Here is a 94,501-nt window from a genome sequence, read left to right as displayed (position 1 = left end):
GTGTGGTAACCCACATCTTGCCCGGAGGCCTTCATCTACCCCGCGTGTTCACAACCTGCCGGGGAAGTACATCTAGCTGTCCTGGACCAGGTTGGCCGCGAACGCAGCAAACCCGGCGAAAACAATGAGTGCGTTGGCGTCGTTGCCATCCAAGGCTTCAGCTTCCGGAACGTCAAAGGTCAACATTCCGAAGACTTCGTCGTCAACCACCACCGGGCATGAGACAAACGCCTTGTAGCCCGATGCCGTTCCCTCCCAGTGTGAAGGCCGTTGGTTAGGATCGTCTACGTTGTTGCAGATGACCGGTTGCCCACTTCGCAGGAACTCCATAACGGCTTGCCACCGGGGCGAATCTGGCTCGAAGTCTCTGGGTCTCCTGCCCCGGCCATTCGTCACGACGGATCTCAGAGTGTTGTCGTCTTGCAAGCGATACAGGCTCACGCGACCCTCCGAGTGTCTTGACGCCAGAATTCCCAGGAGATTGCGTGCTATCAGCTCGTTGACAACGTCTAGCTGTACTTGGCGGTCGGACTCTGGCTGCATAAGCATGGAACCCAGGCGGTTGAGCACCTCACTGACGCTCTCCCCCAGGTATCCCATCAGGCTCGCCTGAGCAGCCATCCGCTCTGTGTGGGACTCCTCCAGCTCTTCTTGCCGTACTTGGGTCCTTTTCGTTGCCTCTCTCTCCTGGAGTTCGAGCAAAACAACGGCAGCCAGTCCCACTGAGAACAGCAGAACAGCTAGGACAGCAGCCCGGGGAACAGGCCAAAGATCTCCCAAGTGACCCAACCAGAAAGTACCGGCGGGCATGCAAAAACCGCTGATGAGTTTCCACAACCATGCAGGTGGCCTGACCCGCCGAGGGCCTGGTCCTTTCGCATCCGATCGATCGTCATCGCTGGTCACATGCTGACGTTAGCTCAATGTACAGACGACACAGGCAAACCTAGCGCGGTCTCATCCCACCAGGCTCACCGACGTCACCGGCAATCCCGGGTCAGCGGTGAACTCCAACCCGGTGGGAGCAACGCCCCGGGACACCAGTCGTGAACCGAGTGCTGCGACCATGGCCCCGTTGTCCGTGCACAGGGACAGCGGCGGGACCACCAGGCGGATGCCGTGGTCCGCGCAGCGCTCGGCCAGCAGGTCGCGCAGACGGGAATTGGCGGCCACTCCGCCGCCCAGCAGGAGCGTGGTGATGCCGTTCTCCGTGGCGGCCAGCACGGCCTTGCGGGTGATGACGTCGACCACGGCCTCCTGGAAGGACGCGGCGATGTCGGCCACCGGAACCTCCAGCCCCTCCGCCTCGTGCGCCTCGACCACGCGGGCCACCGCGGTCTTGAGCCCGGAGAAGGAAAAGTCGTAGCGGCGCTTGCCGCGATTTTCAGCCGAGCCCATGTACTTGGCGTTGGACAGCCCGCGCGGGAACTTGAAGGCCGCGGGATCGCCGTCGACGGCGGCGCGGTCGATCGCGGGTCCGCCCGGGTAGCTCAGCCCGAGCAGCCGGGCCACCTTGTCGTAGGCCTCACCCGCGGCGTCGTCGATCGTGGCGCCCAGCAGTTCGACGTCGTCGGCGAGGTCCCTGACCCGCAGGATCTCGGTGTGCCCACCGGAGACCAGGACCGCGCCGAGCCCCGGGACCAGGGCGCCGTCGTCGTCGACGAGCTCGCGGGTCACGTCACCGTGGCCATCGTGCAGGAGGCCCACCGAAACGTGCGCGACCAGGTGATTGATTCCGTACAGGGGCTTGCCGGTCGACAGTGCCAACGCCTTGGCCGCCGACACCCCCACCATGAGCGCCCCGGCCAGCCCGGGACCCGCGGTCACCGCGATGGCGTCGACGTCGTCCAGGGTCACTCCCGCCGTCTCCAGCGCCTCCTGAAGCGTGGGAACGAAAGCCTCCAGGTGGGCGCGGGAGGCGATCTCAGGAATCACACCACCGAAGCGGACGTGCTGATCCATGGACGATGACACGGTGTTGGCCAGCAGGGTGCGCCCGCGCACGATGCCCACCCCGGTTTCGTCGCACGAGGTCTCGATACCCAGGATCAGGGGCTCCCGAACGGATTCACTGGTCACGGTCATGGTCTTCGATTCTGTGGCTTGTTCTCTGGCTGGTGGTCATGTGGCCGGTCAGATCGGTGGTGCTCGGGGGTCGGGGCGGGGCCAGCTCAGCGTGCATGACCAGGGCGTCCACGCCCCCCGGGTAGTAACGGGGTCGGACCGTGAGGTCGCGGTACCCGAAACGGCGGTAGAGGTCCTGCGCGCGCTGGTTGTCCACGCGCACCTCCAGCAGCACCTCACGCGCTCCGCGGTCCACGGCCTCCTGGTGTAGCCGGGTGAGCAGGGCGGTTCCGATGCCGCGGCCCTCCATGCCCGGAACTACCGCGATGTTCTGGACGTCCGCGGTGTCCCCCACCACCATGACTCCCGCGTAGCCGATCACGCGTTCCTCCGGTGACTCTCCGGTCATGGCAACCCAGTAACTGCGGGTCGGATGGGTGACTTCCCCCAGGATCATCTCCAGGGACCACGCATCGTCGGGAAAAATCTGCTGCTCGAGATGCTCAATGTCGGCCACATCAGCCACCGTGGCCGCGCGCAGACGCCAGGTTCCGGCCTGGGAACTCACGCCGTGGCCTTCTTCCGCGGGCCGGGAACCTTGGCGTCGGACTCCCGCAGGTACAGCGGCGAGGTGTCGTCGCTCAGTTCGAGGTCAGCCGCCAACGCGGCTGCCGCCGCCAGTCCCAACGACGCCGCGTGGGGTTGCCATTCGACGGGCGGAGCGGTGTCGTGGGCCCCTGGAACAGCTTGGAGCACCGGGTGCGCCAGGAGGTCGGGGTACAGGCCGGCACCACGACCGTAGACGGGTAGGTCGGGGAGTTCCGAGGCCGCACCCACGCGGGGGCTGTCGCTCGCGAGGGCGCGTGGACCGCCGTTCTCGCCGTCGGCCACGGTGTAGGTGGCCCAGTAGACCTCCCGGCGGCGCGCATCAGTGGCCACAGCGAACTCCGACGGGCGCACCGGCTCCGGGAGCGACGCGACGTCGTGGGCGATCGCCTCGAGGCTGCACATTCCGAAAACCGGCAGATCCCACACGAAACCCAGCGTCCGCGCGGACACCAGGCCGGCGCGCAGGCCGGTGAAGGGTCCCGGCCCCGTGCCCACCAGGATTCCGTCCAGCTCACCGGCCGCGATCCCGGCCTGGTTCAGCGTGGTTTCCACCGCGGGCGTCAAGACCTCGGCGTGGAAGCGGGTGGCCGCGGTCTCCCAGCGCGCGAGCACGCGGGGGGCCTGGGGCGTCGTGTCGACGACGGCGACCGAGGCTGCAGCGGAGGTATCAAGGCACAGCAAGAGCACCGCACCAGTCTAGGGTGTCGGCCTGATCCGACTCAGAGACGGCCGAGCGTCGCCAGCACCGCCATGAGCACCACGAACAGGACCAGGCCGACCGCGGAAGAGATCAGGGCCAGCCGTCGTCGCTTGTCCAACAGGGCGAACAAGCCACCGAGGACACCGAAAGCCAGCGGTGCGACGTTGAACCAGTGCGGCCACGGGTTCTCCGGATTGCGGACGTCCGGTAGCAGGAACACGATCAACGCGGCCATGACCATGCACGCGTAGGTCTCCCACGGTGTTCGGTTCGGGTCCGCCGGTGGGCGTTTGCTCGGTGGGAACAGGGGCACGTGCTCGTTCTCGCCGGTCGCCGAACCGGTCCCGGTCGAACGGTGCGTGGCGGAACTCATGGCCCGCTGCCGGGCCGCAGCCACGCCGTCGGCCGGTGCCGCCGCGGATTCCGAACCGGACCGGGGACCCGAGCCGGCCCCCTGGTGCAAGTTCCGCTGACGGGCCTGCTGGGCCGCGGACATCTTCCGCCCGCGACGGGCGTTCTTGGTGCGCTTCTTGGACACGTGCGGTGGGTCCTTCCTCGGGCGGGCGACGCTGGGCCGTCCGCGGCCAGGGGCGTGTAATTACAAGAGATCCCGCGGAGCGGCTTCCACCCACCGCGGCCCGATGCCACGGATGGTCACGGTCCGGGGCTCGTCCTCGCCGTCGTCGGTCTCCGCTTCCAGGTCGGCCAGGACCGAGGCCAGATCGGGTGCCTGCCCCTCCTCCTTGGCCCCGACGCCGCGGTCGATCGTGATTTCGAGCCGAGAATCGCTCAGGTGCTCGACCTTTCCGAGCCCCCACTCCACGACCGTCACGGCGGTGGGCAAGGTCTCCTCCAGGTCGATGTCGTCGACCTCCGCCGCGGTGGCTAGTCGGTAGGCGTCCACGTGCACCAGGGCGGGACCGCCCGGGTGTGGCCCCTCGGCGTCGTTCGGGTGGCGGCGGGCCAGGACGAACGTCGGTGAAATGATGCCCTCCCGGACACCGAGCCCCGCCCCGAGGCCCTGGGTGAAGGTGGTCTTGCCCGCCCCCAGCTCACCGGTGAGGACGAGCAGGTCACCGGGCCGCAGGTGCGCCGCAAGATTGCGGGCGATCTCCTGGGTCTGCTGCGCGGTGGTCGGGTGCAGGGTGAGGTTCCAGGCCTCTGGGGTCTCGGCGGCGTTCCCGGAAGACCCGGGGGCCTGCGTTGCGTCCCGGCCGGTGTCCACGTGTTCACGGGGCACGCGCTGACTGATCCGCGTGACGATTTCGTAGTCGATGGTCTGGGCTGCCCTGGACCACTCGCGCACGGAGGGGTTGTCGTCGGCTCCGAACAGAACCGCTTCCGCCCCCAACGGGTTGCGCTCGGTGTCCGTGGCCAGTCCGGGTTCCCCCAGATCCACCACGATCTGGTCCATGGCCACGCGCCCGACCTCCGCGTAGGTCACGCCATTGATGTGCACGGGTCCGCCGGTGCCGATGCGCGGCACACCGTCGGCGTACCCCAGCGGGACCAGGGCCAGCGTGGTCGCTTCGGGGGTCCGGTACCGGAATCCGTAGGACACGCCCTGACCGGCGGGGACCTCCTTGACGTTGCTGACCGTGGAGCGCAGCGTCATGGCGGGGATCAGGCCGAGGTCTTCCGCCGTGCGGTCCTCGAACGGGGAGATTCCGTAGAGTCCGATACCCACCCGCACCATGTCGTTGAGCATGCGCGCGGGATCCAGGAGGTTGGCGGCGTCGATGGTCCCGGGGGTGTTCGCCACGTGACGCACGCTCGGATCCAGACCAGCCTCCCTGGCCTGCTGCACGGCGCGTTCGAAGACCGTGAGTTGCTCCTCCGTCTCCGCGGCACCGGGGTCATCGGCGGCACCCAGGTGCGTCATGATCCCTACGACGACGACGTCCCCCCGCCCCTGGGCGGCAGCCGCCGCGCGCACGGCCGCGGGCCACGTCTGCATGGTGAACCCGTTCCGCCCCAACCCCGTGTCCACCTTGAGGTGGATGCGGGCGGTCCGCCCCGCGGCGGCCGCGGCCTGCGCGATGGGTTCCAGTTCCCACCCGGACACGGCGAGTTCGACGTCGTGCTCGACCGCGGCGGCGAAGTCCGTGTCCACGGTGTGCAGCCAGGCCAGCAGCGGAGCGTCGATGCCGGCGGCACGCAGCGCCATCGCCTCCGTCACGTGGGCCACGCCCAACGCGTCGGCACCGGCCTCGAGCGCGGCGCGGGCCACGGGGACGGCCCCGTGACCGTAGGCGTCCGCCTTGACCACGGCCATGAGTGCAGCCGGAGCAGCCAGCCTCTTCAGGTGCGTGACGTTGTGTCGGATGGCCGCCAGGTCGATCACCGCGGAGCGTTCGGGACGTGCCGGGGGCCGCGGCGTCGACGACGGCGCGGGGGCCGTCGTCGGGGCATCCGTCCGGGCTTCCGTCCGTGAAAGTGATGATGTCTGCAGGTCGGTGGTCACGCGCTCCATTGTGTCACCGGGCTGCCGTGTCACCGGGCTGCCGTGTCACCGGGCGGCCGAGCGTCCGCAGGCCACGGGCGTGCCCCTACAGTGTGGGTGTGACTACACCGACTGTCCCCCGGCCGATCGGTCACGATGTCTCCGGGGCCCGTATCGCGCTGCTATGCCTCCACACCTCGCCGCTCGTGCAACCCGGGCAAGGGGATGCCGGGGGCATGAACGTGTACGTACGACACCTCGCGGAATCCCTGGTCCAGCTGTGCCACCCGGTGGACCTGGTGACCCTGTGGCGCGCGAGCGAGCATCCGAACGAACAGGAACCGGACCGCACGATCACGGTGACCACCCTCGACTCCGGGGTCCGGCTGGTCACCGTCCACCTGCCCGGCACCACCGCGGTCGGCAAGAACGAACTGCCCCGCGAGCTGCCCGCGATCACGGAGGCTCTCCGCCGCGCCTACTCGGATTCCGACCTTGCCCTGGTGGTGCCCGACGTCGTTCACGGGCACTACTGGCTCTCGGCCGCGGTCGCGACGGATCTTGCGGCCGAATGGCAGATTCCCGCGGTGACGACCTTCCATACGACGGCGCGGGCCAAGAACGCGCGAGCCGGGACCGACGAGCACCCCGAGCCGGAGATCCGCGAAGACGGGGAACAACGCATCGTCGACCGGTCGCAGGCGGTGGTGGTCAACACCGCGTCCGAAGCCCGCGACCTCACCTCCCTGTATTCGGCCGACCCCGACCGAGTCCGCGTGATCCCGCCGGGCGTGGACGTCGAGGTGTTCCGCCCCGGTGGTCCGGCCGCCCGCGACGGCGCGTTCACCATCGGGTTCGCCGGTCGCCTGCAACCGCTCAAGGGGCCGCAGATCCTGGTCGAAGCCCTCGCGCTCGTCCGTGCGGCGGCCCCCGGGCTCGACGCGCGGCTCTGGTTGGCCGGGGTCGGTTCATCCGAGTTCACGGCGGAGCTCGACGAACGCGTCGCACGCCTCGGCCTGGGACACGTCGTGGAGACCGTGGGGTCGCTTCCTGTCGAGGAGCTTGCCCGGCGCTTCAGGAGCTCCGACGTGATCGCGGTGCCGTCGTCGTCGGAGACCTTCGGCTTGGTGGCCCTGGAGGCCCAGGCCTGCGGGACGCCCGTGGTCGCCACGGACGTGGACGGACTGCGGGCCGCGGTCGACGACGGCGAGACCGGCTGGCTGCTGCCCGACCGGTCGCCGAAGACCTGGGCGGAGGCGCTCGTCGCGATTGCCAAGGACCCCGCGGAACTCGAACGTCGCGGTGCCCTCGCCGCCGAGCGGGCCCGGGGCTTCTCGTGGGGGGCCAACGCGGAGGCACACGCGGCGCTCCACCAAGCCCTGCGGTCGGCGACGGCCCCTGGTGAGGCGAACCGGGGTTGAAGGGGCCTGGCCTACAGCCGGACCTGGCCCGTCGGTGACCCGTTCCTCATCCCCGTACGGCCGCGGGTTCTAAGCTGGCCCCGTGTCTTCGCCTCACCTGACTGCCCCCACCCGTACCGAGCTCCTGGTCCATCTGGATGCCACACGCATCACCGGACAGGTCGCCACCCCGCGCGAAGCGAACCTGCGCAACATCCACGACTTCCTGGCCGGCTCCGAGCACCAGTACATGGGCATTCCCGCCGGCCCGGAGGACACCTGGGACTCGGTCTTCGAACTCATGGTGGACAAGGTCGGCATCAGCCCCGATCGGTCCCACGAGCAGGGTCAGGACACCATCAGCGCGGAATTGTGCGTCACCGCGCTGGAGCGGTACGCGGACGTGTTCGGGCGGGTGGTCCGCGAGCGCGGAAGCATCTTGTTCGCGACCGCCCACCCGGCCGCGATGCCGGCGGTCTACGCGCCGATGGCCCAGGCCACCCGGGAGGCGGGGGCTCAGGTGCTCACGATCGACGGCGGGATCCCCTGGGACACGGGTGATGTCCGGGCCGTGGGCGACGTCGTGATGGTCGAACAGTACGGCGGCCTGCGGCACACGCACCGGCCCGAGCCCATGGACCTGGTCCTGGACCAGCTGGAAGCGGCCCACCGTGCTGATCCGAGCGCACCGCTGCCCGATCTGGTCGTCACGGATCACGGCATGGCCGGCGCGGCGGGAACCCGCGGGTATTCGGTCGTCGCGGTCGGCGACTGCAACGACCCCGCGGTGTTCGTGGGTGAAGCGCGCGGTGTGATCGACGTCGTCGTGCCCCTGGACGACAACGTCCCCCCGAACGCCTACGCCCCGATGACCGCCTACCTCCTGGCCCGCGCGGGCCTCTAACTGCCCTCCACTGCCGCTGAACCCTCGCGAGACTCGCCCATCAGGGGGTGATGCGCGAGTTTCGCGAGGGTTCAGCGGAGGGTCAGTCGGTGGATTCCGTTGCTGCCGACCAGATGTTGACGCCCGCGTCCACGGCGAGTTCGTCGATGCGGGCCAGTTCCTCGGCCGAGAACTCCAGGTTCTCGACGGCCGCCACGGAGTCCTCGATCTGCGACACCTTGGAGGCCCCGACCAACGCGGAGGTCACCTGCCCGCCGTCCTGTTCCCGCAGGGTCCAGGCGATCGCCATCTGGGCCAGGGATTGTCCGCGGGCCTGTGCAATCTCGTTGAGTCCACGGATGTGCTCGATGTTCTGGTCGGACAGCCATTCGGGGTTCAGGGACTTCGACGCCGCGGCGCGCGAGTCCTCGGGTACACCGTCCAGGTACTTGTCGGTCAGCATCCCCTGGGCCAACGGGGTGAACACGATCGATCCCATCCCGTGGTCCGTGAGCGTCTGCACCAGGTTCTTCCCGTGGGCGGGCCCCATGGAGTTCGACGACGGCGTCTCGACCCACCGGTTAAGCATCGAGTACGACGGCTGGTGAATGATCAAGGGTGTCCCCAGACCGCGCATGATCTGCTGCGCCCGCGCGGTCAGATCGGCGCTGTAGGACGAAATCCCCACGTAGCCGGCTCCCCCCGACCGCACGATGTGATCCAGCGCGCCCATGGTTTCCTCGAGCGGTGTCTCCGGGTCCGGGCGGTGGTGGTAGAAGATGTCCACCCGGTCCAGACCCATGCGCTCCAGGGACTGGTCGAGCGAATCCAACAGGTACTTGCGGGAACCGCCGAACCCGTAGGGACCCGGCCACATGTCCCACCCGGCCTTGGATGAGATCACCAGCTCCTGGCGCAGCCCCGCGAAGTCCTCCCGCAGGATCCGCCCGAAATTGACTTCGGCCGACCCGTTGGGAGGGCCGTAGTTGTTCGCCAGGTCGAAGTGGGTGACACCCAGGTCGAAGGCCCGGCGCAGGATCTCCTTCTGCGACTGCAGGGGCTTGTCGTCACCGAAGTTGTGCCACAGGCCGAGGGAGATCGCGGGCAGTTTGAGGCCGGACTGCCCCAGCCGCCGGTACGGCATCTTGTCGTACCGGTCGGCGGCCGGGGTCCAGCGAGTGTCTTCTCCGTAGATCAGCATGGTTCCATTTCACACCCGCGCAGGCCGTGGCCGCCAGGCGCCGGTCCTGGGTTCTCCTCACGGCACCACTTGTTCGTGTGCTCGTGGCAAGGGCCCAGGACCGGCAGCCGGGATCAGCGGTCGGCCTTCTGCGGCTTGTCCCCCGTGCAGCGGAAGCTCGAGGCGGACTCCGGGTCCCCACTCTGGTAGCGAGCCGTTGCGGGGTAGACGCACAGCGGGCGGGACCGTTCGGTGGACCAGTCCGCCGGCAGCTCGGTGTTGGCCGGGTTCACCCAGGCCGTCAGCTGCTGGGGCGCGGATCCCTGTTCGACCCAGCCGACCAGGGAGGCCAGTGCGTCGTACTGATCGGTTGCCACACCGCCGCGGACGTGGCCCATGCCCGGAACCTCGAAGTAGCGGGCGAAGTCCTCGGCCTTGTTCTTGTTGGCCTTGTCCAGCCGCTCGTACCAGGACGCCGTGTCATTGACGGAGAAGACGCCGTCGGCAGCGCCGTGGATGACCATCAACTTCCCACCTTCGGCCTGGAGGGAATCCATACGATCCAGCTCCGGCGGGGTCATGAACTCCATGGCGCTTTCGGTGTAGGTCCCGTCGGACTGGTAGATGCTCTGGGCCGCCTGGTCGATGTCCAGGTTGAGGGCATAGTCGGGCAGGGTCTCCAGTGCGGGGGCATCCGGCGGGGTGCTGAAGATGTAGCCGTAGGCGCTGGAGTCGCGGGTCAGCGGGGCGTCGAACTTCCAGTTCCCCCACCCGGCCTGTGTCAGTCCGGGGTCATAGGGGAAGGACGAGTAGATCGACTCCCCCGTGCTGGTCTCCGCCCCGGAGAACACCTTGGCCACCACGTCCTTCTGCTCGGCGGTCAGGCAGGTGCCGTCGCGTTCGGCGTCGCAGGTTGGCACGTCGCGTTCGAAGCGGAAGACCTTCTGGCACCGCTCTGAGGCCTGCACCATGCCGTCCTCGAGCCCGTCGAGTCGGTCGCAGCGGGACAGGATGGCATCGGCAACCACCTGACGCTCGTCCTGGGTCAGCGCGGTCTTCAGGTCGGTGCCGTCGGCCACGGTGGCCCACTGCTGGGCTCCCCAGACCTGGGCCACGGCAGCCTGCGGGAGGTTGAAGCCCGGGGCCACGGCCAGGAAGCCGTCGTACTCATCGGCGTAGCGGGAGGCTCCCACCATGGTGTGACGGCCGCCGTTGGATCCGCCGGTCATGTACGAGTAGTCCGGCCCGCGACCGTACCCGGCTTCGACCAGTGACTTGGCCATGGGCGTCAGCGCACCGACGGCCTGGTAGCCGTAGTCCAGCCGGGCCTGCGGGTCGACGCCGAAGGTCGGGTTCTGCGCGGAGCTGTGGCCCGCGTCGGAGCTGATGACGGCCATCCCCATCTGGAGTCCGCTCTCGCCGCCTCCCACGGTGCCCAGGGCGGGGACCACTGTGCCGTCGAGCCCGCCGTTGGCCTGGTAGAGGTAGCGTCCGTTCCAGTCCTTGGGCAGGCGCATTTCGAATCCGATGCGGTAGGTCTGCTGATCGACCGGGCTGACCCGTTCGTTCATGTGGCCGGCGACCTTGCAGTGCTCGCCGATGGGTTCACCGCGGTTGGTGAGTTCCCCGCTCGGCACGGTTTCGGCGCTGGTGATCACGGTGTTCTCGAACGCGAAGTCGGCCAGCGCCTCGCAGTCCTGCAGGACACCGGGCTGGGCCCCCGCGGGGACATCGGTGGCTTCCGCTGCGGGCATGGCAGGCACGGAAGTGCCCGCGAGGATGAGCGCTGCCGCAGCGGCGAACAGCGTGGTGGTGATGCGTCGTGGTGTGGAGGGCACGGCAGATCCTCTCGGTGACAGGCATGGAGTTGCGCCCGGGTACCGACAAGCTAAGGGATAACCGTTGAAAAATACAACGGTTTTCGGGGATCAAATGTGCTCCACCTCACAGCAGTGAGCGGAGTCGCACCCGTGACTGCAGAACCCGACCGCAGAACAGAGCCCGCACACCCCTTGGGGCGCGCGGGCTCCGATCCGTCGAGAGGCGGTTCAGACCCGCAGGACTGCGGCTCCGTAGGCGGGCAGTTCGACGACGGCGCCACCCAGCTCCCCGGGCGCCATCTGCACCGGGGCGGCGGCCCACAGCATCTGCGCCGACGTGGGCAGTTCAACTGCCACGGACGTCGGGGTGTCGCCGAAGTTGAACGCCACGGCCACGCCGCTGACTGCCTCACGCGGTTCGCCGTCCTCGAGTCGGGCCAGGTCACCCCGGTAGAGCACCAGGGTCTTGGCGGCCTCGTCCACGCTGACCCGGATCGAGCGGAAGTCCTGCTCGGTCAGCTCGGGGGTCGAGCGCCGGACGGCGATCAGTTCCCGGTAGGCGGTGTGGACCCGGGCGTGGCCGCCGCCGTTGCGCTCGTCGTGCTTGAGCACGGCGGAGCTGAAGGTCTCCGGGTCCTGCGGGTCGGCGATCTCCGATTCCTTCCAGCCCATGCGTGCGAATTCGCCGATGCGTCCGGTGCGCACGGCCTCCGCGAGTTCCGGCTCCGGGTGGGAGGTGAAGAACGGCCACGGGGTGGACGCACCCCACTCCTCCCCCATGAACACCATCGGGGTGAACGGCTGGGTCAGCAGCACCGCGGCGGCCAGTACCTGCTGGTCCACGGTCAGGTACTGGGAGAACCGGTCACCGGCAGCGCGGTTGCCCACCTGGTCGTGATTCATGATGTAGCTGACGAACTGCCAGGGGCGGTTGTGCTCGGGGTCCACGGGCTGACCGTGGGAGCGCCCGCGGAAGGTCGAGAACGTGCCGTCGTGGTAGTAACCGGCCGTGTAGCTCTTGGCCAGCGTGTGCAGGCCCGCGAAGTCCTCGTAGTAGCCCTGTTCCTCGCCCGTGAGCGCCCAGTGCGCCGCGTGATGCCAGTCGTCGAGCCACTGCGCGTCCATCCCCAGACCGTTCCGGTCCACGGGTTGGATCATGCGGGGGTCGTTCTTGTCGGACTCCGCGATCAGGTACGTCGAACGCCCGGCCCGGGCGGCCGTCTCGTGGGCGACCTGGGACATCTCCTGCAGGATGTGCACGGCCCGTTCGTCCTTGAGCGCGTGCACGGCGTCCACGCGGAAGCCGTCCACGTGGTAGTCCTCCACCCACATCCGCACGTTGTCCAGGATCAGGTCCCGCACGCCGTCGGAGCCCCAGTCGTCCAGGTTGATCTGGTCGCCCCAGGACGAGTTCCCGGCGGTGAAGATCTCCAGGAACTGCGGGAGGTAGTTCCCGGAGGGCCCCAGGTGGTTGTAGACCACGTCCTGCACCACGGCCATTCCGCGTGAGTGGCAGGCGTCCACGAACCGCTGGTACCCGGCTGGCCCGCCGTACTCCTCCTGGACCGTGTACCAGGCCACGCCGTCGTAGCCCCAGTTGTGGGTGCCGTTGAAGCCGTTGACCGGGAGCAGTTCGATCGTGTCCACGCCCAGTTCGGCCAGGTCGTCCAGGTGCTGGATCGCGGCGTCGAAGGTGCCTTCCTCCGTGAACGTCCCGATGTGCAGTTCGTAGAGGATGGCCCCTTCCAGGGGGCGCCCGGTCCAGTCCCCGTCACCCCACTCGAACTCGGTGGGGTCGAAGGTGCAGGACAGGTCGTGCACGCCTTGAGGCTGGCGGGGCGAACGCGGGTCGGGCAGGACCTCCGACGTGAAGTGTTGTTCCTTGTCCGTCCCCTCGTCCTTGGTCTTGGTCAGCAGGTAGCCGTAGCGGACCGTGCTGGACGGGACGGACGCAGCAGCGGAATCCGGCAGAGTCCACCAACCGGCCGTGCCCCGTTCGGTCCGCGTGTAGCGCGGCGAGGGGTCCAGTCCGCGAGGCTGGTGATCCGGGAGGGTCTCGGCCGGGACCATGTCCAGTTCCTCCCCATCGATCCGAACGACGACGCCGGCCGCGTGCGGGGCGAAGAGGTCGAAGCGATCCAGATGGGCGCGGCCGTTGTCCGGTCGGGCGGTGTTGGGAATGCTCATCATCAGGCTTTCAAGATCGTGGTGTAGAGGGGATCCGGTACGGGTGGCCCGGCGAGAAGGTCGGCGCAGCCGCACTCAGGCGCGGCGGAGCAGTGCCACCGGCAACAGGTCCAGGAGTTCGGAGACCCGGACCGTGCCTTCGAACCGTCCGCCGGTGAGTTCGTCCACCCACGCGCAGGCGGGCAGTTCCAGAACGGTGTCGCCCCATCCGCCGTCACGGGCCAGTCCCAGCGGCAGGCGGGTGGCCACGGGGACGGCCCCGCCGCGGTCGAAGGCGAAGAGGTGTTCGGCGGCGGAACCGGTGGCGGTCAACGGCGTGTAGCCCGTGAACAGATCGGCATGATCGCGCCGCAGGCGCAGGGCCCGGGAGGTCAACAGCAACTTGGCGTCACCCGTGTCGTCCAGAGCGGGGACGGAGTGGACCCGCGGCACTGCCGGATCGTCGCGACGCTTGTCCAGCTCGGCCAGCCGCTGGGCGATCTGTGCGTGGTCCACGGGCCGCCGGTTGTCCGGGTCCACCAGGGCGGGTGCCCACTGCTCGGACCCCTGGTACACGTCCGGGACTCCGGGCATGGTCAGCTGGACGAGTTTCTGGCCGAGGGCATTGACGTAACCGGCCTGTTCGACCCGGCGCACGAATCCCTCGAAGGCGCCACGCACGGACGGTTCCGTGAGCACGACGTCGACGAACCGGGTGAGCTCCTCCTCGAACTCCGCAGAGCCGTCCACCCACGCCGTCGCGGTCTGCGCCTCGCGGGCGGCCTTGAGTGCGTACTCGACGGCGCGGTCGCGCTTGATCGGCCATGCCCCGAGCATGGCCTGGAGCACCAGGTTCACGAGCGTGCGGTCCGCCAGGGGTCCGATCCCGGCGGCGGCGGCCTGCTTCTCGACGTAAGAGACGGTGGACGCCCAGTCCTTGGCGGCTTCGGCCAGGACGCTGATCCGGGCCCGGACGGACTCGGAGCGTTTGGTGTCGTGCGTGGACAGGGTGGTCATCGCGAGCGGTTCCTCGCGCTGGCGCCGTTCGAATTCCGCGTGCGCCTGATCGGGTTCGACGGCGAACACCGACGGGTCGCCACCGACCTCGGTCAAGGAGGTCAACCGGGAATAGCGGTAGAAGGCCGCGTCCTCCACACCCTTGGCCATGACCATGCCGGAGGTCTGCTGGAACCGCCGGGCCACGGGGGTCAGATCGCTCTCTGCGGTCCCCACCCCCAGGATCGGGCCGAGCGCCTCGATGACCTCGGCCACGTCAGGTCGGGCAGCGCTCGCGCGGCGCAGAGCGGATTCCAGGTGCTCCACGCCCTCGGGCAGGTAGGTCCGGTAGACCTCGAAGTTCGCGAGGATTTCGCTCAAGGCATCCACCAGGCGGCCGTGGGAGAAAGCGGACAGCGCGGGTTCCGTCTCGGCTTCCCGGGCCAGTCGCTCGACCTCGGCGTGCAGGGCTCCGTCCACGACGGCGCGCTTGGTCCCGTGGATCATGCGGGGCCAGTTGCCCTCCTGGGTGCCCTGGGCGGTCGAACCCTGTCGCAAGGCCGCGTCCAGCGTGGTCAGCGGATAGGCGCCAGCGGGGTCGACGAAGAGCCGGTCCACCGTGCCCAAGGCGTCGTACCCGGTGGTGCCCGCCGTGGCGCCGGTTTCCAGCCATTCGTGTGGCAGCTTCTCCCCGGGTTCCAGGATCTTTTCGATCAGCACGTACGCCCCGCCGGTCAGCTCCTGGAGGTCGGTGAAGTAGCGCCCGGGGTCGCGCAGCCCGTCGGGATGATCGATGCGCAGGCCGTCCACGAGTTCCTCGTCGAACCACCGCTTGATCTCGGTGTGGGACTCCCGCAACGCATCGGGATTCTCGACCCGCACACCGGCCAGGGTGGTCACGGTGAAGAACCGGCGGTAGTTCAGCCCCCGGTCACCCGTACGCCAGTTGACCAGCCGGTAGTGCTGGCGGTCGTGAACCTCGGCCGGAGAATCCGCGATCTGACCGGCCGTGTCCAGGGTGTACGTCCCCTCGGCCAGCGGATAGACGTTGTCCCAGTAGGCCAGGACGGGCTCCCCGTCCTCCACCCGCAACGTCAGATCGGCGAGCGCCTTCTCCGACTGCCCGGCGGCCGTTGCGCCGTCGTCGTCGGTGTCGTCGCCCAGGACGGGAATCATGAGCTTGCCGTCGAAGGCTTCCCAGTCCACGTCGAAGGCCTCGGCGTGAGGTGAGGCCTGGCCCTGCCGGAGCAGATCCCACCACCACGGGTTCTGCCGCGGTTCGGCGACACCCTGGTGGTTGGGAACAACGTCCACGAGCACGCCCATCCCGGCGTCGTGCGCGGCCCGGCACAGCCGGTCGAAGGCCTCCTTGCCGCCTCGGTCCGGGTCCACCAGGGTCGGGTCCACGACGTCGTACCCGTGCGTCGACCCCTTCGTGGCCCGTAGGACGGGTGAGAGGTAGAGCCAGTCGATCCCCAAGGTGCGCAGGTGCTCGATCTGAGCGGCCGCGTCGTCAAGGTCGAAGTTCTCGGTGATCTGCAGTCGGTAGGTCGAGGCGGGAGTACGCACGGTCGGGCAATCTCCTGTCGGGTGTGGGCGTGCGGTGGGTCGACCCGTGGGCCGACCCACCGTGGTCAGTCGTCGGGCTGTGCCTGGGCGGAGTACGCGGCCACGGAGGCGGCGACGGACACGTCCGGTTCCTCTTCCGGTTCCTCGTACTGCCGCAGGACCACCACGGACTTGGCCTTGAGCGTGAAGGAGGTGGAGTGGTCCAGCACGGATCCGTCGCCGTGTTCACCGGCGGTGTCCAGCAGTTCTTCCCACTTGGCCCCGTAGGTCTCGGCGGGCACCGTGATCTCGACGTCCTCCGGGGACGAGTTGAACCAGACGATGAAGTCCACGTCCGTGATCGGACGGCCACGCCGGTCGACCCCCGCGATGCCGTGACCGTTGAGCCACATGCCAAGGGTCCTGGCCAGAGGCTCGTCCCAGTCCGACGGCGCCATCGGGGTGCCGTCCTTGTCCAGCCACACGATGTCCGGCATGGGGTCACCCTCGCCGAGCTCGCCCATCTCCACCGGGCGCCCGTCGAAGAACTGTCCGCGGCGGAACGTCGGGTGGTCGCGGCGCAGGTGGATCAGCGCGGAGGTGAACTCCATGAGCGGGGTGTCCGCGTTCTCCCAGTTGATCCAGGAGATCTCGTTGTCCTGCGCGTAGGTGTTGTTGTTGCCGCCCTGGGTGCGTCCCAGTTCGTCACCGTGCAACAGCATGGGTGTGCCCTGGGAGAGCATGAGCGTCGCGATGAAGTTGCGCTGCTGGCGCGCACGCCAAGCCAGCACCTCGGGATCGTCCGTGGCACCTTCGACGCCGCAGTTCCAGGATCGGTTGTGGGACTCGCCGTCGTTGCCGTCCTCACCGTTGGCGTCGTTGTGCTTCTCGTTGTAGGAGACCAGGTCCCGCAGCGTGAAACCGTCGTGTGCTGTGACGAAGTTGATGGACGCGTACGGGCGGCGGCCGCTGTTCTCGTAGAGGTCCGCCGAACCGGTGATCCGGGACGCGAACTCCCCCAGAGTGGAGGGCTCACCGCGCCAGAAGTCACGCAAGACGTCGCGGTACTTGCCGTTCCACTCCGTCCACTGGGCAGGGAAGTTACCCACCTGGTAGCCACCGGGGCCCACGTCCCACGGCTCGGCGATCAGCTTGACCTGGGAGACGATCGGGTCTTGCTGGACCAGTTCGAAGAACGTGGAGAGCTTGTCGACATCGTAGAACTCACGCGCCAGGGTGGAGGCCAGGTCGAAACGGAACCCGTCGACGTGCATCTCGGTGACCCAGTAGCGCAGGGAGTCCATGATGAGCTGCAGCGAGTGCGGGTGTCGGACGTTCAGGGAGTTCCCCGTGCCCGTGTAGTCCATGTAGTACTTGGCGTCGCCCTCGACCGTGCGGTAGTACGCCCGGTTGTCGATCCCCCGCATGGACAGGGTGGGACCCATGTGGTTGCCCTCGGCGGTGTGGTTGTAGACCACGTCCAGGATGACTTCGATCTCGGCCCGGTGCAGGGCACGGACCATCGCCTTGAACTCCTGGACCTGCCCCCCCAAGGTGCTCGATGACGCGTAGTCGTGGTGGGGGGCGAAGAAGGAGATCGTGTTGTATCCCCAGTAGTTGCGCAGCCCCTTCTCCTGGAGCGTGGAGTCCTGGACGAACTCGTGGACCGGCATGAGCTCGATGGCCGTGATGCCCAGCTTCTTGAGGTGCGAGATCACCGCGGGGTGGGCCACGCCCGCGTAGGTCCCGCGCAGGTTCTCGGGGACCTCGGGGTGTTGTTCGGTGAGGCCCTTGACGTGGGCTTCGTAGATCACCGACTTGTGGTACTGCTTCTTGGGTGGCCGATCCCCTTCCCAGTCGAAGTAGGGGTTGATCACCACGCCCTTCATCATCAGCTCGGCCGAGTCGTCCTGGTTGAAGGAGTCCTCGTCACCGAAGTTGTAGGAGAACAGGGGCTGGCCCCACTCACGGACAAAGCCGTCCACGGCCTTCGCGTAGGGGTCCAGGAGGAGCTTGGCGGGGTTGCAGCGGTTTCCGTTGGCGGGGTCCCATGGGCCGTGAACCCGGTAGCCGTAGCGCTGCCCGGGCTGGACCTCCGGCAGGAAGCAGTGCCAGACGTAGCCGTCCACGGCGGTCAGTTCGATGCGGGTCTCGTTGTCCTCATCGTCGAACAGGCACAGTTCGACCCTGTCGGCAACCTCGCTGAAGAGCGCAAAGTTGGTTCCGGTCCCGTCGTACGTCGCCCCGAGGGGGTACGGGTTCCCTGGCCACACTTCGGTCACGTGTTGGTTCTCCTGTCATCGGGAAAGCTGATCGAGAAAGGCACTGCTCGCCTGGCGGCAGGCAGCAATCAATTCGAGCTTACTCGTAGCGCGCCCCCACGCCGGAAGTAAGCATCCTGAATTATGCCGAGGGAATAGTCACGTTCGCGGTCAGGGCACGGCGGATCCGCTCCGGTGTGCTCGCGCCCGGGCCGTCGCCGTCGATCCATGACGCACGGGCCTGGAGGGTCGCGGCCAAGGCCACGACCAAGGCCCAGCGGCCCTCGCCCTTGAACCTTTCCCGGAGAGCATTGCGGGCCGTTTCGGCCAGCGGCGCGTCGGCGAGCCAGCGGCGAACCCGGCGGTCGAAGGCCTCGGGTCGGCCCGCCACGTTGGCCAGCACAGCGCCCATGATTCCGGCCAGGCAATCCCCGGAACCGGCCGCGGCCAGCCACGGGCTGCTGTTGCCAACGGTCAGAATCGTCTCCGCCCTCGGGCCGGCCACGACCGTCACGGCCCCTTTGAGCAGGACCGTTGCACCGGTGGCATCAGCCGCAACCTTGGCCCAGCGGCCCGGTGCGTCCTCGACCTCGCAACGTTCAGGTACCTCCGCGGCCAGCCCCCAGGCTTGGCACCAGGTGAGCAGGTCGACCAGCTCCCCCGCGTGCGGGGTGAGCACCTGGTGCGCACTGAGACGGGCGTCCCCCAGGTGCTGCCCGACGGCCGCAATCGCCCCGGCGTCCAGAACCGACGGTTCGGGCGCGGTCAGGATCTGCTCGAGGCGTCGACGCTGTTCGTCGTCGACGGCGCCCGGGCCGGCAACCCACGACTGGACGTGGACCCCGTCCGGTGAGTCCGCGCTCGAGACCACCTCGGGGGTGGTCAACGTCACCAGGGTGCGCGTGTGTTCGTCGCCCAGGTAGCGGACCATCCCGGCACCGGCCGCCACCGCGGAGCGCGTGCACAGCACCGCGGCCCCCGGGTACTCGGGGCTGCCCGCGACGACCCCCACCACTCCGCGCGTGTACTTGTGGTCCTCGGTTACGGGCCGCGGCCACAGGATATCCAGGTCCCCGTCCTCCAGCGCCACGACGGCGGGGCAGGGCAGGGAGTCTTCGATCCCGATGGTCACGAGTTCGACCTCCCCGCTCAGTCCTCGCCCCGGGGGCAGGACGTGGGCGGCCTTGGTTCCGCCGAAGGTGACCGTTCTGGCTGCGGCGAGAACCGGTCCCGGGCTCGCGCCGGTATCGGCTTCCACTCCCGAGGGAAGATCGACGGCCACGACCACGGGACCTTGTCCCCCGTCGTCGGTCGCCGCGTCCAGTTCCCGGTTCACGCGCTCGACAAGCTCCCCCGCCTGCCCGCGCAGGCCTCCGGTGGCGCCGGTGCCCAGCAGACCGTCGAGGAGCAGATCGGCCGCGAGACACCGGTCGGTCGCGGCGTCAGTACCCAGATCGGCCAGTGTTTCGACGGATCCGCCGGCAGCCCGCAACGCTTCGTGGCCCGCAGGGTGCAGGCGATCCCCGGCGGCGATCACCTGCACGGCCGCGCCGCGTCGTCGCAGTTCGGCGGCGGCCCAGAGGGCGTCACCGCCGTTGTTACCGGTCCCCGCGAGCACCACCACACGAGCACCGGTCACACGGCCACGCTCGGCACGCAGCACCCGGACGCAGGCCAAGGCCAGTCCGTGGGCGGCCCGGGCCATCAACAGGTCACCGTCACCCGCGTCCAGGAACGGGCGTTCGACGTCGCGGACGGTGGTTCCGGTCCAGGCGGGGATCATGCCGTGGGAACCGCGGAAAGTTCGTTGCCGGGGATCGCGTCGACCGGGAATCCCTCCGCGACGACGTAGGCCATGGCCATCCCGCCGTCGTGCGACATGGACAGATGCCAGCGGTCGATGCCCTGCTTGGCCGCTTCGGCCGCCACCGTTCCTTCGGTCCGCAGCACGGGCGCTCCCCACTCGGTCTTCTCCACCCAGCAGTGCTGCCAGATCATCCCCGGCGGCGCCTTGAGTGCCTTGGCGGCGGCCTCCTTGGCGGCAAAACGCGCCGCGAGCGACTGCACCGGCAGTTCACGCTCCGCCGGTACGAACAACCGTTCACGAAGACGCGGAGTTCGTTCGAGCTGACGGGCGAAACGCTCGGTGTCCACGACGTCGATTCCGGTACCAATGATCATGCGGCCAGGGTACCGCCTGAGGCAGCCACCCTGACCGCATGGGCGACGGGGTCAGTCGCAGATCACTCGACGGTCACGGACTTCGCCAGGTTTCGCGGCTGGTCGACGTCGTAACCCTTGGCCTCAGCCATGGCGCAGGCGAAGATCTGCAGCGGGACCGTGGACAGCAGGGGCTGCAGCAGCGTGGGCGACTGCGGGACACGGATGACGTGGTTGGCGTAGGCCTCCACGGCCTCGTCGCCCTCTTCGGCGATCACGATCGTCTCTGCACCGCGGGCGCGGATCTCCTGGATGTTGGAGACCACCTTGGAGTGCAGCGAGTTGCGGCCGCGCGGGGACGGGGCGATCACGAAGACCTTCTGTCCGGGTTCGATCAGGGCAATCGGCCCGTGCTTGAGCTCACCGGCGGCAAAGCCCTCCGCGTGGATGTAGGCGATCTCCTTGAGCTTGAGCGCGCCTTCGAGTGCCACGGGGAAGCCCACGTGACGGCCTAGGAACAGGACCGACTCGGTCTCGCCCATTCCGGTGCCCATGGCCTTGATCGCATCGGCGCCGTCGATCACGGTCTGGATCTTCTCCGGCATGGCCTGCAGTTCGCGCAGAACCTCACCGATCTCGTCGGCGTACATGTTGCCGCGCAGCTGGGCCAGGTACAGGCCCAGGAGGTAGGCGGCGGTGATCTGGGCCAGGAACGCCTTGGTGGAGGCGACGGCGATCTCCGGACCCGCGTGGGTGTAGAGGTTGGCGTCCGACTCACGCGGAATCGAGGACCCGTTAGTGTTGCAGATCGCGATGACCTTGGCGCCCTGTTCGCGGGCGTGCCGGATGGCCATGAGGGTGTCCATGGTCTCGCCGGACTGGGACAGCGCCACCACGAGCGTCTTTTCGTTGACGATCGGGTCGCGGTAGCGGAACTCGTGGGCCAGCTCGACCTCGGTGGGGATCCGGCACCAGTGTTCGATCGCGTAGCGGGCCACGTGTCCCGCGTAGGCGGCGGTACCGCAGGCGATGACCACAATCTTGTCGACCGAGCGCAGCAGCGACTCGTCAATGCGCAGTTCGTCGAGAGTCAGCTGCCCGGTTTCGTCCAGGCGCCCCAGGAGGGTGTCGTGGACGGCCGAGGGCTGGTCATGGATCTCCTTCTCCATGAAGGAGTTGAAGCCGCCCTTTTCCGCGGCGGCCGCGTCCCAGGTGACCTCGAACGGCTTACCCTCGACCGGGTTGCCTTCGAAATCGGTGATGGAGTAGTCCGTGGCCGTGATGGTCACGATCTGGTTGTTGTCCATCTCCACGGCGCTCTTGGTGTGCTGGATGAATCCGGAGACGTCCGAACCCAAGAAGTTCTCGTCCTTGCCCAGACCGATCACCAGCGGGGAGTTGTAGCGGGCGGCCACGATCCGGTCGGGATGGTCCGCGTGGACGGCCAGGAGCGTGAAGGCACCCTCCAACCGCTGGGTGGCCAGCTGCATGGCCTTGCTCAGGTCGCGGCCGGCGTCCTTGTTGTAGTAATCGCCGAGCAGGGTGGCTGCGACCTCGGTGTCGGTCTCGGAGACGAACGAGTAGCCCTTGGCGGCCAGCTCGTTCTTGAGTTCTGAAAAGTTCTCGATGATGCCGTTGTGCACCACGGCCAGTCGACCGTTGTCCAAGACGTGCGGGTGGGCGTTGGCGTCGGTCGGGCCGCCGTGGGTGGCCCAGCGTGTGTGTCCGATGCCCAGGGCGGCATCGGGAAGTGGGCTGACTTCGAGCTCGACGTCGAGGCTCGAGACCTTGCCTGCCTTCTTCCGGAAGTCGACCTTCCCGTCGGCGACGACGGCGACACCGGCGGAGTCGTACCCGCGGTACTCGAGGCGACGCAGCCCCTCCAGGACGTAGTCCAGGGCGAAAAGTTCACGGTCCGGCGTTTCAGGCAGACCCACATATCCAACGATTCCACACATGCGGTCAGCCTATCCCAAGCAAGTGGCGGTATCCGGGCTGACCACAGGTGTACGGACGTCACACCAGCCACGCCGCCTCCGCAGTGGATTCCCGCTGCCGAATCCACTGGTGGTTGCCGCGGCAACGTCATGCAAGCAAACAGCCCCCGGCCAGCAGGTGAAGGCCGGGGGCTGTCGCGCGTCTCAGTGACCAGTCATCGAGCCCCGAAAACCTCGTTGAGCGAGCCGAACAACGGGTGGGCCGGGTCGATCCCGGTCAGTTCCGTCACCAGGGCGTCGGTCGCGGCGCGATCGTCCTTGGCCGCGGCGAGCTTGGACTGCAATTCCTGCGCCTCGGCGTCTTCGGCGACGTCGAAACCGAGGATTGCTGCAACGGCTGAAACCAATGCGGACGCATCCATGCCGCGCTCGGCCAGCTCGGCCGCCGGGCCGATGAACCGCTCGTTGCGCGAGAGCTTGCGCAACGGAGCCCGGCCCACACGGTCCACCGTGTCCGGCAGGTGCGGGTTGGCAAATCGCGTGAGGATCTTGTCCACGTAGGCCTGCTGGACCTCGGGTTCGAAGCCGAACTTCTCGACCAGCAGGGCCTTGGTCTCCCCCAACACGGCTTCGACCTTGGCGTGCACCTCGGAGTTCTCCAGCGCATCCGAGATCTTGGAGATCCCGGCCTGGTAGCCGAAGTACGCGGTGGCCGCGTGGCCGGTGTTGACCGTGAACAACTTGCGGGTGATGTACGGAGCAAGGTCCTCGACCCAGGTGACACCCGGGATCTCGGGGACGTCGTCACCGAACGGCGTGGATTCCACGGCCCACTCGTAGTAGTTCTCCACCGTGACGTCCAGACCCTGTCCGGGCGCCTGGTTGGGGACGATGCGATCCACCGCGGTGTTGGCGAACACCGCGATCCCGTCGACCTCCGGGTAGGTCTCCCGGATGGACTCGGCCAGACCGTCGGTCGCGTTGATCGCGTTCTCGCACGCCATCACGGCCACCTTGGAACCGCCGACCTCGGCTCGCGCCTTGAGACCCTCGGCCAGGGTGGGGGCGATGATCTTGAGAACGGTCGGGCCCACCGCGGTGGTGATGACGTCGGCGGTCTTGATCTGCTCGAGCAAACCATCGGTGTCCTCGGCCGAGTTGACCCCGGAGAACCCGGTGATCTCGATGTCCCGCGGCTGCGCGCCGACCTCGTGGACCGTGTAGGTCTCCTGGGCGTTCAAGGCGTCGATGAGCGGGGCGGCGACGTCCGCGAAGACCAGCTCGTATCCCGCCTCGTTGAGCAGGACACCGACGAACCCGCGGCCGATGTTGCCTGCGCCGAAATGTAGGGCTTTCATCCGTTGACCTTTCCAAAGATCTCGAGGATCTCCTCGGGAGTCTGTGCAGCCTCCAGTTGAGCAAGGGATTCCTTCTTGGAGAAGATCTTGGCGATCTTTGCCAGGAGGCCCAGGTGCTGTCCGTCCGCACCGGCAATGCCGATCACGTACTTGACCTCCTGGCCTCCCCAGTCGACCGGACGGTCGTAGCGGATGAAGGACATGGCCGAATCGTGGATTGCGGATTTCGCCTCATTGGTCCCGTGCGGGATGGCCAGGCCGTTGCCCATGAAGGTGGAGACGGAGGACTCACGTTCGTGCATGGCCTCCACGTAGGCGCGGTCCACGGCACCGGTGTCCACCAGCAGGTTGCCCGCCTGGTCGATCGCCGCGGCGCGCGATTCTGCGCTGGCACCGAGCTTGATCGAGTCCGTGGACAGGATCTGCTTGCCGCCATCGACCGGAGCCGCGTTCGCCGACGACGGCGCCTCCTCGCGCTCGGGGGCAGCTGCGGCGGCCCCACCTGCCGAACCGGCTGCCGCGCCCGTACCCGCACCGGCAGCTGCTGCGACGGGCACGGAGGTCTCGGCGCCCTGCGCCGAACCGCCGTCGCGCTGCTCGCGGATCAGTTCCACGATTTCGTCGTAGCGCGGGGAGCCCATGAAGTTGTCCACGGCCACGTGCATGGCCGAGGGCGTCGGGGTCTCGGCGCGGTGGAGCAGATCCTCGTGGACGACCACCAGGTCGAATTCGTCCTTGAGGTTGTTGATCGCGGAGTTGACCACGGAGACGTCTGATCCGAAGCCGGCGTCCTTGATCTTGTTGCGCAGCACGGAGGCACCCATGGCGGAGGACCCCATGCCGGCGTCGCAGGCGAACACGATCTTGGAGATGGTGTTCTGGGCATCCGCCGCGCCGCCTGCCAGAGCGGAGGACACGGAGGACTTCTTGCCCTTCATGCCTTCCATCTTGGCGGTGGCCTCGGCCAGGCTGTCCTCGGTCTGCTTGGAGAGCTTGAGGATCACGGAGGCGACGGCGAATGAGACGGCAGCCGCTGCGAGGACGCCCAGGATGACGCCCACGTAGGAATCCGATGCCGTCTGGGCCAGAATTGCGATGATGGAGCCGGGGGCGGCCGGCGCACGCAGCCCGACGTGGAAGATCTGGAACACGGCGATGCCGGACATGCCACCGGCGATCGCTGCGAGGATCAGCTGCGGCTTCATGAGCACATACGGGAAGTAGATCTCGTGGATACCGCCCACGAAGTGGATGATGGCCGCGCCGGGGGCCGTGGCGCGGGCGGTCCCGCGACCGAAGACCATGTAGGCCAGCAGGATGCCCAGACCGGGGCCGGGGTTAGCTTCGAGCAGGAACAGAATCGACTTGCCCTGTTCGAGGGACTCGGCAGAACCCAGCGGAGTGATGAGGCCGTGGTTGATCGCATTGTTGAGGAACAGGACCTTGGCCGGTTCGATGATCAGAGAGGTCAAGGGCAGCAACCCGGTGTTGACCAGGAACTCCACAATGGCACCTGCCACCTGGGTGAACAGGTTCATGACCGGGGTCAACAGGAACATGGAGCCGATCGCGGCGATGGCCGCGAAGATCCCGGCCGAGAAGTTGTTGACCAGCATCTCGAAGCCCGGGCGAATCTTGCCATCCCACAGGGAGTCGAGCTTCTTCATGCACCACGCTGCCAACGGACCCATGATCATGGCCCCAAGGAACATGGGTGCGGCTGCGCCGTCCTCACCGATAAACACCGGGGATGAGGTGCCCATGATGACGCCCATCGTTGCTATGGCACCGACCACGCCGCCGCGGACGTCGTAGACGAGCTTGCCACCGGTGTAAGCGATCAGCAGCGGGAGCAGGTAGATGACCATGGCGCTGACCATGGTTGCGATCTTTTCGTTCGGGAAGAACCCGTCCGGAATGAACAGCGCGGTGATCAGGCCCCAGGCGATGAATGCCGCGATGTTCGGCATGATCATGGAGGACAGGAAGGTGCCGAACTTCTGCACGGCAACGCGCAGTCCGCCCTTCTTCTGTACCGTCCCCGCCTCGGCGGCGGAAGTGGTTGCTGTGCTCAAGACGTCCCTCTTCGGATCGTTCAGGCGCTGGGGACTTCAGGAACCACAACTGCCTCGAAAGACCTGGCTGTTCCTCGTCACCCCGGCGGACTAAGGGTGGTGATGATCGGGGAGGACGACGTCTTGGAGGGTGCCCCCCACCCCGGCACCGGCAGGTCCGAACGGCCGCTGCAGCGCGGTCGTGGACGGGCTCACCGTGGATGTGCAAGGGAATAGTCTCACGTCCCGATGCACCCGTAGCACACTCACGGCAACGAACTGCCGTGGGCGCCGCGAAACTACCAAGAGAACTCTCCAGAAGGACTGCCAGGACAACGGCAACGAACCGTGCTGTCCTACACTGTCCTGCGATGAGCACAACGCCAGGGGCACACCGCGCGTCGCCGTTCGTGGAACTGGATCGGCACACGTGGTCCCGTCTGTCGACGGAGATAGACGTCCCGCTTGCCGGAGACGAAATCGAGTCCTTGCGAGGCCTCGGCGACCACTTGGACGTCGAAGAGGTCCGCGAGGTCTATCTGCCGTTGTCCCGCTTGCTCACTCTCTACGACGCCGCTGCCACGTCCCTGAACACGTCGACCAACGAGTTCCTGGGTCAGGAGCACGCCCGTACACCGTTCGTGATCGGCATTGCGGGTTCGGTGGCGGCCGGCAAGTCGACCACGGCTCGCCTCCTGCGGGAACTCATGGCGCGGTGGCCGTCCACGCCCCGCGTGCAATTGGTGACCACGGACGGTTTCCTGCACCCCAACGCAGAGCTGGAACGCCGCGGGCTCATGCAGCGCAAGGGATTCCCGGAATCCTACGACCGCCGCGCCCTGCTGAGGTTCGTGGCAGAGATCAAATCGGGGGCCGACGAAGTGCGGGCCCCCAAGTATTCACACGTCACCTACGACATCGTCCCGGGCGAAGAGGTCGTGGTGACCCGCCCGGACGTGGTGATCGTGGAGGGCCTCAATGTCCTGGCCCCCGCCAAGATCGGCCCGGGTGACCGTGCCTCCCTGGCTTTGAGCGACTTCTTCGACGTCAGCATCTACGTCGATGCGCGCACCCAGGACATCGAGCGGTGGTACATCGAGCGGTTCCAGGCGCTCCGACAGGGTGCCTTCGCCGACCCCGCCTCCTACTTCCACCGCTATGCGAGCTTGTCGGATGAGGAGGCAGTGGCCACCGCCACCGACATCTGGAAGCGGATCAACGAACCCAATCTCCTGCAGAACGTCCGGCCCACCCGCGGTCGGGCCCAGCTGATTCTGTCCAAGGCCTCCGACCATTCCATCCGCCGCGTGCTCGTCCGCAAGAACTGAACAGGATCGTCATGCGCGCTGACACGTTTCGGGTCGTCTCGACCGCCGCTCTGGCCGGGCTCCTGCTGGTCGGATGCGGGACCGGCACCTCATCCGAATCATCGGCCCCCACGGACGCGGCCTCCACGACGACGAGCGCGGGCGCACCGGCCTCAAGCGCACCCTCCGGAGCTGCCGCGGCGGACGCGGACACCACGACGGCGGATTCGCTGGACGTCGTCGTGAACAAGCAGAACCCGCTGGACCCCGCCGACTACACGCCGGATCCCTTGGTTGCGATCGAAGGCCAGCAACTGCGAGGGGATGCCGCGGAAGCCCTGGAGACCATGCTGGAGGACATGCGCGCCGAGGACATCACAGTGTCGGTGACTTCCGCTTACCGGTCTTATGACACGCAGGTTTCGACCTATGACCATTGGGTTCAACAAAATGGTCAGGTTACTGCCGATCGCATTTCTGCACGCCCCGGATATTCGGAACACCAGACGGGGCTCGCGGTGGACCTTGCCGATGGCTCGGGATGTGACCTCCAAGTCTGTTTCAGTAAGACCCGGGCCGCCCAATGGGCTGCTGACAATGCATTTGAATACGGTTTCGTGCTGCGTTTCCCGGAGGGCAAGGAATCCATCACCGGTTATGCCTACGAACCGTGGCACTTCCGCTACATAGGGCGCGACCAGGCAGAACAGTTCCACGCCTCGGGGGCAAAAACCCTGGAGGAGTTCTACGGCACAGGGGCTGCCGCCGACTACATCTCTTGAGTCCTGAATCGTGTTCGGAATCACGGGCGTACCCTGTATAAAATCCTGGAACCCCCATCAAATCCCCGCTACCCTTTGACCCATGCTTCAGGGTTTCAAAGATTTCATCATGAAGGGCAATGTTGTCGACCTGGCCGTTGCGGTCATCATGGGCGGCGCCTTCGCACCTGTCATCACCACTCTGGTGGACTCCATCATCATGCCGTTGATCTCGGGCCTCATCGGTTTCCCGAGCTTCGACCAGTTCCTGGCCTTCCAGGTCGGCGACGGCGAGAACTACGTGCGCTTCGGCGCCTGGCTGACCGTCATCATCAACTTCCTGATCATCGCTGCGGCCCTGTACTTCGTGGTCGTCATGCCGATGAACAAGATGATCGAGGCCCGCAACAAGCGCCTCGGCATCGCCCCCGACGAGGAAGAGGTCGAACCCGACGTCGCTCTGCTGACCGAGATCCGCGACCTGCTCGCCGGCGGCGGCACCCCCAAGCCGGGCTCTGCGGCCGACAAGGATCCCAACGCCTGATCCACTTTTCACCCTCCGTTCGAAGAGGCCCTGCATCTCACCGAGATGCAGGGCCTCTTCGTATTCCCGCGGGTTTCAGCCCGCGTTCCGGCCGCCGTTCACGACGACGCGGCGCTCACAGCGCGAGCCGGTCCGCCACCACCCCGGCCAGGAACTCCGCCTCCTCGCGCGCCTGTTCCTCCGTGGCGGCTTCGACCATGACACGCACGACCGGTTCGGTGCCCGAGGCTCGGAGCAGAACCCGGCCGGTCTCCCCCAGACGCCCTTCGGCCGCGGCGACGGCCTGGGCCAGCCCCGTGTCCGTGGCGGTGGCCGAGCGGTCCACGCCCTTGACGTTGATCAGGATCTGCGGCAACCGGGTCATGACCTTGCCCAGTTCGGAGAGCGGGAGGCCCGTCTCCGCGACCCGAGAAGCCAACATCAGACCGGTCAACAGACCGTCGCCCGTGGTGGCCCAGTCGGACATGATCACGTGCCCTGACTGCTCGCCACCCAGGTTGTAGTTCTCCTCGGTCATGGCTTCCAGGACGTAGCGGTCCCCCACCTTGGTCTCACGAATCTCCAACCCGCGCTCCCGCAGGGCCAACTTGAGTCCCAGGTTGGACATGACGGTGACCACCAGGGTGTCCTTCTCGAGCCGTCCACGTTCGTGCATGGACAACGCCAGGATCCCCATGATCTGGTCGCCGTCGATTTCGTTGCCTTCCGCGTCCACGGCCAGGCAGCGGTCGGCATCACCGTCGTGTGCAATACCCAGATCGGCACCGTACTCGACCACCGCCGCTTTGAGCGGACCCAAGTGGGTTGAACCCACGCCGTCGTTGATGTTCAGTCCGTCCGGTTCGGAGCCGATGATCTTGACCAGTTCGGCTCCCGCGTCGTGGAAGGCATCCGGTGACACCCCTGCGGCGGCTCCGTGGGCGCAGTCCAGGACCACCTTGATGCCTTCCAGCCGATGCGGGATGGCACCCACCAGGTGCAGGACGTAGCGGTCCTCAGCATCGGTGAGGGTGGAGATGCGACCCACGCCCGCACCGGTCGGGCGTCGGAAGTCGCGGGATTCGTAGAGTGCCTGGATCTTGTCCTCGACGGCGTCAGGCAGCTTCTTGCCCCCGTGGGCCAGGAACTTGATGCCGTTGTCCGGAGCGGGGTTGTGGGAGGCGGAGATCATCACGCCGAAATCGGCGTCCATGTCACCCACCAGGTAGGCCAGTGCGGGGGTGGGCACCACACCTGCGTCGTGGACGTCCACACCGGAGCCCGCGAGACCCGCGGCCACCGCTGCCCCCAGGAACTCTCCGGACGCGCGTCCGTCACGCGCCAGGACCGCACGGGGGCGTTGTCCCTCCGCCGCGTGATTGTGTCCCAGCACGATGGCTGCAGCCTGCGCGAGGTCCAACGCCATGTCGGCGGTGAGCAGCTCGTTCGCCAGGCCGCGAACACCGTCGGTCCCGAAAATTCGTGTCATCGATCGTCCATCCCCTTGCCGGGGCGGCAGGCGCAGCGGTGTACGCGGTGCCCCTCGGCATGACCTCGGCATGACCCCGGCCGGAGATTACCGCCCAGGTGAGCACACCGTTTCTTGTTGAACTACATCGTAAGTGCCCGGAGCAGGATGTCCCGGGCATGACGACGCCCCGCCGTCTACGGAACGAAACCGTGGACGACGGGGCGTCGTCGTACACCAGCGGCGCAGATCAGCGCTTGGAGTACTGGGGAGCCTTGCGTGCCTTCTTGAGGCCTGCCTTCTTGCGCTCGATGATGCGGGCGTCACGAGTCAAGAAGCCTGCCTTCTTGAGTGCCGGGCGGTTGTGCTCGGCATCGATCTCGTTCAGAGCGCGAGCCACGCCCAGGCGCAGCGCACCGGCCTGGCCGGAGGGGCCACCGCCGTCAATACGCGCGACGACGTCGTAGGCGCCCTGCAGCTCCAGCAGCTTGAAGGGGTCGTTGACCTCCTGCTGGTGCAGCTTGTTCGGGAAGTAGTTCTCCAGGGTGCGACCGTTGATGGTCCACTTGCCTGAGCCCGGGATGAGGCGCACACGCGCGACTGCTTCCTTGCGGCGGCCGGTGGCCTGGCCGGGAACGGTCAGGGCGGGACGCTCGGTCGCCACGGCGGTCTCGGTGCCGACGCTGGACTCGGAGGTGTAGGAGGTCAGCTCCTCCCCCTCCGGGGCGTAGTTCTCTTCAGTGTTCTGAGCCACGATGTCTCCTCGTTCAGTCGATCTCGAAAGGCCCGGAATTACTGGGCGACCTGGTTGAATTCGAAGGTCTTGGGCTGGTTCGCAGCGTGCGGGTGCTCGGGACCCGCGTAGACCTTGAGCTTGGACATCTGCTGGGCAGCAAGCTTGTTCTTGGGGAGCATGCCGCGAACGGCCTTCTCCACGGCACGCACCGGGTTCTTCTCCAGGAGCTCCGCATAGGAGGTCGCGGTCAGGCCGCCGGGGTAGTTCGAGTGGCGGTAGGCCATCTTCTTCCGCAGCTTGTCGCCGGTCAGGGCGACCTTGTCCGCGTTGACGATGATGACGAAGTCGCCCGTGTCCACGTGGGGAGCAAAGGTTGCCTTGTGCTTGCCGCGCAGCAAGACTGCGGCGTGGCTTGCCAGGCGACCGAGGACGACGTCGCTGGCGTCGATGACGTACCAGTCACGCTGGACGTCACCGGGCTTCGGGGTATACGTACGCACGTTGATCTGCCTTCGTTTCGGTTCGATGGATCTGATCGGGCTCAGATCGGGTCCTGTGTGCTTCGACCGGGGCTCGGGTGAGGGCCGAGCAGCATCCGGGTCCACAGGCCCCGGAGCACCAGACCGCCGTGCGCCCTGCAACTGGGCGGCGGATCAGGGTACACGTGAACCGAGGTGGGACATGCACAACAGCAGTCAAAGATACCGGAGATGCGTTGGCGATTCCACCCGGGGCGGGCCACCGGGTGGAATCTCACATTTGTGTACCGAAATTTAGTGATCCGTTGGGCCGGTCAGGCCTTCACTTCGCTGCGTCGCGCCCGGGTCTGCTCGGCGCGGGCAGCCAACTCGCAGTCCTCCGGGTACATGACCTGTTCCAGCACCAATCCTTGCGGTGGTGCCAGCAGCATGTCGGAGGACCGGGCCCGTTCCTCAAGGCGTTGACCGACCCATTCCACGGGGCGCTCCCCCTTTCCCACGCGTACGGCCGCGCCCACGATGGAACGCACCATGTTGTGACAGAAGGCATCCGCCTCGATGTGGAGTTCGATTGCCCCCGGCGCCACGCGTTCCACGTGGACGGCCCTGATGTCACGCACCGTCGTGGCCCCGGCCCTGGGGCGGCAGAAGCTCAGGAAGTCGTGCAGGCCCGGCAGGGGCTGCACCGCCGCGTTCATGGCGTCGACATCCAGGGACTCGCGCAGCCACCACGTGGAGTTCCGGCTCAGGGGGTCGTGCGCGCTGGATCCGTCCTGGATCCGGTACGTGTAGCGCCTGGCCACGGCCGAGAACCTGGCGTCGAATCCTTCCACCGCCCGTCGGACGTCCGTGATCACGATCGCCCCGGGAGCCTCGGGCAGTCCGCGTTGGCGCCGCTCGGAACCCAACACCCGCGACAACACCCCGGCGGCACGGCGCATGATCACCTCCGCGGCGTCCTCCCCACGGTTGCCGCGCAAATGGCTCCACTCCTGGTCGGTGACGTCGAAGTGCAGGACCTGGCCGCGGGCGTGGACCCCGGCATCGGTTCGTCCCGCGACCACCGTCCGGACCTGCCGCCGCACCAGCATGGACAGGGCGGCCTCGATGCTGCCCTGTACAGTCTCGCGCCCGGGTTGCCGGGCCCACCCGTCGAAGGGGCCGCCGTCGTACCCGAGATCCACGCGGACGCGGACGGGGCGGGGTTCCGATTGATCGGGACCGGGACGCTCCGTCCCGGGCGATGGACAGGGCTGGGACGTGTTGCTTTCAGGCACGGGGAAGGGTGCTTTCTGACAGGGGATGGTGTCTGGGCGCGCGGCGGCGCCGGCTGCGGGTTCGGAGACCAGGATAGGACCGTGGCCCCCGGATCGTGATGATCCGGGGGCCACGGTCAATGGTGATCGCTCATGCCCTCAGGCAGTGATCACTCACCGTCCATCTTCTGGGCGGCAGCACCGCCGGCGGGCGAGTAACCCGCAGCCTCAGCGTTGGCCTTGGTGTCGAACCAGACCTCGGCCTTGGTGCCCGCATACCAACGGGAGCCCGGCACGTGGTACTTCATGGACTGCTTGTTGCCCTTGATGGTGAAGCCCTCGGGGGCCTCGCCGGACTCGAGGGGCTTGGCGGAACCGGCGTACTCGTCGGCCTCGACCGCGCCCTCGGCGGGCTGGGTCTCGACCTGGGCATCGGTGTCACCTGCGGTTGCCGGTGCAACGGCCGCCGGGGTCTCCTCGGAGAGATCGACGGCAGCTGTGCCGCCCTCCTCGGCCAGGGATGCCGAGGGATCGCTCACGACGTCGGCCGCGGGAGCCGGGGTCTCTTCGGCTGCGGCCTTGGGGGCCTGGGCTTTGGTGGCGGCCTCGGCCTCGGCGACGGTGGCCTTGGTGGCGACCGGCTCCATGACCAGTTCGATCACGGCCATGGGAGCGTTGTCGCCCTTGCGGTTGCCGATCTTGGTGATGCGGGTGTAGCCGCCCGGGCGGTCCTCCATGGCGGAGGCGATCGTGGTGAACAGCTCATGCACCACGGCCTTGTCGGTCAGCTGCTTGAGCACCTGACGACGAGCGGCCAGGTCACCGCGCTTCGCGACCGTGATCAGGCGCTCGGCGTGCGGACGCAGACGCTTGGCCTTGGTCACCGTGGTGGTGATGCGCTTGTGCTCGAACAGCTGCTGCGAGAGGTTGCGCAGCATGAGGCGCTCGTGTGCCGGGCTGCCGCCGAGGCGGGCGCCCTTCGTGGGAGTAGGCATATCGGTTGGTCTCCTGGGTGTTTCCCGTCAGCTCAGGCCCTCGACCCGGTTCGTCCCGGTCGATGCGACCCCTTGGCGGGAGAAGAAGGTCGTAAGGATTACTGCTGGACGTCGAACGGGTTGTCGTCGTCGATCGACGCAGGACGCGCGGCGGCCTCGAAACCTGGGGGCGAGTCCTTGAGGGCCAGGCCCAGCTCCACGAGCTTGACCTTGACCTCGTCGATGGACTTGGCACCGAAGTTGCGGATGTCCATCAGGTCGGCCTCGGAGCGGGTCACGAGCTCACCCACGGTGTGGATGCCCTCGCGCTTGAGGCAGTTGTAGGAGCGCACGGTCAGCTCGAGGTCCTCGATCGGCAGCGCCATGTCGGCGGCCATCGCGGCGTCGGTCGGCGACGGGCCGATTTCGATGCCTTCGGCCTCGGAGTTCAGCTCGCGGGCCAGACCGAACAGCTCGACCAGGGTGGTGCCGGCCGATGCGACGGCGTCACGCGGCGAGATGGCTTCCTTGGTCTCGACGTCCAGGATCAGGCGGTCGAAGTCGGTCCGCTGCTCCACACGGGTGGCCTCCACGCGGAAGGTCACTTTGAGCACCGGCGAGTAGATCGAGTCGACCGGGATACGGCCGACCTCGGCGTCGCCGGACTTGTTCTGGGCTGCGGTCACATACCCGCGGCCGCGCTCGATGGTCAGCTCGAGTTCGAGGCTGCCCTTCGCGTTCAGGGTGGCGATGTGCAGGTCCGGGTTGTGGATCTCCACACCGGCGGGGACCTGGATGTCAGCCGCGGTGACCTCTGCCGGGCCCTGCTTGTTCAGGTAGGCCACGACCGGCTCGTCCTCCTCCGAGGAGACGGCGAGCTTCTTGATGTTGAGGATGAGTTCGGTGACGTCCTCCTTGACACCTTCCACGGTCGAGAACTCGTGGAGCACGCCGTCGATCCGGATGCTGGTGACAGCAGCGCCGGGAATCGAGGAGAGCAGGGTGCGACGGAGAGAGTTACCGAGGGTGTAGCCGAAGCCCGGCTCGAGCGGTTCGATGGAGAACCGGGAGCGGTTGTCGGCCACGACCTCTTCGGAAAGGGTGGGGCGCTGTGCGATGAGCACTGATGGTTCCTTTCAGCGTGCCTCCGCTATATGACGCACGCAGGTGGTGGAGCACTCTCAAGTGTGTGGGTTGGGGCAGGCGGGCCCGAACCGCGTGATGCACGTACCGCTGGTCGCCCCTACCTGGGTGGGGCAACCAGCGATGCGTGCAAGTGATCAAACGCGACGACGCTTGGGCGGGCGGCAGCCGTTGTGGGCGCTGGGGGTGACGTCCTGGATGGAGCCGACCTCCAGGCCGGTGGCCTGCAGCGAACGAATCGCGGTCTCGCGACCCGAACCCGGGCCCTTCACGAAGACGTCAACCTTGCGGACACCGTGTTCCTGGGCGCGCTTGGCAGCGGCCTCGGCGGCCATCTGAGCGGCGTAAGGGGTCGACTTGCGCGAACCCTTGAAACCCATCTCACCGGCCGAGGACCAGGACAGCACTGCGCCGCTGGGATCGGTGATGGAGACGATGGTGTTGTTGAACGTCGACTTGATGTGGGCTTGGCCCGAGGTGATGTTCTTCTTGTCCTTGCGACGCGGCTTGCGGGCGGCCGTCGCACGAGTCTTTGGGGGCATTGAGCTTCTCCTGCTAGGTCTCTAACGAGGTGGTCTGAACCGTGTTGGTCTGAGCCAGGGGCGAGATGATTCGCCGAAGGATCTTCGGTTACTTACTTCTTCTTGCCGGCGACGGTGCGCTTCGGACCCTTACGGGTGCGGGCGTTCGTCTTGGTGCGCTGACCGTGCACGGGCAGACCCCGGCGGTGACGCAGACCCTGGTAGCTGCCGATCTCGACCTTGCGGCGGATGTCGGCGGCCACCTCACGGCGAAGGTCACCCTCCACCTTGTAGTTGCCCTCGATGTAGTCACGCAGCTGGACGAGCTGCGCATCGGTGAGGTCCTTGACCCGGATGTCTCCCGAGATCTCGGTGGCCTCGAGAGTCGCGAGCGCACGAGTGCGGCCCACGCCGTAGATGTAGGTAAGGGCGATTTCGATCCGCTTTTCGCGGGGCAGATCGACGCCTGCGAGACGAGCCATTGTGGCGGTTCTCCTTAGTTCTCAGAGGTCTGGAGCATCGCTTTCCGCGGTCCGGCTGCAGGGACGGTGTCCTTGCGGTGCCGCGGTCCTCGGCCTCTGTTGTCCGAGGGTGCCCGCCTGAATCTCTCCGGTCGGGAGCGGTGCAATGTCACCCGCGGTTGCGGGCTGTGCATCGGGGCTGAATCAGCCCTGACGCTGCTTGTGGCGCGGGTTCTCGCAGATCACCATGACTCGCCCGTTACGGCGAATCACCTTGCACTTGTCGCAGATCTGCTTCACGCTCGGCTGGACCTTCATCGCATTCCTTCGCGTTAGCTGTTCGAGATGACAACGCAACGGGGTGCCCGTTGCGCCGCAACTCACTTGTAGCGGTAGACGATCCGACCCCGTGAGAGGTCGTAGGGGCTTAGCTCCACCACGACCCGGTCCTCGGGGAGGATTCGGATGTAGTGCTGGCGCATCTTTCCGGAGATGTGGGCAAGAACGATGTGTCCGTTATCCAACTCCACCCGGAACATTGCGTTCGGGAGAGCTTCGACCACAGCGCCTTCGATCTCGATGACTCCGTCTTTTTTAGCCATGTACTCCGCTCACTTCTGTGCCCGGTGGATCTCCGGGCGGGGGTTCGGTTCTAGTGGCGGCCTCCCGCTCCACCCGCATCGCGCGCACGTCATGGCTCGTCGTCGAACCCTGAACGGGGTCACGAGCGGTGTGAAGTGTCGAGATGTTCTGGCAGAGCGCATGGGAGGACGCAGACAACCAGCAGTCAAGAATACGCGCGGTTGCCCTCTGGGACAAGACGGGAGATGGCCCGGCTCGTGTGACCTTGCTAGCTCGCGGCCGCCAGCTGTCCGCAGGCGCCGTCGATGTCCGATCCGCGGGTGTCGCGCACGGTGGTCGGAATGCCGTGGGCGCGGAGACGCTCGACGAAGTTCTGTTCCACACCGCGGCGCGAGGCTGTCCACTTGGACCCGGGGGTGGGGTTCAGCGGGATGGGGTTGACGTGCACCCAACCCCGTCCTCGCGCATTGAGCTTCTCCCCCAGCAGGTCGGCCCGCCAGCCCTGGTCGTTGATGTCTCGGATCAGCGCGTACTCGATGGAAATCCGGCGGCCCGTGGCGTCGAAGTACTCGCGGGCAGCGTCCAGGGCCTCGTCGACCTTCCAGCGGGTGTTGATCGGGATGAGTTCGTCCCGCAGTTCGTCGTCGGGTGCGTGCAGGGACAAGGCGAGGGTGATGGGCAGCCCCTCCCGGGTGAACTTGCGCATGCCCGGCACCAGCCCGACCGTGGACATGGTGAGTCCGCGTGCGGAGATGCCGAGACCTTCGGGAGCGGGATCGATCAACCTGTGGACCGCCTCCATGGTGGCCTTGTAGTTGGCCAGGGCCTCCCCCATGCCCATGAACACGATGTTCGAAACCCGCAGCGGGTCCTGCTCGCGCCGTCCCACTTCGCCGTCGCGCAGCATCCGAATGCCTTCAACCACCTGGCCCACGATCTCCGCCGGCGACAGGTTGCGGGTGAGCCCCGCCTGTCCCGTGGCGCAGAACGGGCAGTTCATGCCGCAGCCTGCCTGGGAGGAGATGCACATGGTCACCCGGTTCGGGTAGCGCATCAGGACGGACTCCACGAGTGCGCCGTCGTAGAGACGGTGGACGCGCTTGACGGTGTCCCCGTTGTCCGCGTGCAAGGTCCGCACGCTCTGCAGGAGTTCCGGCATGGTGTCGTGCACCAGTTGGTCGCGACCGTTCTTGGGCAGGTCGGTCATGTCCTCAGGCTTTGCCGCGAAGCGCTCGAAGTAGTGCCGGGAGAGCTGCTCGGCGCGGAAGGGCTTGTGCCCCATCTCCTTGAGCATCTCGCGGCGCCCGGTCATGTCCGTGTCGGCGATGTGGCGCGGCGGCTTGCCCCGGCGCGCGGCCTTGAAGACCAGTTGGCCGGGAACGGGTCGCGGGGTGTCCGGGGTGCCGGCATCGGGATCCGTGTTGCGGAAGTCCTGTTCGATGTCCGCGGCAGCGGTCGCGGGGGCGGGGTCGGAGCCCACCGGGCCGACGGTGGGGTCGGGCAGGGGTGTGCGGTTCTCGCTCACGGTGTCTCCTGAATGGTCACGGTGTGTGGTCTCGAGGCTACAGGTTGGGTCCGAAAGGGGTTCCGGTCGGAACGGGGTCGGGGATGCCCGACGACGTCGTCGGCGTCCCTCCGTTCAGGGCTCCGGAACGGGCACGGGGGTGACGCCCAACGGTTCCAGCTCTGCGGCTCCTCCGTCCTCGGCGGTGAGCACCCAGATGCCACCCTTGTGGCGGGCGACGGAGTGCTCCCACTGGCAGGCCCGGCCGCCGTCGGTCGTGATCACGGTCCAGTCGTCCTCCAGGACCTTGGTCTCGATCCCACCGGTCACCAGCATGGGTTCGATGGCCAGGCACATCCCGGGCTTGAGGGCCGCCGACTTCTGGCCGGACCGGTAGTTCAGCACGTCGGGTGCCATGTGCATCTGGGAGCCGATGCCGTGCCCCACGTAGTCCTCCAGGATGCCGTACTTCTCCCCGGCCAGGGCCCGTACCCGGTCCTCGATCGCAGCACCGATGTCCCCCACGTGAGTACCCGTTGCCATGGCGGCGATGCCGTGCCACATCGCGTCCCGGGTCACCTCCGAGAGGCGGCGATCCGACTCACTCGGCTCCCCCAGGATCACGGTGCGCGCGGAGTCTCCATTGAAACCGTCCACGATCGCGCCGCCGTCGATCGAGAGGATGTCGCCCTCCTGCAGCACCCGGTCACCGGGGATCCCGTGGACGACCTCGTCGTTGACGGACACGCACACGGTGGCCGGGTAGCCGAAGTAGCCCAGGAAGTTCGAGGTCGCGCCGTTGGCGGCCAGGACCTCACGGAAAGCGGCGTCGAGGTCCGCCGTGCTCGCCCCGGGGCGAGCGGCGGCCACCGCGGCATCCAGGGCACGTGAGGTCACGACTCCGGCACGGACCATGGTGCGCAGTTGGGCATCGGACTTGTACTCGATGCGGCGGCGACCGAACATCTGCGGTTCTCCTCGGTACAGGGTGGGTACAGGGTGATGGGTGGTTGTCGTGAGCGCTGATGGGCTCGGGTGGCCGGCCATGCGTGAGGCCCCCGACGCGGGTCGGGGGCCTCACGCAACAGCACGTGGCTGGGCCGATCAGCCCAGGGCTGCCACGATTCGCTCGGTGACCTCGTCGATCGAGCCGAGGCCGTCGACCTCCCGCACGATTCCGCGGGCGTCGTAGATGTCGACGACGACGGCCGTCTCCTCTTCGTAGACGTCCAGACGGTGCCGGATCACGTCCTCGGTGTCATCGGCTCGCCCCTGCTCGGCGGCGCGGCCCAGCAGTCGCTGGACGAGCTCCTCGGTCTCGGCGTTGAGCTTGAGCACCACGTCCAGGTTCTCACCGCGCTCCGAGAGGATCGCGTCGAGTTCCTCGACCTGCGCGGCGTTGCGCGGGTACCCGTCCAGGAGGAAGCCGTTCTGCGCGTCGTCCTCGGCCAAGCGGTCACGGACCATGCGGTTGGTCACCGAATCGGGGACCAGGTTGCCGGCGTCGGTGTAGGACTGGGCCTCCTTGCCCAACTCCGTCCCGTTCTTGATGTTGAACCGGAAGATGTCTCCGGTGGAGATCGCGGGGATGCCCAGTCGCTCGGCAATGCGGACCGCCTGGGTGCCCTTGCCTGCGCCCGGGGGGCCGATGATCAACATGCGGGTCATGTTCACTCTCCTGCTTGCTCGTCTTCTCTGGCTTCGTGTCGTGAATGTGTCCCGGTGAGCCGCGGCTCAGCGCAGGAGGCCCTCGTAGTGGCGCTGCTGGAGCTGGGCGTCGATCTGCTTCACGGTGTCCAGACCGACACCCACCATGATCAGCAGGGACGGTCCGCCGAACGGGAAGTTCTGGTTGGCGTTGAACAGCACCAGCGCGATCAACGGGATCATGGACACGATACCCAGGTAGAGCGCACCCGGGAGGGTGATCCGGTTGATGACGTAGCGCAGGTAGGACTCCGTGGGCTGCCCGGCGCGGATGCCCGGGATGAATCCGCCGTAGCGTTTCATGTTCCCGGCGACCTCCTCCGGGTTGAACGTGATCGAGACGTAGAAGTACGTGAAGAACACGATCAGCAGGAAGTACGCCACCATGTATACCGGATGGTCCCCGGAGGCCAGGTAGGTGTTGACCCAGTTGATCCAGGCCGGCACCGGCGAACCGTCCGTGGGCATGGCGAACTGCGAGACCAGCCCGGGCAGCATGAGCATCGAGGACGCGAAGATGATCGGGATCACGCCCGCCATGTTGACCTTGAGCGGGATGTAGGTCGTCGATCCACCGATGGTCCGTCGGCCCACCATGCGCTTGGCGTACTGCACGGGCACGCGACGCTGGGACTGCTCCACGAACACGACGCACACGATCACGACCAGCCCGATCAGCAGGACCAGGGAGAAGGGGCCCCAGCCCTTGGTGTTGAAGATCTGGCCCAGTGCCGTGGGGAAGCCCGCGGCGATCGAGGTGAAGATCAGCAGGGACATGCCGTTGCCCACGCCTTTGTCCGTGATGCGCTCACCCAGCCACATGATCACCGTGGTACCGGCGGTGAGGGTCACGATGATGATCAAGGTGGTCAGGATCGTGTCGTTCGGAATCACGGGCAGAGGACAACCGGCGAGCAGCTGACCGCTGCGGGCCAAGGAGACCACGGTGGTCGCATTGAGCAATGCCAGCCCGATGGTCAGGTAGCGGGTGTACTGGGTGAGCTTCGCCTGGCCCTGGGGACCTTCCTCGTGCAGTTCCTGGAACCTGGGGATGACCACGCGCAGCAACTGCACGATGATGCTGGCCGTGATGTACGGCATCACGCCCAGGGCGAAGATCGAGACCTGTAGGAGGGCGCCACCGCTGAACAGGTTGACCAGGTCGTAGACCCCGCCCGAGGTGTTCCCCAATGCCAGACACTGCTGGACGTTGCCGTAGTCCACGCCGGGGGCTGGAACGAAGGTACCCAGTCGGTAGATCACGATCATCCCGATGGTGAACAGAATCTTGGTCCGCAGCTCGGGGGTCGTGAACGCCCGACCGAAAGCGCTGAGCACAGATCTCTCCTAGGGTCTTGGTCTCGACCGTGGGCCGGCCGGTCATGTTGCCGGCCCCGCGTGTTGAGCGTGGGATTCGGACGGGGCTGATGAGCCCCAACCCTCCCCTGGGCGACCCGCCGGGCCGCGCGCTGCTCGAGCGGGCGTCGGTGCAATGCGTGCAGTAGGCCGTCTTGGCCCCCGCAAGTCTAACGAAACGGTCAAGGATCGCAGCATCTACGCGGGGAGGGAAGTCTCACACGGGGTTTCCGCCGGCGAATGGGCAGTTTGATCGCTGCTGAAGGTGCCAGGAGCGATCAAACTGCAATCTCGCCTCCGCGCACGCCGTCAATGCCGTCAATGCCGTCAATGCCCCTGTATGAGACAAGGCCCTCACCTCCCGGAGGGGAAGTGAGGGCCTTGGTCGCGTCAGGACATTCCCGACGCCGCGTCAGTGATCACGCAGTGGTGGTGGAGCCACCGGCGGCGGCGATCTTCTCCGCGGCGGAGGTGGAGAACTTGTTGGCGGTCACGTTGACCGCCACAGAGATCTCGCCGTCGCCGAGGACCTTGACCGGCTGGTTCTTGCGAACCGCGCCCTTGGCCACGAGCTCCTCGATGCCGACGGTGCCCCCCTCGGGGAACAGCTCGCCCAGGCGGTCCAGGTTCACGACCTGGTACTCCACGCGGAACGGGTTGGTGAACCCGCGCAGCTTGGGCAGGCGCATGTGCAGCGGCAGCTGGCCACCGGCGAAGCCGGGCTTCACCTGGTAACGAGCCTTCGTGCCCTTGGTACCGCGACCGGCGGTCTTGCCCTTGGAACCCTCACCACGGCCCACACGGGTGCGAGCCTTCTTGGCGCCGGGGGCCGGCTTGAGGTGGTGGACCTTCAGGGCGTCCTTGGTGGTGCCGTCCGCCGAGATGTTCTCGGCGACGTTCTCAGTGTTCTCAGCCATGCTCAGGCCTCCTCAACCGTCACGAGGTGAGCCACGGTGTTGATCATGCCCGCGGTCGCCTCATCGGCTTTGCGAACCACGACGTTGCCGGGCTTCTTCAAGCCCAGGGAACGAAGGGTGTCGCGCATGTTCTGCTTCTGCCCGACCATGGAGCGGATCTGGGTGATCTTGAGCTCCCGGCCGTCGGCCTGGATTCGCTTCTGCGTCATCACGCACCTGCCTTCTGCTGGAGTTCGCGCAGCAGCGGGGCGGGAACGACCTCGTCCATGGGCAGGCCACGACGAGCCGCGACAGCCGCCGGCTCCTCGAGCTGGCGAAGAGCCTCGATGGTCGCGTGCACGATGTTGATCTGGTTGGAAGACCCGAGGGACTTCGAGAGAACGTCGTGAATGCCCGCGCACTCCAGGACCGCACGCACCGGACCACCGGCGATGACACCGGTACCCGGGGTTGCCGGACGCAGCATGACCACACCGGCAGCGGCCTCACCCTGCACACGGTGCGGGATGGTGCGCTTCTCGACGCGCGGGACGCGGAAGAAGTTCTTCTTCGCCTCCTCGACGCCCTTGGAGATGGCCGCGGGAACTTCCTTGGCCTTGCCGTAGCCGACGCCGACCATGCCGTCGCCGTCACCGACGACGACCAGTGCGGTGAAGCTGAAGCGACGGCCGCCCTTGACGACCTTGGCCACGCGGTTGATGGTCACGACGCGCTCGAGGAACTTGTCCTTCTCCTCGTCGCGCTCACGTCCACGGCCGCCACGCTCGCCACGGCCACCACGGCCACCGCGGTCGTTGTTGCGGCCACCGCGCTCGTTGCGCTCACCACGGCCGCCACGCTCGTTGCCGGCTGCGGTGTTGGACTCGGTGCCAGCCTCGGCTGCCACGTTCTCGGTGTTTTCGGTGTTCTGCTCGCTCACAGTGCCAGACCTCCCTCACGGGCGCCGTCGGCGACGGCAGCCACTCGACCGTGGTACTTGTTGCCTCCGCGGTCGAACACGACGGCCTCGATGCCAGCGGCCTTCGCACGCTCGGCGACCAGTTCGCCCACGCGCTTTGCCTTTTCGGACTTGTCAGCCTCGGAGCCACGCAGCTCGGCTTCCATTGTGGAGGCCGATGCAACGGTGACGCCGCGGGTGTCGTCGATGACCTGCACGAACATGTGCCGGGTCGAACGGGTCACGACCAGGCGCGGACGCTCGGCAGTGCCCGTGACGTACTTGCGAACGCGGGCGTGCCGGCGCGCACGCTGTGCGGCCTTGGACTTGCCCTTGATGCTCAGAGCCATGATCACTTACCTGCCTTTCCGGCCTTGCGGCGGATCTGCTCGCCCGCGTAGCGGACGCCCTTGCCCTTGTAGGGCTCGGGGGCGCGCAGACCGCGAATCTTGGCGGCCACGTGGCCGACCTGCTGCTTGTCAATGCCCTTGACGGTCACCTTGTTCGCGCCTTCGACGGCGAACTCGATGCCCTCGGGGGCCTCGAAGGTGATCGGGTGCGAGTAGCCCAGAGCGAACTCCAGGTTCTGGCCCTTCGCCTGCACACGGTAACCGGTGCCGACGATCTCCAGACCCTTGCTGTAGCCATCGGTCACACCCACGATCATGTTCTGGATCAGGGTGCGGGTCAGGCCGTGCAGGGAACGGGACTCGCGCTCGTCGTTGGGACGGGTGACCGTGATCGTGCCGTCCTCCTGGGACAGTTCGATCGGTGCGGACACCGTGTGGTTCAGCTCCCCCTTGGGGCCCTTCACGGACACCTGGGAGCCGTCAATCTTCACCTCGACGCCGGCGGGCACAGAGATGGGGAGACGTCCAATACGTGACATGTTCTCTTCCTTCCTTTCTCTGCTACCGGATCACCAGACGTAGGCCAGGACCTCGCCGCCCACGCCCTTCTTGGCAGCCTGCTTGTCGGTGAGCAGACCGGAAGAGGTCGAGAGGATGGCGATGCCCAGCCCGCCCAGAACGCGCGGCAGGTTGGTGGACTTGGCGTAAACGCGCAGGCCCGGCTTGGAGATACGGCGGACGCCGGCGATCGAACGCTCGCGCTGCGGACCGAACTTGAGGGTCAGGACCAGGGTCTTGCCGACCTTGGCCGGCTCTTCCGACCAGTCGGCGATGTAACCCTCGGTCTTGAGGATCTCTGCAACCCGGCCCTTGAGCTTGGAGTACGGCATGCTCACGGTGTCGTGGTAGGCAGAGTTTGCGTTGCGCAGACGGGTCAGCATGTCTGCGACAGGATCTGTCATGGTCATGTGGGCTCGTGCCCTTCCTCGTCTTGGTTTCCCACCGGGTCTTCACCCGTGGGACCTGAGACGTAGTCGTCAGTTGGTCTTGAAGGGGAAACCGAGCGCCTTGAGCAGCGCGCGGCCCTCGTCGTCGGTCTTGGCAGTGGTCACCACGGTGATGTCCATACCGCGAACGCGGTCGATCTTGTCCTGATCGATTTCGTGGAACATCGACTGTTCGGTGAGGCCGAAGGTGTAGTTGCCGTTGCCGTCGAACTGGCGGTCCGAGAGTCCGCGGAAGTCGCGGATACGCGGCAGGGCAAGGCTCACCAGGCGGTCCAGGAACTCCCACATGCGGTCGCCACGCAGCGTGGTGTGGCAGCCGATGGGCATTCCCTCACGCAGCTTGAACTGCGCGATGGACTTCTTGGCGCGGTTGATCACGGGCTTCTGACCGGTGATGGCGGTCAGGTCGCGAACGGCGCCGTCGATGAGCTTGGAGTCCTTGGCGGCGTCACCCACACCCATGTTGACGACGACCTTGACGATGCGCGGCGTCTCCATGACGTTGGAGTAGTTGAACTGCTCCTGCAGAGCGGGGACGACCACGTCCTGGAACTTGGTCTTGAAGCTGGGGGCGGTGGTTTCGGTCATCACAGATCCTTACCAGTGCTCTTGGACACGCGAACGCGCACGGTCTTGGTGCGGCCGTTGCGCTCGACGGTCTCGGTGCGGTAACCGACCTTGGTCGGCTTCTTGGTCTCGGGGTCCACCAGGGCCACGTTGGAGATGTGGATCGGGGCCTCGACCTTTTCGATGCCGCCGGACTCACCCTGCATCGTGGCGCGCTTGTGCCGCGTCACGACGTTGACGCCCTCGACGACCACACGCTGGGTCTCGGGGATGACACGCAGGACCTTGCCCTGCTTGCCCTTGTTGTCCTTCTTGCCGGAAATGACCTGGACCAGGTCGCCGGTCTTGATCTTGAACTTGGGCATCAGAGCACCTCCGGTGCCAGCGAGACGATCTTCATGAACTTCTTGTCGCGCAGCTCGCGGCCCACGGGGCCGAAGATGCGGGTGCCGCGGGGGTCACCGTCGGACTTGAGGATCACTGCGGCGTTCTCGTCGAAACGGATGTAGGAACCGTCCGGGCGGCGACGCTGCTTCTTGGTGCGAACGACGACGGCCTTGACGACGTCGCCCTTCTTCACGTTGCCGCCGGGGGTGGCATCCTTCACCGTGGCGACAATGGTGTCACCGATGCCTGCGTAGCGGCGACCGGATCCACCGAGAACGCGGATGGTCAGGATTTCCTTCGCACCCGAGTTGTCGGCGACGGTCAGCCGCGACTCCTGCTGAATCACTTGTTGTCTCCTGTCGTCACGCCGGTTCCAGCACCCTTCGGTTGAGCAGGGGCGGGCCTAGCGGAACAGCTCGTCGGATAAATTCCCCTCCACCTCTGGTCGTGCGTAAGACGCGCACGCTGCGGCAGGGGCTCGGCCTATTCGTGCCAGAAGCATCTGAACTCGCGGCGATTCCTGGCCACCCGAAGGCGCAAGGACGTTGCGGGCATTATGCGCTGGCACGAAAGAGCAGAGGGGTGAGGGCATAGAACTGCCCACACAAGACGTCAACCTTACCACGACGTCGTCGTGCGAACCCAGGGCGGGCAGTCTTGTGTGAGCAGCACAACGGCCCGCACTCCCCCGCCGTTGCGGGAGCGTACGGGCCGTTGCCGGACCGTTGCCGGTCGGGGCGATCTAGCGGCGAAGGGCCGCTGGGATCACTTGGCCTTCTCGATGATCTCGACGACGCGCCAGTGCTTGTCCGCGGACAGCGGGCGGGTCTCCGCGATCAGCACCAGGTCGCCGATCCCGCACGAGTTCTCCTCGTCGTGGGCCTTGACCTTCTTGGTGCGACGCATGACCTTGCCGTACAGGGCGTGCTTGACGTTGTCCTGCAGCTGAACGACGACGGTCTTGTTCATCTTGTCCGAGGTGACGTAGCCACGGCGGGTCTTGCGGTAGCCGCGCTCCTCGGTCTTCTGTGCCTGCTCGGTCACTTGGCATCATCCTCATCGGTGGTGTTCGTGGCACGGATGCCGAGCTCGCGCTCGCGCAGAACCGTGTAGATGCGGGCGATGTCACGCTTGACGGCCTTGAGGCGGCCGTTGGACTCGAGCTGACCGGTCGCCGACTGGAAGCGCAGGTTGAACAGCTCTTCCTTGGCCTTCTTCAGCTCGGTGTACAAAGCGTCGTTGTCGAGCTCTTCGAGCTTCTCAATGCTCAGATCCTTGGATCCAACAGCCATTGATCATTCACCGCCTTCGCGACGCACAATGCGTGCCTTCATGGGGAGCTTGTGGATCGCCAGGCGCAGGGCCTCGCGAGCGACCTCGTCGGACACACCGCCGAGCTCGAACATCACGCGACCCGGCTTGACGTTGGCGACCCACCACTCGGGCGAGCCCTTACCGGAACCCATACGGGTTTCGGCGGGGCGCTTGGTCAAGGGACGGTCCGGGTAGATGTTGATCCAGACCTTGCCGCCACGCTTGATGTGGCGGGTCATGGCGATACGAGCTGCCTCGATCTGCCGGTTGGTGACGTAGGCCGGGGTCAGGGCCTGAATGCCCCACTCACCGAAGGTGACCTCGGTGCCGCCCTTTGCCATACCACTCCGCTTGGGGTGGTGCTGCTTGCGATACTTCACACGACGGGGGATGAGCATCAGTTACCACCCTCTGCGTTGGACGCCGGGGCCTGGGCCTCGGCGGCAGGGGCCTCCGCGGTGCGCTCGGTGCGCTCCCCGCGGCGACCACCACGGTCATTACGGTCGTTGCGACGACGACGCTCGCCACCACCGCGACGGTCGTTGCCGCCACGGCCGCGGGAGGGAGCGGCAGCTTCCTGAGCAGCCAGTTCCTTGTCGGTCAGATCGCCCTTGTAGATCCAGACCTTCACGCCGATGCGGCCGAAGGTGGTCTTGGCCTCGAAGAAGCCGTAGTCGATGTTCGCGCGCAGGGTGTGCAGGGGCACACGGCCTTCGCGGTAGAACTCCGAGCGGGACATCTCCGCACCGCCCAGACGGCCGGCGCACTGGATACGAATACCCTTGGCGCCCGCACGCTGCGCGGACTGGATGGCCTTCTTCATGGCGCGGCGGAAGGCCACGCGGGAGGCCAGCTGCTCGGCGACACCCTGGGCAACCAGCTGGGCATCCGCTTCGGGGTTCTTGACCTCGAGGATGTTCAGCTGGATCTGCTTGCCGGTGAGCTTCTCGAGCTCGCCGCGGATGCGATCGGCCTCGGCGCCGCGGCGGCCGATGACGATGCCCGGCCGGGCGGTGTGGATGTCGACGCGGACGCGGTCACGGGTGCGCTCGATCTCGACCTTCGAGATACCGGCGCGCTCCATGCCGGTGTCCATCAGCTTGCGGATCTGCACGTCCTCACGGACGTAGTCCTTGTACTGCTGGCCTTCCTTCGTGGAATCAGCGAACCAGTGCGAAACGTGGTCCGTGGTGATTCCCAGTCGGAAACCGTTGGGGTTGATCTTCTGTCCCACTTAGCGGACCTCCTCGTTCTCCGGGGTGGCCACGACCAGGGTGATGTGGCTCGTGCGCTTGTTGATCCGGTAGGCGCGGCCCTGGGCACGCGGGCGGAACCGCTTCATGGTCGGTCCCTCGTCCACGAATGCCTCGGACACGACCAGCTCTTCCTCGCGGAAGGGCAGGCCCTGACGGTCGGCTGCCTGGCGGGCGTTGGCCACTGCGGACGACAGAACCTTGAACACCGGCTCCGAAGCACCCTGCGGGGCGAACTTCAGGATGGCCAGTGCCTCGTGTGCCTGCTGGCCACGGATCAGGTTGACGACGCGCCGGGCCTTCATCGGCGTCACGCGGACGTACCGCGCAGATGCCTTGGCTTCCATTGCTTTCCTCTTCTCGTCTCTTGACGAAGTGCTAAACGCTGCTGGACCGAGAGGGTCAGCGGCGCTTGCCCTTCTTGTCGTCCTTCACATGGCCACGGAAAGTACGCGTGGGAGCGAACTCACCGAGCTTGTGACCAACCATGGACTCGGTGATGAACACCGGGATGTGCTTACGGCCGTCGTGCACGGCGATCGTGTGCCCGAGCATGTCGGGGATGATCATCGAGCGGCGCGACCACGTCTTGATGACGTTCTTGGTGCCCTTCTCGTTCTCCTTGGCCACCTTCACGAAAAGGTGCTGGTCGACGAAAGGGCCCTTCTTCAGGCTGCGTGGCATGGTTCAGGCTCCCTTAGCGCTTGTTCTTGCCGGTACGGCGACGGCGGACGATCAGCTTGTCGCTTTCCTTGTTGGGGCGACGGGTACGGCCCTCGGGCTTACCGTTCGGGTTGACCGGGTGACGGCCACCGGAGGTCTTGCCTTCACCACCACCGTGCGGGTGATCGACAGGGTTCATGACCACACCGCGCACGGTCGGGCGGATGCCCTTCCAGCGGTTGCGGCCGGCCTTGCCCCAGTTGATGTTGGACTGCTCGGCGTTTCCGACCTCGCCGATCGTCGCGCGGCAGCGCACGTCGACGTTGCGGATCTCACCGGAGGGCAGACGGAGCTGGCCGTACTTGCCTTCCTTGGCGACCAGCTGGACGGAGGCGCCGGCGGAACGTGCGAGCTTGGCACCGCCACCGGGCCGCAGTTCCACGGCGTGAATCACGGTACCGACGGGGATGTTGCGCAGCGGCAGGTTGTTGCCGGGCTTGATGTCGGCGCCGGGGCCGCTCTCGACGACGTCGCCCTGCTTGAGACGGTTCGGCGCCACGATGTAGCGCTTGGTGCCGTCCACGTAGTGCAGCAGTGCGATGCGTGCGGTGCGGTTGGGGTCGTACTCGATGTGAGCGACCTTGGCGTCCACGCCGTCCTTGTCGTGCCGACGGAAGTCGATCACGCGGTACTGGCGCTTGTGGCCACCGCCCTTGTGACGGGTGGTGATGCGACCCAGGTTGTTGCGTCCGCCCTTCTTGGGCAGCGGGCGCAGCAAGGACTTCTCCGGAGTCGATCGGGTGATCTCTGCGAAGTCCGCGACGGACGAGCCACGGCGGCCCGGCGTCGTCGGCTTGTGCTTACGAATAGCCATGTTTGAAATTCCTCGATAGGTGTGGCCTTAGGGCGATCAGCCCTGGCCTCCGAAGATGTCGATGGTGCCCTCGGAGAGGGTCACGATGGCGCGCTTGGTGCGGTTGCGCTGTCCCCAGCCGAAGCGGGTGCGCTTGCGCTTGCCGTCGCGGTTGGCGGTGTTGACCGAGGCAACCTTGACGTCGAAGATCGCTTCGACGGCCTGCTTGATCTCGATCTTGTTCGCGTCGTTGGCGACGAAGAAGGTGTACTGGCCCTGGTCGATCAGGCCGTAGGCCTTCTCGGAGACAACAGGCGCGATGATGACGTCACGCGGGTCCTTGTAGGTCACGCTCACTTGGCGTCCTCCTGCTTCTTGCCGGTCTGAGCCGCGTCGACGAATGCGTCGTAGGCGGCCTTGGTGAAGACCACGTCGTCGGCAACCAGCACGTCGTAGGTGTTGAGCTGGTCGGCGTACAGGCTGTGCACGTTCTCCAGGTTGCGCACCGACAGTGCGGCGACGTCGTCCTGGCGGTCGAGCACGACGAGCAGGTTCTTGCGCTCGGTCAGCCCGGCCAGAGCAGCCTTGGCGGCCTTGGTCGAGGGGGTCTCTCCCGCGACCAGTTCGGCCACGACGTGGATGCGGTTGTGGCGAGCGCGGTCCGAGAGGGCGCCACGCAGAGCGGCGGCCTTCATCTTCTTGGGGGTGCGCTGCGAGTAGTCGCGCGGCACGGGGCCGTGCACGATGCCGCCACCGGTCATGTGCGGGGCGCGGATCGAACCCTGACGGGCGCGGCCGGTGCCCTTCTGCTTGAACGGCTTGCGTCCGGCACCGGACACCTCACCGCGGCGCTTGGTCTTGTGGGTGCCCTGACGGGCGGCAGCCAGCTGGGCGACGACGACCTGGTGCATCAGCGGCACGGAGGTCTTGGCGTCGAAGATCTCGGCGGGCAGTTCCACGTTGATGGTCTCTGTTGCCATGGCTTATCAGGCTCCCTTCACGGCGGTGCGGACGAGGACGACCGAACCCTTGGGGCCCGGCAAGGCGCCCTTGATGAGCAGCAGGGAGTTCTCGGCGTCAACGGCCTGGACCTTGAGGTTCATGGTCGTGTGTCGGTCGTGGCCCATCCGGCCTGCCATGCGCATTCCCTTGAACACGCGGGCGGCGAAGGAGGCGTTACCGATCGAACCCGGCTTGCGGTGGTTCTTGTGCTGACCGTGGGAGGCGCCCACACCGGCGAAGCCGTGGCGCTTCATGACACCGGCGGTGCCCTTGCCCTTGGTCGTGCCGACGACGTCGACCAACTGGCCGGCCTCGAACAGCTCAACGGAAAGTTCCTGACCGAGCTCGTACTCGCCGGCGTCGGAGGTGCGGACCTCGACGACGTGGCGGCGGGGAGTCACACCGGCCTTCTCGAAGTGACCGGCCAGCGGCTTGGTCACCTTGCGGGGGTCGATCTGACCGTAGCCGATCTGGATGGCGGAGTAGCCGTCCTTGTCGGCGGTGCGAAGCTGAGTCACGACGTTGGTGTCGGCCTGCACGACGGTGACCGGGACGAGCTTTCCGTCCTCGTCCCAGACCTGGGTCATGCCGAGCTTCTTGCCCAGAATGCCCTTCATCTGGCGTTCGTAAGTCGTAGTCATTGCGTCTGCGGTCCTTATCAGAGCTTGATTTCGATGTTGACGTCGGCCGGCAGGTCGAGTCGCATGAGCGAGTCGACAGCCTTCGGCGTCGGGTCCACGATGTCGATCAGCCGCTTGTGCGTACGCATCTCGAAGTGCTCGCGGCTGTCCTTGTACTTGTGCGGCGAGCGGATGACGCAGTACACGTTCTTCTCGGTCGGCAGCGGCACGGGGCCGACGACGGTTGCGCCGGCACGGGTCACCGTCTCGACGATCTTGCGGGCCGAGACGTCAATGACCTCGTGGTCATAGGACTTCAGCCGGATGCGGATTTTCTGTCCCGCCATGGCGTCGTGACTCTCTTTCTTCAAGTACTTCCCTGTGACGGAGCTCGAAGCTCCTTGTGTGTGGCACTCCGGTGAGTGCCGCTTCGCGTGGGCCGAATCCGGTGTCCCGGGTTCCTCGCCCCACCGAAGCACCGTCCCCCGCGCTCGGGCGTGTCGTACATGCGCCGTGCGCATGCTGTTGCCGTGTTGTGAATGCGGGGTGGTCGTTCTCGGGTTCGTCCGTGACGTCCGGGCGGCTGTGGATTCTCGATGACAACCGGGAATCACCACCCGCGGACATGCCACGGCTTGCGAACAACAGCGTCTATCCTGCCACGGCGTCCGAGCCCGCCGCAACCCCGGGCGTGTCCCTGTGGTCGAGGTCATGCACGGGCAGTACACGGCACAAGGCCCCGCGCCGACGAATCGGTGCGGGGCCCTGTGCTGTGTCCGGATCGGGCCGGTGGCCCGAGGTCCAGATCAGTCAGTGAGTGATCACTTGATGATCTTGGTGACCTTGCCGGAGCCGACGGTGCGGCCACCCTCACGGATGGCGAAGCCGAGGCCGTCCTCCATGGCGATGGGCTGGATCAGCTCAACGGTCATCTCGGTGTTGTCACCGGGCATGACCATCTCGGTGCCTTCCGGCAGGGTGATGACCCCGGTGACGTCGGTGGTCCGGAAGTAGAACTGCGGACGGTAGTTCGAGTAGAACGGGTTGTGACGGCCACCCTCGTCCTTGGACAGGATGTAGACGTTCGCCTCGAAGTTGGTGTGCGGAGTGATGGAACCCGGCTTGCACACGACCTGGCCACGCTCGACGTCGTCGCGCTTGAGGCCACGCAGGAGCAGGCCACAGTTCTCGCCGGCCAGCGCCTCGTCCATCTGCTTGTGGAACATCTCGATACCGGTCACGGTGGTCTTCTGGATCGGGCGGATGCCGACGATCTCGACCTCGGAGTTGATCGGCAGGGTGCCACGCTCGGCACGGCCGGTCACAACGGTGCCACGACCGGTGATGGTGAAGACGTCCTCGATGGGCATGAGGAAGGGCTTGTCGGTCTCGCGGACGGGGTCCGGGATGAACTCGTCAACGGCCTCCATGAGGTCCTCGACGGACTTGACCCACTCGGCGTCGCCCTCGAGAGCCTTCAGAGCGGAGACGCGGACAACGGGAGCGTTGTCGCCGTCGAAGCCCTGATCGGAGAGCAGCTCGCGGACCTCCATCTCGACCAGGTCGAGGAGCTCTTCGTCATCGACCATGTCGGACTTGTTCAGCGCGACCAGCAGGGTGGGGACGCCCACCTGGCGGGCCAGCAGAACGTGCTCGCGGGTCTGGGCCATGGGGCCGTCAGTTGCAGCAACCACCAGGATGGCGCCGTCCATCTGAGCTGCACCGGTGATCATGTTCTTGACGTAGTCGGCGTGACCCGGGGCGTCGACGTGGGCGTAGTGACGCTTCTCGGTCTGGTACTCGATGTGCGCGATGTTGATCGTGATGCCGCGCTGGCGCTCCTCGGGAGCGGAGTCGATCATGCCGAAATCGCGCTGCTCGTTGAGGTCCGGGTACTTGTCGGCCAGAACCTTGGAGATGGCGGCAGTGAGCGTGGTCTTGCCGTGGTCGACGTGGCCGATGGTGCCGATGTTGACGTGCGGCTTGGTGCGCTCGAACTTGGCCTTCGCCATAGTTGTTCCTCCTAGAAACGTGATGCTGGAGCGTGTTGGAAACCTTGCGTGCCCGCTGGCGCGGGGTCAAGAGGCGCTGCAGCGGACAGAAACCTCTGCAAGTGTAGTCGGGTGGACCGATTGGTGAAAATCGATTCCTGGGGGTGGAGGGCGGTCCCACCGCCTCAGGTGGCGGGACGGACCCTCGAGGTGTTCCGGGCCGGGCCCGGACGACGCGGCGGGTCGATGACCTCGACCCGCCGCGTCAGCGAGTCACTCGCCGCGGTTCTTCTGGATGATCTCGTCCGCGACGGCCTTGGGGACCTCTGAGTACGAGTCGAACTGCATCGAGTACACGGCACGGCCCTGGGTCTTGGAACGCAGGTCGCCGATGTAGCCGAACATCTCCGACAGCGGCACGTTGGCCTTGACCAACTTGACGCCCGTGACGTCCTCCATGGACTGGATCTGACCACGGCGGGAGTTCAGGTCACCGATGACGTCGCCCATGTACTCCTCCGGAGTACGGACCTCGACGGCCATGAGCGGTTCCAGCAGGACCGGGTTGGCGCGCTTGGCACCTTCCTTGAACACCATGGAGCCGGCGATCTTGAATGCCATTTCCGAGGAGTCGACGTCGTGGTAGGCGCCGTCGACCAGGGTGGCCTTGACACCGACCACCGGGTAACCGGCCAGCACGCCCAACTGCATGGCGTCCTGGATGCCGGCATCCACGGAGGGGATGTACTCGCGCGGGACGCGGCCACCCGTGATGGCGTTGTCGAACTCGTAGAGCTCCTCGGCGTCCAGCTCGATCGGGGCGAAGGAGACCTGCACCTTTGCGAACTGACCGGAACCACCGGTCTGCTTCTTGTGGGTGTAGTCGACCTTCTCGACGGCCTTCTTGATGGTCTCGCGGTAGGCCACCTGGGGCTTGCCCACGTTGGCCTCGACCTTGAACTCGCGCTTCATCCGGTCCACCAGGATGTCCAGGTGGAGCTCGCCCATGCCGCCGATCTCGGTCTGGCCGGTCTCGTCGTTCAGGGACACGGTGAAGGTGGGGTCCTCCGCCGAGAGCTTCTGGATGGCCGTGGACAGCTTCTCCTGGTCACCCTTGGTCTTCGGCTCGATGGCCACGAAGATCACGGGGGCGGGGAAGGACATGGACTCGAGCACGATCGGGTTCGCCTGATCGCACAGGGTGTCGCCCGTGGTGGTGTCCTTCAGACCGATGGCCGCGTAGATGTGGCCGGCCTGGATCTCCTCGACCGGGTTCTCCTTGTTGGAGTGCATCTGGAACAGCTTGCCGATGCGCTCCTTCTTGCCCTTGGTCGAGTTCAGCACCTGCTCGCCGGCCTTGGCCTTGCCCGAGTACACGCGGGTGTAGGTCAGGGTGCCGTAGAACGGATGGGTGGCGACCTTGAAGGCCAGCGCGGAGAACGGAGCGGTCGAGTCCGCGGGGCGGGTCATGACCTCTTCCTCGTCGTTGACCGCGTGGCCCTGGACGTCGGGGACGTCCAGCGGCGAGGGCAGGAAGTCGATCACGGCGTCGAGCATGGGCTGCACGCCGCGGTTCTTGAACGCGGAACCGCACAGGACCGGGTAGGCCTCGGAGTTGATCGTCAGCTTGCGGATGCCGGCCTTGAGCTCGTCCAGGGTCAGCTCTTCGCCGCCCAGGTACTTCTCCATGAGCTCGTCGTCGGCCTCGGCGACGTCCTCGATCAGGTTGTTGCGGTACTCCTCGGCGCGATCCTGCAGATCGGCCGGGATCTCCTGGGTCTGGTAGGAGGCGCCCAGGGACACGTCGCCCTTGGAGTCACCCTCCCAGACCAGTGCCTTCATGGTGAGCAGGTCGACGACGCCCACGAAGTCCGACTCGGAACCGATGGGCAGCTGGAGAACCAGCGGCTTGGCGCCGAGGCGGTTGATGATGGTGTCGACGGTGAAGTAGAAGTCCGCGCCGAGCTTGTCCATCTTGTTGACGAAGCAGATGCGGGGAACGTCGTACTTGTCGGCCTGACGCCACACGGTCTCCGACTGGGGCTCGACACCCTCCTTGCCGTCGAACACTGCGACGGCGCCGTCGAGCACGCGCAGCGAACGCTCCACCTCGACGGTGAAGTCCACGTGGCCCGGGGTGTCGATGATGTTGATCTGGTTGTCGTGCCAGTAGCACGAGGTAGCCGCGGACGTGATCGTGATGCCGCGTTCCTGCTCCTGCTCCATCCAGTCCATCGTCGAGGCGCCGTCGTGCGTCTCGCCGAGTTTGTGGTTGATGCCGGTGTAGAACAGGATGCGCTCGGTGGTGGTCGTCTTGCCGGCATCGATGTGCGCCATGATGCCGATGTTGCGGACCTTCTTGAGGTCGGTAAGCACGTCAAGTGCCACGGTGTGTCCCTTCTGAGGTGTAGCCGACGGTTCGCCGCCGCGACAACGCGGAATCTCCCTCGAGAATCGAGGCGGCGAACCGGGCCGATGGTACCAGCGGGGCTGGTATTACCAGCGGTAGTGGGCGAAGGCCTTGTTGGAGTCAGCCATCTTGTGGGTGTCCTCGCGGCGCTTGACCGCGGCACCGAGGCCGTTGGAGGCGTCGAGGATCTCGTTCATGAGACGCTCGGTCATGGTGTTCTCGCGGCGAACCTTGGCGTAGCCGACCAGCCAGCGCAGGGCCAGGGCGGTCGAACGACCGGCGCGGACCTCAACCGGAACCTGGTAGGTGGCGCCACCGACACGGCGGGAGCGAACCTCCAGCGCGGGCTTGACGTTCTCCAGGGCCTTCTTCAGGGTGGCAACCGGCTCGGAGCCGGTCTTCTGCTCGACACCGGCGAGGGCACCGTAGACGATGCGCTCGGCGGTGGACTTCTTGCCGTCCTGGAGGACCTTGTTGATCAGCTGCGTGACGACCGGCGAACCGTAGACGGGGTCGACGACGAGCGGGCGCTTGGGAGCGGGACCCTTACGAGGCATTACTTCTTCTCCTTCTTCGCGCCGTAGCGGGAGCGTGCCTGGCCGCGGCCCTTGACACCCTGGGTGTCGAGGGCGCCGCGAACGATCTTGTAGCGGACACCCGGAAGGTCCTTCACACGACCGCCGCGAACGAGCACGATCGAGTGCTCCTGCAGGTTGTGGCCCTCGCCGGGGATGTAAGCGGTGACCTCGACGCCGCCGTTGAGGCGCACACGGGCGACCTTACGGAGGGCGGAGTTCGGCTTCTTGGGAGTGGTGGTGTACACACGGGTGCACACGCCACGCTTCATGGGGTTGCCCTTAAGCGCCGGAGCCTTGGTCTTGACGACCTTGGGGCTGCGGCCCTTGCGGACGAGCTGCTGAATTGTTGGCACTTCGTCTCCTGGTGGTGGCGGGCCGCTGTCTGCGGCGCCGCGGGTTTGGTCTAGGACTCTTCCGAGCCACTCGATCCCTCCCGCGTTCCGCCGGCGGCCGGTCAGACACGAGCCCACCCGGGTCCTGGTGAACCTGGAAAGGTGAGAACTGCGTCTGTGGACACGCAAAAAAGTGGCACCGAGATACAACCTGCGTATCTCTGGACGGAGTCCACATTGCCACTGGAGTGCGATCACACGGGTGATCGAGCCAATCTCGTATACCGTACCAGACGGTGACCCACCTGCCTAGCCTGCGCTGGCCACCAGATCGGCGTGCACGGCCTGCGCACAGGCTTGCAGGTGCGGCAGGATCTGCCCCACCGGGTCATCGGCCGACGGACTGGCCCCGACGCGCATGGAGACGTTGACCGCTGCCGCGGTGGTGCCGTTCGAGTCCTTGAGCGGGACGGCGACGGAGCGCAACCCCGCCTCCAGCTCCTGGTCCACGACGGCGTAACCACGGGCGCGGACTTCGTCCAGGCGGGTGATCAGTTGCTGGGGTGTGCTGATCGTGCGACTCGAGATCGGGGACTTGAGCTGTTCCGAGCACAGGGCCACGGCGTCGTCGTCGGGCATCGCGGCCAACAGGACCCTGCCCATGGACGTGGCGTGGGCCGGGAAGCGCGTGCCGACCGAGATGGCGACGTTCATGATGTGCCGCACCTGGACGCGGGCGACGTAGACGATGTCCGGTCCGTCCAGAACGGCGACCGAGCAGGATTCGTGCACCCGGTCCGACAGTGTGCGCAGGTGCGGTGTGACCAACTCCGGGAGGCTCAACGCGGAGAGGTACGAGTAGCCCAGCTGCAAGACCTTGGCGGTGAGCTCGAACTGGCGTCCGTCGCTGCGGACGTAGCCGAGTTCTTCCAGGGTCAGCAGGAACCGGCGTGCCGTCGCGCGGGTCAGGCCCGTGCGGCGGGCGACGTCCGACAAGGTCATGCTGGGGTTCTCGGCGTCGAAGACCCCGATCACCGCCAGACCGCGCGCGAGGGACTGGACGTAGTGCCCTCCCCCCTCGCGGGTCGCGGTCTCAGCACCTTTCGGACGGTCGGAAATCATTCGGAACGCTCGAGCGGGAACGGGACGAGTTCTTGCACGGCCTCGAAATCACATCCAAACGTCTCACGGACGACCACCCGTCCGTCGCCTTCGATCAGGAACACTGCCTGATCAGTGTAGACACGGGAAACACAGCCCACACCGGTCAACGGCATGGTGCAGTTCTCCACCAGCTTGGCCTGGCCGTTCTTGGCGGTGAGGGTCATCATCACGAACGTCTGCTTGGCTCCGGTGGCCAGGTCCATGGCGCCCCCGACGGCGGGGATCGCATCCGGCTTCCCGGTGTGCCAGTTGGCCAGGTTTCCGGCGCGGTCCACCTGGAAGGCACCGAGCACGCAGCAGTCCAGGTGCCCGCCTCGCATCATCGCGAAGGAATCGGCGTGGTGGAAGTAGGAGCACCCGTCGGTCTCCTTGACGGGAATCTTCCCTGCGTTGATCAGGTCGGGGTCGACCTCGTCACCATGGGCCTCTCCCCCCATGCCGAGCATCCCGTTCTCGGTGTGCAGGGTGACGTCGTCCTCCGGGGTCAGGTAGTTCGACACGAGCGTCGGCTGGCCGATCCCCAGGTTGACGTAGGCGCCGGCCGGGATGTCGGCGGCCACCACCTCTGCCAACTGCTCGGGGGTCAGCGCGGCGTCCTTGGTCATGGAAGTCATGGTCTGCTCACTCTCTGGTTGTGAAGGCTTGGGCTCGACGCGGGGCGTAGCCCGCTCAGGCGTGGCCCACGGCGGGGTCCGGGATGCTGACGACGGTGTCGACGTAGATGCCCGGCGTCACCACGACCTCCGGGTCCAGGGCTCCGCGTTCGACGACGTCCGAGACCTGCACGATCGAGGTGCGCGCGGCGGCAGCCATGATCGGGCCGAAGTTCCGCGCCGTCTTCCGGTAGACCAAGTTCCCCGCCTTGTCGGCGGTCAGGGCCTTGGTGAGTGAGAAGTCCGCGGTGATGGGGAACTCGAGGATCTGCATCTTGCCGTCGAGTTCGCGGGTCTCCTTGCCCTCTGCCAGCGGAGTTCCGTAGCCCGTGGGCGTGTAGAACGCGCCGATGCCCGCACCGGCGGCGCGGATGCGTTCGGCGAGGTTGCCCTGCGGAACCACCTCCAGTTCGATCTCACCCGCGTGGTACTTGGCGTCGAAGTGATAGGAGTCCGACTGGCGGGGGAAGGAACAGATGATCTTGCGTACCCGTCCCAGCTGGATCAGTTTGGCCAGTCCCACGTCCCCGTTGCCGGCGTTGTTGTTCACGACCGTCAAATCGGTGGCGCCCTGTTCGATGAGGGCATCGATCAGTTCCACGGGCTGCCCGGCCACTCCGAAACCACCGATCATCACGGTGGAACCGTCGGTGATCGGCTCGACTGCCTGGGCTGCGGAATCAACGATGGTCAGCATGCTCTTCCCGTTCCTCTCTGGTCCTCATGTCATGCGGCCCGGGCCTCCGCGCCCGTGGCGCGTGCAGGACCGACGGCCGCCCCTTCGTGCGGCCCGCGGCCGGGTGGTTCACTCGGTGGCTTCCTCGTTCTCGAGCACGACGGCGAGGCCCTGGCCCACACCGATGCACAGCGAAGCCACTCCCCACCTGCGGTTCTCGGCCTTGAGTCGGCGCGCCAGGGTCCCCAGGACACGGGTTCCCGATGCCCCGAGCGGGTGACCGATGGCGATCGCACCGCCCCAGGCGTTGACGATGTCCTGGTCGACACCCCATTGCCGCAGGCACGCCAGGGACTGGGCGGCAAATGCCTCGTTCAGTTCGACGGCGCCGACCCGGTCCCAGGTGATGCCTGCCCTGCGCAGGGCGGTGTTGGCCGCCTCGACGGGGGCTTCGCCGAAGAACTGCGGCTCGTTCGCGGCGGCCCCTCGCCCGGCGATGCGAGCCAGGGGTGCGGCGCCGAGCAGGTCGGCTCCGGCCTCGGACCCGAGCCACGCGGCGGACGCGCCGTCGTTCATGGGTGACGCATTGCCGGCGGTGACGGTGCCGTTCGCCGCACGGAACACCGTCCGCAGACCGGCGAGCGACTCCACCGTGGAGTCGGCGCGGACCGTCTCGTCCCGGGGCACGTCCGTGCCCCGCTTGGTGTTCGCAGCCACGGGGACCACCAGGTCGTCGTAGCGGCCTTCGTCCCAGGCCTTCGCCGCAAGCTGGTGGGACCGGGCCGAGAACTCGTCCTGTTCCTCACGGGTGATCCCGTGCTTCTCCCGCAGCTGCTCGGTGGCCTCCCCCAGGGACACGGTCCACTCCCCCGGCATCTCCGGGTTGACCAGACGCCACCCGAGTGTGGAGTTGGCCAGCTGAAGATCCTGCATGGGGAAGGGGCGTTCGGTTTTCGGGAGGACCCAGGGAGCTCGGGACATGGACTCCACACCACCGACGAGCATCAGGTCCGCCTCGTCCACCTCGATCTGCCGGGAGGCGATCATGGCCGCGTCCAGGGAGGAGCCGCAGAGGCGGTTCACGGTGGTCCCGGGGATCGACGTGGGCAGCCCTGCCAGCAGGGTGGCCATGCGGGCGACGTTGCGGTTCTCTTCGCCGGCACCGTTGGCGTTGCCAAAGACCACCTCGTCGATCCGGGAGGTCTCCAGCGCGGGGGCACGTTCGACCATGGTTCGAATGACCAAGGCGGCCAGGTCGTCGGGGCGGTGGCTCGCCAACGCACCACCGATCTTGGCGAACGGTGTGCGGACGGCGTCGTAGACGTAGGACGTGGTCATCGTGTGGACTCCTCGGTCTGGGAACGGGTGGCCGGTGCATCGGCCTGGGACCCGTCGGCGTCAAGGGCGTCGAAGACGTCGCGGGCGTGGGAGAAGGCGTTGTTGGCCGCGGGTACGGACAGGTAGATGGCCGATTGCAGCAGGATCTCCTTGATCTGATCCCGGGTCAGGCCGTTGCGCAGGGCTGCGCGGACGTGCATCTCGAACTCGCCCCAGTGACCACCGGCGATCAGCGCCGTGAGGGTGATCGCGCTGCGCATGGGTCGGTCAAGACCGGGTCGGGTCCAGATCTCGCCCCAGGCGTAGCGGGAGATGAAGTCCTGCCAGTCGGAGGTGAACTCGTTCTTGGCTGCTTCCGCCCGATCCACGTGCGCATCGGAGAGGACTTCTCTGCGCACCTGCATGCCGTCGGCGTGGGCCTGTGCTTCCGTCCGGTCGGGCTGCGGGCTCATGAGTCGCCCCGTTCCGCCGTTGCGACTCCCGAGGCGTCGAGCAGGGCAGCGATCTCCTCTGCCACGGCATCGGGGGCCTCTGCGGGCGGGAGGTGAGCGACGCCGTCGTACTGGACCAGTCGTGCACCGGGGATGGCCGCCGCCAGTTCAGCGAGCTGCTCCGGTGCGGCCGCTGCGTCTTCGGCACCGGCGATCACCGTCACGGGGACGGAGACCTGGCCGAGTTGTCCGCGAACGTCGAACTGCGCGAGCGCTCCGCAGACCTGTGCGTACCCGTGCCGGTCGGCATCCTGCAGGTCGTGCAGCAGGGTCGTGGAGATCCCGGTTCCGGCCTGGGCGTCCTTGGCGATGAAGCCTTCGGCGAACCAGCGCTGGGCGCTGCCGATCACCATGGTGGGGGTCCCCGCCTGAGCGACGAGCTCTGCGCGTTCCCACCACCCTTCGGGGGTTCCCATGCGCTGCGCGGTGGCAACCAGCGCCGCGGCTGTCACGCGGTTGGGCGCATCAAGGAGCAGCCGCTGTCCGACGCACCCGCCGACCGAGCAGCCGGCGTAGACGAAGGAGCGTTCTGTTTCCGGCCTCCCCTCCGCGTCGAACACCACATCCAGGGCCGTCAGAACGCCTTCTGCCAGTTCCTTCATGGTGAAATCCCCCGCAGCCGCAGGTTGACCTCCGTGTCCGGGCAGGTCCCAGCCCAGCACGCGGGCCCGACCGCGGAGTTCATCCGCCACGGCTCCCCACAGGTGGGCCACCGAGGTTCCCAGGGACGGCCCCATGAGGACGATCGGCAGCGAGGATCCCTGGCCCTCGGTCGTGTCGGAGAGGGCAACGATCCGAATCTCCGGAACGGTCATCGGTACTCCTGTTCGCTAGTTCGTCTGATGGCTTGACGCACTCTGGATGCCGGCGCGCCGGAAGCGTTGAATCGCGGCATCCACGAGCTGCGTACTCAGCCCGGTGTAGGTGGTGGGGTCGCACAGTTCCCGGAGCAGGTCGGGCGTGACCGCACGGCCGTCGTCCAGGACGGTGTCTGCGGTCAGCTCCTGGAGCAGGGCAACCGTGCGATCGGCGTCTCCGGCCCCGTCACCGATGGCTCGCTGCACGGCGGCCTTGCCGTCCGCTCCGGAGGTCGCGGTGATGACCGGCCCCAGAACTGCGGCAATGCGCTCGGCGACCACACCGGGCCCGGCCTGGCGAAGATTGGCGAGCATCGCCTCCGGCAACACCTGCAGCCCCTCCAGCAGTTCCCGGGACTGGGTCACCGCCGTCGCTGAAAGTCGCAGCAGGGTGCGGAAGACCGGCCATTCAGCGTGCCAGGCGCCGTCCGGACGTTCGTCGACGACGCCCGCAGCGGCCAGGTGGAGCTGGGCCATCTGCTGGGGAGCGCTCAGAGCGCTGCGCTTGATCAGCACGGACAGGACGGGGTTCTGCTTCTGCGGCATGGCAGAGGACACCCCTCGCCCGGGGGCAGTGGGCTCCCGGAGCTCCGCGACCTCCGGTCGGGACAGCACGAGGACGTCGTTGGCGATCGCACCCAGAGCCGCGGTGGTCTCCGCCAGCGCATCGGCGTGCCGAAGCACGACACCGCGGTTCGTGTGCCAGACGTGCGCGGCCGGTGCGAGCCCGAGTTCGCTGGCCCAAGCGGCGTTGAGGTCTGCAACGGCGGCCGCGAGGTCTTCGTCCGCGGACTGGTTCTGTTCATTCCGGTCGGCCTGAGTCGGAGCGAGCAGAGCCGCGGTGCCCGCCAGGGTTCCGGCCGCACCCCCGACGGATACCATCGGCGTCACGGAGAGCAGGGCCTCACGCGCGTCGAGGAGACCTTGGAGCCACCGCGCGCACCGCAGCCCGAAGGTCGAAGGCAGCGCGTGTTGGGTCAGGGTCCTGGCCACGGCGGGCGTGGCCCTGTGTTCTTCGGCCAGATGGGCGAGTGTGACACAGACACCGTCCAGGTCGTCCCGTATCCGATCGAGCACTCGCCGGGTCATCAGCATCAGGGCGGTGTCCATGACGTCCTGGCTGGTCAATCCGCGATGGATGGCTTTCAGCGCGGAGGGGTCGATCGTCTTGACGGCCGCCCGAAGGTCACCCAGCATCGGGATCACGGGATTGCCGCCACCCTCCGAACGAGCGGCGATGTCGGCTGGATCGAAAGAGGCCGAGAACACCTCGGGATCGGCGACGGCGCTCACCGCGTCCGCCCGTTCCGGAGAGACCAGCCCGGCGGCCGCCTGGGCCCGGACCCACGCGATCTCGACCTCGACCAGACAACGCAAGAAGGCGTCGTCGTCGGTCAGAGAAGCGATGTGGTGGGTACCGGGCTCCAGGAGGCCGTAATCGGGCATGATCAGCTGTCCGCCCGATGGTTGGGGTAGCTCAGGAACACGGTCTCTCCGTCACCCTGCAAACGGATATCGAAGCGCAGCGAGCCGTCCGCCTCACGTGCGGCGATCAGCGTCGATCGCCGGTCCTCGGGGAGGGCCGACAGGACCGGGTCGTTGGCCAGTGCCTGGGTGTCCTCCGGGAGGTAGATCCTGGTGAACAGGCGGTTGAGCAGCCCGCGGGCGAACACCGTCATGGCGATAAACGGCGCCTTGCCGGGCTCGGAGGCACCGGGGTTGACGGTCGTGAAGTCGTAATGCCCCACGTTGTCCACCGCCACACGGCCGAAGCCCGTGAAGGTGTACCCGTCTCGGATCAGGGACCCGGGTTCCTGCGACACGTTGCCTTCGGCATCGGCCTGCCAGATCTCCAACATGGAGTCCGGGACGGGGTCACCGTGGCCGTCGTACACCGTGCCGTGCAGACGCACCGCGTTCGGGTGGGTGCGGTCCACGAGGTTCTCGCCGCCCGCGTAGGGAAGCGCGAAGCCGTAGAACGGGCCGATGGTTTGTCCCGGGGTGGGGACCAGTTGCTCAGACATCGGAGTCCTCCTCGGTGGGCGTGCGGTGTGCACCGGTCAGCACGATGTCCCAGGTGTAGCCCAGGGACCATTCGTGTTCGGACGTGTCGTGGTCGTAGGTGGCCACCAGGCGTTCGCGTGCCTTCGGGTCCACGATCGCCTGGTAGATGGGGTCCAGGTCGAACAGCGGATCGCCCGGGAAGTACATCTGGGTGATCATCCGCTGGGTGAAGTCCGTACCGAACAACGAGAAGTGGATGTGCGCCGGACGCCACGCGTTGTGGTGGTTCTTCCAGGGGTAGGGCCCGGGCTTGATGGTGGTGAACGAGTAGGACCCGTCGTCACCGGTCAGGCACCGACCCACGCCGGTGAAATTGGGGTCGATCGGCGCCGGATGCTGATCACGCTTGTGGATGTAGCGCCCGGCAGCGTTGGCCTGCCAGATCTCCACGAGTTGATTGCGCACGGGGCGACCGTTGCCGTCCAGGACCCGGCCCTTCACGGTCATGCGTTCACCGATCGGCTCACCGCCGCCCTGAATGGTCAGATCGGCTTCCAAGGCGTGGACGTCACGCTGCCCGAAGGCGGGAGCCCACAGTTCGATGGTCTCCGGATCCGCGTGGTGCAGATCCTTGGTGGGGTGACGCAGGATCGAGCTCCGATAGGGCGCGTAGTCGATCCGGGGCTGTGTCTCCACGACCCCCGACTCGGCGTACTGGCGTGAAATCTCGCGCATGTCCGCGGAGATCTCGGCCTGGGAGTTCGCAGCGGCATCCGAGGACACGACGGGTTCGGCCATGATCATCTCCTTCGATAATTTCCAGGCAGTGCTTCACGCAAGATTGCCTGCCAGGGCGGACCATTTCTCCTGAAAACCCGCCCCTGCTGCCCTGCTGGGCACCGGGGACGGCTGCCACACCTCGCCATCGGCCCTGATCGACTCTTCGAGGATAGCGCAGATCAAGCGCAATGCGAACATCTGTCCGCATTGCGCACACTTTTAGTCCTGCCAGCCCGTGTAGGACTCGGCGAAGTAGGCCCGGCCGTTCTCCGAGCCCGTGATCGCAGTCAGCTCCCCGCGACGACGCTTCTGCGCGAACGGGTTCTCCCCCTCCGTGGTGTGCATCATGTTCGTCGCCCAGTAAGAGAAGTTCTGCGCCTTCCAGACCCGCTCCAGGGCCTTGGCGGAGTACTCGATCAGCTGGGAGTCGTCACCGTCGTTGAACAGCCCGATCAGTGCGGGCGCCAGGACCCGGACATCGCAGAAGGCCAGGTTCAAGCCCTTTGCCCCCGTGGGAGGAACGGTGTGGCCGGCGTCGCCCACCAAGACCAGGCTGTGGTACCGCAGCGGCTCGCACACGTAGGACCGGAACTTGAGCACCGTCTTGTCGAAGATCTTGCCTTCCTTGAGCCGGAAGCCGTCCTCCCCCTGCATGCACTCCTGGAGGCGAGCCCAGATCTGCTCCTCGGTCCAGTCCTCCGGATTGGTGTCCGGGTCGCACTGAAAGTACATGCGCTGCACGGTGTCCGAACGCTGGGAGATCAAGGCGAAGCCTGCGGGGGAATTGGTGTAGATCAGCTCCGGCCAGCTCGGCGGAGCCTCACACAGGATGCCGAACCAGGCGAACGGGTATTCGATGAAGTTGTCGGTGCGGACCCCGTCGGGAATCAGCCCGCGACAGATCGAACGCGAGCCATCGGCGCCGACGACGATCCCCGCCTCGATCTCGCGCTCCTGTCCCTCGGCGTCCCGGAAGGTGATCCGCGGAGAGTCCGAGTCGACGTCGTGCACCGCAGTGTCCGAGACGGACCAGAAGACCTGGCCCCCGTCGCGCTCCCGCGCCTGTGCCAGGTCCCAGAACACCTCGTTCTGTGGATAGAGCCACACCGACTGCCCGACGGCGTCCTGGAAATCGACGTGGTGGTTCTGGCCGTCGAATCGCAGCGTGGTGCCGCGATGCTCATGCCCTTCGGTGAGGACGCGCCCGTCCACACCCGAATCCGCCAGCATCTGAACCGTGGCGGCTTCCAGGATCCCCGCGCGATGCGTGTTGCGAATGGTCTCCGGATCCCGGACCTCGACGACAACCGAATCCACTCCGGCCCGAGACAGCAGGTGCGAGAGCATGAGGCCGGCGGGACCTCCCCCGACGATGCCGACCTGGGTGCGAATGACCCGAGATTCGGGCTGAGACTCAGACATGAATGTGTCCTCCTGGCGAACGAATGTGCGCCCAGTGTGCCACCCCTGATGTGGCCGCAACCACACCTGTCCCATTCAACGGAATCCGTGACCGTCAGCCCGCAACTCGCTCCCGCGCAGTCTCCTCCCGCAGCGTCCGCTCGATGCCGTGTGACGCCGCGCGGAGCACCTGAACCGTGGCACCGGGATCGACCGGTCCCGCGGTCCGGTCCAGGACCGCACCCAAGGCTGCGACAACGCTTCCTTGCGCCCCCTTGACGGGGACCGCGATGGCGGTTCGGTCGTGTTCGATGTTGCCGGTTTGTACGACGTGACCCGCGGAGCGAGCGGTCTGCAGAACGGCCTCCAGGTTCTCCACGCTCCCCTGCGGTGGATGGGTTCCTGAGGCGGCCAACTCAGCGAGGTAGGAAGCGCGCTCCGCCTCGTCCATCCAGGCCAGCAGCACCAGGCCCACCGCGGAGACGTGCAGCGGGAGCCGTTCGGCCACGGCAGAGCTGATCTCGCGGGCACCGCGCTCGGAGAGCCGCTGGAGGAACAGGACTTCACCGCCCTCCACCCGGCCCAGGTGGATGTGATGCCCCAGCGCGGCCTGAACGTCCTGCATGAAGGGGGTTGCCACCGATGCGAGCGAGGACTCCGGGGCGGAGCGGGTGGAGAGTTCCCACAGGCGTGTGCCCACCACGAACGCGTCGCCCTCGCGGTCCAGCCATCCGCACCGAGCAAGTTCCGCGCACAACCTGTGGGCCGTGCTGGGCGGGAGGTCCGCGCGCTTGGCCACCTGCGCCGCCGTGAGTCTCCGAGTTCTGCTGGTGAAGGCACCCAGGACCCTGTCGACGCGTTGGATCACGGTTTCACCCGACGGGGAGTTGGCCATGACGGGAATTCTGCCGGATCCGGCGGCCTCTGCGCATGAGGAAGGGCCCCTCTCCCGTTGCTGGGAGAGGGGCCCTTCCTCATGGGGGACTTCGGATCAGTTCGCGCCGAAGTCGTAGTCCTCGAGCGGGATCGCCTGGAACTCACTGCCCAAGGAGCTCGAGTCGTCGGCGTAGGAGAAGTCCGAGTAGGCACCGGAATCGGTGAACAGCGCAGCCTTCGCCTCCTCCGTCGGCTCGACGCTGACGTTGTTGTAGCGGGCCAGGCCCGTACCGGCCGGGATCAACTTACCGATGATCACGTTCTCCTTGAGGCCCACCAGCGGATCCGACTTGGCCTCCATTGCGGCCTGGGTCAGAACGCGCGTGGTCTCCTGGAAGGACGCAGCCGACAGCCACGAATCCGTGGCCAAGGAGGCCTTGGTGATGCCCATCAGCTCGGGACGGCCCGACGCCGGACGCTGCTGCTCGCTCACGGCCTTCAAGTTGGCCTCGCGGTAGCGCACGTCGTCCACGAGCTCACCCGGGAGCAGATCGGTGTCACCCGATTCGATCACAGTGTTACGGCGCAGCATCTGCCGGACGATGACCTCCACGTGCTTGTCGTGGATGCCCACACCCTGCGAGCGGTACACGCCCTGGACCTCGTCCACCAGGTGCTTCTGGGCGGCACGACGACCACGGATGCGCAGGACCTCCTTGGGATCCACGGCACCGGCCACCAGCTGCTGTCCGACCTCGACGTGATCGCCGTCGGCGACCAGCATCTTGGCGCGGCGCAGCACCGGGTAGGCGAACTCCTCGTCGCCGTTGTCCGGGGTCACCACGATGCGCACACCCTTGTCGGTGTCCTCGATCGCCACGCGACCGGCGGCCTCGGAGATCGGGGCCACCCCCTTGGGGGTACGGGCCTCGAAGAGCTCCTGGATACGGGGCAGACCCTGGGTGATGTCACCGTCGGAGGACGCAACACCACCGGTGTGGAACGTACGCATGGTCAGCTGGGTACCCGGCTCACCGATCGACTGCGCGGCGATGATGCCTACGGCCTCGCCGATGTCCACCAGCTTGTTGGTGGCCAGCGAACGTCCGTAGCACGCTGCACACACACCGACGGCGGACTCACAGGTCAGCACGGAACGCACCCGGACCTCATCCACACCCGCGTTGTACAGGGTGGCGATCAGGGCGTCCGAGAGGTCAGCACCGGCCTGGGCCAGCACCTCACCGTTGGCGTCGGCCACGTCCACGGCCAGCACGCGACCGTGCACCGTGTTCTCGACCTCTTCGTGCAGGGCGCGGGCACCGGTCTCCGTCGTCGCCAACGGGAGGGTCAGGCCGCGGTCGGTACCGCAGTCCGCCTCACGCACGATGACGTCCTGGGAGACGTCCACCAGACGTCGGGTCAGGTAGCCCGAGTTGGCGGTACGCAGCGCGGTGTCGGCCAGGCCCTTACGGGCACCGTGGGTCGCGATGAAGTACTCCAGAACCGACAGGCCCTCACGGTAGGAGGACTTGATCGGACGGGGCATGATCTCCCCCTTCGGGTTGGCCACCAGGCCACGGATACCGGCGATCTGACGAACCTGCATCCAGTTACCGCGGGCACCCGAGGACACCATGCGGTTAATGGTGTTGAGTTCGCCCAGGTTCTCGCGCATGGCCTCGGCAACCTCGTCGGTGGCCTTGGTCCAGATGTCGATCAGCTCGGAGCGGCGCTCGTCGTCGTCGATCAGACCCGTGTCGTACTGGCCCTGAATCTTGGCGGCCTGCGCCTCGTAACCCTCCATGATGCCGGGCTTGGCCGGCGGGGTCGCGATGTCCGAGATCGCCACCGTGATGCCGGACCAGGCCGCCCAGTAGAAACCGGCGTCCTTGAGGTTGTCCAGCGTCTGGGCGACCACACCCATGGGGTAAGTCTCGGCCAGGTCGTTGACCAGCTTGGACAGGAACTTCTTGTCCGCAACGCCTTCGACCCACTGGTACTCGGCGGGCAGCTGCTGGTTGAAGATCACGCGGCCCAGGGTGGTTTCGAGCGTGACGGGGTCGCCCTGCTCGTAACCCTCCGGCGCCACCCAACCCGGGTACGGCACGAAGTCCTGCACCGTGATCTTGGCCTTGGCGTTGAGGTGCAGCTTGTGGGCGTCGAAGGCCATGATGGCCTCAGCGACCGACGAGTAGCTGGTCCCCGTGCCGACCTCGTCCGCGCGCTCGGTGGTCAGGTGGTACAGGCCGATGATCATGTCCTGCGAGGGCAGGGCGATCGGCTTGCCGTCCGAGGGCTTCAGGATGTTGTTCGAGGACAGCATCAGGATGCGGGCCTCGGCCTGGGCCTCCGGGGACAACGGCAGGTGCACGGCCATCTGGTCACCGTCGAAGTCGGCATTGAACGCCGAGCACACGAGCGGGTGCAGCTGGATGGCCTTGCCCTCCACGAGCTGCGGCTCGAAGGCCTGGATGCCCAGACGGTGCAGGGTGGGTGCGCGGTTGAGCAGCACGGGGTGCTCCGTGATGACCTCTTCCAGCACGTCCCAGACCTGCGGGCGGTAACGCTCGACCATCCGCTTGGCGGACTTGATGTTCTGCGCGTGGTTGAGATCCACCAGGCGCTTCATCACGAACGGCTTGAACAGCTCCAGGGCCATCTGCTTCGGCAGACCGGCCTGGTGCAGCTTGAGCTGCGGGCCCACCACGATGACCGAACGGCCCGAGTAGTCCACGCGCTTGCCCAGCAGGTTTTGACGGAAACGACCCTGCTTGCCCTTGAGCATGTCGGACAGCGACTTGAGCGCACGGTTGCCCGGCCCGGTGACCGGACGGCCGCGACGGCCGTTGTCGAACAGGGAGTCCACTGCCTCCTGCAACATCCGCTTCTCGTTGTTGACGATGATCTCGGGGGCACCCAGATCCAACAGTCGCTTGAGGCGGTTGTTGCGGTTGATCACACGACGGTAGAGGTCGTTGAGGTCGGAGGTCGCGAAACGGCCACCGTCGAGCTGCACCATGGGCCGCAGTTCCGGCGGGATGACCGGGACGGCGTCCAGGACCATGCCCAGCGGGGAGTTGTCCGTGGTCAGGAAAGCGTTGACGACCTTGAGGCGCTTGACGGCGCGGGACTTGCGCTGCCCCTTGCCGGTGGCGATGACCTCCTTGAGAGCCTCGGCCTCGGCGGCCAGGTCGAAGGTCTCCAGGCGCTTCTTGATCGCCTCGGCGCCCATCGAGCCCTCGAAGTACATGCCGTAACGGTCCACCATCTGGCGGTACAGGGCCTCGTCGCCCTCGAGGTCGTTGACCTTGAGGTTCTTGAAGCGGTCCCACACACGCTCGAGCGCTTCGACCTCGCGGTCGGCGCGCTTGCGCACGTTGGCCATCTGACGGTCGGCGGCATCGCGCAGCTTGCGCTTCTCCGCGGCCTTGCCACCCTCGGCCTCGACCGTGGCCAGGTCCTGCTCCAGGTCACCGGCGATCGCGACGACGTCGGAGTCGCGCTGGTCCTCGAGGGCCTTCTTTTCACGGTCGATCGCGGCCTGCAGGTTCGGCAGGTCGTCGTGGCGAGCTTCCTCGTCCACCTTGGTGATCATGTACGCGGCGAAGTAGATGACCTTCTCGAGGTCCTTGGGCGCCAGGTCCAGCAGGTAGCCCAAGCGGGAGGGGACGCCCTTGAAGTACCAGATGTGGGTCACGGGCGCGGCCAGCTCGATGTGGCCCATGCGCTCGCGACGCACCTTGGCGCGAGTCACCTCGACGCCGCAGCGCTCACAGATGATGCCCTTGTACCGCACGCGCTTGTACTTGCCGCAGTAGCATTCCCAGTCGCGGGTCGGGCCGAAGATCTTCTCGCAGAACAGGCCGTCCTTCTCCGGCTTGAGCGTGCGGTAGTTGATCGTCTCGGGCTTCTTGACCTCGCCGAAGGACCAGCTGCGGATCTGATCGGCCGTGGCCAGGCCGATGCGCATGAGGTTGAGCGAAGAATCGTTGGACATAAGGATCCTTGATCTCTTTCTTTGAATTCTTCTTGAAAACTTGGGTGGATGAAGTTCGTGCCGTCCCGGGCCGTCGTCGTCAGGTGCCGTTCACGACGGCTGCCGTGACGACGACGGCGCGGGTGCGGCTCAGACCTCTTCGACCGAGCTGGGCTCGGAGTGGGACAGGTCGATGCCGAGCTCTTCGGCCGCGCGGAAGACTTCGTCATCCGCATCGCGCATCTCGATGGTCTGTCCGTCGGCCGAGAGAACCTCGACGTTCAGGCACAGGGACTTCATCTCCTTGATCAGGACCTTGAAGGACTCGGGGACACCCGGCTCCGGGATGTTCTCGCCCTTCACGATGGCCTCGTAGACCTTCACACGACCGTGAACGTCGTCCGACTTGACCGTCAGGATCTCCTGCAGCGTGTACGCGGCGCCGTAAGCCTCGAGGGCCCAGACCTCCATCTCACCGAAACGCTGACCGCCGAACTGCGCCTTACCGCCCAGCGGCTGCTGGGTGATCATCGAGTACGGGCCGGTGGAGCGCGCGTGGATCTTGTCGTCCACCAGGTGGTGCAGCTTCAGGATGTACTGGTAGCCGACCGAGATCGGGTCCGGGAACGGTTCGCCGGAGCGGCCGTCGAACAGCTGGGCCTTGCCCGTGTGGTTGATCAGACGATCACCGTCACGGGTGGTGTTCGAGTGGTCCAGGAGGTCGAAGATCTCGTCCTCGCGGGCGCCGTCGAACACCGGGGTGGCCACGTTGACCTGTCCCGTGGACTTCGGGAAGTCGGTCAGGCGATCCAGCCACTCGGGGTTGCCCTCGATCTCCCAGCCCTGCTTGGCCAGCCAGCCGGTGTGGACCTCGAGCACCTGGCCCAGGTTCATACGGCCGGGCACGCCCAGCGGGTTGAGGATGACGTCCACCGGGGTTCCGTCGGCCAGGAACGGCATGTCCTCGACGGGCAGGATCTTGGAGATCACGCCCTTGTTGCCGTGACGGCCGGCCAGCTTGTCACCGTCGGTGATCTTGCGCTTCTGCGCGACGTACACGCGGACCACCTGGTTGACGCCGGCCGGGAGGTCGTCGCCGTCGTCGTCGCGGTCGAAGACCCGCACGCCGATCACGGTTCCGGACTCGCCGTGGGGCACCTTCAGGGAGGTGTCGCGGACCTCGCGGGACTTCTCGCCGAAGATGGCGCGCAGCAGGCGCTCCTCCGGGGTCAGTTCCGTCTCACCCTTCGGGGTGACCTTGCCGACCAGGATGTCGCCGGCCTGGACCTCGGCACCGATGTGGATGATGCCTCGCTCGTCCAGGGCCGAGAGCACTTCCTCGGAGACGTTCGGGATATCTCGGGTGATCTCCTCGGCACCGAGCTTGGTGTCGCGGGCGTCGATCTCGTGCTCCTCGATGTGGATCGAGGTGAGGACGTCGTCGGAGACCATGCGCTGGGAGAGGATGATCGCATCCTCGTAGTTCAGGCCTTCCCAGGACATGTAGGCGACCAGCAGGTTCTTGCCCAGAGCCAGTTCGCCGTGGTCGGTCGAGGGGCCGTCGGCGATGACCGTACGGTTCTCCACCCGGTCGCCCTCGGAGACGATGACGCGCTGGTTGTAGGTGTTGCCCGGGTTGGACCGGACGAACTTGCCCACCACATAGTCCTTGGTGGTGCCGTCGTCGTTGGCCACGGTCACGTGGTCGGCGGCGACCTCGGTCACCACGCCCGGCTTGACGGCCAGCACGGAGTCGCCGGCATCCATCGCGGCGAAGCGCTCCATGCCGGTGCCGACCAGCGGGGCCTCGGTGACCAGCAGCGGCACGGCCTGACGCTGCATGTTGGCACCCATGAGGGCTCGGTTGGCGTCGTCGTGCTCCAGGTACGGGATCAGGGCGGTCGCCACCGACACCATCTGGCGCGGGGAGACGTCCATGAACTCGACGTCGGAGGGCTCGACCAGCACGGCCTCACCGGATCCGTCGGAGGCACGGGCCAGCACGGCGTCCTCGGCGAAGCGCAGGTCGTCGGTCAACGGTGCGTTGGCCTGGGCGATCACAGCACCGCGCTCGTCGTCGGCGGTCAGGTAGACGACGTCGTCGGTCACCACGCCGTTGACGACGCGACGGTACGGGGTCTCGATGAACCCGAACGGGTTGATCCGCGCGTAGGTGGCCAACGAGCCGATCAGACCGATGTTCGAACCTTCAGGGGTCTCGATCGGGCACATACGGCCGTAGTGCGACGGGTGGACGTCACGGACCTCCATGCCGGCGCGGTCACGGGAGAGACCGCCGGGGCCCAGCGCGGAGAGACGACGCTTGTGCGTCAAACCGGCCAGCGGGTTGTTCTGGTCCATGAACTGCGAGAGCTGCGAGGTCCCGAAGAACTCCTTGATCGCGGCCACCACGGGGCGGATGTTGATCAGGGTCTGCGGGGTGATCGCCTCGACGTCCTGCGTGGTCATGCGCTCACGCACGACGCGCTCCATGCGGGACAGGCCCGTGCGGATCTGGTTCTCGATCAGCTCACCGACGGCGCGAATGCGGCGGTTGCCGAAGTGGTCGATGTCGTCGACGTCGATGCGGATCTCACGCGCTTCGCCGTCGCGTACACCCTGGATGGAGTCGCCCCCGGCGTGCAGGGTCACGAGGTAGCGGATCATCGCCACGATGTCCTCGATGGACAGCACGGAGGCATCCGGATCGTCGAAGCCCTTGTCGATGCCGAGCTTGCGGTTGATCTTGTAGCGACCGACCTTGGCGAGGTCGTAGCGCTTCGGGTTGAAGTACATGTTGTCCAGCAGCTGCTGGGCAGCGTCCACCGTGGGCGGTTCTCCCGGGCGCAGCTTGCGGTAGATGTCCAGCAGAGCGTCCTCGCGGGTCTCCGTGGTGTCCTTCTCCAGGGTGGCGCGGATGGAGTCGAATTCGCCGAACTCCTCCAGGATCTTGGACTCGGTCCAGCCCAGCGCCTTGAGCAGCACGGTCACGGACTGCTTGCGCTTGCGGTCCAGACGCACGCCGACCTGGTCACGCTTGTCGATCTCGAGTTCGAACCAGGCGCCGCGGGACGGGATGATCTTCGCGGAGAAGATGTCCTTGTCCGAGGTCCGGTCCTGGCCCTTCTCGAAGTAGGCACCAGGGGAACGCACCAGCTGGGACACGACGACACGCTCGGTGCCGTTGATCACGAACGTGCCCTTGTCGGTCATGAGCGGGAAGTCGCCCATGAACACGGTCTGCTGCTTGATCTCACCCGTGGTGTTGTTCATGAACTCGGCCTTGACGTACAAGGGTGCCGAGTAGGTGGCGTCACGGTCCTTGCACTCTTCGACCGTGTACTTGGGGTCGTAGAACTCCGGTTCGGTGAAGGACAGGGACATGGTGCCCTGGAAGTCCTCGATCGGGGAGATCTCTTCGAAGATGTCGGACAGGCCCGAGGTGGTGGGCACGCCGGACTGGCCGGCTTCCTGCGCCTGGCGGAGGCGCTCATGCCACTTCTCGTTGCCGATCAGACGGTCGAAGCTGTCGGTCTGCAGCGCCAGGAGGTTCGGGACCTCAAGGGGCTCGTGAATCTTTGCGAAAGAGACACGACGGGGAGTGTTGTTCCCTGTCGTGTTTGCGGTGACGGACGAATCGGTGCTCGAGGCGACCAAGATGAGATTCCTTCCACAGATCTGCAAGTGAATCGCGCGGTTCCCGTCCGATGTGTCGAAGGCTACAGTCTGGTCCAGGTTGCCGATGACCGGCTAGCTGACGAGGGGAAGTGCAGGAGCTGTAGCGTTTCGAGGGGCGCCCACCGCTATATGAAGGCACGCTGAAATCAGGGACGACGCAAAGATCCAGGATAGGGCAAGGAACGCGGCGTGTCCAGCCCCTGCTCGTCTGACCTCAACTTTCTGGTATGGCCCGGTGGAACGCGAACGAACCCCGCGCATGAGATGCACGGGGTTCGTTCGAAACGAGTTGCGGCTCAAGCCGCGGAACTCACTTGAGGGTGACGGTGGCGCCTGCGCCCTCGAGCTGCTCCTTGGCCTTCTCGGCGTCCTCCTTGGAGGCACCTTCCAGAACCGGCTTGGGAGCGCCGTCGACGAGCTCCTTGGCCTCCTTCAGTCCGAGGGAGGTCAGGGCGCGCACCTCCTTGATGACGCCGATCTTCTTGTCGCCGGCAGCCTCGAGGATGACGTCGAACTCGGTCTGCTCCTCAGCAGCGGCGGCGTCGCCACCGGCAGCCGGGGCACCGGCAACGGCAACGGCGGCCGGAGCGGCAGCGGTGACGTCGAAGGTCTCCTCGAAGGCCTTGACGAACTCGGAGAGCTCGATCAGGGAGAGCTCCTTGAACGCGTCGATCAGTTCCTCAGTGGAAAGCTTGGCCATGGTGTTGGCTCCTTCTTGGTTTGGCTCTGTGTTCACTGCCCCGTGCGGGGCGCATGAATGGTTCAGATCTGGGGTCTTGCGGTTTGTGGTGACGTACGAACGTCAGGCGGCCTCGCCGGTCTCCTCGACCTTGGCGCGCAGCGCCTCGGCCGTACGGACCGTCTTGGACAGCGGGGCCTGGAACAGCGCGGCAGCCTTGGACAGCGATGCCTGAGCAGCACCGGCGACCTTGGCCAGCAGAACCTCGCGGGACTCGAGGTCCGCGAGCTTCTTGATTCCGTCTTCGTCAAGCGCGGCGCCATCCATGTAGCCGCCCTTGAGGATCAGTTCCGGGTTTTCCTTGGCGAAGTCACGCAGGGACTTGGCGACGGCGACCGGGTCACCGGCGACGAACGCGATGGCCGAGGGGCCGCTGAGCTTGCCCTCGAATGCGTCGATACCGGCTTCCTGGGCGGCGATGCCGGCCAGCGTGTTCTTCACCACGGCGTACTCGGCTTCTTCACCGAGTGCGCGGCGCAGCTGCTTGAGCTGAGCCACCGAGAGACCGCGGTATTCGGTCAGCACAGCAGCAGTGGAAGCAGAGAACTGCTCCTTGAGCTCTGCTACCGCGGCGGCCTTTTCCGGGTTCGCCATGGCACTCCTTTCCTGGTGGGCCGGTCGCATCCGTTCGGACCCATGAAAAAACGCCCCGGCAGGAGCCAGGGCGTGGAGATCTAGCTGCTCGTTTCCGAGCCAGCTCGAACGATCACGTTCAAGGTCACCTGCGTTGGACGCCCCCACGGGCTCTTACGGCGGTTCCTCACGCTCAGCTCCTTTGAGCTGCAGACATGACTCACCACGACCGACGGTCTTTGGATGCCCTCACTCTAACGTTCGTGGACGCGCGGCACAACTTGACGCCGGTCACGCCCCCTACCGCACGGCCGCGGACTATTCCAGGCCCACCTTGCGGGACCACACCGCGGAACTGCCCAGGGGTTGGGCACCCAGCCGGCGGTTGACCCAGTTCATCCGGGTGTTCCCGCTGTGGGTCCACACGTAGATGCTTCGCGCGCCGGGGAACTCCCGTGCAAGCGCCTCCAGATTTGCCAGCTTGAGGCGCAGCCCGAGCCGCTTGCCGCGGTGCTCTCTCAGCACCACGGTCTCGTCCTGGAAGCAGATGTGCGTCTCACCGCTGGGGACCACCAGTTCCGTCATGCCCACGAGCTCCCCCGTGGCGATGTGTTCGACGACGGCCATGCAGGAGGCGTAACCGTTCTCCGCCCGCAGTTCCTCGGTCCGGCGCACCCGCGCGGCGTCCCACGGCTCCGGGTCCCACAGCGGCGGCGGCACGAAGGAGTCCGACGGGATCCGTTCGTGCAGTCGCGCCAGCGATTCGAGCCACTGTTCCGGTGCCGCACCCGTCCACGTGTGGGTGCGGTAGTCCTCCGCGCCCCGGTGGGCGAGCACCTCGGCGGTCAACCTCTCTTGGTCCGCCGGGTCCAACGGCACCCTGATCCGGCTCACGTCGCTGACGGTCTCCAGGTCGTAGCCGAACCGCTTGGCGAACCGCGTCTGACGGTTGGAGACAGGCAACCGCCCAGAACCGTCCGCGGCCGTGATCCACGCATCCGGGTCGATGATCGGCAAGGTGCCGGTGGGCGAGCCGATCCGCCCGTCCCCCTGGAGGTCTTCCGGGCCCGGGTGTTCCGAGTGGATCACCAGGTGGCGTCGCGCCTCGGACTGGGCCACGGACTCGGCGGCGGCCAACAACTCGGTACCCACCCCACCGGTTTCGTGATCCGGGTCCACGGTCAGGAAGATCTGGGCGCTACGGGTGTTCACGATCAGTGACAGCCGGATCTCCGCCCGCCCCACCAGCCGACCGTGCTCCCTGGCCTCGAGCAACACCACACGCTCCCAGGGGTCGTGCAGGTCTTGGAAGATCCCTTCCGCGTCATTGGCCAGGTCACTGGTCCCCCACACGGATTCGCGGGAACGGCGGACCAGGTCGGCGATCTCCCCGAGGACGCGTGCGGCGTCGTCGTCGAAGGTCTCGGGGATGCGCACCTGTTGGATGGTGACGGACTCGGAGGGGAACACGGTGTTCCTTCACGGTGGACTGGGACAGCTCGGTGTGGGGCACGCATAGGGGTTGCCCGCGCCCCCAGCCTAGTGAGCCACCGGGCAGGTGACGACCGTTGCGCCATCACAAGAGGTCAGCGACCGGTGCACGCCCAGTGGCGCAGGAAGCTGACCACGGTCCGGAGACGGGTCAGGGCCCGATCGCGGTGCGATCGGGCCCTGACCCTGACCACCGGTCGGACCGGTGCTCATGTGTTCTTCACGTCTCAGTCGGTGACGACCTCGGTGGCGTTCGGATCAACCGGGACGCCGGGGCCGAAGGTCGAAGCCACGGTCATCTTGGTGACGTAGCGGCCCTTGGAGGAGGACGGCTTCAGACGAAGCACCTCTTCCAGAGCGGCACCGAAGTTCTCGGCCAGCGCCTTCTGCTCGAAGGAGGACTTGCCGATGATGAAGTGGAGGTTCGAGTGCTTGTCGACGCGGAAGTCGATCTTGCCGCCCTTGATGTCGTTGACGGCCTTGGCCACGTCCATGGTCACGGTGCCGGTCTTGGGGTTCGGCATGAGGTTACGGGGACCCAGGACCTTGCCCAGTCGGCCGACCTTGCCCATCATGTCGGGGGTCGCCACGGCGGCATCGAAGTCGGTCCAGCCGCCGGCCACCTTGGCGATGAGGTCGTCGGAGCCGACGAAGTCCGCACCCGCGGCTTCGGCCGCTGCGGCCTTGTCACCCTGGGCGAAGACCACGACGCGCGCGGTCTTGCCGGTGCCGTTGGGCAGGTTCACGGTGCCGCGAACCATCTGGTCTGCCTTGCGGGGATCCACGCCCAGACGCATGGCGACCTCGACGGTCGCGTCGGCCTTGGACGAGTTGATCTCCTTCACCAGGGCAACGGCCTCGGCGGGGCTGTAGAACTTGCCCTCTTCGATCTTGGCTGCTGCTGCCTTGTACGCCTTGCTGCGCTTAGCCATCTGCTTTTTCTCCTTGTGCAGTCGTGGTCGTTACGGACCGCGCTCGGCCCTGCCACGTGTTCTTGTCTGCTGTTGGTCAGCGGGTGGAGGTTGGGTGATCGGGAAGAACCCGGATCACTCGACCTCGATGCCCATGGAGCGGGCGGTGCCTGCGATGATCTTGGCGCCTGCCTCGACGTCGTTGGCGTTGAGGTCTTCCTGCTTGGTGGTCGCGATCTCACGAGCCTGGTCCCAGGTGATCTTGCCGACCTTCTGGGTGTGCGGGACGCCCGAACCCTTGGCGATGCCGGCAGCCTTCTTGATCAGCTGAGCGGCCGGAGGGGTCTTGGTGATGAAGGTGAAGGAACGGTCCTCGTAGACCGTGATCTCCACGGGGATGATGTTGCCGCGCTGCGACTCAGTCGCCGCGTTGTAGGCCTTGCAGAACTCCATGATGTTGACGCCCTGCGCACCGAGCGCGGGGCCAACGGGCGGGGCCGGGTTGGCGGCGCCTGCCTGGATCTGCAGCTTGATCAGGCCGGAGACCTTCTTCTTGGGAGCCATGGTGATGGTCCTTTTCTGCTGAACGTACCGCCGCACAGGAGCGTACGACGGCGGGTGGTCACCGTGGCGCGGTGACCGAACGGTGGGGTCCCGGGCAAAGCGTGTCCCGGAACCCCACCGAAGTCTTGGGATGGATCAGATCTTGGAGACCTGGTCGAAGGCAATGGTCACGGGGGTCTCGCGTTCGAAGATCGACACGAGCACGACCAACTGCTGGGACTCGACCTTGATCTCCGAGATCGTGGCGGGGAGGGTCGCGAAGGCGCCTTCCTTGACGATCACGGACTCGCCGACCTCGAAGTCCACGGTGACCGACGGCGCAGAAGCGGCGGCGGGGGCACCTGCGGGTGCCGCCGATTCGCCCTCCGCCGGTGCGGTCTGCGGAGTCTCGAAGACGGGGTTGAGCATGTCGACGACTTCGTTGATCGTCAACGGGTTCGGGTTGTAGGCGTCCTGTCCCACGAAGCCGGTGACACCCGGGGTGTGGCGGACGGCGCCCCAGGAAGCGTCGGTCAGGTTCATGCGGACCAGGACGTAGCCGGGGATGCGGACGCGGCGCACGGTCTTGCGCTGCGCGTTCTTGATCTCGACGACCTCTTCCATGGGGACCTCGATCTGGAAGATGTCCTCTTCCATGTTCAAGGACTGGATACGGGTCTCCAGGTTGGTCTTCACGCGGTTCTCGTAGCCCGCGTAGGTGTGGATGACGAACCAGTCACCTTCCTGGCGGCGCAGCTTTGCCGCGAACTCCGCGCGGGGGTCGACGGGTTCCTCGGCCGGGTCAGCTTCCTGGGCGGCCTCGGGAGCCTCCGCAGCGGCCGCGTCCTGGGCAGCCTGATCGACCGAGTCGGCCTGGGGCTGCTCGGTCTGGGACTCGGCGGTCAGCTCGATGTCGTTCTCGGACTGGGGCTCGGTCACGTCAGGTGTCCTGCTTCCTCTGCTCGGGGCCCGGGGGCCTCAGGTGGGCCCGGTGCCCGGTGTTTGCACGTCGCACCACGCATCCGGTTGAGTCCGCATGGTGCGCAGGTCTCGCGGGTGATCGCCGATCGATTCGGTCCGACGGTCAGCTGCCGATCGTTCCTTCGCCGAAGACCAGCATGGCCAGCTGTCCGAACCCGAGGTCCAGCAGGGAGATCAGCGCCATCATGAAGGCCACGAAGACCAGGACGACCAGCACGTACTGCACCAGTTCACCACGTGTGGGTGTGTGGACCTTGCGCAGTTCACCGAAAACCTGCCGCAAGAACAGCAAGATCCGGCCGAAGATCCCACGGGGGGCTTCGTCCGGTTCGCCGCCGGGGCGTTCGGTGGCTGTGTTCTGCGACATGGTTTCTCCTCGAGGTACTACGCGCGTCGTCCTCGGTTTCGGTCGGTTTCCCGTCGTCCTACGGTGCCGCCCAGGCTCGTGTTGACTCACCGGGGCATTCGACTCCGCACGACGACGGTGCGACGCAGGGCAGACAGGACTCGAACCTGCAACCTGCGGTTTTGGAGACCGCTGCGCTACCAATTGCGCCACTGCCCTATGTGTCCTCCGGAACCGCACGGCCTGAAGACCCCACGTTTCCTGTTCAAACACCGGTCCAAGACCTTACCACCCCCGTCCGCCCCGCGGCGTCGATCGTCGCGGGCGTCACGCAGTGGTGGGGTCCTGGACCAGCCCATCATGTTAGGCCAGTTGTCGGCACCCCGCAATTGCGGGCCGCATCGGGGCAGAACTGCTCTTACCTCACCGTCGCACGGAAGGCGCCGTAAGCCACCTGTGGCCACCCGGGGGCGGTGAGTAGCATGGTGTCTTGCCCGCCCGTTCCCCGAAGGTCACGAGGAGGATGCTCCGATCATGTCCGAGCACCGTTCAGATCGCAGCGCACAGCGCATTTCCCGGCGGATCGCCGCCATCGCCCCTTCGGCCACTCTCGCGGTCGACTCGAAGGCGAAGGAACTCAAGGCCGCGGGGGAACCCGTGATCGGTTTCGGCGCCGGTGAGCCGGATTTCCCCACCCCCGCCTACATCGTCGATGCAGCGGCCGAGGCGCTCAAGGACCCCTCCAACTTCCGCTACTCCCCCGGTGTCGGACTCCCCGCCCTGCGCGAAGCCATTGCCGCGGCCACCGCCCGGGACTCGGGTTGGGAGGTCGACCCGTCCCAGATCATCGTGACCAACGGCGGCAAGCAGGCCGTCTACCAGAGCTTCCAGACCGTGGTCGACGACGGCGACGAGGTCCTGCTGCCCAGCCCCTACTGGACGACGTACCCCGAGGCCATCCGCTTGGCCGGTGGCACCCCCGTGGAGGTGTTCGCCGGACCAGAGCTCGGGTACAAGGTGACCCCGGAGATGCTCGAGGAGCACCGCACGGACGGGACCAAGGCGCTGCTGCTGTGCTCACCGTCCAACCCCACGGGCGCGGTGTTCACGGCCGAGGAGATCAAGGCGCTCGGTGCGTGGGCCGCCGAAAAGGGCCTCATGGTCATCACGGACGAGATCTACCAGCACCTGGTCTACGACGGTCTGCAGTTCACCTCGATCGCGGGCGCCTGCCCCGAGCTGGGTGAGAACGTGATCGTGCTCAACGGCGTGGCCAAGACCTACGCCATGACGGGCTGGCGCGTGGGCTGGATGATCGGCCCCAAGGACGTGATCAAGGCGGCGGGCAACTTGCAGTCCCACCTGAGCTCCAACGTCAACAACATCGCGCAGCGCGCGGCGATCGCAGCCCTGACCGGGCCCATGGACGAAGTGGAGGCCATGAAGGCCGCCTTCGACCGTCGGCGGAAGACGATCGTCGAAGGCCTCAACGCCATCGACGGGGTCGAGGTCCCCACCCCGCAGGGTGCGTTCTACGCCTACGCCGATGTTCGTTCCCTGCTGGGCCGGAACTTCGGAGGGACCGTGCCGCAAACCTCCGCCGAACTGGCCGAACTGGTGCTGAACCAGGCCAAGGTGGCCGTGGTTCCCGGAGAGGCCTTCGGCCCGTCGGGGTACTTCCGGCTCTCCTACGCCCTGGGCGACGACGACCTGGCCGAGGGTCTCCGTCGACTCCAAGAGTTCCTGGGATCAGCGACCTGACCTCGGCTGACACCGGGCTCGAAGCAGCATCCGGCGCGCAGATCGCCTGCGGTCTTTGCAGACGCCGCCGGCAGCACATCCGGAACACGTAGACAAGGACCAAAGCATGTCCGAGAACCTCACCAACCACCACGCCACCGCTCACTCCGCTACCGGCGAGACCACGGTGACCGAGCACCTCACGGATCTGTACACCGGCGCACTGGCGGCCAACGAACAGATCCCGACCGCCGCGATGGTCTCGGCCGGACTCATCGGTGGTTACGGTGTGGCCCGCTGGACCGGAGTCCGTCCGTTGGGCGGTGCCGTCCTCTTCGCGGCCGGGGCTGCAGCCGCACACAACTGGTGGCGTAAGTGTGGCCCCATCACCACGGCCGCCCTGGGAACCACGTACCTGCTCGGATTCGGCCTCTCCCACCCGCTGGCCAAGAAGATCGGGGCGTGGCCCTCGGTGTTCACAGTGACCGGCGTGAATGCGGCAGCCGCCTGGGTGTTCGCGGACAGCCACTGAGGCGCAGGCCCCACGTGCCGAGGCCTCCGTTTCGGCCCTGAACCCAGCAGGTTCAGGGCCGAAACGGAGGCCTCGGCGTTTCTCGGGCGGGGGTCAGTCGTCGACGGCGTCGCGACCGCGCCGCACGATCAGGGGGTCGGGTTCGTAGACCACCGAGTCGTCCTTGTCCTCGTAGTCGAACTGGTTGAGGAAATAGCGCATCGCGTTGAGGCGTGCGCGCTTCTTGTCGTTGGACTTGATGGTGATCCACGGGGCGTGATCCGTGTCCGTGCGGCGAAAGGTCTCTTCCTTGGCCAACGTGTACTCGTCCCAGCGGTCCAGGGAGGCGAGGTCGTTCGGGGAGAGCTTCCACCGGCGCACGGGGTCGATCTGGCGGATCGCGAACCGGGTGCGCTGTTCGTGCTGGGTGACCGAGAACCAGAACTTGGTCAGGTGGATCCCGGAGTCCACGATCATCTTTTCGAAAACCGGGGCCTGCTCCATGAAGGACTCGTACTCGTCGTCGGTGCAGAATCCCATGACCCGTTCCACGTTTCCGCGGTTGTACCAGGACCGGTCGAACATGACCATCTCACCGAAGGTCGGGAAGTGCTGGATGTAGCGCTGGAAGTACCACTGTCCGCGCTCACGTTCGGTCGGGGCGTTCAACGCCACGGTGCGGGCCGCACGCGGGTTGAGGTGCTCCATGAAGCGCTTGATCGTGCCACCCTTGCCCGCGGCGTCACGGCCTTCGAAGACCAGAATGTGGCGCAGGTTGTTGTCCTGGGACCAGTACTGCAGCTTGAGCAGTTCGATCTGGAGCTTGTACTTCTCCATCTCGTAGTCGTCACGGGACATACGCTCGGCATAGGGGTAGCCCTCACGCCAGGTCTCGACCGCGGATCCACCCGGATCGATCAGGTCCGGGTCCGGGGAATGCCCCTCCTGAACCGTGTACCCCTGTTCCACGAGCTTGTCGATGAACTCCCGGAGGTTCTCTTGTGGGACTTCGGGCATCTCAACCACTCCTTCGGGACGGCGGGTGCACCGCGAGGGTGCCTGGATCATCCCTTCCATCCTAGTGGGCCACGTCTCACGGTCCGGTGAACCGGAACTTAACGCTCACCCGTCGGGCAGTGTTCACGGCATCTACTGCCAACAGCCGCCCCTTCCCGTAGGTCAGCTCCTAGACTGGGGAGCAGTTTCACCGGCAGTCCCGAGGATCTTGAATCGGACCCCGCAACGGCACTGTCGGTCCCCTATCTCCTTGAGGAGTGAGCATGAAGATCGGTCTGTTGACCAGCGGCGGCGACTGCCCCGGCCTGAACGCCGTGATCCGCGGTGCCGTGCTGCACGGCATCAAGTCCTACGACTACGAGTTCGTGGGTTTCCTGGACGGTTGGCGCGGCGTGGTCGAGGGCGACGTCATGGAGATCCCCCGCACCTCCGTGCGCGGGCTGGCGCGTCAGGGCGGCACCATCCTCGGCACCTCTCGCACCAACCCCTTCGACGGTCCCAACGGCGGCCCGGAGAACATCTCCCGGACCATCAAGGAACTGGGTGTCGACGCCATTGTCGCCATCGGCGGTGAAGGAACCCTCGCCGGAGCCAAGCGCCTGGCCGACGCTGGGCTGCCCGTGGTCGGTGTTCCGAAGACCATCGACAACGACCTCCAGGCCACGGACTACACGTTCGGTTTCGACACGGCCGTCCAGATCGCCACCGATGCCATGGACCGGCTGCGCACCACCGGCGATTCTCACCACCGGTGCATGGTCGCGGAGGTCATGGGACGTCACGTCGGCTGGATCGCCCTGCACTCGGGCATGTCCGCCGGAGCGCACGCCGTGCTGATCCCGGAGCAGAGGGTCCCCATGGAACAGGTGGCCGCCTGGGTCTCCGAGGTCCATGAACGCGGCCGTTCGCCACTGGTGGTCGTGGCAGAGGGCTTCATCCCCGAGGGCTTCGACGAGGTCCTGCACGACAAGGGCCTGGAAGCCGACGGCCGCCCGCGTCTGGGCGGCATCGGCGAGTACGTGACCGCGGAGATCGCACGCCTGACCGGCATCGAGACCCGCAACACCACGCTGGGCCACATCCAACGCGGTGGAGCGCCCACGGGCTTCGACCGCGTGCTGGCCACGCGTTTCGGCATGGGCGTCGTGGACCTGGTGCGCGACGGCGAGTGGGGCAAGATGGTTGCCCTGCGCGGAACCGACGTCGTGCGGGTTGACTTCACCGAGGCCCTGGACGGGCTCAAGTCGGTCCCGGAGGCACGCTACAACGAGGCGAAGGTGCTCTTCGGACGCTGACACCGCCCTCTGACCCGTGGTGCGGCCCCCAGACCTTGACGGTCCGGGGGCCGCAGCCATGTGCTGACCGACGGGAGAATCAGCCGCGGGGACCGCGCAGGAAGCCCTTCTCCCGCTGGACGGTCTGGCCGGCCTCGGGTGGGACGACGACGGTCTGCGCCGCGGCCCACTGCTCACCGACCTCCGCCGGGGCATCCTGCGATCCCTCGGTGCCGTCGGATGCTTCGTGGACGCTGCGCACCCTGAGTTGCGCAGCTGGGTCGACGGATCGTTTGAGCACAGCCAGTGCGATGGGACCGGCCTCGTGGTGCATCTGGGCCGCGGTCACTCGGCCCACCACCCGGTCCCCCGCCAGGACCTCCGAGCCGGCGGGAGGGACGGTGTGCTCGGAGCCGTCGAGGTCCAGGAACGTCAGGCGGCGCGGAGGGTGCCCCAGGTTGTGGACCCGGGCCACGGTCTCCTGCCCCTTGTAGCACCCCTTCTGAAGGTGCACGGCGGTTCGCAACCAGTCCAGTTCGTGCGGCACCGTGCGCTCATCGGCGTCGACCAACGCACGGGGGCGCCAGGCTTCGATGCGCAAGGCCTCGGCCGCCCAGGAGCCAGCCAGTCCCAGGCCGTCCGCAGCCGGGCCCGTCAGGGCATCGACGAGCAAGGGGCGTGGGACGAGCACCTCGTGCCACGACCTCTCCCGTCCGGGGTGATCGTCATGGATCGCGTAACCCCAACCACCGTTCGTGACGCCCGGCCACGGGTCGTCCCACACCAGCGGAAGCGCGGTGGCCGGGTCTGGTTGCGCCCCGGGAAAGGGGCTCGCGGTGAGTTGACGGGACAGAACCGCCAGGTGCTCCGGAACGCGCGTGGCCCCCACGACGGCGACATCGGCAGTGCGGTCGGCAACCTCCACGCGCAAGGCGAACCGCATGGACTCGAGCCAGTCCTTGAGCAGTGCTGTTTCTCCCGGTTCAGCGATCAGCCACACGGAGCTGCCGTCGTCGAGAACGTGCGGTGCAGCCTCCACACGGCCTTGCACCGACAGGAAAAGGGTTTCGGAACTGTCTCCCGGAACGATGCCCGTGAGGACCTGGGAACTCAAGGTGGTGAGCCACGTGAGACGATCCTGGCCCGAGACGGTCAGGACTCCCTTGTGGGACAGGTCGACCACCGCGTCTCCGGCGGCCAGGGCCCGCTGTTCCCGCAGCGGGTCGCCGTAGTGGGCTGCCACTCCGGCATCCGGTCCCGTGGCTTCCACCGCCCCGGGGGCCGCATCGAGAATCGGGGAACGGTAGGTGGCTCCGGCCACGTGCAATCAGTCCTTCTTCTTGAGTTCCGCGGAGGCGTGTGTGCCCAGCGGATGCCCTTCGGCCGCCATGTCCCAGGCCCAGAAAAGGTCGCCGTTGACCAGGCCGAACATTCGAGTGGCGGCCGTGTACTGCTTGGCGCCCGGCGAGCGCATGACCGCGTCCGTGCCGAGTTGGATCCGGGGCCCGTTGATCTCCCCCAGGTAAAGCTCGGAGACTCCCCCGGGGCGGTTGATCGTGGCCAGCACGGGGAATCCTCCGTCCGCGGTGCGCAACTTCTCGACGGAGTCCGCGTCACGCAGGACGGGGACGACATCGGGGGGCAGCAGACCCGGGCCCAGGTCGCCGTCCTCGAAGGACCGCTCGAGTTGCCAGAAACCGTTCTCCACCGCAATGAGTCGCGCAGGCAGCCCGTCTTCGTCGATCAGGTGCGTTTCGGCGCGGTATTCGAGGAACGGAAGTCCGTGGTGCGCGAAGTGAACGTGCTGGCGGAAGGGGCGCTGGTCCACATCGCCGTAGCCCAGGAAACCGTCGCCCTCCCATTCACCCAACAGCCACGCGAACGGTACGAGTTCCGGCGTGAGATCGGAGGGAATTTCGATCGGCACGATTACTTCTGACCCTTGAACAGACCCTTCAGGACGACCGCGGCAACGCCCGCGATGCAAAGAACGGCCAGGACGAGCAGGACGAGGTAGAAGATCTCTAGAGCAAGCATGGGCTCAAGCTACCACGAGGCCCACGAACTGGGACGTGAACAAGACGGCCGGGCCCAGCAGTGCCACCGGGGTCACGCCCAGGGATGCGATCCCCCGCCGAGGCCCCTCCTTCGGGGCTGCTGCGATCATGCGTGCTCCGATCACACCGATCACCAGGAAGCTCACCAGACCGGAGATCACGATGGCCGCCACGGGCGACCCCTCCGACGCGTGCAGGTACTGGGACAGCGCGATCCATCCCGAGCTGGACACCGCGGCGAGAACGGCCACGACCGAGGAGATCGTGGACTCCAACCGGTGCCGGGCGCCTTCGCCGCGGACGAGTTCGGCCAGGAAGGTGGCGATGAGCGCGATGCCCACGATGGCGGGCAGCCACACGAGGCGTTGATCGGGCTGCAGCCAGGACAGCAGCGCAGCCAGGATGCCACTGACCAGGATGATGACGTTGTGCCGGTAGCGAGCGCGGATGCCCACGGCCAGGGACCAGCCCAGGCCGATCACGACACTCATCGCGATCACGACGACAACCGGCGCCACCCCGCCGATGGCGGCAGCCGCCAGGGCGATCACCAGCGCCAGCACGGAGACGGCGACGATCTGGAGGTAACGCATCGGATGCTTTCCTGGCTCGACGTCCGCGGTGAGGACGTTGTGGCGGCTGGGCCGTTCCGACTGCGCGGTAGGCCGGTACCGGTTGTTCTGGCAGAGACGCCGCGAGGACGTCGAGAGCCAACGATAGCCGGATTCCGCACTGCAGCAGATCATCCCAGGGGCCCACGCTCACCTGCCCGTACCAGGCACCCGCGACACACGGCGCAATACGTCAGTAACACGGGGTTTTATAATCGCAGTCGGGTCCCCAGCACCTGTCCGTGCCGTAGCGGACACGCAGGACAGACGGAGAACAGGAGCCAGGCGGTTGATCGAGATTCTGATGCTCACCGACTCCGCCGTGCCTTCCTCCACCGTGCTCCCCGCTCTTGACTTGCTCAATCACCGCGTGGCCGTCCAGCCCACGCGCACCGTCTCCGGCGCCGTCGATGCCGTCACCGCCGACGTGGTGATCGTCGACGGACGCACGGACCTGATCTCCGCCCGCAACCTCGCTCAGCTGCTGCGCGCCAAGGGCTTGGAGGCCGCCGTGATCATGGTCCTCACGGAGGGTGGCATGGCAGCCGTGGCCGCGACCTGGATGGTCGACGACGTCGTCCTCGACACCGCGGGCCCCGCCGAGGTCGAGGCCAGGCTTCGGCTGGCCTCTGCACGAACGGCGGCGGTCGAGGACGGTGGGGAGGACCTGCAGATCCAGGCCGGTGCGATCGTGATCGATGAGGCAGCGTACTCGGTGCACGTGGGGACCGAGGCCCTGAACCTCACGTACAAGGAGTTCGAGCTCTTGAAGTTCCTGGCCCAGAACCAGGGGCGCGTCTTCACCAGGAGCCAGCTGCTGTCCGAGGTGTGGGGCTATGACTACTACGGTGGCACCAGGACCGTTGATGTCCACGTGCGACGGCTGCGTTCAAAGCTCGGGCCCGACCACGAACATGTGATCACGACGGTTCGTAACGTGGGTTACAGCCTGGCCGCGGACCGCTCGGCCGAGCACCGATTCAGCGATCAGCGGTAGGACGGCCGGGCAGCCCGGTTGAACGTTCGAGCGACTGTAGAGAGGCGGCACAGCGTGACAACCGATCACCCTGAGACACCGACCGGCGCGGAGACGAACCACCCCGTGTGGCGCGATCTCCCACCCGGTGAATCAACCGCCCGCCGGGTGCTCGAATTGGCCCGGGTCGCCGAAACACAGGACGGGGATCCGCCCTTCTCTGACCAGACCCTGGTGGACCTGCGCTCGGCCCCCGAGCGGGTGACCGTGACCGCCCTGGAACGGACACCGCAAGGGGACACCCCCTCCGAGGACGTTGCCCCCGATTCCGGGGAGACGCCCCTGGCCGCCGCCGCAGTCGTCGTCGCCCCGGTGGACCGGGAGGGCCAGACTCTCCTGGAAGCGGTCGTGGCCCCCGATCGGCGCGGGGCTGGGCTGGGCCGCGAACTGGTGGAACGCGCGCTCGAACCCGTGATCGGTCCGGTGGAGGCCTGGGCCCACGGGGATCACGCCGCCGCGCGCGCCGTGGCGGCAACGCTCGGATTCGAACCCGTGCGCGAGCTGCATCGACTGTTGCGCCCCCTGCGGGACATCGCCACCGAGCTGCCGGTCGACCTTCCGGCCGGGCTCGGGTTACGCCCGTTCAACGTGGGGCAGGACGAATCGGCCTGGCTGGAGGTCAACGCGGCCGCGTTCGCCGACCACCCGGAGCAGGGCCGCATGACGCTGACAGATCTGGAACAGCGGGAGGGTGAGGGCTGGTTCGACCCCCGCGGTTTCCTCATCGCTCACCCCCTGGACGACCCTCAACGCATCGCGGGATTCCACTGGACCAAGATCCACCCCGCGACCGCCAAGGAACCCGCGCGCGGAGAGGTGCACGTTGTCGGCATCGCTCCCGATCGTCAAGGACTGGGCCTCGGTCGGTCCTTGACCATCGCCGGCCTGCACTATCTGGCCGAGCAGGGGTTGGACGAAGTACTGCTCTACGTGGACGGTGACAACGAACCCGCGATGAACCTGTACCGCAGCATCGGCTTCCGGCCCTGGCACCTGGACGTGATGTTCAGCCGCACGTGAACCGGAGGCCAGCACCCGCCGCCCCGAAGGGTTAGCATGTGCTGGCTCGGGAACTCGAGTGGTCGGCTGGCACCGCGGTGCCACCCTCGCGACTGCGGCCGATCAGCCCCAGGACCCCGAACCACCGGTCCGTCACGAAAGGATGCCGGGAAGACCATGCCCACATCTGCCTACCGCACCTCGGCACACGGCCCCGACTCCGTGCCCGAGGTTCGTGCCGCAGGCTGCCTGTGTTGGCGCCCGGGCGCCGGTGGAATCGAACTCCTGGTGATCCACCGCCCCCGGTACGACGACTGGTCCTGGCCCAAGGGAAAGCTCGACGACGACGAAACCCTGCCCGAGGCCGCCCATCGCGAGGTCCGGGAGGAGGTCAACCTGGACGTCCGGCTGGGGGTCCCCCTGCCGACCACGGAGTATCAGGTCAAGGCCGGTCGTAAGCACGTGTACTACTGGAGTGCGGAGGTCCCCCCGTACGTCGAACCCCGGCCCGACGGCAAGGAAGTCGATCAGCTGCGCTGGGTCTCCCCGGAGGAGGCCGCGCGGCTGCTCACGAACGAGACCGACCGGATCCCCCTGCGGCGGCTCGTCGAACTGCACCAGGCGGGGGATCTTGCCGTTCGCCCCGTGATCGTGGTGCGTCATGCGAAGGCCAAGCCGCGTTCGTCGTGGTCACGTGCCGAAGGCGACCGTCCCCTGGCGGCCACCGGCAAGCGCCAGGCCCTGGCCGTGACCCAACTGCTCAAGGTGTGGTCTCCGCAGCGCGTGATCTCGTCGCCGTGGCTGCGCTGTCTGTCCACGGTGACCCCCTACGCCAAGACGGCCGGATTGAAGGTCAAGGAACGGCCGGCGCTCACGGAGGCGGCCCACAAGCGCAGCCCCAAGAAGGCATCGGCCGTGGTGGAGACCCTGTTCGACAAGGACAAGCCGGTGGCCTTGTGCACCCACCGACCGGTTCTCCCGACCGCGTTGGGTGTGCTGCGCGGTCACCTGCCGTCGAACCTGCGCAAGATGCTGCCGACCGAGGACCCGTACTTGGTCCCCGGGGAGATGTTGGTGTTGCAGGTCTCCCGCAGGCACCGTCAGCGAGCCGTCTCGCTGGAGATCGTCAAACCGTTCGAGTCCTGACCAAAACCGACCCCGGCACTCCAGGTCACACAACCTCACGTGCCCGGAACCACAGGCCCGCAGGAGACCCCGCAGGAGACTTTGAATGACCCAATCCCCCACCGACATCCCCACCCCGTACGAGGACCTGCTGCGTGAGGTCGCGGCCCACGGCACCCACAAGTCCGACCGGACGGGCACCGGAACGCGTTCGGTCTTCGGCCGCCAGATCCGTTACGACCTCTCCGAGTCCTTCCCCCTGCTGACCACCAAGCGCGTGCACTTCAAGTCGGTGGCACTCGAACTGCTGTGGTTCCTCCGCGGATCCTCCAACGTGCGGTGGTTGCAGGAACGCGGCGTGAGCATCTGGGACGAATGGGCCGACGAGAACGGGGACCTGGGCCCCGTCTACGGCGTGCAGTGGCGTTCCTGGCCCACTCCTGACGGCGGGACCATCGACCAGATCGCCAAGATAGTGGAGCAGATCCGCACCAACCCCGATTCCCGCCGCCACATCGTGACGGCGTGGAACCCGGCCGAGGTCGATGACATGGCCCTTCCCCCTTGCCACACGATGTTCCAGTTCTGGGTGGAGCCGCAGGCCGAAGGTCCGGCCAAGCTGTCCTGCCAGCTCTACCAGCGCTCCGCGGACATGTTCCTGGGCGTTCCGTTCAACATCGCCTCCTACGCCCTGTTGACCCTCATGGTGGCCCAGCAGACGGATCTGCTGCCGGGCGAGTTCGTGTGGACCGGTGGCGATGTTCACGTCTACGACAACCACCAGGAACAGGTGGCCCGCCAGCTGGCCCGGGAGCCGCACCCGTATCCGCAGGTCCGTTTCACCCGCCGCCCGGAGTCGATCTTCGACTACGACTACGAGGACATCGAGCTGCTGGACTACAAGCACCATCCCGGCATCAAGGCACCGGTGGCCGTGTGAGTTCGGAACCCGCGGCGGGCGTACACGTCCCGGAGATCGCAGCGATCTGGGCACAGACCCGCGACGGCGTGATCGGTGACCACGGCAGCATGCCTTGGCACCTGCCCGAGGACTTCCAGCACTTCAAGCGGCAGACACTGGGCCACCCGGTGATCATGGGCCGCAGGACCTGGGAGTCCTTTCCGCCCAGGTTCCGTCCGCTGCCCGGCCGCACGAACGTCGTCGTGACCTCCCGCCCGGAGGCCGTGACGGTCCCGGGTGACGCGCAGAAGGCGGACGACCCGACGGTGGAGGGTACGGACACCGTCGTCGTGGGCAGCTACGCGGATGCGGTGGCGGCTGCGGCAGCGGCCCCCGGGGGCGAGCTGGTCTGGGTCATCGGCGGCGGACAGCTCTACGCGCACGCGATGGCCGATCCGGACGTCCCCGTGACCCGCGCCGTGGTCTCGGTACTGGATCTCGACGTCGACGGCGACACCCGAGCACCGGAGCTCGGGACCGAGTGGCACCTGGTGGCCGCCGGCGCAAGGCAGGTCTCGCGCACGGGCACGGCATGGCACATCGAAACCTGGCAGCGGCACTGACCGGCCCGTATGCGAACGTGCGCCCAGCAGGACACTAGGGTGGTGTGCACCACACCCGATCGCACGACGCCGGGAGGCACCGTGAGCACTGGAAACCCCGATTTCACCGAACCGCAGATCCGCGAGGATCCGTCCTTGCGGCTCGTGGACAACCCGGACCAGTCCCGCGTGGAGCTGTGGAACGACGCGACGTTCATCGGCTTCGTGGGCGTCGAACGCCACCTGGACGGAACGGTCGAGTTGCAGCACACCATCATCGACGAACGGTTCAGCAGACAGGGTTACGCCCGCACGTTGATCACCCTGGTCCTGGACAGCTGCCACGCGTCCGGTGTGCTCATCCACCCCACCTGCACCTACGTCCAGGACTACCTGCGGCGGTTCCCGCAGTACAACGACCTGGTGGCCTGAGACCCCCGCCGGCACCGGTTCCGGGCCGAGGCGACCTGCATCACATCATGACGCCCTGCCTCGCTGGTGCTCTCCGGGGTCCGTAGACTGGCGCGCATGACTTCGATCGCCAACCCCAACCCCACCGTCGGCCTGGTCGGCTGGCGCGGCATGGTCGGTTCCGTGCTCATGGACCGGATGCAGACGGAAGGCGATTTCGCCGACATCCAACCGGTGTTCTTCACGACCTCTTCCCCCGGCGCCAAGGCCCCCGAGATCGACGGGTTGGGCGACACGGGCACGTTGCAGGACGCCTATGACCTGGACGCGCTGGCGGCACTTCCGATCATCGTGACCGCCCAGGGCGGTGACTACACCGGCAAGGTCCACGACCAGCTCCGCGCACGTGGATGGGACGGTCTCTGGATCGACGCCGCATCGACCCTGCGAGGCAACGACGACTCGATCATCGTCCTGGACCCCGTCAACCGCGACGTGATCGACGCCGGTTTGGGTTCCGGCGTCAAGGACTTCATCGGAGGCAACTGCACCGTGTCCTGCATGCTCATGGGCATGGGCGGCCTGTTCCGCAACGGACTGGTCGAATGGGCGACGTCGATGACGTACCAGGCGGCCTCCGGCGGCGGCGCCCGCCACATGCGGGAAGTCCTCCAGCAGTTCGGCGACCTCCACACCGAGGTGGCCGAGGGCCTTGCCGATCCCGCCTCCGCCATCCTGGAGATCGACCGCAAGATCCTGGCGAAGCAGCGTTCCGGCGATCTGGACACCACGCAGTTCGGTGCCCCGCTCTCCGGCTCCCTGATTCCCTGGATCGACTCGGACCTGGGCAACGGCCAGTCGCGCGAGGAGAAGAAGGCGGGCGACGAGACGAACAAGATCCTGGGCCGCACCGCCGAGAACCTTATCCCGATCGACGGCCTGTGCGTACGGATCGCAACCATGCGCTCCCACGCCCAGGCGCTCACGATCAAGCTCACGGAGGACCTTCCGGTGCGGGAGATCGAACAGATCCTGGACCGTGACAACGAGTGGGCCAAAGTCGTTCCCAACACCAAGGAAGCCTCCTCCTTGGACCTCACGCCGGTGGCCGCCTCCGGGTCACTCGAGGTTCCGGTGGGGCGCGTGCGCAAGTTGGAGATGGGCCCCGAGTACATCTCGGCCTTCACCGTGGGTGACCAACTGCTGTGGGGTGCCGCCGAACCGCTGCGGCGCATGCTCAAGATCGCCGTCGGGACGCTCTGATACCGGGACCTGGATCCGGTTGACTGGATCCGGGGGGGGCCTCATGCTGACTGCATCACTGGCCCGGACCGGCGTTGCGCGCCGAGAAGCGGACGGGCCGCCCCTGAGCCTGTCGCTGCGCGCCGGCCTCGTTCTGCAGCACCCGCGCCCGGGCACCTGAGACGCACCAGTGCCACCACTGGACCACGGGGGTTTCTCGCAACCTGGCCCACCACAGGCTCAGGTGGCGTAGGGCCCACTGGTTGAGCCGGTGAGCCCAGTCGAACTCCATGGACCAGACGCCGATGCCCAGGAAGATGAACACCCACCCGGGGCCGGGCAGCACGAGCATGGCCACGCCCGCCACGAACAGGAGCAAGCCGATCAGTGTGATGGATCCCCGCACGGTCATTCGTCGCCACCGCGTCCCCCTGTGGGACCACTCCTGGAAGCGTTCGATGCGCTGACGCACGGGGTGGTTGCGGTCCTGCCCCCTGCGGAGTTCGTCGGCCAGTGCGGAATCCGCGGGGTCGGGAGCCACCCGGCCCCCGGCGTTCACAGGCTCAACCCGACGAGCACCGGTTCGGGAACCAGCTCGACTCCGAACACTTGGTGCACACCGTCACGGACCACACGGGCCAGGGAGGCCATGTCCTCGGCCCGTGCCTCCCCGCGGTTGCTCAGGGCCAGGGTGTGTTTGGTGGACAGCGACGCCCGGCCACCTGCGACGTCGGCGCCGTCGATGCCGAGTCGTTCGTTGCGGGATCCCGGGAGGCCGAAGCCCTTGCCGAAGCCCGCGTTGTCGATCAGCCACGCAGCCGAGAGCTTCGTGCTGCCTTGCACGGGCTCCCCCGACGCATCGACGACGGGGAACCGCGGGGCATTCGCGGGCACGAGGGAGTCGATCACGTCGTCGGAGACGATCGGGTTGGTGAAGAACGAGCCCGTGCTGTACGTGTCCCGGTCCTGCGGGGCCAGAACCATACCCTTGCCGGCCCGCAGGTCCAGCACCGCCTGGCGCACGTCGGCCAGAGGTGCACGCTGGTTGAGCTCGATCCCGAGGTGCTGGGCCAGCTGCGCGTAGCGGACGGGCTTGGAGAGTTCCCCGTGGGTGAACTGGAAGTGCACCGCCAGCACGACGAATCGCGGCGAGCCGTCCACGGTCGTTCGCTTGAGGTAGGAGTCCCGGTAGGCGAAGTGCAGGTCCGCGAAGGCGAAGGACGTCCGGCGCCCCGCTTCACGGTCGTAGACGCTGACCCGCGCGATGGTCTGGGAGACCTCCTGACCGTAGGCCCCCACGTTCTGCACGGGAGTGGCGCCCGTGGTTCCCGGGATGCCGGAGAGGGACTCGATCCCCACCCGTTCGTTCTCGACCGTCCACGCGACGACGTCGTCCCACGAATGGCCGGCCGCGACCGTTAGGAGGGTCCCGGCGCAGTCCGAGGCGTGGTCCACCTGGATGCCCTGGGAGGCGATGTGCACGACCGTGCCGTCGAACCCGGCGTCACCCGCCAGGAGATTGGAGCCACCGCCGACGACCAGCAGCCGCTCACCGGCCTGGTCCGCCGCACGCACGGCCGCGACGATCTCCTCCTCCGTCTCGGCCCGGACGTAGGTGTTCACGGGGCCGCCCACAGCGGTGGTGGTGAGGTCGGCGAGTGAGGGGTGGTGTACGGCGGTCATGCCCGCCATCCTAGCGAGCCGAGGACCCCGCCCGTCCGCCGTGGACGGGCTGCTCAGCCCTTGGCGGACGCAGCCACGGGATCAACACGAAGGAGACGACGACGAAGGCCATGACGCAGGCCAACGCATTGCGGACGCCGATGCCCTCGCCGAGCAGCCCGAGCAGCGGCGGGCCGCCCAGGAAGGCGCCGTAGCCGATGGTGGACACCACGGAGACGTTGGCGGCGGACCGTACGGGGTCGTCGGGGGGCGGCCGCCTCCCCGCCGGGGAGC

95 protein-coding genes, 1 tRNA gene and 1 pseudogene are annotated in these 94,501 nt (G+C 66.7%); 15 read left to right on the top strand and 82 right to left on the bottom strand.

Annotated elements, in window-relative coordinates:
• Positions 1–72 precede the first annotated feature (72 nt).
• The 6 genes from GWK18_RS04230 to alr all read right to left on the bottom strand — a co-directional run bounded on the left by GWK18_RS04230 (position 73) and on the right by alr (position 5,837).
• Positions 73–621, bottom strand: a complete 549-nt coding sequence (locus tag GWK18_RS04230; RefSeq protein ID WP_166833370.1) for a GAF domain-containing protein — start codon at positions 619–621, stop codon at positions 73–75.
• Between the two features lie 336 nt (positions 622–957).
• Positions 958–2,085, bottom strand: a complete 1,128-nt coding sequence (gene tsaD / locus GWK18_RS04225; protein WP_166833368.1) for a tRNA (adenosine(37)-N6)-threonylcarbamoyltransferase complex transferase subunit TsaD — start codon at positions 2,083–2,085, stop codon at positions 958–960.
• The gene (rimI, locus tag GWK18_RS04220) at positions 2,069–2,632 is read right to left on the bottom strand and encodes a ribosomal protein S18-alanine N-acetyltransferase (protein ID WP_166833366.1); all 564 of its coding nucleotides are present in this window, start codon (positions 2,630–2,632) and stop codon (positions 2,069–2,071) included. The genes tsaD and rimI overlap by 17 nt, the downstream gene beginning before the upstream one ends.
• Positions 2,629–3,360, bottom strand: a complete 732-nt coding sequence (gene tsaB / locus GWK18_RS04215; RefSeq protein WP_166833364.1) for a tRNA (adenosine(37)-N6)-threonylcarbamoyltransferase complex dimerization subunit type 1 TsaB — start codon at positions 3,358–3,360, stop codon at positions 2,629–2,631. Before tsaB ends, rimI begins: the two co-directional genes overlap by 4 nt.
• A 32-nt stretch (positions 3,361–3,392) precedes the next feature.
• Complete coding sequence (locus GWK18_RS04210; RefSeq protein WP_123824945.1) at positions 3,393–3,911, bottom strand: hypothetical protein; 519 nt, start codon at positions 3,909–3,911, stop codon at positions 3,393–3,395.
• Between the two features lie 60 nt (positions 3,912–3,971).
• A complete protein-coding gene (gene alr / locus GWK18_RS04205) occupies positions 3,972–5,837 on the bottom strand; it encodes an alanine racemase (RefSeq protein WP_348535829.1) in 1,866 nt (621 codons plus the stop codon).
• Positions 5,838–5,935: 98 nt separating this feature from the next.
• Here alr and GWK18_RS04200 point away from each other — a divergent pair, with 98 nt between their 5' ends.
• Together GWK18_RS04200 and GWK18_RS04195 are read left to right on the top strand one after the other, a co-directional pair.
• Entirely contained in the window at positions 5,936–7,237 is a 1,302-nt protein-coding gene (locus tag GWK18_RS04200; RefSeq protein WP_166833360.1) for a glycosyltransferase, read from the top strand.
• An 82-nt stretch (positions 7,238–7,319) separates the two neighbouring features.
• Positions 7,320–8,120 carry a phosphatase gene (locus tag GWK18_RS04195; RefSeq protein ID WP_166833358.1) on the top strand — a complete coding sequence of 267 codons (801 nt, stop codon included), beginning with the start codon at positions 7,320–7,322 and terminating at the stop codon, positions 8,118–8,120.
• 82 nt (positions 8,121–8,202) lie between these two features.
• On the opposite strand, the gene mgrA is transcribed toward GWK18_RS04195, so the two are convergent.
• The 10 genes from mgrA to GWK18_RS04145 all read right to left on the bottom strand — a co-directional run bounded on the left by mgrA (position 8,203) and on the right by GWK18_RS04145 (position 25,600).
• The gene (mgrA, locus tag GWK18_RS04190; RefSeq protein WP_166833356.1) at positions 8,203–9,300 is read right to left on the bottom strand and encodes an L-glyceraldehyde 3-phosphate reductase; all 1,098 of its coding nucleotides are present in this window, start codon (positions 9,298–9,300) and stop codon (positions 8,203–8,205) included.
• 113 nt (positions 9,301–9,413) lie between these two features.
• Entirely contained in the window at positions 9,414–11,117 is a 1,704-nt protein-coding gene (locus GWK18_RS04185; RefSeq protein ID WP_209280897.1) for a tannase/feruloyl esterase family alpha/beta hydrolase, read from the bottom strand.
• 210 nt (positions 11,118–11,327) lie between these two features.
• A complete protein-coding gene (gene treZ / locus GWK18_RS04180) occupies positions 11,328–13,286 on the bottom strand; it encodes a malto-oligosyltrehalose trehalohydrolase (protein ID WP_166833354.1) in 1,959 nt (652 codons plus the stop codon).
• A gap of 75 nt (positions 13,287–13,361) precedes the next feature.
• Positions 13,362–15,830 (bottom strand): malto-oligosyltrehalose synthase, encoded by a 2,469-nt coding sequence (gene treY, locus GWK18_RS04175; RefSeq protein WP_166833352.1) that lies wholly within the window; start codon positions 15,828–15,830, stop codon positions 13,362–13,364.
• Between the two features lie 65 nt (positions 15,831–15,895).
• Entirely contained in the window at positions 15,896–18,091 is a 2,196-nt protein-coding gene (gene glgX / locus GWK18_RS04170) for a glycogen debranching protein GlgX (protein WP_166833350.1), read from the bottom strand.
• Positions 18,092–18,212: 121 nt separating this feature from the next.
• Positions 18,213–19,853 (bottom strand): bifunctional ADP-dependent NAD(P)H-hydrate dehydratase/NAD(P)H-hydrate epimerase, encoded by a 1,641-nt coding sequence (locus tag GWK18_RS04165; protein ID WP_123824937.1) that lies wholly within the window; start codon positions 19,851–19,853, stop codon positions 18,213–18,215.
• A complete protein-coding gene (locus GWK18_RS04160) occupies positions 19,850–20,251 on the bottom strand; it encodes a holo-ACP synthase (RefSeq protein ID WP_166833348.1) in 402 nt (133 codons plus the stop codon). Before GWK18_RS04160 ends, GWK18_RS04165 begins: the two co-directional genes overlap by 4 nt.
• Positions 20,252–20,313: 62 nt before the next feature.
• A complete protein-coding gene (gene glmS, locus GWK18_RS04155; RefSeq protein ID WP_123824935.1) occupies positions 20,314–22,188 on the bottom strand; it encodes a glutamine--fructose-6-phosphate transaminase (isomerizing) in 1,875 nt (624 codons plus the stop codon).
• A 194-nt stretch (positions 22,189–22,382) separates the two neighbouring features.
• Entirely contained in the window at positions 22,383–23,525 is a 1,143-nt protein-coding gene (locus tag GWK18_RS04150) for a mannitol-1-phosphate 5-dehydrogenase (protein WP_123824934.1), read from the bottom strand.
• Positions 23,522–25,600: a PTS mannitol transporter subunit IICBA gene (locus GWK18_RS04145; RefSeq protein WP_123824933.1), complete on the bottom strand. Its 2,079-nt coding sequence runs from the start codon at positions 25,598–25,600 to the stop codon at positions 23,522–23,524. The genes GWK18_RS04150 and GWK18_RS04145 overlap by 4 nt, the downstream gene beginning before the upstream one ends.
• A 350-nt stretch (positions 25,601–25,950) precedes the next feature.
• Here GWK18_RS04145 and coaA point away from each other — a divergent pair, with 350 nt between their 5' ends.
• The 3 genes from coaA (at position 25,951) to mscL (ending at position 28,191) form a co-directional block, all read left to right on the top strand.
• Positions 25,951–26,907, top strand: coding sequence for a type I pantothenate kinase (coaA, locus tag GWK18_RS04140; protein WP_166833346.1), 957 nt, complete (start codon positions 25,951–25,953; stop codon positions 26,905–26,907).
• Positions 26,908–26,918: 11 nt separating this feature from the next.
• A complete protein-coding gene (locus tag GWK18_RS04135) occupies positions 26,919–27,668 on the top strand; it encodes a M15 family metallopeptidase (protein WP_123824931.1) in 750 nt (249 codons plus the stop codon).
• An 82-nt stretch (positions 27,669–27,750) separates the two neighbouring features.
• A complete protein-coding gene (mscL, locus tag GWK18_RS04130) occupies positions 27,751–28,191 on the top strand; it encodes a large conductance mechanosensitive channel protein MscL (RefSeq protein WP_123824930.1) in 441 nt (146 codons plus the stop codon).
• Positions 28,192–28,306: 115 nt separating this feature from the next.
• Here the strand turns inward: mscL and glmM are convergent, their stop codons facing one another.
• The 59 genes from glmM to GWK18_RS03835 form a co-directional block, all read right to left on the bottom strand.
• Positions 28,307–29,659: a phosphoglucosamine mutase gene (gene glmM / locus GWK18_RS04125; protein WP_123824929.1), complete on the bottom strand. Its 1,353-nt coding sequence runs from the start codon at positions 29,657–29,659 to the stop codon at positions 28,307–28,309.
• A 229-nt stretch (positions 29,660–29,888) separates the two neighbouring features.
• The gene (gene rpsI, locus GWK18_RS04120; protein ID WP_123824928.1) at positions 29,889–30,392 is read right to left on the bottom strand and encodes a 30S ribosomal protein S9; all 504 of its coding nucleotides are present in this window, start codon (positions 30,390–30,392) and stop codon (positions 29,889–29,891) included.
• A gap of 38 nt (positions 30,393–30,430) precedes the next feature.
• A complete protein-coding gene (gene rplM, locus GWK18_RS04115; RefSeq protein WP_123824927.1) occupies positions 30,431–30,874 on the bottom strand; it encodes a 50S ribosomal protein L13 in 444 nt (147 codons plus the stop codon).
• Positions 30,875–31,167: 293 nt separating this feature from the next.
• Complete coding sequence (truA, locus tag GWK18_RS04110) at positions 31,168–32,037, bottom strand: tRNA pseudouridine(38-40) synthase TruA (RefSeq protein ID WP_233568730.1); 870 nt, start codon at positions 32,035–32,037, stop codon at positions 31,168–31,170.
• A gap of 242 nt (positions 32,038–32,279) precedes the next feature.
• Positions 32,280–33,104: a 50S ribosomal protein L17 gene (gene rplQ, locus GWK18_RS04105; RefSeq protein WP_166833344.1), complete on the bottom strand. Its 825-nt coding sequence runs from the start codon at positions 33,102–33,104 to the stop codon at positions 32,280–32,282.
• A gap of 98 nt (positions 33,105–33,202) precedes the next feature.
• Complete coding sequence (locus tag GWK18_RS04100; RefSeq protein ID WP_123824924.1) at positions 33,203–34,207, bottom strand: DNA-directed RNA polymerase subunit alpha; 1,005 nt, start codon at positions 34,205–34,207, stop codon at positions 33,203–33,205.
• A gap of 156 nt (positions 34,208–34,363) precedes the next feature.
• Positions 34,364–34,768, bottom strand: a complete 405-nt coding sequence (gene rpsK / locus GWK18_RS04095) for a 30S ribosomal protein S11 (protein WP_047691985.1) — start codon at positions 34,766–34,768, stop codon at positions 34,364–34,366.
• A gap of 92 nt (positions 34,769–34,860) precedes the next feature.
• A complete protein-coding gene (gene rpsM / locus GWK18_RS04090; protein ID WP_123824923.1) occupies positions 34,861–35,229 on the bottom strand; it encodes a 30S ribosomal protein S13 in 369 nt (122 codons plus the stop codon).
• A gap of 183 nt (positions 35,230–35,412) precedes the next feature.
• Entirely contained in the window at positions 35,413–35,526 is a 114-nt protein-coding gene (gene rpmJ, locus GWK18_RS04085; protein WP_012397712.1) for a 50S ribosomal protein L36, read from the bottom strand.
• Between the two features lie 62 nt (positions 35,527–35,588).
• A complete protein-coding gene (infA, locus tag GWK18_RS04080; RefSeq protein WP_047691983.1) occupies positions 35,589–35,810 on the bottom strand; it encodes a translation initiation factor IF-1 in 222 nt (73 codons plus the stop codon).
• Positions 35,811–36,058: 248 nt separating this feature from the next.
• Positions 36,059–37,231: a 23S rRNA (adenine(2503)-C(2))-methyltransferase RlmN gene (gene rlmN / locus GWK18_RS04075; protein WP_166833394.1), complete on the bottom strand. Its 1,173-nt coding sequence runs from the start codon at positions 37,229–37,231 to the stop codon at positions 36,059–36,061.
• 198 nt (positions 37,232–37,429) lie between these two features.
• Positions 37,430–38,260 carry a type I methionyl aminopeptidase gene (gene map / locus GWK18_RS04070; RefSeq protein ID WP_123824922.1) on the bottom strand — a complete coding sequence of 277 codons (831 nt, stop codon included), beginning with the start codon at positions 38,258–38,260 and terminating at the stop codon, positions 37,430–37,432.
• A gap of 138 nt (positions 38,261–38,398) precedes the next feature.
• Positions 38,399–38,962 carry an adenylate kinase gene (locus tag GWK18_RS04065; protein ID WP_123824921.1) on the bottom strand — a complete coding sequence of 188 codons (564 nt, stop codon included), beginning with the start codon at positions 38,960–38,962 and terminating at the stop codon, positions 38,399–38,401.
• Positions 38,963–39,028: 66 nt separating this feature from the next.
• On the bottom strand, positions 39,029–40,339 hold the full coding sequence (secY, locus tag GWK18_RS04060; protein ID WP_123824920.1) for a preprotein translocase subunit SecY: 1,311 nt from the start codon (positions 40,337–40,339) through the stop codon (positions 39,029–39,031).
• 437 nt (positions 40,340–40,776) lie between these two features.
• Entirely contained in the window at positions 40,777–41,274 is a 498-nt protein-coding gene (rplO, locus tag GWK18_RS04055; protein ID WP_166833342.1) for a 50S ribosomal protein L15, read from the bottom strand.
• Between the two features lie 2 nt (positions 41,275–41,276).
• Positions 41,277–41,483, bottom strand: a complete 207-nt coding sequence (gene rpmD / locus GWK18_RS04050; protein WP_123824918.1) for a 50S ribosomal protein L30 — start codon at positions 41,481–41,483, stop codon at positions 41,277–41,279.
• Positions 41,483–42,193: a 30S ribosomal protein S5 gene (gene rpsE, locus GWK18_RS04045; RefSeq protein ID WP_123824917.1), complete on the bottom strand. Its 711-nt coding sequence runs from the start codon at positions 42,191–42,193 to the stop codon at positions 41,483–41,485. The genes rpmD and rpsE overlap by 1 nt, the downstream gene beginning before the upstream one ends.
• Positions 42,190–42,561, bottom strand: a complete 372-nt coding sequence (gene rplR, locus GWK18_RS04040) for a 50S ribosomal protein L18 (RefSeq protein WP_123824916.1) — start codon at positions 42,559–42,561, stop codon at positions 42,190–42,192. The genes rpsE and rplR overlap by 4 nt, the downstream gene beginning before the upstream one ends.
• A 2-nt stretch (positions 42,562–42,563) precedes the next feature.
• Positions 42,564–43,100, bottom strand: a complete 537-nt coding sequence (rplF, locus tag GWK18_RS04035; RefSeq protein WP_123824915.1) for a 50S ribosomal protein L6 — start codon at positions 43,098–43,100, stop codon at positions 42,564–42,566.
• A gap of 30 nt (positions 43,101–43,130) precedes the next feature.
• Positions 43,131–43,529, bottom strand: coding sequence for a 30S ribosomal protein S8 (gene rpsH / locus GWK18_RS04030; protein ID WP_123824914.1), 399 nt, complete (start codon positions 43,527–43,529; stop codon positions 43,131–43,133).
• Between the two features lie 69 nt (positions 43,530–43,598).
• Complete coding sequence (gene rplE / locus GWK18_RS04025; RefSeq protein WP_123824913.1) at positions 43,599–44,156, bottom strand: 50S ribosomal protein L5; 558 nt, start codon at positions 44,154–44,156, stop codon at positions 43,599–43,601.
• Positions 44,156–44,500, bottom strand: a complete 345-nt coding sequence (gene rplX / locus GWK18_RS04020; protein ID WP_166833340.1) for a 50S ribosomal protein L24 — start codon at positions 44,498–44,500, stop codon at positions 44,156–44,158. The genes rplE and rplX overlap by 1 nt, the downstream gene beginning before the upstream one ends.
• Positions 44,500–44,868 (bottom strand): 50S ribosomal protein L14, encoded by a 369-nt coding sequence (rplN, locus tag GWK18_RS04015; protein WP_123824911.1) that lies wholly within the window; start codon positions 44,866–44,868, stop codon positions 44,500–44,502. Before rplN ends, rplX begins: the two co-directional genes overlap by 1 nt.
• Positions 44,869–45,287: 419 nt before the next feature.
• Entirely contained in the window at positions 45,288–45,566 is a 279-nt protein-coding gene (rpsQ, locus tag GWK18_RS04010) for a 30S ribosomal protein S17 (RefSeq protein ID WP_123824910.1), read from the bottom strand.
• Complete coding sequence (gene rpmC, locus GWK18_RS04005) at positions 45,563–45,814, bottom strand: 50S ribosomal protein L29 (protein ID WP_123824909.1); 252 nt, start codon at positions 45,812–45,814, stop codon at positions 45,563–45,565. The genes rpsQ and rpmC overlap by 4 nt, the downstream gene beginning before the upstream one ends.
• A gap of 3 nt (positions 45,815–45,817) precedes the next feature.
• A complete protein-coding gene (gene rplP / locus GWK18_RS04000; RefSeq protein WP_123824908.1) occupies positions 45,818–46,234 on the bottom strand; it encodes a 50S ribosomal protein L16 in 417 nt (138 codons plus the stop codon).
• Positions 46,234–47,070: a 30S ribosomal protein S3 gene (rpsC, locus tag GWK18_RS03995; protein WP_166833338.1), complete on the bottom strand. Its 837-nt coding sequence runs from the start codon at positions 47,068–47,070 to the stop codon at positions 46,234–46,236. Before rpsC ends, rplP begins: the two co-directional genes overlap by 1 nt.
• Positions 47,071–47,436: a 50S ribosomal protein L22 gene (gene rplV, locus GWK18_RS03990; RefSeq protein ID WP_123824906.1), complete on the bottom strand. Its 366-nt coding sequence runs from the start codon at positions 47,434–47,436 to the stop codon at positions 47,071–47,073.
• A 55-nt stretch (positions 47,437–47,491) separates the two neighbouring features.
• Positions 47,492–47,773, bottom strand: a complete 282-nt coding sequence (gene rpsS, locus GWK18_RS03985) for a 30S ribosomal protein S19 (RefSeq protein ID WP_047691968.1) — start codon at positions 47,771–47,773, stop codon at positions 47,492–47,494.
• A gap of 13 nt (positions 47,774–47,786) precedes the next feature.
• Complete coding sequence (rplB, locus tag GWK18_RS03980) at positions 47,787–48,626, bottom strand: 50S ribosomal protein L2 (protein WP_166833336.1); 840 nt, start codon at positions 48,624–48,626, stop codon at positions 47,787–47,789.
• Between the two features lie 36 nt (positions 48,627–48,662).
• Positions 48,663–48,962 carry a 50S ribosomal protein L23 gene (rplW, locus tag GWK18_RS03975; protein ID WP_123824904.1) on the bottom strand — a complete coding sequence of 100 codons (300 nt, stop codon included), beginning with the start codon at positions 48,960–48,962 and terminating at the stop codon, positions 48,663–48,665.
• On the bottom strand, positions 48,959–49,585 hold the full coding sequence (rplD, locus tag GWK18_RS03970; RefSeq protein WP_123824903.1) for a 50S ribosomal protein L4: 627 nt from the start codon (positions 49,583–49,585) through the stop codon (positions 48,959–48,961). Before rplD ends, rplW begins: the two co-directional genes overlap by 4 nt.
• Positions 49,586–49,591: 6 nt before the next feature.
• Positions 49,592–50,248, bottom strand: coding sequence for a 50S ribosomal protein L3 (rplC, locus tag GWK18_RS03965; protein ID WP_123824902.1), 657 nt, complete (start codon positions 50,246–50,248; stop codon positions 49,592–49,594).
• Between the two features lie 17 nt (positions 50,249–50,265).
• Positions 50,266–50,574, bottom strand: coding sequence for a 30S ribosomal protein S10 (rpsJ, locus tag GWK18_RS03960; RefSeq protein ID WP_013349689.1), 309 nt, complete (start codon positions 50,572–50,574; stop codon positions 50,266–50,268).
• A 474-nt stretch (positions 50,575–51,048) separates the two neighbouring features.
• Positions 51,049–52,239, bottom strand: coding sequence for an elongation factor Tu (tuf, locus tag GWK18_RS03955; RefSeq protein WP_123824901.1), 1,191 nt, complete (start codon positions 52,237–52,239; stop codon positions 51,049–51,051).
• A 252-nt stretch (positions 52,240–52,491) separates the two neighbouring features.
• Complete coding sequence (gene fusA, locus GWK18_RS03950; RefSeq protein WP_123824900.1) at positions 52,492–54,606, bottom strand: elongation factor G; 2,115 nt, start codon at positions 54,604–54,606, stop codon at positions 52,492–52,494.
• Between the two features lie 108 nt (positions 54,607–54,714).
• The gene (gene rpsG / locus GWK18_RS03945) at positions 54,715–55,185 is read right to left on the bottom strand and encodes a 30S ribosomal protein S7 (RefSeq protein WP_123824899.1); all 471 of its coding nucleotides are present in this window, start codon (positions 55,183–55,185) and stop codon (positions 54,715–54,717) included.
• On the bottom strand, positions 55,185–55,559 hold the full coding sequence (rpsL, locus tag GWK18_RS03940; protein WP_123824898.1) for a 30S ribosomal protein S12: 375 nt from the start codon (positions 55,557–55,559) through the stop codon (positions 55,185–55,187). The genes rpsG and rpsL overlap by 1 nt, the downstream gene beginning before the upstream one ends.
• A 288-nt stretch (positions 55,560–55,847) precedes the next feature.
• Positions 55,848–56,660 (bottom strand): IclR family transcriptional regulator C-terminal domain-containing protein, encoded by an 813-nt coding sequence (locus GWK18_RS03935; protein WP_123824897.1) that lies wholly within the window; start codon positions 56,658–56,660, stop codon positions 55,848–55,850.
• Complete coding sequence (locus GWK18_RS03930) at positions 56,657–57,316, bottom strand: 3-oxoacid CoA-transferase subunit B (RefSeq protein WP_123824896.1); 660 nt, start codon at positions 57,314–57,316, stop codon at positions 56,657–56,659. The genes GWK18_RS03935 and GWK18_RS03930 overlap by 4 nt, the downstream gene beginning before the upstream one ends.
• Positions 57,317–57,371: 55 nt before the next feature.
• Complete coding sequence (locus tag GWK18_RS03925) at positions 57,372–58,052, bottom strand: 3-oxoacid CoA-transferase subunit A (RefSeq protein ID WP_123824895.1); 681 nt, start codon at positions 58,050–58,052, stop codon at positions 57,372–57,374.
• Positions 58,053–58,160: 108 nt separating this feature from the next.
• A complete protein-coding gene (locus GWK18_RS03920) occupies positions 58,161–59,369 on the bottom strand; it encodes a thiolase family protein (protein WP_123824894.1) in 1,209 nt (402 codons plus the stop codon).
• Entirely contained in the window at positions 59,366–59,821 is a 456-nt protein-coding gene (locus GWK18_RS03915; RefSeq protein ID WP_166833334.1) for a carboxymuconolactone decarboxylase family protein, read from the bottom strand. Before GWK18_RS03915 ends, GWK18_RS03920 begins: the two co-directional genes overlap by 4 nt.
• Positions 59,818–60,675 (bottom strand): alpha/beta fold hydrolase, encoded by an 858-nt coding sequence (locus GWK18_RS03910; RefSeq protein ID WP_166833332.1) that lies wholly within the window; start codon positions 60,673–60,675, stop codon positions 59,818–59,820. The genes GWK18_RS03915 and GWK18_RS03910 overlap by 4 nt, the downstream gene beginning before the upstream one ends.
• Before the next feature lie 15 nt (positions 60,676–60,690).
• On the bottom strand, positions 60,691–62,163 hold the full coding sequence (locus GWK18_RS03905) for a lyase family protein (RefSeq protein WP_166833330.1): 1,473 nt from the start codon (positions 62,161–62,163) through the stop codon (positions 60,691–60,693).
• Between the two features lie 2 nt (positions 62,164–62,165).
• Entirely contained in the window at positions 62,166–62,741 is a 576-nt protein-coding gene (pcaG, locus tag GWK18_RS03900) for a protocatechuate 3,4-dioxygenase subunit alpha (RefSeq protein WP_123824892.1), read from the bottom strand.
• Positions 62,734–63,519: a protocatechuate 3,4-dioxygenase subunit beta gene (pcaH, locus tag GWK18_RS03895; RefSeq protein WP_123824891.1), complete on the bottom strand. Its 786-nt coding sequence runs from the start codon at positions 63,517–63,519 to the stop codon at positions 62,734–62,736. Before pcaH ends, pcaG begins: the two co-directional genes overlap by 8 nt.
• Positions 63,520–63,720: 201 nt before the next feature.
• Entirely contained in the window at positions 63,721–64,923 is a 1,203-nt protein-coding gene (locus GWK18_RS03890; protein WP_123824890.1) for a 4-hydroxybenzoate 3-monooxygenase, read from the bottom strand.
• Between the two features lie 94 nt (positions 64,924–65,017).
• Positions 65,018–65,797, bottom strand: a complete 780-nt coding sequence (locus GWK18_RS03885) for an IclR family transcriptional regulator (protein WP_123824889.1) — start codon at positions 65,795–65,797, stop codon at positions 65,018–65,020.
• A gap of 96 nt (positions 65,798–65,893) precedes the next feature.
• A complete protein-coding gene (locus GWK18_RS03880) occupies positions 65,894–69,778 on the bottom strand; it encodes a DNA-directed RNA polymerase subunit beta' (RefSeq protein ID WP_123824888.1) in 3,885 nt (1,294 codons plus the stop codon).
• Between the two features lie 129 nt (positions 69,779–69,907).
• The gene (gene rpoB, locus GWK18_RS03875) at positions 69,908–73,414 is read right to left on the bottom strand and encodes a DNA-directed RNA polymerase subunit beta (RefSeq protein ID WP_166833328.1); all 3,507 of its coding nucleotides are present in this window, start codon (positions 73,412–73,414) and stop codon (positions 69,908–69,910) included.
• Positions 73,415–73,745: 331 nt separating this feature from the next.
• Positions 73,746–74,135, bottom strand: coding sequence for a 50S ribosomal protein L7/L12 (gene rplL, locus GWK18_RS03870; RefSeq protein ID WP_123824886.1), 390 nt, complete (start codon positions 74,133–74,135; stop codon positions 73,746–73,748).
• Positions 74,136–74,237: 102 nt separating this feature from the next.
• The gene (gene rplJ, locus GWK18_RS03865) at positions 74,238–74,768 is read right to left on the bottom strand and encodes a 50S ribosomal protein L10 (protein ID WP_123824885.1); all 531 of its coding nucleotides are present in this window, start codon (positions 74,766–74,768) and stop codon (positions 74,238–74,240) included.
• A 297-nt stretch (positions 74,769–75,065) separates the two neighbouring features.
• On the bottom strand, positions 75,066–76,217 hold the full coding sequence (locus GWK18_RS03860) for a GNAT family N-acetyltransferase (protein WP_123824884.1): 1,152 nt from the start codon (positions 76,215–76,217) through the stop codon (positions 75,066–75,068).
• A gap of 248 nt (positions 76,218–76,465) precedes the next feature.
• Positions 76,466–77,170 carry a 50S ribosomal protein L1 gene (rplA, locus tag GWK18_RS03855; RefSeq protein ID WP_123824883.1) on the bottom strand — a complete coding sequence of 235 codons (705 nt, stop codon included), beginning with the start codon at positions 77,168–77,170 and terminating at the stop codon, positions 76,466–76,468.
• A gap of 114 nt (positions 77,171–77,284) precedes the next feature.
• A complete protein-coding gene (gene rplK / locus GWK18_RS03850) occupies positions 77,285–77,713 on the bottom strand; it encodes a 50S ribosomal protein L11 (RefSeq protein WP_123824882.1) in 429 nt (142 codons plus the stop codon).
• 135 nt (positions 77,714–77,848) lie between these two features.
• Positions 77,849–78,598: a transcription termination/antitermination protein NusG gene (nusG, locus tag GWK18_RS03845; protein ID WP_167739269.1), complete on the bottom strand. Its 750-nt coding sequence runs from the start codon at positions 78,596–78,598 to the stop codon at positions 77,849–77,851.
• Positions 78,599–78,776: 178 nt separating this feature from the next.
• Positions 78,777–79,040 carry a preprotein translocase subunit SecE gene (gene secE, locus GWK18_RS03840; RefSeq protein WP_123824880.1) on the bottom strand — a complete coding sequence of 88 codons (264 nt, stop codon included), beginning with the start codon at positions 79,038–79,040 and terminating at the stop codon, positions 78,777–78,779.
• Positions 79,041–79,165: 125 nt separating this feature from the next.
• Positions 79,166–79,238 (bottom strand) — tRNA-Trp (locus GWK18_RS03835).
• Between the two features lie 315 nt (positions 79,239–79,553).
• Here GWK18_RS03835 and GWK18_RS03830 point away from each other — a divergent pair.
• The gene (locus tag GWK18_RS03830) at positions 79,554–80,780 is read left to right on the top strand and encodes a pyridoxal phosphate-dependent aminotransferase (RefSeq protein ID WP_166833326.1); all 1,227 of its coding nucleotides are present in this window, start codon (positions 79,554–79,556) and stop codon (positions 80,778–80,780) included.
• 235 nt (positions 80,781–81,015) lie between these two features.
• Complete coding sequence (locus GWK18_RS03825; protein ID WP_166833392.1) at positions 81,016–81,291, top strand: hypothetical protein; 276 nt, start codon at positions 81,016–81,018, stop codon at positions 81,289–81,291.
• Positions 81,292–81,384: 93 nt separating this feature from the next.
• On the opposite strand, the gene ppk2 is transcribed toward GWK18_RS03825, so the two are convergent.
• Complete coding sequence (gene ppk2, locus GWK18_RS03820) at positions 81,385–82,287, bottom strand: polyphosphate kinase 2 (protein WP_199732546.1); 903 nt, start codon at positions 82,285–82,287, stop codon at positions 81,385–81,387.
• 263 nt (positions 82,288–82,550) lie between these two features.
• Here ppk2 and GWK18_RS03815 point away from each other — a divergent pair, with 263 nt between their 5' ends.
• Positions 82,551–83,582 (top strand): 6-phosphofructokinase, encoded by a 1,032-nt coding sequence (locus GWK18_RS03815; RefSeq protein WP_123824877.1) that lies wholly within the window; start codon positions 82,551–82,553, stop codon positions 83,580–83,582.
• A gap of 79 nt (positions 83,583–83,661) precedes the next feature.
• On the opposite strand, the gene GWK18_RS03810 is transcribed toward GWK18_RS03815, so the two are convergent.
• From GWK18_RS03810 to GWK18_RS03800, 3 genes are all read right to left on the bottom strand, one after another.
• Positions 83,662–84,882: a folate-binding protein YgfZ gene (locus GWK18_RS03810; RefSeq protein WP_166833324.1), complete on the bottom strand. Its 1,221-nt coding sequence runs from the start codon at positions 84,880–84,882 to the stop codon at positions 83,662–83,664.
• A 6-nt stretch (positions 84,883–84,888) separates the two neighbouring features.
• Positions 84,889–85,488 (bottom strand): FABP family protein, encoded by a 600-nt coding sequence (locus GWK18_RS03805; RefSeq protein WP_123824875.1) that lies wholly within the window; start codon positions 85,486–85,488, stop codon positions 84,889–84,891.
• A 114-nt stretch (positions 85,489–85,602) separates the two neighbouring features.
• Positions 85,603–86,211: a hypothetical protein gene (locus GWK18_RS03800; protein ID WP_123824874.1), complete on the bottom strand. Its 609-nt coding sequence runs from the start codon at positions 86,209–86,211 to the stop codon at positions 85,603–85,605.
• Positions 86,212–86,518: 307 nt separating this feature from the next.
• Between GWK18_RS03800 and GWK18_RS03795 the strand changes: the two genes are divergently transcribed.
• The 7 genes from GWK18_RS03795 to asd all read left to right on the top strand — a co-directional run bounded on the left by GWK18_RS03795 (position 86,519) and on the right by asd (position 92,566).
• A complete protein-coding gene (locus tag GWK18_RS03795) occupies positions 86,519–87,226 on the top strand; it encodes a response regulator transcription factor (protein ID WP_166833322.1) in 708 nt (235 codons plus the stop codon).
• A gap of 54 nt (positions 87,227–87,280) precedes the next feature.
• Positions 87,281–88,285, top strand: a complete 1,005-nt coding sequence (gene mshD, locus GWK18_RS03790; RefSeq protein ID WP_166833320.1) for a mycothiol synthase — start codon at positions 87,281–87,283, stop codon at positions 88,283–88,285.
• 156 nt (positions 88,286–88,441) lie between these two features.
• A complete protein-coding gene (locus GWK18_RS03785; RefSeq protein WP_123824871.1) occupies positions 88,442–89,410 on the top strand; it encodes an NUDIX hydrolase in 969 nt (322 codons plus the stop codon).
• An 85-nt stretch (positions 89,411–89,495) separates the two neighbouring features.
• Positions 89,496–90,329, top strand: coding sequence for a thymidylate synthase (locus GWK18_RS03780; protein WP_166833318.1), 834 nt, complete (start codon positions 89,496–89,498; stop codon positions 90,327–90,329).
• Positions 90,326–90,913, top strand: a complete 588-nt coding sequence (locus tag GWK18_RS03775; protein ID WP_123824869.1) for a dihydrofolate reductase — start codon at positions 90,326–90,328, stop codon at positions 90,911–90,913. Before GWK18_RS03780 ends, GWK18_RS03775 begins: the two co-directional genes overlap by 4 nt.
• An 81-nt stretch (positions 90,914–90,994) precedes the next feature.
• Entirely contained in the window at positions 90,995–91,324 is a 330-nt protein-coding gene (locus tag GWK18_RS03770; protein ID WP_348535828.1) for a GNAT family N-acetyltransferase, read from the top strand.
• Positions 91,325–91,420: 96 nt separating this feature from the next.
• Positions 91,421–92,566, top strand: a complete 1,146-nt coding sequence (asd, locus tag GWK18_RS03765; RefSeq protein WP_166833314.1) for an aspartate-semialdehyde dehydrogenase — start codon at positions 91,421–91,423, stop codon at positions 92,564–92,566.
• Between the two features lie 55 nt (positions 92,567–92,621).
• On the opposite strand, the gene GWK18_RS03760 is transcribed toward asd, so the two are convergent.
• The 3 genes and pseudogenes from GWK18_RS03760 to GWK18_RS12875 all read right to left on the bottom strand — a co-directional run.
• The gene (locus tag GWK18_RS03760; protein WP_348535827.1) at positions 92,622–93,086 is read right to left on the bottom strand and encodes a PGPGW domain-containing protein; all 465 of its coding nucleotides are present in this window, start codon (positions 93,084–93,086) and stop codon (positions 92,622–92,624) included.
• A 14-nt stretch (positions 93,087–93,100) separates the two neighbouring features.
• Entirely contained in the window at positions 93,101–94,228 is a 1,128-nt protein-coding gene (locus GWK18_RS03755; RefSeq protein WP_166833312.1) for a UDP-N-acetylmuramate dehydrogenase, read from the bottom strand.
• Positions 94,229–94,238: 10 nt separating this feature from the next.
• A pseudogene (locus GWK18_RS12875) lies at positions 94,239–94,501 on the bottom strand (hypothetical protein); the annotation flags it as partial.

The organism is Kocuria sp. JC486 (assembly GCF_011602805.1).
Taxonomy (GTDB): Bacteria; Actinomycetota; Actinomycetes; order Actinomycetales; family Micrococcaceae; genus Kocuria; species Kocuria soli.
This window is presented reverse-complemented; position numbering and strand designations above follow the sequence as displayed.

Excerpts from the sequence above, each read along its gene's own strand:
- tuf (WP_123824901.1), bottom strand. The coding sequence starts at position 52,239 with ATGGCGAAGGCCAAGTTCGAGCGCACCAAGCCGCACGTCAACATCGGC.
- pcaH (WP_123824891.1), bottom strand. The coding sequence starts at position 63,519 with ATGGCCGAACCCGTCGTGTCCTCGGATGCCGCTGCGAACTCCCAGGCC.
- rplD (WP_123824903.1), bottom strand. The coding sequence starts at position 49,585 with ATGGCAACAGAGACCATCAACGTGGAACTGCCCGCCGAGATCTTCGAC.
- GWK18_RS03830 (WP_166833326.1), top strand. The coding sequence starts at position 79,554 with ATGTCCGAGCACCGTTCAGATCGCAGCGCACAGCGCATTTCCCGGCGG.
- GWK18_RS03905 (WP_166833330.1), bottom strand. The coding sequence starts at position 62,163 with ATGCCCGATTACGGCCTCCTGGAGCCCGGTACCCACCACATCGCTTCT.
- glmS (WP_123824935.1), bottom strand. The coding sequence starts at position 22,188 with ATGTGTGGAATCGTTGGATATGTGGGTCTGCCTGAAACGCCGGACCGT.
- rpmJ (WP_012397712.1), bottom strand. The coding sequence starts at position 35,526 with ATGAAGGTCCAGCCGAGCGTGAAGCAGATCTGCGACAAGTGCAAGGTG.
- GWK18_RS04165 (WP_123824937.1), bottom strand. The coding sequence starts at position 19,853 with ATGATCCCCGCCTGGACCGGAACCACCGTCCGCGACGTCGAACGCCCG.
- rplR (WP_123824916.1), bottom strand. The coding sequence starts at position 42,561 with ATGGCTCTGAGCATCAAGGGCAAGTCCAAGGCCGCACAGCGTGCGCGC.
- rplB (WP_166833336.1), bottom strand. The coding sequence starts at position 48,626 with ATGGCTATTCGTAAGCACAAGCCGACGACGCCGGGCCGCCGTGGCTCG.
- rplP (WP_123824908.1), bottom strand. The coding sequence starts at position 46,234 with ATGCTCATCCCCCGTCGTGTGAAGTATCGCAAGCAGCACCACCCCAAG.
- GWK18_RS04135 (WP_123824931.1), top strand. The coding sequence starts at position 26,919 with ATGCGCGCTGACACGTTTCGGGTCGTCTCGACCGCCGCTCTGGCCGGG.
- GWK18_RS03915 (WP_166833334.1), bottom strand. The coding sequence starts at position 59,821 with ATGAGCCCGCAGCCCGACCGGACGGAAGCACAGGCCCACGCCGACGGC.
- rplX (WP_166833340.1), bottom strand. The coding sequence starts at position 44,500 with ATGCCCAAGTTCAAGATCAAGACCGGCGACCTGGTCCAGGTCATTTCC.
- rpsM (WP_123824923.1), bottom strand. The coding sequence starts at position 35,229 with ATGGCTCGTCTCGCAGGCGTCGATCTGCCCCGCGAAAAGCGGATCGAA.
- GWK18_RS03880 (WP_123824888.1), bottom strand. The coding sequence starts at position 69,778 with ATGTCCAACGATTCTTCGCTCAACCTCATGCGCATCGGCCTGGCCACG.
- rplV (WP_123824906.1), bottom strand. The coding sequence starts at position 47,436 with ATGGAAGCCAAGGCATCTGCGCGGTACGTCCGCGTGACGCCGATGAAG.
- GWK18_RS03920 (WP_123824894.1), bottom strand. The coding sequence starts at position 59,369 with ATGACCACGTCCTACGTCTACGACGCCGTCCGCACACCGTTCGCCAAG.
- secE (WP_123824880.1), bottom strand. The coding sequence starts at position 79,040 with ATGTCGCAGAACACAGCCACCGAACGCCCCGGCGGCGAACCGGACGAA.
- glmM (WP_123824929.1), bottom strand. The coding sequence starts at position 29,659 with ATGACACGAATTTTCGGGACCGACGGTGTTCGCGGCCTGGCGAACGAG.
- rplL (WP_123824886.1), bottom strand. The coding sequence starts at position 74,135 with ATGGCCAAGCTTTCCACTGAGGAACTGATCGACGCGTTCAAGGAGCTC.
- rpmD (WP_123824918.1), bottom strand. The coding sequence starts at position 41,483 with ATGACGCAGAAGCGAATCCAGGCCGACGGCCGGGAGCTCAAGATCACC.
- rplA (WP_123824883.1), bottom strand. The coding sequence starts at position 77,170 with ATGGCTAAGCGCAGCAAGGCGTACAAGGCAGCAGCAGCCAAGATCGAA.
- tsaD (WP_166833368.1), bottom strand. The coding sequence starts at position 2,085 with ATGACCGTGACCAGTGAATCCGTTCGGGAGCCCCTGATCCTGGGTATC.
- rpsJ (WP_013349689.1), bottom strand. The coding sequence starts at position 50,574 with ATGGCGGGACAGAAAATCCGCATCCGGCTGAAGTCCTATGACCACGAG.
- GWK18_RS03930 (WP_123824896.1), bottom strand. The coding sequence starts at position 57,316 with ATGACTTCCATGACCAAGGACGCCGCGCTGACCCCCGAGCAGTTGGCA.
- rpmC (WP_123824909.1), bottom strand. The coding sequence starts at position 45,814 with ATGGCTGTTGGATCCAAGGATCTGAGCATTGAGAAGCTCGAAGAGCTC.
- rplF (WP_123824915.1), bottom strand. The coding sequence starts at position 43,100 with ATGTCACGTATTGGACGTCTCCCCATCTCTGTGCCCGCCGGCGTCGAG.
- rpsG (WP_123824899.1), bottom strand. The coding sequence starts at position 55,185 with ATGCCTCGTAAGGGTCCCGCTCCCAAGCGCCCGCTCGTCGTCGACCCC.
- rplJ (WP_123824885.1), bottom strand. The coding sequence starts at position 74,768 with ATGGCGAACCCGGAAAAGGCCGCCGCGGTAGCAGAGCTCAAGGAGCAG.
- GWK18_RS03780 (WP_166833318.1), top strand. The coding sequence starts at position 89,496 with ATGACCCAATCCCCCACCGACATCCCCACCCCGTACGAGGACCTGCTG.
- coaA (WP_166833346.1), top strand. The coding sequence starts at position 25,951 with ATGAGCACAACGCCAGGGGCACACCGCGCGTCGCCGTTCGTGGAACTG.
- mgrA (WP_166833356.1), bottom strand. The coding sequence starts at position 9,300 with ATGCTGATCTACGGAGAAGACACTCGCTGGACCCCGGCCGCCGACCGG.
- GWK18_RS03925 (WP_123824895.1), bottom strand. The coding sequence starts at position 58,052 with ATGCTGACCATCGTTGATTCCGCAGCCCAGGCAGTCGAGCCGATCACC.
- map (WP_123824922.1), bottom strand. The coding sequence starts at position 38,260 with ATGTTCGGTCGCCGCCGCATCGAGTACAAGTCCGATGCCCAACTGCGC.
- GWK18_RS03885 (WP_123824889.1), bottom strand. The coding sequence starts at position 65,797 with ATGGCCAACTCCCCGTCGGGTGAAACCGTGATCCAACGCGTCGACAGG.
- GWK18_RS03825 (WP_166833392.1), top strand. The coding sequence starts at position 81,016 with ATGGTCTCGGCCGGACTCATCGGTGGTTACGGTGTGGCCCGCTGGACC.
- GWK18_RS03935 (WP_123824897.1), bottom strand. The coding sequence starts at position 56,660 with ATGATTTCCGACCGTCCGAAAGGTGCTGAGACCGCGACCCGCGAGGGG.
- rplQ (WP_166833344.1), bottom strand. The coding sequence starts at position 33,104 with ATGCCTACTCCCACGAAGGGCGCCCGCCTCGGCGGCAGCCCGGCACAC.
- GWK18_RS03910 (WP_166833332.1), bottom strand. The coding sequence starts at position 60,675 with ATGACCGTTCCGGAGATTCGGATCGTTGCCCTCTCCGACACGACCGAG.
- rpsK (WP_047691985.1), bottom strand. The coding sequence starts at position 34,768 with ATGCCCCCAAAGACTCGTGCGACGGCCGCCCGCAAGCCGCGTCGCAAG.
- GWK18_RS04160 (WP_166833348.1), bottom strand. The coding sequence starts at position 20,251 with ATGATCATTGGTACCGGAATCGACGTCGTGGACACCGAGCGTTTCGCC.
- rpsS (WP_047691968.1), bottom strand. The coding sequence starts at position 47,773 with ATGCCACGCAGCCTGAAGAAGGGCCCTTTCGTCGACCAGCACCTTTTC.
- rplO (WP_166833342.1), bottom strand. The coding sequence starts at position 41,274 with ATGGCTGAGAACACTGAGAACGTCGCCGAGAACATCTCGGCGGACGGC.
- rpsH (WP_123824914.1), bottom strand. The coding sequence starts at position 43,529 with ATGACCATGACAGATCCTGTCGCAGACATGCTGACCCGTCTGCGCAAC.
- GWK18_RS04230 (WP_166833370.1), bottom strand. The coding sequence starts at position 621 with ATGGCTGCTCAGGCGAGCCTGATGGGATACCTGGGGGAGAGCGTCAGT.
- infA (WP_047691983.1), bottom strand. The coding sequence starts at position 35,810 with ATGGCTAAAAAAGACGGAGTCATCGAGATCGAAGGCGCTGTGGTCGAA.
- treZ (WP_166833354.1), bottom strand. The coding sequence starts at position 13,286 with ATGAGCATTCCCAACACCGCCCGACCGGACAACGGCCGCGCCCATCTG.
- asd (WP_166833314.1), top strand. The coding sequence starts at position 91,421 with ATGACTTCGATCGCCAACCCCAACCCCACCGTCGGCCTGGTCGGCTGG.
- GWK18_RS04150 (WP_123824934.1), bottom strand. The coding sequence starts at position 23,525 with ATGAAAGCCCTACATTTCGGCGCAGGCAACATCGGCCGCGGGTTCGTC.
- rplK (WP_123824882.1), bottom strand. The coding sequence starts at position 77,713 with ATGGCTCCCAAGAAGAAGGTCTCCGGCCTGATCAAGCTGCAGATCCAG.
- rplE (WP_123824913.1), bottom strand. The coding sequence starts at position 44,156 with ATGACCGAAACCACCGCCCCCAGCTTCAAGACCAAGTTCCAGGACGTG.
- mscL (WP_123824930.1), top strand. The coding sequence starts at position 27,751 with ATGCTTCAGGGTTTCAAAGATTTCATCATGAAGGGCAATGTTGTCGAC.
- GWK18_RS03815 (WP_123824877.1), top strand. The coding sequence starts at position 82,551 with ATGAAGATCGGTCTGTTGACCAGCGGCGGCGACTGCCCCGGCCTGAAC.
- GWK18_RS03785 (WP_123824871.1), top strand. The coding sequence starts at position 88,442 with ATGCCCACATCTGCCTACCGCACCTCGGCACACGGCCCCGACTCCGTG.
- GWK18_RS03890 (WP_123824890.1), bottom strand. The coding sequence starts at position 64,923 with ATGTCTGAGTCTCAGCCCGAATCTCGGGTCATTCGCACCCAGGTCGGC.
- GWK18_RS03800 (WP_123824874.1), bottom strand. The coding sequence starts at position 86,211 with ATGCGTTACCTCCAGATCGTCGCCGTCTCCGTGCTGGCGCTGGTGATC.
- GWK18_RS04065 (WP_123824921.1), bottom strand. The coding sequence starts at position 38,962 with ATGACCCGCATGTTGATCATCGGCCCCCCGGGCGCAGGCAAGGGCACC.
- pcaG (WP_123824892.1), bottom strand. The coding sequence starts at position 62,741 with ATGTCTGAGCAACTGGTCCCCACCCCGGGACAAACCATCGGCCCGTTC.
- ppk2 (WP_199732546.1), bottom strand. The coding sequence starts at position 82,287 with ATGCCCGAAGTCCCACAAGAGAACCTCCGGGAGTTCATCGACAAGCTC.
- rplC (WP_123824902.1), bottom strand. The coding sequence starts at position 50,248 with ATGACTACGACTTACGAACGCCAGATGAAGGGCATTCTGGGCAAGAAG.
- GWK18_RS03755 (WP_166833312.1), bottom strand. The coding sequence starts at position 94,228 with ATGACCGCCGTACACCACCCCTCACTCGCCGACCTCACCACCACCGCT.